Origin of the sequence: Streptomyces sp. NRRL B-1140 (assembly GCF_001280065.1) — a bacterium.
Classification (GTDB): domain Bacteria; phylum Actinomycetota; class Actinomycetes; order Streptomycetales; family Streptomycetaceae; genus Streptomyces.
In genome coordinates this window covers 1-112096 of sequence record NZ_LGEA01000125.1, presented here as the reverse complement: position 1 = coordinate 112096, position 112096 = coordinate 1, and the positions used below count along the sequence as shown (strand labels likewise).

The window sequence follows — 112096 nt, the reverse complement described above, 5'->3', positions numbered from 1 at the left end:
CACGGCCGTCGAGTCGGCCGGCGGCACCGACACCTGGATCGAGCGGGCCGACGCCCACGACCTGGTCGACGCGCCGACCCGGGTCCTCGGGCTGGCCGCCCGCACCGCTCTGGACTCGGCGGAACTCCCGCTGGCGCTGCGCCAGTTGCTGGGCCGGTGCACGATCCGGTCCCTGCCCGCGCCGACCGGTGACGGCCGGGCGCCGGAGGGCCTCGCCGTCGAGGGGGCTCTCGACGACACGGTGATGCGGCTGCGCGCCCCGGAAGGCGGAATGATCATCGTGGAACGGCCGTATCTGCCGTTCACCCCGACCGAGTTCGCCCGGGCGCGGGCTCTGGTGGAGCTGGACGCCCGGCTCGGACCGCGTCTGCCGCACGGACGGGACGTGTTCACGCTGGCCGAGGGCAGCGACATCACCGTGCGGCGGGCCGACACACGCGATCTCGAAGCGGCCCGGGCGATGCACGATCGCTGCTCGCCGCGCACGCTGAAGCTGCGCTATCACGGGCCCGTCCGTGACGCCGACCGGTACCTCAACCACCTGCTCAGCCCGCGCTACGGCCGCACGCTCGCCGTGCAGACGGCTTCCGGGCGGATCGTCGGGCTCGGTCACCTCCTGTGGGACGGGGACGAGACGGAGGTCGCGCTCCTCGTCGAGGACGCGTGGCAGCGGCGGGGTGTCGGGGCGGAGCTGCTGACGCGGCTCGTCGCCATGGCTGTCGAGGCGAGGTGCTCCAGCGTCTACGCCGTGACGCAGGCGTCCAACACGGGGATGGTCGCCGCCATGCGGGGGCTGGGGCTTCCTCTCGACTATCAGGTCGAGGAAGGGACGCTGGTCATCACGGCGCGGCTGGGCGAGGCGGTCGTGAGGAGTGCGGAGGGGCTGGGGAGCGCCTCCGCGTCCTAGGGGCGTGCGTCAGTTCGCGAGTGCGGGTGCGCTGTGGTGGTTCGCGCAGTTCCCCGCGCCCCTTTCGGGGCGTTGTCCGAGGGCTGCGTCGAGATCCGACCACAGGTCGTCCACGTCCTCCAGGCCCACCGACATGCGCAGCAGCCGGTCGCTCACGCCCGCTCCCCTGCGGTCGTCCGCGTTGACGATGCGGTGGCTGATGGAGGCCGGGTGCTGGAGGAGGGTGTCCACGCTGCCCAGGCTCACCGCCGGGGTGATCAGACGGACCGCGGCGATCACCTCGTGCGGGTCGCAGTGCACCTCGAAGGCGACCATCGCGCCGCCGATGCGCGGGTAGTGGACCCGGGCGATCCGCGGGTCGGCTGCGAGGCGGCGGGCCAGTTCCGCCGCCGTGGCCGACGCCGCCCGGACCCGGACGGGAAGGGTGGACAGGCCGCGCAGCAGCAGATAGCCGGCCAGCGGGTGCAGGACGCCGCCGGTGGCGAACCGCACCTGGCGCAGCCGGCCGGCGAACTCCTCGTCGCAGGCGACCACACCCGCGAGGACGTCGCCGTGGCCGCCGAGGTACTTGGTGGCGCTGTGCAGGACCAGCCGGGCGCCGTGCTCGGCGGGGCGCTGGAGGACTGGCGTGGCGAAGGTGTTGTCCACCAGCAACGGCACCGAGCCGCAGGCGTGTGCGACGGCCCGCAGGTCGACCTCGGCGAGCGTGGGGTTGGCCGGGGACTCGACCAGGACCAGTCCGGTGTCCGGGCGCAGGGCGTCGGCGACGCCGGCCGGGTCGGTCCAGGTCACCTCCGAGCCCAGCAGCCCTGCGGTCAGCAGGTGGTCGCTGCAGCCGTAGAGGGGGCGTACGGCGACGACGTGCCGCAGACCCATGGAGCCACGGACCAGCAGGACGGCGCTGAGCGCGGCCATGCCGCTGGCGAAGGCGACCGCGGTTTCGGTGCCCTCGAGGCGGGCCAGGGCCGTCTCGAAGCGGGCCACGGTCGGGTTGCCGAGCCGCCCGTAGACGGGCGGGCCGTCGGGCTCGGCGCCGGTGGTGGCGAAGGCGTCGATCCGGGCCGCCTCGCCACGGCTGTCGTACGACGGGTAGGTGGTGGACAGGTCGATCGGCGGGGCGTGCAGGCCCTGCCGGGCGAGGTCGTCCCGCCCGGCGTGCACGGCCTCGGTGGCGAGGGCTCGCGGTGCGGTGCGTATGTCGTCGTGGGCGCGCGTGCTCGTTGTGTCCATGTCCATGGTGCGCAAGGGTGAACATCGGCCGGGCTGCCGGGTGCGGATCCCGTGCTACGTTCGGCCGATGGCTGAATCTGTCGTACTGGATCCGGTGGATCTCCATCTGTTGCGGCTGTTGCAGAACGACGCCCGGGCGACCTACCGGGATCTCGCCGCGCAGGTCGGGGTGGCACCGTCGACCTGTCTCGACCGGGTGACGCGGCTGCGCCGCTCGGGCGTGATCCTCGGGCACCGGCTGGAGCTGGATCCGGCCAAGCTCGGGCGCGGGCTGGAAGCCCTGCTGTCGGTGCAGGTCAGGCCGCACCGGCGGGAGCTGGTGGGGCCGTTCGTGGAGCGGATCCGGCTCCTGCCGGAGTCGCGGACGGTGTTCCATCTGACCGGTCCCGACGACTACCTGGTCCATGTCGCGGTCGCCGACATGGCGGATCTGCAGCGTCTGGTGCTGGACGAGTTCACGTCGCAGCGGGAGGTGGCGCGGGTGGAGACCCGGCTGATCTTCCAGCAGTGGGAGTGCGGCCCGCTGCTGCCGCCTTCGCCCTCGGCTCAATCCGCGTGACGTCGGCGGTTCGTCGTACGAGGATGGCCGCATGTCTGAGATCAAGAGCCAGCTGCCCCGGGAAGTCGCCGACGCCTACGTCGACGAACTCGTCGCCCTCGACCCGATCACCGGTACGTTCCTCGGCGACAAGGAGAGTTCGAGCAGGCTGCCCGACACCTCACCGGCGGGCCAGGAGGCACTCGCCGAGCTGGCGCGCCGGACACTGGCCCGGCTGGACGAGGCCGAGCGGCAGCCCGGCGCGGACAGTGACATCGAGCGCCGGTGCGCCCGGCTGCTGCGCGAGCGGCTGAGCGCCGAACTCGCGGTGCACGAGGCCGACGAGAGTCTGCGCTCCGTCAGCAACCTGAGCTCCATCGCCCATGCGGTGCGACAGGTGTTCACCGTGACGCCGGCCCAGACGGAGCAGGACTGGGCGGCTATCGCCGAGCGGCTGCGCGGGGTCCCGGCCGCGCTGGAGGGCTACCGGGAGTCTCTGGCACTCGGCCTGGAACGCAAGCTGTACGCCGGGCCCCGCGCCACGGCCACGTTCGTGCGGCAGCTCGGCGAGTGGGCCGACGCGGACGGCGAGGGACACGGCTGGTTCGAGCAGTACGCGGCCGCCGGGCCCGAGGCCCTGCGCTCCGAGCTGGACACCGCCGCCCGGTCGGCCACCGAGGCGGTCGTGCGGCTGCGCGACTGGATGCGGGACGTGTACGCGCCGGCGATCGAGGGCGCGCCGGACGTGGTGGGCCGGGAGCGGTACGCGCGCTGGGTGCGCTACTTCAACGGCACGGACCTCGACCTGGACGAGGCGTACGCCTACGGCTGGTCCGAGTACCACCGCCTCCTCGGCGAGATGAAGACCGAGGCCGAGAAGATCCTGCCGGGCGCCGGCACGCCGTGGGAGGCGCTGGCCCACCTCGACGCGCAGGGCACGCACATCGAGGGCGTCGACGAGGTCCGCGACTGGCTGCAGGGCCTCATGGACGAGGCGATGGACGCGCTCGACGGCACCCATTTCGACCTGGCCGAGCGGGTGCGCCGGGTGGAGTCGCGCATCGCCCCTCCGGGCAGCGCCGCCGCCCCCTACTACACGCCGCCGTCGGACGACTTCTCCCGCCCGGGCTGCACCTGGCTGCCCACCATGGGCGAGACGCGCTTCCCGGTCTACGACCTGGTGTCGACCTGGTACCACGAGGGCGTGCCCGGCCACCACCTCCAGCTGGCCCAGTGGAAGCACGTGGCGCAGAACCTCTCGCGCTACCAGGCGAGCGTCGGCATGGTCAGCGCCAACGCCGAGGGATGGGCGCTGTACGCGGAGCGGCTGATGGACGAACTGGGCTTCCTGACGGACCCGGAGCGCCGGCTCGGCTACCTGGACGCGCAGATGATGCGGGCCGTGCGCGTCATCATCGACATCGGCATGCACCTGGAGCTGACGATCCCGGACGACTCGCCCTTCCACCCCGGCGAGCGCTGGACGGCCGAGCTGGCACAGGAGTTCTTCGGCTCGCACAGCAGCCGGTCGGCCGACTTCGTGGAGAGCGAGCTGACGCGCTACCTGTCCATGCCGGGCCAGGCCATCGGCTACAAGCTCGGCGAACGGGCCTGGCTGCTGGGCCGCGAGAACGCCCGCAAGCGCCACGGCGACGCCTTCGACCCGAAGGCCTGGCACATGGCGGCGCTGTCGCAGGGATCGCTCGGTCTGGACGACCTGGTGGACGAACTGTCGCAGTTGTAGGCGCGTCTGCCCGGAGTCGCTATCGCGGCGCCAGAAGGCGTAGCTCGATCAGGTCCAGCCAGGTCTCCGGCCCCGGCTGGACCCTCGCCGCCCGGACCGCGTATCTGCCGGGTTCCAGGACCACCCGGACCTGGTCGGCGTCCGCGAGGCCCGTCCCGGGCCAGGCCGCGTCGAAGAGGCGGACGGGCCCGGGCACCTTCCAGGTCGTCTCCGGTCCCCACTCCGCCGTGGCGGTCGCCGACGGCACGCTCGCCAGCAGTTCGTCCTCACAGTCGCCGGCGCACCAGCGGACGAACACGCCGTGGCCGGGCAGATAGGCGGTCGCGGCGGGCTCGTCGCCCAGGACCAGGGCGGTGCAGTCGCCGACCGGGAGGAGGCCGACGTGGCCGTCCACCTCGCAGGCCCGGTCGTAGTCCGAGGCCGTCTCCTCGCCGTCGGCCCCCGCCCAGAACGGCAGGACGGTCTCCGGTACCGCTATCAGCGGCCCCCCGCCCGACTCCACCCACTCCACAGCGCCCGGCTCCGCGTATCGCACCATGGCGTCAGAACCTACAGGGCTGCCGCGCGGCAGAGGATCACGGGTTCAGCAGCCGCAGTCGTCCTCGAAGCCGCCGAGCATCTCCTTGTCCTACTCGGCAGGAGGCTGGTCGGGAGGAAGGTGGCCGGGGGCATCCCAAGGCAGCTGGTCGCCCGGTCGCTCTTTCGGAATTCGGCGCGCTCTCCAGGCATCGACGAACAACCGTTCCTGCGGCGAGAGGCCGGAATAGACATCGGGAGGTAGGTCATCCTCGTACCAGGCTGTGCCGGGCAGGGCGGAAGCCTCCGTGCGCGATCCCGGATCTGCAACCACCAGCGCCAGCCTCGGCGGCATCACCTGGGTGACCCTGGCAAGCGCACGCAATGCGATGAGCGCAGTTTCGTAGTCGCCGGCTTCTACCATCACGAGTGCCTCACGGTTCTCGCTGTCCATAGCACACCGCTCCATTAATGGGCTTTCCCGGGGTCGGAGACGATCGCTCGCCGGGCCTGTCGGACCCGGCGAGCAAGGATGAGAAGGCGCTGGGGGTAGTCAGTAGCGCCAGCGTTGATTGTCACCGCCCCACCAGTCCCACTGGATGATCGGCGCTCCGTCGTCGGCAGAAATTCCGGAGACGTCCAGCACCTTGTTACTGTGTTTGGCCGTCAGCTTGAAGTAGCCGTTCTCGACGGGTTCCAGGCGGAAACGCTGGTTGTCGCCACCCCACCATTCCCACTGGATGAGGCGGGCGCCGTTCTCCGTGGACGCCTGCTCGATGTCGAGGACCTTGCCGCTGTGCTTGGCGATGATGCGTACACAGCCATCACCAACCGGTTCCAGCCTCCAGTGCTGGTTGTCCCCACTCCACCAACTCCACTGGATGAGCGGGGCGCCGTTGTCCGGCGATCCGCCCGAGACGTCCAGCGCCTTGCCGCTGTGCTTGGCGAAGAGCGGCTGGAACTGGTACTCCCAGCGCTGGTTGTCACCTCCGTGCCAGTCCCACTGGATGACGGGGGCGCCATTGTCCGGTGAGATGCCCGACACGTCCAGCACCCTGCCACTGTGCTTGGCCGTCAACTGATGGACGCCATCGGCGACCGATTCGAAACGCCAGCGCTGGTTGTCGCCGCCCCACCAGTCCCACTGGATAAGGGGAGCACCGTTGTCCGGTGAAATGCCCGACACGTCCAGCACCTTGCCACTGTGCTGTGCCACTGCCCGAACGTAGCCGTCGCCCAGGGCCTCGAGTCGCCAGCGCTGGTTGTCGCCGCCCCACCAGTCCCATTGGATGACGGGGGCACCGTTGTCCGGTGAAATACCCGAAACGTCCAGCACCTTGCCGCTGTGTTTTGCGAAGAGCGGCGTCACCACGGACCAGCCGAGGTGACTCGCCGTGTACTCGCAGTAGCTGAAGTCGTTCTGTTTCATGAGGCAAGAAGTGCCACCGCCAGACGCACAACTCGCGCAGTTTCCATTGTTGACGCCGAACCGCCCCCACCTGCCGCCGCAGTCGCACCCGCTGCTCGCGTACTCGTCGGGGCAACCGAAGATGTGCCCGGTCTCATGGGCGAAGACCCGGTCGATGTTATCCGGTCCCCATCCGTCGTTGTTGTAGTCCATCACGATGCGGGGTCCACCGATGCTCGCGTAGGCGAAGTGGCCGACGGGGTATTTGGTGAAGAAGCCGCAGTACGTCCACCGGGTGCCCAAACGGCCGCGTATGGCTTCGACGTAGTTCAGCACTCCGTTCCAGTCGGCGCTGTACCCCAGGGCAGCCATGGCCGGGTCTCGCCAGTGCGCTTCCAGGTCGGCAGCGTTCGGGTTCGCTTGAGTGTTCAGCGCGACGTGCTGGATGTCGTAGGCGAAGCTGACGCCTGCGGAGGGATTCACGCTCGCGAGCCACCCGAGCCCGTTCTGGACCTCCGCGACGACCTTCGTACGCTCCTCTTCGGAGAACTGCAGAGCGGCGGTGGGACCCTCAACGATGACGATGCCTACTGCGACGCTGCCTTCGAGGTAGGCGCTCGTCGGCGGGGCGAAGGACGCCGCGCCCGGATGGGTGGCCACCGTGGGCGTCGGAACCACGCTGGCACAGCCGGCCATGTCCCACCGCTCACCCGCCCGAGGACGGGCACTCTTGGCTGTGCGGAAGTCGTCCGACTCGCGAAGTTGCAGTGCCGCCAGCCCGAGCTGCTCGACTTCTGCCAGGTCGGTCTCCGCCTCCCCGAGGGCTGATGCCGATGGCACTTCGCCGTTCGTAACCTCGTGGTCGGCTTCGCCGACGATGTTCAGCCTCCCGTACCGATGAATGGTACGGCCCGGCGTTGGCTGTGCGGGTTCCCGCGGTACGGACGGATTCTCCGCCACGTAGATGTCGTCACGACTGGTCATGTGGGCCTCCAGCCCTGTAACTACGGTAGGTGCACAAGCAGTCGAGGCCGGTCGTGCCGACGAGAAAGTCGTGCAAACCAGAAATTCTTTCCGCCCCCATGGCCGGCCCTTGATCAGAAGGGGGAGGGCGGCAGTGAAAGAGAAGATTTCCGGGAGCTGCATTCCGGAAGGGCCGCCAACACCCCAGTGTCGGCTGCATGTCTGGATGAAGATGAGAGGGATCTCGCTTCTCCTCCAGAGTCGCATACGCATGTGAGCGCCGCGAATCAAACGTGGAAGCCTGACAAGCCCAAGGAATCAACGGCGTTCGGGCAGCCGCGTCGTTGAATGCTTGAAGTTTGTGTTCCGCACCATTGGGGCCTCATTGCCGTCTGTTTTCCCGTGACACTGCGGCACTGCGACCCGTGTCGGGGAAGATCGGGGCGCTGGGCTCGGTGACCACGAGCGTGGTGTACTCCTCGCCTCTCCCCCGGCGCCCCCTGGGCCGCTGACCTCAGCCGGTGCCGCGCTGCCGCAGGGTCGACCCGGACCGGCCCTTCACCACCTCCAGCTGGGCGTGGATCCGCCGTCGCAGGTCGGCGACATGGCTGACGATGCCGACGCTGCGGTCGCGTTCCCGCAGGGAGTCGAGCACGTCCAGGACCTCGTCCAGGGTCTGGTCGTCGAGGCTGCCGAAGCCCTCGTCGATGAACAGCGTGTCCAGGCGCACCCCGCCCGCCTCGTCCGTGACGACGTCCGCGAGGCCGAGGGCCAGGGCGAGCGAGGCGAAGAACGTCTCACCGCCCGACAGCGTCGCCGTGTCGCGTTCGCGGCCGGTCCAGGCGTCGACCACGTGCAGTCCGAGCCCGCTGCGGCCGCGTCCGGTGCGGTCGTCGGAGTGGACGAGGGTGTAGCGGCCGGACGACATACGGCGCAGCCGTACGGTCGCGGCGGCGGCGACCTGCTCCAGCCGGGCCGCCAGGACGTACGACTCCAGGCGCATCCGGCGTTCGTTGTCCGCCGAGGTGCCGGCGGCGAGGCCGGCCATCCGGGCGACGCGGTCGTACTCCTCGCGCAGCGGCGCCAGCCGGCGGACCGAGGCGGCCGCCCGGGCGGAGAGGCGGTCGAGGTCGGCGCAGCGCCGCTCGGCGGCGTCGTGGGCGGAGGCGGCGTGGCGCAGCCGCCGGTCCGCTTCGTCGGCGGCCTGCTGCGCCGCGTCCGGGTCGGCCCGCGGCTCGCGGGCCGCGGCGGCGGTGTCGGCCTCTGCGAGAACGGCCCGCACGGCGGCCTCCTCGTGTTGCCAGTCGTCCAGGCGGCGTTGCAGCTCGCGGTGGGCGACGCGGTCGAGGAGGGCGTCCGCCGCGGCCTGCGGGGTGTCGAAGCCGGCGCGGAAGGCGGCGTCGGCGAGGCGGGCATCGGCGTCCTTCAGCCGCTGGGCGGTGTCCTCGGCCACGCGTGCGGCTTCGGCGGCGTCCGTGAGCAGCGCAGCCCGCCGCTCCAGTTGCGCGGCCCGCGCGGCGACACTGTCCAGGGAGCCGCGTGCCCGGTCCAGCTCCTCCTGCAGCGCGGCCCGTTCGCGGTCCAGGCGCTCGCGGTGACCGACCCGGGATGCGGTGCGCACGGCGGTCTCCTGCCGGGCGGCGGAGCGTCGTTCGTGCTCCTGCCCGGCCTGCCGCAGCCGCTCCTGCGCGGCGTGCAGCTCGGCGGCGGCACTGCGGGCCCGCGCGTACCGCTCTTCCAGGTCCACGAGTTCGTCGTCGAGTTGCGCGGTCGGCGTGTCGCCGGCCTCGGCGGTGGCGGCGGCGAGTGCCTCCCGTACGGTGCCGAGGCGCCTTTCGTCCTCGGCGCGCTGTTCGTCGGCGCGCTGGTAGGCGGTGAGGGCGTGCTCCTCCGCCTCGCGGTCCACGTGCCCGGCGACCTTGCGGGCGGGGGCCGGGTGTTCGGTGGCGCCGCAGACGGCGCAGGGCTCACCGTCGGTGAGGTTCGCGGCCAGTTCGGCGGCGATGCCGTTCAGGCGCTGCTCCTTGAGGTCGAGCCAGTGCTGCTTGGCCCGCAGCGTCTCGTCCTGCGCGGTGCGGACCCGGTCGACCGCCCGGTCCGTGTCCTGCGCGAGCCGGTCACGCGTGCGGGCCGCCCGCAGCCGCTGCTGCGCGGGCTCGCGCCGTGCGCCGAGCTGTTCGGCGAGAGCTGCGGCCTGCTGCGCGGATTCCACGCGAGTCTGGAGTGCCGTGCGCCGCTCCTCCCAGCCGTCGAGCCAGGCCTCGGCCTCCTGGAGGAGGTCGGCGTCGGCGCGTTCCTGGCGGTCCAGGCCGGCGCGCTCGTCGAGGAGTTCGGCCAGTCGCCGCTCGGCACGGCGGGCCGAGTCGAGCCCGCCCAGTTCCTCGGCGGCCCGGCGTGCGGCGGCTGCGAGTCCGGCCGCGCCCTCGCCGGCGAAGGTCTCCGGCAGCAGGGCACGCGCACGCGCCTCGGCGGCGGCTGCCCGGCGGTGTTCCGCTTCGGAGGCTTCCCGTAGTTCCAGGGCGGGCGCGACGGCTTCGGCCTTGCGGCCCCGTTCCATGAGGGCCTGGGCCTCCCGGTAGGCCTCGGCTCCTTGTTCCAGGCGCGCCGCTCGTTCGCGTGCCTCGTCGAACCGCCGCTGCAGCCGGGCCAGTTCGCGCACCTCGTCCAGAGTCCGGCCGGCGGCGGCCTGCGCGGACTCGGCCGCGGTGAGCGTGCCCGCGGCGACGGTGAGTTGTTCGCGGGCGGTGCTGCGGGCGACGGCGGCGGCGCTCAGCACCGCCTCGGCGAGTCCCGGTTCGCCGGGGGCGAGTTCGGGCAGCTCCATGGCGTCGTCCGCGGCCTGCTGCATGCGGTGGGCGTCGGCCAGCAGCTCCGCGTCCCCCTCCCGCACCTGGGTCTCGGTGCTGCGGCGCCGCTCGGCGAGGCGCTTTTCGACGTCGGCGAAGCGGCGGGTGTCGAACAGGCGGCCCAGCAGTTTGCCGCGGGCCTCGGCGTCGGCGCGCAGGAACCGGGCGAAGTCGCCCTGCGGCAGCAGCACGACCTGGCAGAACTGCTCCCGGCTCATGCCGAGCAGCTGGGTGATCTCCTCGCCGACCTCCTGGTGGGAGCGGCTGAGGTCCTTCCAGGTCCCGGCCGTCGGGTCGTACTCGCGCAGCCAGGTCTGGGCCTTGTCGAGGGTGGTGCCGGTGCCGCGTTTCTTGGGGCGCTCCCAGGGCGGCTGACGGGTGACCTCCAGACGGCGCCCGGCGACGGTGAGGTCGAGGGTGACCTCGGTGCGGGTCGCGGGCGCCGCGTGGTCGCTGCGCAGGGCCGTGCCCTGGCCGCCGCCCTGCCGGGCGCCCGGCACCGAGCCGTAGAGGGCGTAGCAGACGGCGTCCAGGACGGAGGTCTTGCCCGCGCCGGTGGGTCCGTGTAGCAGGAACAGCCCGGCCGCCGACAGTTCGTCGAAGTCGACGGTCTGTGTGCCGCCGAAAGGGCCGAAGGCGGTGACGGTGAGCCGGTGGAGCCTCACCGGGCCACCTCCCGCACGGTCTCGTCCGCCCGTACCGCGTCGAACGCCTCGCGCAGCACGCCCTGTTCGTGCGGGTCGGGTCCGGCGCCGCGTACGTGGGCGACGAAGTCCTCGGCGATCTGCTGGTCGCTGCGGCCGGCCAGGCGCCGGGCGTACGACACCTCGGACTCGTCCTCGTCGCGGTCGGGGTCGAAGACGAGGCTGAGGGTGTGCGGGAAGCGTGCGGTGAGCCGGGCCATCGGGTCGGCGGGGCGGACGGGGTCGGTGAGGGTCGCCTCGACCCAGGCGTCTTCGTGGCGTGCCAGGTCCGCGTCGTCGAGCAGGTCCTCCAGGGTGCCCCGGATGCGGGCGAGGGCGCGGGGCACCGGGCAGTCGATGCGCTCGGCGTCGACGGAGCCGTCCGCGGCCAGGTCGACCAGCCACATGCTCTTGCGGTGGGCGGCCTCGGAGAACGAATAGGGCAGAGGTGAACCCGAATAGCGGACGCGGTCGGTGAGGGCCTGGCAGCCGTGCAGATGCCCGAGCGCCACGTAGTCGACTCCGTCGAACACCCCGGCCGGGACCGCGGCGACGCCACCGACGGTGATGTCCCGCTCGCTGTCGCTGGGTTCACCACCGGTGACGAAGGCGTGCGCGAGGACCACGGAGCGGGTGCCGGGCGGGCGGGCGGCGAGGTCGGCTCGGACCCGGTCCATCGCGGCGGCGAGAACGGCCTCGTGCCCGGCCTTGTCCACGCCGAACTGGTCCTTGACCAGGGCCGGTTCGAGATACGGCAGCCCGTAGAAGGCGACGTCGCCGTGGGCGTCGGCCAGCATGACCGGAGTGCCGGCCGCTGCGGGCTCCGTCCGGAGGTGGATGCCGGCCTGCCCGATGAGCCCGGCCCCGACGCCCAGCCGGCGGGCCGAGTCGTGGTTCCCGGAGATCATCACGGTCGGCACGCCGAGGCCGGCCAGGCGGTGCAGGGCGTCGTCGAACAGCTCGACGGCGGCGAGCGGCGGCACCGCCCGGTCGTAGACGTCCCCCGACACGACCACCGCGTCCACGGCACGCTCCCGCACGGTCGTGACGAGGTGGCCGATGAACTCGGCCTGGGCGTCGAGCATGTTGACCCGGTGGAAGGCCCGGCCGAGATGCCAGTCGGAGGTGTGCAGCAGCCTCAAGACGCCGCTCCGACCTGCATGTCTCCCCCTACGGTTCGTTCGTCGGCGACGCGAGCCGGTCCGGCTCGCTGTCAGCTCACCACGCTAACGCCTGTGGGCATCTGGTCCATCACGAACCCCGGAGCGCCACGCCCGTCCGGTGGTAATTCAGGGGTTATGTCCGTAACTGGGCTGTGAAGCAGGTCATTCCGGGGCGGCGCCGTCCCCTGGCCACCGGGATGCCTCACACGTCCCCGTACGCCTCCCCGCCCGTCTCGAAGCCGGCCGAACCGGCGGTGACGTCGGCGAGCCAGGAGCGGAAGGCGTCCACGTCGGAGTCGGGGAGGGCGATCTCGATCGTGACCGCCTCGCCGTAGCGCACGTCACGGACGTCGCGGCCGGTGCTGCGCAGGTCGTTCTCCAGCTTGCCGGCCCGCTGGTGGTCGACGGTGACCGTGGCCAGCCGGTACCTGCGTCGGGTGCGGGTGCCGAGGGCGTCCAGGGCTTCGCCGACCGCTCCGCCGTAGGCCCGGATGAGCCCGCCCGCTCCGAGTTTGACCCCGCCGAAGTAGCGGGTGACCACGGCGACGACGTACCGCATGTCGCGGCGCAGCAGCATCTGGAGCATGGGGACGCCGGCGGTGCCGCCGGGTTCGCCGTCGTCGCTCGCCTTCTGGACGGAGGCGTCGGCCCCGATGACGTAGGCCCAGCAGTTGTGGTTGGCGTCGGCGTGCTCCTTGCGGACCGCGGCGATGAAGTCCTGCGCCTCCTGCTCGGTGGCCGCCGGGGCGAGCGCGCACAGGAAGCGGGAGCGGCTGACCTCGGTCTCGTGCACGCCGGAACCGGCCACCGTGCGGTATTGGTCCTGCATCCGGCCAGCCTAATCCAGCGGCTTGGTCCGGCCCCCGCAAGGGGCCAGCGGGCGGCTTGCGACGAACAGCGGAACGCCTTCGGCCACCAGCTCCGGGCCCTGCTCAAACAGCTGGACGCGACCTGCCAAGCCGCGGATGATCTCGCCGCAGCCGCCGAAGCCGCCTTCCACCAGCACGCCGACAGCAAGATCCTGCTCAGCTTCCCCTGGCTTGGCCCCCTGCTCGCAGCCCGCGTCCTCGCCGAGATCGGCGACGACCGGCCTCCAGAGTCGGCAGCCCTTCGACGAAGACCGGGCCTTCGCACCCCTGCTCTCGTCCGCGACCGGGTAGGCAGCAGCCGGGAGTGACCGGAGCACCGCAGATGATCGATGATCTGCGGATGCGTCCCTTGAAGCACGGCTACACCAACAGCACCCTTGGCGACGGTGCCGTTGTGAAAAAGACCTATGAAGGACCCGACGCCGACCTCAGACTGCGTCGCGAGCACACTCTGCTGACCCGGCTCCAGGACCAGTTGCCAGTGCCGCCGGTGCACGCAGCGACCACAGCCACCCTGACGCTCGGCTTCGTGGCAGGCGCCCCTGGCCAGGAACTCCTGGAAGCTCAGCCTGCGGCGGTGCTGGCGAGCTGCGGAGAACTGCTGCGTCGCATCCACACGGTCGCGCCCGCCGTGCTGACCGCGGGCAGGCGCGAGGCCGGCGAGGTCCTGGTGCACGGGGACTTCGGGCCCAACAATGTGCTGCTCAATCCCGACACTCTCGAAGTCACCGCCGTAGTCGATTGGGAGTTCGCCCACCTCGGAGCTCCCGTCGAAGACCTTGCCTGGTGCGAGTGGGTCGTGCGGATGCATCACCCCGGATGCGTCCACGCCCTCGACCACTTCTTCCGAGCCTACGGCGGGCAGGTGCCCACGTGGGCGGACCGCAGGGCCGCCATGCTGGCCAGATGCGAACAACTGCGTCAGTTCTGCGACCGCTGGGAGGCGAACGGTCCAGGCGTGAGGCAGTGGCAGGAACGCACCGCAACGACAGCAGGCTGGAGTGAATAGTCCGGCAGCCGCCCGTGAGCGATCGGGACACGCACATCGCCGCGGCCGGCTTGACTTCTTAGCCCCCTGAGATGTCTGACGGGGTGACGCACGACGGCCCGGCGGGGCGGGCCGCCGAAGCCGTCGGGAAACCCCCGCTACGAGTGGGCCACGACCTCACCGGCCGTGACCTGGGGCGGGTTGGGCAGCAGCTCGGCGAGCCGGTCCCGGACGAAGCCGCCCGCCCTCTGGGTCGACTCCTCGGCGCCGGCCCGGTCCTCGAAGATCCCGGTCGACACCATCACCCCGCCGCCGGCATCGACGAAGTAGTAGGCCACGAGCCCCTGGACCTGGCGGACGAGCGGCAGGAACTCCTCGTTCACCCGGCGACCCGCCTCAGCCGGGTCGGTCACCCCTTCGTACCGCCGGATCACTGCGTGCATGACTGGTCTCCTCATGGGTCGGCACGGCGTTCGACTCAGACGCCTTACCCGCCGCGGGACGTGTGCGCAGCGCGGGCGGGGCGCACATCACCGGAAAGGCCGCATGCCCGTGCCCCCGGGGGCAGGGCTAGTGCTTCGGCCCCCGGGGCACGGTCACGGACGTCAGCAGCGCGACGCCGGGGGCCAGCGCCTGCCAGGTCGTGCCATGCCAGGACAGGACGGCGATCGCGGAGGTGGGGAATTTCGTGCGGACCTGCTCCAGGGTGTCGTCGAGGCCGTCAGCGGCGAGGGCCAGGACCAGTTCCTCCAGCCCTGGGTTGTGCCCGATCAGCAGCAGCGTCTCCACCTCGGCGGGCACCTCGTGCGCCACGGCCAGCAGGCCGGACGGGCCGGCGGCGTACAGGCGCCGGTCGTGCCGGACCGGCGGGGGTGTGCCCCACTCGGCCGCGGCCAGGTCCCAGGTGCGGCGGGCGCGGACGGCGGTGGAGCACAGCGCGAGGTCCGGCAGGAGATCGGCGTCGGCCAGGGCCCGTCCCGCCGCGGGGGCGTCTCGGCGGCCCCGCGGGGCGAGAGGGCGTTCGTGGTCGGCGACGTCCAGGGGCCAGGCCGACTTGGCGTGCCGCAGCACGACCAGGCGGCGCAGCGGGCCGGCGCTGCTGCGGGCGATCATGACGGCGCTCCCAGGTCACTGGTGAGGTCGAGGCCGAGGAGCCGGTCGGCGTAGGCGTATGTCTCGAAGCGGGCGCCGTCCGCCAGTTCCGGGTCGCTCTCCACCCCGCGCAGGACCTCCAGCACTCGCGGCACGTCGAGGTCGGCCTCCCACGCTTCGCGCAGCCGCTCCCGCACGCCGTCGGGGACAGGCCGAGAGGGCTGTCGCGCCCAGCGGGCGACCGCGGTGCGCCAGCGGGCGAGGGTGGCACCGGCCTCGTCGAGTCCGGCGGGCTCCAGCCGGACGGGGGCGCTGTGGTGCCGGGTGATCAGGGCGAGGCGCAGGGCGGCTGGGTCGCTGTGATCCGGCGGGCCGGACTCGACCGGAGCGACGGTGATCCGTACCCCGCCGGTCACCGCCTCGCCCTCGGCGGCGACGTGGACGACCTGGGACTCGCCCAGACCGGCACCCACGTCGGTGCTGTCCTCGAAGGGGCGGATGCCGAGGGCCGTGGCGCCCGCGCGCAGCTCCGCCTGCCGGTCGCCGCCGGTCAGCAGGGCCCACACCGGTGTGCCGCCGAGCTCCAGGGTCCGCACGAGCAGGTCCCCGACGAGCAGAACCCGCAGGTCCGTCGTGCCGGAACCCGACGCGTGCACCTGGACGCGCGTCAGACCACGGCGGGCCGGAGCGGCGTCGACCGGTTCACGGGTTCGGGCGTCGATGATGCGCAGCACGAGGCGAGCGTAGGCGGGCGGACGGGCCCGCGCAGGCAGGCCGAGCGTTTTCCGGCCACCGTGGCGCGATCTGCAGACCTCTGTCGGGGACGGCCGCTCCTTTCAGTCCAGTGTGCCGAGGAACCGCACATGAGGCCGTCCTTCGGGCCCTTCCCGGCTGACGGCGGCCCGCACCCCGTACACCTCGGCGATGAGCTCCGCCGTGAGGACGTCTCCCGCAGGACCGGCCGCCACCACCCTTCCCGCGCGCAGGACGACGACCCGGTCGCAGTACATCGCCGCGAGGTTGAGGTCGTGCAGGGCGACGACGGTGGTGACGGGCAGGCTCGTGACCAGGGCGAGCAGGTCGAGCTGGTGGTGGATGTCGAGGTGGTTGGTGGGCTCGTCGAGGAGGAGTTCGCGGGGTTCCTGGGCGAGGGCGCGGGCGATCTGCACCCGTTGGCGTTCACCGCCCGAGAGGGTGTGCCAGAGCCGGCCGGCCCGGTCGGCGAGACCGGTGCGCTCCAGGGCCGCGCGCACCGCCCGCTCGTCGTCGGCGGAGGAGGGTGTCCAGGCGCGGCGGTGCGGGACGCGTCCGAGCCGCACGACGTCCATGACCGTCAGCTCGACCTGGGTGTCCGTCTGTTGCTCGACGACCGCGAGGCGGCGAGCGACCGTGCGGCGGGGCAGCTCGGCCAGGGGCGTGCCGTCGAGGGTGACGACCCCGGATGACGGCGGCAGCAGCCCGGCGAGCAGCCTGAGCAGGGTGGACTTGCCGGAGCCGTTGGGGCCGAGGACGCCGACCGTGGAGCTGGTCTTCGGCGCGAGGACGACGCCGTCCAGGATGAGGCGCCCGTCGGCACGGCGGCTGACCCGGTCGGCCCGCAGCCCCGTCCCCGCCGACGTCTCCGCGCCGCTCACCGCACCCTCCGGGTCCGGTACAGCACCGCCACGAACGCCGGCACTCCGATCAGCGAGGTCACGACTCCCACGGGGACCTCCTGCGGATCGAGGACGGTACGGGCCAGGGTGTCCACCCACACCAGGAAGACCGCTCCCGCGAGGGCGGTGACCGGCAGCAGCCGTGCGTGCCCGGGGCCGGTCAGGGCCCGGGCGGCGTGCGGCAGGACCAGTCCCACGAAGCCGATCGCCCCGGCCGAGCTGACGAGAGCCGCCGTGAGCAGGGCCGTGACGCACAGCAGGACCAGACGGGTCCGGGCGACGGACACCCCGAGCGCGGCGGCGGCGTCCTGCCCGAAGGCGAAGGCGTCCAGGGTCCGGGCGTACGACAGGCACACCACCAGTGCCACCGCCAGCACGCCCAGGCACAGCCACACGTCGGTCCAGCCCGCGCCGCCGAGCGAGCCGAGGAGCCAGAACAGCACGCCGCGGGTCGTCTCGGCGTCGGCGGAGGTCATCACGATGAAGGAGGTCAGCGCGGAGAAGAGCTGCATGGCGGCCACGCCCGCGAGGACGACCCGGTCGGTGGTGCCGCCCAGGGTGTGGCTGAGAAGCAGCACCAGGGCGAAGGACAGCAGGGCGCCGAGGAACGCGCCCGCGGACACCGGGAGGGCGCCGCCGCCCACCCCGAGCACGACGACGAGGACCGCTCCGGTGGAGGCACCCGAGGACACCCCGAGGACGAACGGATCGGCGAGCGGGTTGCGCAGCAGGGACTGCATCACCGCCCCGCACACGGCGAGTCCTGCCCCGCAGACGGCGGCCAGCAGCGTGCGAGGCAGCCGCAGCTGCCAGACGATGCCGTCCCGGATCGGCGTCAGACCCGCGTCGCCGAGGCCGAGATGGGCGGCCACGACGGACCACACGTCGGCGACGCCGAGATCGGCGGGGCCGATCGTGATGGCCGCGGCGAGGGACGCCACGAGCGCGACGGCCCCGGCCAGGCCCAGTGCGAGCCCGGCCAGGCGCCCGGGCCCGGCGGCGGGCAGCCCCTGCTCCCCGGCGGTCACTTCACCAGCCCGAACCGGCGCAGCCCCGCGGCCACCTGTTCCACACCCTCGACGGTGCGGATGGTGGGGTTCATGGCCTGCCCGCTGAGCAGCACATACCGCTTGTGCCGGACGGCGTCCATGTTCCTGGTGACCGGGTTGGACTCCAGGAAGGCGATCTTCTTCGCGGCCGACTCGGCGGTCTGGGACTTGCGGGTCAGGTCGCCGATGACGAGGACGTCGGGGTCGCGGTCGGCGACGGTCTCCCAGTTGACCTGTGGCCACTCCTCGTGGGTGTCGTCGAAGACGTTCTTCGCGCCGAGGGCCCGGGTGATGATGCCGGGTGCTCCGCAACAGCCCGCCATGTAGGGCGACTCGGAGTTCGCGAACCAGTACAGGAGGCTGACGTCGGAGGCGTCCATGCCCTGCGTGGCCTTCGTCATGCGCTGCCGGAGGGAGGCCACGAGTGCGTCGCCGCGTTTCCTCACGCCGAACACGGTCGCGAGGTCGTGGACTTCGCCGTAGACGGTGTCGATGTCGAGGGCCTTGTCGCGGGTGCCGTCGCCCCCGCCCGAGTTGTCCTTGCCGGCGCAGTCGGACGGGGAGACGTAGGTGGGGACGCCGAGTTTCTCGAACTGCTCGCGGGTGGCGACGCCGCCCTTGCCGAGGGTGGAGACGAAGGAAGCGGTGACGAAGTCGGGCTCGGCGTCCAGGACGCGTTCGAAGGACGGGTTGTCGTCGGCGATGCGCGGCACCCGGGCGTTGGCCTTCTCCAATCCCTTCATCACGGGGTCGGTCCAGGTGGCCGTGCCCGCGAGGCGATCGGCGAGACCGAGGGAGAGCAGGATCTCCGTGGTGCCCTGGTTGAGGGACACCGCGTGGCGAGGTGGGGCGGCGACACGGACCTCGTGCCCGCAGTCGGTGAGCGTGACGGCGGCCTTCGCGTCGGTGGACGGGCCGCCGCCGCAGCCGGTCAGGAGCAGGGAGCCGGTGATGAGCAGGACGGCGGCGCGAGCGGGTCGGGCCAGGGGCACGGGAACCAGTCCTCAGTCGTCGAGGGCCCGATCGCGGGGCCCGGTCGTACGGTGCTCCCCCGCCGCGCGCGGCCGCGGGGGCCGCCAGCAGGTCTTCGGACTCGGGTTCACCCGGGTCGGAGCGCCTTCCCGGACGTCCGTGCGGAAGTCCAGTGGCCGAGGCCCCGCCCGTCCCCCTCACCGCTGCGCGTCAGTTCCGGATTCGCACCGGATTCCCTGACCCACGTACATGGGTTCGACTGGCTTCGGCAAGCTATCACGGGGGCCGTCCGGGGAATCACCGCGCACCCGGAGCCGTTGAACGGAAAGCAGTTCGTCCACGACTCGCGAGGAGGCCGCCGGTGTACGGCGACGAGGCAACGGTCCGCAGGATCCTCACCGAGCTCGGCGACACCTGGGCCGTGGTGGGCCTGTCGTCGAACCGGCAGCGCGCCGCGTACGGCGTCGCCGCCGTGCTCCAGCGCTTCGGCAAGCGCGTCGTGCCGGTGCACCCGAAGGCGGAGACCGTGCACGGGGAGAAGGGGTACGCGAGCCTCGCGGACATCCCCTTCGACGTGGACGTCGTGGACGTGTTCGTGAACAGCGACCTCGCCGGAGCCGTCGCGGACGAGGCGCTCGCCAAGGGCGCGAAGGGCGTCTGGTTCCAGCTCGGCGTGATCGACGAGGCGGCGTACCACCGGACCCGCGCGGCGGGCCTGGAGATGGTGATGGACCGCTGCCCGGCCATCGAGATCCCACGGCTGCCTCATCACCGCGTACAGGAATCCTGAAGCGTTCCCCAGGAAATACCCGCAGCCGGTCAAGGCTTCCCGCGCCCGGTCAAGGCTCCACAACTCGTCTTCTGCCCTTGGGCAGTCGATTCCTAATCTGAGGCCTCTTGCTCACCGAACTCCCCGAGTTCATCTATGAGAGGCCCTGAATTCATGGAAAGAGACGGCCTGCGCCGTGATGTCGGGCTGATCGGGCTCATGTGGGCCTCGGTCGGCTCCATCATCGGCTCGGGCTGGTTGTACGGCGCCGAGAAGGCCGTCGTGGCGGCCGGCCCAGCGGCGATCCTGTCCTGGCTCATCGGTGCGGTGGCGATCGTGCTGCTGGCGCTGGTGCACGCGGAACTCGGCGGCATGTTCCCGGTCGCCGGCGGCACCGCCCGTTATCCGCACTACGCGTTCGGCGGACTGGCCGGCATGTCCTTCGGCTGGTTCTCCTGGCTGCAGGCCGCGACGGTGGCACCGATCGAGGTCGAGGCCATGATCGGCTACGCCGGGCACTGGCACTGGGCGCAGGGCTTCCAGCACTCCAAGGACGGAACGCTGACGACGAGCGGCTTCGTCGTCGCGGTCGCCCTGATGGCCGTGTTCGTCGTCGTCAACTTCCTCGGGGTGCGGATCCTGGCGCACACCAACAGCGCCGCCACCTGGTGGAAGGTGGCCGTGCCGCTGGCGGCGATCTTCATCATCGCGGCGGGCAACTTCCACCCGGGCAACTTCACCGAGCACGGCTTCGCGCCGTTCGGTGCCCGCGGTGTGCTGAGCGCCGTCAGTTCCAGCGGCATCATCTTCGCCCTGCTGGGCTTCGAGCAGGCGATCCAGCTGGCGGGCGAGAGCCGGGACCCGCAGCGGGACCTGCCGCGCGCGACGATCGGTTCGGTCGCCATCGGGGCGGCCGTCTACGTCCTGCTGCAGATCGTCTTCATCGCCGCCCTGCCGCTGGGCTCCTTCGCGCACGGCTGGACCAAGCTCGACTACCCGGGCATCAGCGGCCCGTGGGCGGGGCTCGCGACCCTGCTGGGCCTGGGCTGGCTGAGCGTGGTGCTGTACCTGGACGCGGTGGTCTCCCCGGGCGGCACCGGCCTGATCTACACGACGGCCACCTCCCGCGTCTCCTACGGGCTGGCCCGCAACGGCTACGCGCCGAAGATCTTCGTCCGCACCGACGCGCGCGGCGTGCCGTGGTTCGGGCTGATCGTGTCCTTCGTGACGGGCGTGGTCTGCTTCCTGCCGTTCCCGAGCTGGCAGCAGCTGGTCGGCTTCATCACCTCGGCGAGCGTGCTGATGTACGCGGGCGCCCCGCTGGCCTACGGCGTCTTCGCGGACCGGCTGCCGCACCGGGAACGCCCCTACCGCCTGCCCGGCGGGAAGGTCCTCTCACCGCTGTCGTTCGTGGTGGCCAACCTCATCATCTACTGGTCCACCTGGGACACCCTGTGGCGGCTCGGCGTGGCCATCGTCCTCGGCTACGTCCTGCTCGGCGGCTACGCCTGGTACGCCACGCGCAAGGGCCTGCCCGACGCTCCCCGGCTCGACTGGAAGGCCGCCCAGTGGCTGCCCGTCTACCTGCTCGGCATGGGCGTCATCTCCTGGCAGGGCGGATTCGGCGGCCAGGGGCACCTCGGACTGTGGTGGGACATCCTGGTCGTCGCGGTGTTCTCGCTGGCGATCTACTACTGGGCCCGGGCCTCGGCCTCCCTGTCCGGCGAGATCGAGCGGAGCATCGAGGAGGTGGCCGTCACTCAGGTGCCGGTCCACTGAGACCCGCCTCCATAATGTGCGCATGCCCCACGCCTCTCCGCCCCCGAACTCCGGCGCCCCGCAACGCTTCCCAGTCGTTGTCGTGGGCGCCGGTCCGGCAGGTCTGACCGTCGGCAACATCCTGCGGGCCGCGTCCGTCGACTGTCTGGTGCTGGAGACGGAGACCCGCGAGTTCATCGAACAGCGGCCCCGCGCCGGGGTCATCGAGGAATGGGCCGTACGGGGCCTGGAGAAGCGGGGCCTCGCCCGGAACCTCCTGGACCGGGCGGAACTGCACACCGCGTGCGAGTTCCGCTTCGACGGGGAGCGCTACCGGTTCCCCTACGGTGAGTTGACGAGCAGTCACCACTTCGTCTACCCGCAGCCGTTGCTGGTGACCGACCTGGTGCGCGAGTACGCCGACGTCCGCGGCGGCGAGGTCCGCTTCGGCGTCCGGGACGTGGAGCTGCACGACATCGACAGCGACCGGCCGTCGGTGTCGTACACCTGCCCCGGGACGGGCGAACGCCGGCTGGTGCACTGCGACTTCGTCGCCGGGTGCGACGGGGCACGCGGAGCGACCCGGGCCTCGCTCCCTCCCGAGCGGCTCCGGATCGCGCGGCACGACTACGGCGTCGGCTGGCTCGCCCTGCTCGCCGAGGCGCCGCCGTCCGCCGACTGCGTGCTGTTCGGCTGCCACCCGCGCGGGTTCGCCGGCCAGATGCCACGCAGCCCGGACGTGACCCGCTACTACCTCCAGTGCCCGCCCGGTGACTCCCCGGACGACTGGCCGCACGAACGCGTCTGGTCGGAGCTCCGGCAGCGGCTCGGGGCGGCCGGCGCGCCCCCGCTGACCGAGGGACGGCTGATCGAGAAGCGCGTGCTGGACATGCACGACTATGTGGTCGAGCCGATGGTGCACGGCCGCCTCCACCTCGCCGGCGACGCGGCCCATCTGGTCGCCCCCATCGCCGCCAAGGGCATGAACCTGGCCCTGCACGACGCCTTCCTGCTGGGCGACGCCCTGGTCACCCGGCTGGTCACGGGTGACGGCAGCGGTCTGGCCGGTTACGAGCAGGCGTGCCTGCGACGGGTGTGGGACTACCAGGAGTTCTCGCAGTGGCTGTCCGAGGTGTTCCACGGCGCGGCGGCGGACGACGCGTTCCGGGCGGGCACCGCGCGCGCCAGGCTGCGCCGCCTGTTCACCTCTCCGGCCGCGGCGGCCGCCTTCGCCGAGCAGTACCTCGGGACGGCGGTTCGTCACTGAGCGGGCCGTACGCGTCCTCGGGACCGCCACACGGAGGCGGCGTACTCGTCGAGACCGCGGCGCGCGGCGGAGCGGGCCGTCCTCGGCGGCTGTGGCGCGCTGCCCGGCGAGCCGTGCTCAGTCGTGCAGGGGGCGGTCGCTGAGCCGGTGGTCGGCCACGTTCAGTGCCTCGTCGACCAGCCTGCGCAGGTGGCCGTCGGGTAGCGAGTAGATCACCCGGCGCCCCTCCTTGCGCGTGGTCACCAGGCCCGCCAGACGCAGTCGCGCCAGGTGCTGGCTGACGGCCGGCCTGGCCGCCCCGCACACCTCCGTGAGCGTCGTGACGTCGGCCTCTCCCCTGGTCAGCGCGTGCAGCAGGGCGAGCCGGGTCCGGTCCCCCAGCAGGGCGAGGAGCTCCGCGGCGAGGGCGAGCTGTTCCTCGCCGGGGCTGCGCGGATGCGCATCGTGCGCAGATGACAGGTGCATGCGTGCGCTCATACGCACATAATGGCGGCACGGCACGGGTACGTCCACTCCCGCGCGCACCGGAAGGGGATCCACGTGAGCGAACGGCACGAGCACGCCCACTCTCACCAGCACGACCATGGCCACGAGCACGGCCCCCGGCACGGCCTGCGCCACCGGATGGCCCACCTCCTCGCCCCGCACTCCCACGAAACCGCCGACAAGGTCGACTCCGCCCTCGAGTCCTCGGCGCGCGGGATGCGGGCGCTGTGGGTCTCCCTCGCCGTACTCGGCGTGACGGCGCTGGCCCAGGCCGTCGTCGTCGCCGTCTCGGGATCGGTGGCCCTGCTCGGGGACACGGTGCACAACACCGCGGACGCGCTGACCGCCGTCCCGCTCGGCATCGCCTTCGTGCTGGGCCGGCGCGCGGCCACACGCCGCTTCACCTATGGCTACGGACGCGCCGAGGACCTCGCCGGGCTCGTGATCGTCCTGACGATCGCGGCGTCCGCGGTCTTCGCGGGCTGGACGGCTGTCGAGCGGCTGCTGGATCCGCGCCCGGTCGAGCACGTCCCGGCGGTCGCCGTGGCCGCTGTCGTCGGCTTCGCCGGAAACGAGTGGGTGGCCCGCTACCGCATCCGCGTCGGCCGTTCGATCGGCTCGGCCGCGCTGGTCGCCGACGGTCTGCACGCCCGGACCGACGGCTTCACCTCCCTGGCTGTGTTGCTGGGAGCCGGTGGCTCGGCCCTGGGGTGGCAGCCGGCCGATCCGATCGTCGGTCTGCTGATCACGGCGGCGATCGTACTGGTGCTGCGGGACGCCGCCCGTGAGGTGTTCCGCCGGGTGCTGGACGCCGTCGACCCGGCCCTGGTGGACCGGGCCGAGCAGGCCCTGGCCGAGGTACCCGGGGTGCGCGGGGTGGGTGAACTGCGGCTGCGCTGGATCGGCCACCGGCTGCGCGCCGAGGTGGCGGTCGTGGTGGACGGCGGGGCCACAGTGCGCGAGGCCCACCGCATCGCCGTGGACGCCGAGCACGCGCTGCTGCATGCTGTGCCGCGGCTGACCGCGGCTCTGGTGCACGCGGACCCGGAGCCGGTGCCGGGCGAGAGCGATCCCCATCTCCCGCTGGCCCACCATATGGCGGCGTAGGTCAAGCGACACGGCGGTTTCGGGTGGATCAGCGGTGGCCGGTCCTGGCGAAAGTCAGGTCCACCGCCTCGCGTCACCCGGTGTCGCGGCACAGGGCGTTGTACGCCGCCCAGGCGTTCAGCAGCGGTGGGGCCACCGAACCGCGCCGATGCCGGCCCGCGGCGGACCGAGTGACCGCGAAGCGCACAACGGCAGGCCGTGCCGCCGGGAACTGTGAGAGCAGCAGCGCGATGGCACCGGTGACGAAGGGCGCGGCTGCGCTGGTGCCGGTGATCCTCAGCGGCTTCCCGGCGCTGCCGAGGCTCGTGACGTCCTTGCCCGGCGCGCTGAGTCCGCGTCTGCCGATCTCCGCCCCCAGGTTGGACAGACTCAGCGGCCGGCCGTCGCCGTCACAGGCGATCACCGGAATCGTCCAGGGATGACGGGTGATGACCGAGGTGCCGAGCGTTCCGTGGTTGCCTGCCGCGACGACGACGATCACGCCTTTGTTCGCGGCATGGTCCAAGGCCTCGTCCAGCACTCGGTGACGGCCGCTGGACGGCTCCGCCTGCGCGAGGCTGAGGTTGAGCACTCGGGCGCCCGCGTCCACGGTCTCGACGATGGCCGCCGCCAGCTCCTCGGCCCGCGCTCCGGAGAGGCATCCGTACTCCGGGGCACCGGCAGACGTGGCCGGGCGGGACGAGAAGACGGGCCGCGACAGCAGGGTGCAGTGCGGGCAGATGCCCGGCGCCGCGGACCCTCGTCGCGCGCTGAGGATTCCGGCGACGAAGGTTCCGTGAGCGCAGCAGGGGTCGTCCGCGCCGCAACCCCCCTGCTGCGCGGGGTGGAGCTCTCGCACGGGATGGCCCCGCAGATCGGGGTGATCCCGTGCCACTCTTCCGTCGATCAGTCCGACGGCGATGTTGGACCGGCCGGGCGTGCGCTCCATCAAGGGAGTGAGCCCGACCAGAGTCAACGGGTTCATTCGTGCTACCAGCCGTTGCCGCCGCCGTACTCCTGCGAGCACATGTAGTCGAGACACTTCGCAACGCAGCGTCGCGGGTCGTAGGAACGCTTGCAACTGGTCTGGCACACCGGCCTGAACTCTATTTCGCAGAGTCCTTGGGGGACGATCCGGTCTCCGTACGGTCCGCCCTCGGGGCGCGGCATTCGGCCGCCTCCCGCTGTCCTTGTCTCGTACACCGCCGATGCGGCGGTGAAGCCGGGAATCCTCATGGTGATCGCTTCTCCTTCGGCGTCAGCCCGAGATACGGGCCTTCGCACAGGTCGACGTCTTCACCGACGCAGCGGTCCATGCGGGCGACCAGGTCGGCAGACACGTGACTGTGTCGTTCTGTTCGCATTCCCCGCCCTCTCCGTCCACCTCCACCTGTCTCTCATCGGTCGTAGTACGGCGACCAGTTGGTCCTCGTGAAGGGAAACATCTCGGTGACGTCGATGCGCATGAAAGACTTCTCCGTCACATCCACCTTGCGGCTCGTGAACGAGAACACGATGTCCAGGATCCTTCGACTGCCGCTCAGTCTCGAGGGACAGACTTCCACAGCGCTCAGACGGAATCCCCTCGCGTACTCCCTGACCGTCTCCTGATAAATCTTCTCGTTCCGGACGGCCGCGTAATTGATGGCACGATGCTCATCCGTGGCGCCGGAGTTGTCGCCGATCTGCAGGAGCCTTTCAAGAAGCTTCCCGGACGCCGTTTCGAAGTCTTCGGCGGGTATCTCGGAAGGGCGCTCGACCGCCCTGATCAGTTCCCCGCTGTCGAATGAGTAGATCTGCTCGAAGACGACGACCGGCACGGTCAGGCCGTTGCACAACTCGGGCGGAGCGACAGGCCCGCGCCTTCCGATCACCACGTCGAGGTCCCAGGGGCCGCTCACGGGACGAATCGCCTCGATCAGCAGGTCGTAACCCGCCGAGTCACGAGGGTGCAGGATGTAGGTCTCGACCCCTTGAACGGACAGAACGAAGCACAACTGTCTGACCAGGTAACGATTGTCCGGATCCGACAGCACGCGGTACAGCGCCTCGTCGTCCGTCAGATCCGGTGGCTCGGCCCGTCCGACGGCCTGGGCGAACTCCTTCTCCACGCCCAGACTGGGGAATTGCACACGGATCTGCCCCAATGCGTAGACATAGCCCGGGCCTCCGCCGGTCTCCGTATGAGCGGCCTCCAGCGGCTGCTCCTCGTCCGTGGCGGACAGGGGTGTTCCGGAACAGTGGCAGGCGGCCCGCGTCAGCGAGGGGTCCTCGGCCGGCACCACCCCCGTCCGTTCGTCGTCACTCTCGTCCACGGACTGGCTCGTCAGCATGCCGGTCTGTTCGGACTCCATGGGTGACTCCTCCCACAAGCCGTCATGACATCTACGGTGAGCCGTCGTCAGCTACCGGCGGCCACGTCGGTTCGAGAACGCCACCCACTGGTTCAGGGCGGCGGCCCGTCGCTCACAGCCGCCGCAGGGCCGTATCCCCGCCGCGTACGTCACGCGCTTGACGACGTCTCCCAGCCCCACCTCTTCGTCACCGGTCACGAACCCGGGGATCCGCATACGCCGGGGCCGTAGTTCGGCGGCCTTCTCCGCGTGAGCGTTCCGGCCGGAGTTCTCGTCCTCGCTGCTCATCGCCACCACTTCCGCAATCAGGATGAGGGCGGCCGACGGGACGCACGGGCGGTACACCCCCGACGGCGGACCGTGTACACCTGATGCGACCAGAGCCTCGGTCTCTCCCCCTTCCCATGTTCCACCTGCCCCTCCCGGCCCGCACCTCGGTCCGTCACCAAGTCCTTCCGGCGTCACACTCCGGTTTCACCTCCGAGGCCGACGCCCTTGCTTCACAGTCGACTTGACGGCCTGTCGCGGAGACGGGCGACGCCGTGACCTGATCCGAACGGCAGGCCCTGCGTTTCACCGGCTCAGGTCACGGGTGGCACCGAGACGGCCATGACCATGTCCATGGGGGCGTCGCCGGTGTTGCCGTAGGTGTGCGGGACGTTCGCCTCGAAGTGGACGCTGGCGCCCGCGGGTACGCGGTGCTCGACGCCGTCGACGGTGAGGGTCAGTTCGCCCGCCGTGACGTGCAGCAGTTCGGTCGTGCCGGCGGGGTGCGGGTCCGACGGGCTGCTCTCGCCGGGCATGAGCCGCCAGTCCCACATCTCCAGCGGGCCGGGTGCCTCGGTGCCCGCGAGGAGCCGGTTGTAGCTGCCGGCGTCGGTGTGCCACAGCCGTACGGCCTGCTCGGCCGGGACGACGCGGACGTTCGGGCCCTGCTCGTAGTCGAGCAGGGTGGTGATGCTGACGCCGAGGGCGTCGCCGATCTTGACGACGGTGCCGAGGCTGGGGTTGGTGCGGGCCTGCTCGATCTGGATGAGCATGCCGCGGCTGACACCGGCCCGGGCGGCGAGCACGTCCAGGGTGAAGCCGCGCACCGCGCGCCAGTGCTTGACGCTCCGCGCCAGGGACTGGGTCAGCAGGTCGAGGTCCGACACGTTCCGTCCAATATTCTGTATGACACAGTGCAACAGACTGCACTATGGTGTGGTTGACCTGATCGTTCACTGCACTGTACTGCGAGGTATCCGTCCCATGACAGCGCTCTTCGCCCTGGCCACCAGCCTGTTGTGGGGCCTGGCCGACTTCGGCGGCGGTCTGCTGACCCGGCGCACGCCCGCCCTCACGGTGGTCGTGGTCTCGCAGTCGATCGCGGTGGTGGTGCTCGGCGCCGTCGTGGTCGCGACCGGCGGCTGGAGCGAGACGGGGCCGCAGCTGTGGTTCGCCGTGGCGGCCGGGCTGGTCGGGCCGGTGGCGATGCTCGCCTTCTACAAGGCGCTGGCGCTCGGCCCCATGGGCGTGATCTCGCCGCTGGGCTCGATCGGTGTGGCGGTGCCGGTCGGGGTGGGGCTGGTGCTGGGCGAGCGCCCCGGCCTGCTGCAGTTCGTCGGCATCCTGGTGGCCGTCGCCGGTGTGTGCCTCGCGGGCGGCCCGCAGTTCCGTGGAGCCCCGGTCCAGCGCCAGGCCATCGCCCTGACCCTGCTCGCGGCGTTCGGCTTCGGCGCGGTGATGGCGCTGATCGCCGAGGCGTCGACGACACTGACCGGCCTGTTCCTCGCCCTGTTCGTCCAGCGGGTGACGAACGTCGCCGCCGGCGGACTGGCCCTCTGCGTCTCGGTGCGGCGCGGGTCGCCCGCGCTTCCGGCGGACGGCTTCCCCTGGCGCTCTCTTCCCGCCCTCGCCTTCGTCGGCCTCGCGGACGTCGCCGCGAACGGTACGTACTCGATCGCCGCGCAGCACGGCCCGGTGACGGTGGCCGCCGTGCTGGCGTCTCTGTACCCGGTGGTGACGGCCGTGGCGGCGCGGGGCGTCCTGCGTGAACGGCTGCGGGCGGTACAGGCCGCGGGAGCAGGGCTCGCCCTCGTCGGGACGGTACTGCTGGCATCGGGCTGAGCCCGGCGGTTCAGGAACCCGGCTCCAGCTTCGCCAGACCGGCCGCATTCTCCTCGTCCAGCTGGGCCAGTCGGGCAGCCGTCTCCTCGTCCAGGTCCGACAGCGCGCGCAGCTGCTCGGGGGTGACGCCCTCCGGTATGGGCACCGGCGCGGGAGTGCGCAGCGGCGGCTGCCAGCCGTCCGCGGGTGTCCAGCGGCGTACGACCCGGGCGGGCGCGCCGGCCACCACGGCGTGGTCGGGCACAGCGCCCCGCACCACGGCGCCGGCGGCCACCACCACGTTCCGCCCTATCCGGGCGCCCGGCAGGATCACCGCACCCGTGCCGATCCAGCAGCCCGGCCCGATCTCCACCGGTTCCATCCGCGGCCACTGCTTGCCGATCGGCTCGTGCGGATCGTCGTAGGAGTGGTTGGTGGAGGTGACGTAGACGTACGGGCCGAAGTAGCAGTCGCTGCCGATGGTGACCGTGGTGTCCGCGATGACGTGGCTGCCCCGGCCGAGGACGACACCGTCGCCGATGCGCAGGATCGGGTCGGGGCCGAGGTCGAGGTCGGGCATCAGGCCCGCGGTGAGGGTGACCTGCTCGCCGATGATGCAGTGGGAGCCGAGGTGGATCCAGGGTTCCCCGAAGACCGTGCCGAGCGGGAAGGCCAGTCTGGTACTCGTTCCCATCGCGCCGAAGCGGTAGCGGCCGGGGTGCTCGGCGGTGACCGAGCCCGTGCGCTGCAGCCAGGCCCAGCCCGCGTGGACGGCGCGCTGTGTCAAGCCCCGCCGCCAGGATGAGAACGTGTTCTTGCGCTTCGGCACGACCTCACGGTACTCACCGGTAGCTCCACCCGCGGCGTCGCAGGCCTGTGATCTTCGCCCCACCGGGTGGCGTACGGTTTGCGCGTTGTCTACGACGTTCCTGGAGGCGGACATGTCGCAGCGGGCGATGATCACGGGGATAGGCGGCAGGGAGCCGGAGATCCATGGGACGGCGTTCGTGGCGCCCACGGCGTCGGTGATCGGAAGCGTGACGCTGGGGGCGGGAGCGAGCGTCTGGTACGGGGCCGTGGTGCGCGGCGACGTCGAGGCGATCTCCGTCGGGGCGAGCAGCAACGTCCAGGACAACTGCACGCTGCATGCCGACCCCGGATTTCCCGTGACGGTGGGTGAGCGCGTGTCCATCGGGCACAACGCGGTGGTGCACGGGGCGACGGTCGAGGACGACTGTCTGATCGGCATGGGGGCGACGGTCCTGAACGGGGCCGTCATCGGGGCCGGGTCGCTGGTCGCCGCACAGGCGCTGGTGCCGCAGGGGATGGTGGTGCCGCCCGGATCACTGGTGGCAGGCGTACCCGCGAAGGTCCGGCGGGAGCTGTCGGAGGAGGAGAAGCAGGGCGTCACCCTCAACGGCACGATGTACGCCGAGTTGGCGAAGGCGCACCGGGAGGTGCATGCGTAGGTTGTCCGGCGGGTGCGGGTGGGTGGTTGCGCGCGTAGTTCCCCGCGGCCCTGAAGGCGTGCTACTCCCCGGCGATCACGGGCTGGGCCTTCTTCGCCCTGCGCTTGATCACCAGCATGGACGTGAGGCCCACCAGGACCGCCGCCACCAGGCCCAGCCACGAGAAGCGCTTCAGCCAGGACTCCGCGACGATGCCGACGTAGTAGATGACCGCCGTCGTGCCCCCCGCCCAGACGATGCCGCCGAGGACGTTGGCGATGAGGAACTTCCAGTACGGCATGCGGAGCACACCGGCGAGGGGGCCCGCGAAAATGCGGAGCAGGGCGACGAAGCGGCCGAAGAAGACGGCCCACATGCCCCACTTCTCGAAGGAGCGCTCGGCGGTGGCGATGTGGCCCTCGCTGAAGTGCTTGGGGAACTTGCCGCCGAGCCAGGCCAGCAGGGGCCGTCCGCCCTTGCGGCCGATGGCGTAGCCGATCGAGTCGCCGATGATCGCGCCGGCCGTGGCGCTGGCGCCGAGGACGACGGGGTCGATCTCGCCGTTCTGGGACGCGAGCAGCGCCGAGGAGACGAGGATGATCTCGCCCGGCAGCGGGATGCCCAGACTCTCCAGGCCGATGACCAGCCCGACCAGCGCGTATACGGCGACCGCGGGTACGGTTTCGAGCCACTCCTGGACGTGCAACGCCGGTTCCTTTCGCTGAGCCTCCCTGCGTGCCCGGGGAAGCCTACCGGCTTCTAGGACGTCCCTCGGAGCTCAGGCGTTCCAGCTCCACTCGGCGACCTCGGGCAGGTCGGTGCCGTGCTCGCGGATCCAGGCGTGGTGGCGGGTGCGGGCGTCGGCCATCCGCTGGCGCACGGCCGTGGCGCGGACCGCGAGGCCGGGGACGCGGTCGATGACGTCCATGACCAGGCGGTAGCGGTCGAGGTCGTTGCGGACGACCATGTCGAACGGCGTGGTCGTGGTGCCGGCCTCCTTGTAGCCGCGCACGTGCAGGTTCTGGTGGCCGGTGCGGCGGTAGGCGAGCCGGTGGATCAGCCACGGATAGCCGTGGTAGGCGAAGATCACCGGCTTGTCGGTGGTGAACAGCCCGTCGTACTCGAAGTCGCTCATGCCGTGCGGGTGTTCGCCCTGGGGCAGCAGCCGGGCGAGGTCGACGACGTTGACGACCCGGACGGACAGCTCGGGCAGGTACCGGCGGAGCAGGTGGGCGGCGGCGAGGGTCTCCTGGGTCGGGACGTCACCGGCACAGGCCAGGACGACATCGGGCTCGCCGCCGTCCTCGGTGCCCGCCCACTCCCAGATGCCGGCGCCCCGGGCGCAGTGCACCTTGGCCTCGTCCATCGACAGCCAGTCGAAGCAGGGCTGCTTGCCGGCCACGATCACGTTGACGTAGTCGCGGCTGCGCAGGGCGTGGTCGGCCACCGACAGCAGGGTGTTGGCGTCCGGCGGGAGGTAGACGCGGACGACCTCGGGGCTCTTGTTGAGGACGTGGTCGACGAAGCCGGGGTCCTGGTGGGAGAAGCCGTTGTGGTCCTGCCGCCACACATGGGAGGTCAGCAGGTAGTTGAGGGAGGCGATGGGGGCCCGCCAGGGCAGCCTGCGCGAGGTGCGCAGCCACTTGATGTGCTGGTTGACCATGGAGTCGACGATGTGCACGAACGCCTCGTAGCAGGAGAAGAACCCGTGCCGGCCGGTGAGCAGGTAGCCCTCCAGCCAGCCCTGGCAGAGGTGTTCGGAGAGCACCTCCATCACCCGGCCGTGCCGGTCGAGGTGCTCGTCCACGGGCAGGGCCTGGGCCTGCCAGGTCTTGCCGCCGGCCTCGTAGACGGCCTGGAGCCGGTTGGACGCGGTTTCGTCCGGGCCGACCAGGCGGAAGTCACGGCGGCCGGCGGTGTCGCGCATGATCCGGGCGAGGAGGTCGCCGAGGACGCGGGTCGGCTCGTGCGTCGTCGTGCCGGGCTTGTCGACGGGCACGGCGAAGTCGTCCAGGGACGGAACGGGCAGGTCGCGGACGAGCAGGCCGCCGTTGGCGTAGGGGGTGGCGCCGAGACGCCTGGTGCCCTCGGGGACGCAGGCGAGGACGTCCGCGACCGGGCGGCCCTCGGTGTCGAACAGTTCCTCGGGCCGGTACGAGCGCAGCCAGGACTCCAGCTGCCGCAGGTGCTCGGGGTTGTCGCGGACGCCGGACAGCGGCACCTGGTGGGCGCGCCACGTGCCCTCGACCGGGTCGCCGTCGACCTCGGCCGGGCCGGTCCAGCCCTTGGGGGTGCGCAGCACGATCACCGGCCAGCGCGTGCGCTCGGTCGCGCCCTGCTCGCGTGCGGCACGCTGAGCGGCGGCGATGCGGTCGAGCGCGGTGTCCATGGCCTCGGCCATGGCGCGGTGGACGGTGGCCGGGTCGTCCCCGGCGACGTGGATCGGCTCGTGGCCGTAGCCGCGCAGCAGCGCGTCGAGCTCCTCCTCGGGGAGGCGGGACAGCACGGTCGGGTTGGCGATCTTGTAGCCGTTGAGATGCAGGATCGGCAGGACGGCACCGTCGTGGACGGGGTCGAGGAACTTGTTGGCGTGCCAGGACCCGGCGAGCGGCCCGGTCTCCGCCTCACCGTCGCCGATCACACAGGCCACGAGCAGATCCGGGTTGTCCAGGGCGGCACCGTAGGCGTGCGCGAGGGAGTATCCGAGTTCACCGCCCTCGTGGATCGAGCCGGGCACTTCCGGGGCGACGTGGCTCGGCACGCCGCCGGGGAAGGAGAACTGCCGCATCAGCAGCTCCATGCCCTGCGCGTCCCGGGACGCGTCCGGGTACTTCTCGCTGTAGCTGCCCTCCAGCCAGGAGTTGGCGAGGACCGACGGCCCGCCGTGGCCCGGGCCCCAGACGCACAGGGCGTCGAGCCCCCGGTTCTTGATCACCCGGTTGAGGTGCGTGTGGACGAGGTTCAGCCCGGGTGACGTGCCCCAGTGGCCGAGCAGCCGGGGTTTGATGTGCTCGGGCCGCAACGGCTCGGTGAGCAGGGGGTTCGCCAGCAGGTAGATCTGACCGGCCGCCAGGTAGTTGGCGGCCCGCCAGTGGGCGTCCAGCGTGCGCAGTTCCTCGTCGGTCGGCGCGGTCCTGCTGTCCTGGCGCGGGGCCTCGGGCATGGGTGACTCCCTGGGTTCTGCGGGCGGACTCAGGAGGAGTACCAGTTTGTTCCGGTTCGATGCCAGGCGCCTGTCGGTCGTCCCGCACTCGGACGTGTCGAGCGGGTTCGGACCGCCCCGGGCGGCCTCCGCGCCGCAGGGCCGGCTCACCCCCGCACGGCCTGGCTCTACCGCGCCGTGCCGGGGCCCTCGCTCGGGACCCCGGGCGGCCACCCTGTACCGCTTGACGGCGTGCGCGAAGCGCACGGCCCCTACGGCAAGCGCACCGCCGAGTGCGGCGTCGTCACGGCGTCTGTGACGGTGGCAGGCGCGCGTCCGAGGACGCCGGAGCCGAAGCCACTCCGCGGCGCGGGCCCACCGGCTCCCTCAGCCCCGGCCCCACCGGCCCCCGACTCGGCTCCACCGCAGCAGCCCACCTGCGCGAACCGCGTCTCGTACCGTTCCTGCGGCAGTTCCCCGGGGTCGGTGCGCGGCGGCACGGGCCGCCGCCCGGGCGGGGCGTCGTCGTACGGCCGCTGCTCGCGCTCCCGGCGGCTCTCCCCCGGAGCGTCCTGCGCGCGCTTCTCCCGCGACTCCCCCCTCCCTCCGGACATCGCGGCCGGTTCCAGCGCCCAGCGCTGCGCCCCGGATCCGTCGCGGGCGGTGACGATCACGTCCCGGCCCTTCCCGGGCGCCAGGGCCAGCCCCTTGCCCCCACGCGGCAGGAGTTCACCGCGCACGGTCAGGTCGTAGCGGACGACTCCCGCGTGGGCGAGGCAGCCGGCCAGGGCGACCGAGCCGTCCGCGGTGCCGGAGCCGAGGCACAGCGTGGGGTCGGCTGCGCTGCGCAGGACGCCGTCGTCCTGGTACGACCATTGCTGGGATCCGCCCGTGGAACACCTGGTCAGCACGACACGGGCGCCGGCGCGGGTGCGGCCGCCGAGGAGGCCGACGCACAGGCCCTCGTCGAGGTTGCGCAGCCGTCCCCGGGCCACTTCGGCGGCGGTGGCCGCGGAGGCGGCCGACGGGGAAGGGGCGGGCGAGGGTGCGACGGAGTCCGGCCCGGCCGACGAGGATCCCGCGCTGTTCGGGTCCACGGAGTGGCCGCTGACCGCGCCCCAGGTGGCCTGCGGGGCGACGGTGCCGCCCTCCTCGGTCCAGCCCCGGGCGGCGAGCAGGGTCGCGAGCAGCACGAGGGAGGTCACCCCGACGGCGGCGGCCAGCGCCTTCGCGTGCCTCCTCGGCGCCCCGGGCCGGCCGTCCGCCGGCAGGACACGGGGCCGGAGGCGGTGGCGTCCGCCGGCGGACACGGCGCCCTGGCCCTCGACGCGGCCCGGCCGTGATTCCAGGTAGCGGCGGGCACCCCAGCCCAGCACCGTCTCGGTGAGGAGGTCTTCCAGACCGCCCTCGAAATGGCTGAGTTGTTCGGCGGCGTGGCGGCAGTAGCGGCATGCCATGAGGTGCCGTTGCACATCGGGAAGCAGCGCCCCACCACGGCGCATGGGAACGTCCAGCAGACGGTTGTAGTAGCGGCATTCCTGTGTCGGCGCGAGTTCCCGGTGGGCGCGTACGCACCCCGACCTGAATTGCTCGCGTGCCTGTTCCAGGGCGGCCGACGCGGTACCGGCGTCCACTCCCAGCAGACCGGCCGGTACGGATATGGGTTCGGCCTCGACGTCCGTGTGCCAGAGCAGGCATTGGGAAGCCCCCGGAAGGCCGCGGAAAGCGCGCTCCGCAAGGCGTCGCCTTTCGGATGTTCCGGGCCGGGCGGCACGCAGACCGCGGGCGCCGACGGTTTTGCGGAGTTCCGGCAGCACTTGGGAAATACCGTCGTCGGCGGCCCACTCCCGGACCGTCTCCCGGACGGCGGCAAGCAGCCGCGGACGCAGGGCGCCGCCGCCCGGCCGGGCGAGTTCCCTGCGGAAGGCGGCGGCCGCCGCCATCGACGCGGAATCCTCGGCGGACGCCAGGCAGATCACGGCGTATTCGTAGACCGGGCGCCAGTGCCGGGCCAGCAACAGTGCGACGACTCTCGGCCCTTCGGCGGGTTCACCGACCCGGGCGAGGAGATTGCGGTCGGACTCCGCGGGTCCCGCTCCGGGGCGTGGCGCGTACGGCGGGCGTGGGGGGGTGGGGGATTGCACGGAACCATTTCCTTCCAGCCGCAGAAGGCAGGCTAATTGCGCGTCCGTCGGAAAGCAGGTGCGTGATTGGTGCATACCTGTGCCGCGTCAGCCGCGGACTTGACTGTGAGCCGGCTCACTTTCGCACACACGACTGACAGGTAACAAGAAGTTCGGATGACCCACGTTCAAAACGCCGGGATTTCAGATATGTTACCGGCGGTATCCGCACCGGCTTTCGAAAACGTCGGCGCCCGGGGCCGCGAGTTGTGTGCACGCAAAGGCGGTTGGTCACACAATCTCCCCCTCCCGCGCGAGGCGGCGAGCGTCCACCCTGTTCGTGAGGACGACCCGCTCGGCCTCGGCCACGCCGCGCCGTGCGCCCGCCGCGGAGTTCCCGCCCGAAGCAGATCAACCGTCACGGCTGCGTCGCCGTGGAGCCGGCCGGCAAGGAGGGCCTGGTCCGCGTCACAGGCCCGGTCGGGAAGCCGACGGGCAGTCAGGTGCCCGGCCGCTGTGCCGTCACCGGCCACCCGGTCCTCGACCCGGCCGTCTTCCCCGCCTTGGAGCGCACCCTGCCGGGCCGGGGCGGCGAGATCCGGCCGGCCGACGCCCTGCGGGAGATGGCTGCGGCACCACGCCGCACGGGGCGGTCCTCAACGGCGGGCGCCATGACACGGGCGCCGAGGCCGGCCATCTGCGGGATGGCCAGGAGGGCCCGAGAACGTCCTGATGCGGGGCCGGAGTTCGTGACGCGACCCCGGATCCTCTCGGAAGGCTGGACGGAGCGCTCCCGGGACACCGGGACACGGCGGCCCGGGCCGCGAGGGGGTCGGCGTACCGCTGGGGCGGCACGCACGCGCCAGCCCGGTCAGCCGTTGGGCCGCAGGGTCCACACCACGGTCATCTCGCCGGTGACGGCACCGTCGGCCCGCTGGATGGCGATGGCCACCGGGAACTCGGGGCGCTCTCCGGCGTCCAACTGTGCGACGACCTCGGCGGCCGGGCGGCCCAGGGTGGCCGTGGCCGTGACGGCGCCCATCGCCAGCTTCTTGTAGGAGATCTCGGCGCTGACGGCGAGCGGCACGGCGCGCGAGAGCTGGTCCCCGAACGCGGCCAGCACGATCGCCCCGCTCGCGGACTCGCCGAGCGTGAACATCGCACCGGCGTGCGGACCGCCCACGTGGTTGTGGTATTCGCCCTGGTCCGGCAGCGACACCACCGCCCGCTCCGGCGTGGTCTCCAGGAACTGGAGGTTCAGGGTCCGGGCCATGGGCACCGTGGCGGCGAGCATCTCGCCGATGGACATCTGGTCTGCGCTCATGCCCGAATGTTACTCACGAGTAGAGACGCCTGGCCAGGCCGGTGTGACGACCACCGCATCCCTCGAACGACATCCACACCCGGCCGACCCCGGGTTGCCACGCCTCCGTCCACGGGCGGTGACCGAATCGTGTCCGGGGCGCGGCTAGGGTGGCTGCCCATGTGGCCAGGACAGCAGCCGCCCGGGGGCGAGCAGAACCCGCAAGCGAACAACCCGTACCAGCAGCCGGGGTACCAGCAGCCGAATCCCTACCAGCAGCCGGGATACCAGCAGCAGCCCCATCCCTATGGGCAGCAGCCGCAGTGGGGAGCCACCGGGCCGGCCGGCGCGCCGCAGCCCCCGCAGCCGCCGCAGGGCGGTGGCGGCGGCCGGACGAAGCTGGTGGCGATCATCGCGGCCACGGCAGTGGTCGTGGCGGCCGGTGTCACCGGCTTCCTGGTGCTGGGCGGCGACAAGGACGACACGGCCGACGGCGGCAAGCACGGCAAGGACGACAAGGTCACGAGGAGTCCGTCGGCCGAGGAGCCGAGCGCCCCTGCCTCGGACGACAACCCGCGTGGCGGCGAGGCGGCGCAGCCCACCGTCAAGGGCTGGAAGGTCGTCATCAACCCCAAGTGGGGCACGGCCTTCGACGTCCCGGCCGACTGGGAGGTGGCGTCCCCCACGTCGTATGTCTTCTTCGAAGACGAGAAGTCCGACGACGGCAAGCCGCTGATCCTCATGTCGGCACCGGCGTTCTACAAGTCCAAGTGGTGCACGAGCGACGACAACAAGGACGGCAGCACCGAAACCGAGTCCCTGGGCGGGGTGGGCACCAAAGGCGCCGACGGCGCCAAGAACACGGACGAGGTCGCGGTCAACCAGGCGGCCGCGTGGGTGTACGGCGGCTACACGCAACCGGACAAGAAGAGCGTCAAAACCGACGACAAGGCCAAGCCCTACACCACCGCCTCGGGCGTGAAGGGCAGTGTCGCCTGGGCGCACTCGGAGAACACGCCCGACACGGGCAAGTGCGCGAGCGACGGCAAGGCGGTCACGTTCGGCTTCAAGAACTCCGCCGGCGACTTCGTCGCATGGAGCTTCTTCGGTGCCAAGGGCGTCAAGGGTGAGGTGCCCGAGAAGACCATCATGAAGATCCTCAGCACCGTCCGCCTGCACGGCGAGCCGACCGGCGGCTGACCTGGAAGGGCGGACCGGGCCCGCCCCCTGCGACGGAGGCGGGCCCGGTCGCCGGAGCGTGGAGAGGGGCAGCCCCGGACGGGGCGTGCGCGGACCGGCCGTCGCCCCCGGCCTTGCTCCGCGGGCACCCCCTTGCCATCCGCCGTCATCCCGCGCAAACGGTTTGGCAGGAGGGGCCCCGGGCGGCGATAGTCGGCCGGTGACATCCCCCACCGCCCCCTCCCGCAGCCCCCGCAGACCCGCCTGGGCGGGCCGCAACTACTCCCTGCTGACCGCGGCGGCGGTCGTCACCGGCCTGGGCAGCCACGGCGCCCTGGTGGCGTCGGCGTTCGCCGTCCTCGAAGCGGGCGGTGACGGCGGTGACGTCGGCCTGGTGGCGGCGGCGCGGACCCTGCCGCTGGTGCTGTTCCTGCTGATCGGCGGGGCAGTGTCGGACCGGCTGCCCCGCCACCACGTGATGGTCGCGGCCAACCTTCTGAACTGCCTCTCCCAGGCCGCCTTCGCCTTTCTCGTGCTGACCGGGGAGCCGCGGCTGTGGCTCATGATGCTGCTGGCGGCGCTCGGCGGCACCGGTCAGGCCTTCTTCGGTCCGGCCGCCGAGGGCATGCTGATGTCGTCGGTCGACGGTGAGAACGCGGGACGCGCCTTCGCCGTGTTCAGGATGGCGATGCAGGGCGCGGCCCTCGGCGGTGCCGCGCTCGGCGGCGCCATGGTCGCGGCGATCGGACCCGGCTGGGTGCTCGCGGCCGACGCGGCCGCCTTCGCGCTCGCCGGAGCGCTGCGGGCCTTCCTCGACGTCGGCCACATCGCGCCCCGGGCGCCGGGCGGCGGCCTGCTCGCCGATCTGCGGGACGGCTGGCGCGAGTTCGCCGGCCGCCCCTGGCTGTGGGGCATAGTCGTCCAGTTCTCCATCGCCAACGCGGTCGTCGCCGCCGCGGACGCGGTCTACGGCCCGCTCGTGGCCCGCGACGACCTGGGCGGCGCGGGCCCCTGGGGGCTCGCCCTGGGCGCCTTCGGTGCGGGTACGGTGGCCGGTGCCCTGCTGATGACCCGCTGGAAGCCCCGCCGTCTGCTCTACGCCGGCACCCTCTGCGTGTTCCCGCTGGCCCTGCCCTCGGCCGCCCTCGCCGTCCCGGTGCCGATCGGCGTCCTGTACGGAGTGATGTTCCTCGCCGGCGCGACGGTGGAGGTGTTCGGCGTCTCCTGGATGACCGCGCTGCACCAGGAGATCCCCGAGCACAAGCTCTCCCGCGTCGCGGCGTACGACTGGTTCGGCTCCGTGGCCCTGGTCCCCCTCGCCACGGCCGCGGCCGGGCCGGCGGAGGATGCCTTCGGCCGCACTGCGGCCCTGTGGGGGTGCGCCGGCCTGGTCGTCCTGGTCACGGCGGCCGTGCTGTGCGTGCCGGACGTCCGCGGACTGCGCCGCCGGACCACACCGGTCGCCCGGAGCGGCGCCGAACCCGCGTCAGCCGATGCCGAACGCCCCGTCGGGGGGCTCGGGTGACGGCACGGCGTCAGCGTCCCGGACGGGCCGCGCGTCGCCGATGAACCTCCGCAGGGACAAGCCGTGTTCGACCCGGGCGGGGAAGGCGTCGGCGGCGGTGAGCCTGGCCAGGGCCGCGACGTCGATCGCCCGTGATCCGGCGACGAGCACGGCGTTCCCGAACCGCCGCCCTCGCAGCACACCCGGCTCGGCGATCAGCGCGAGCTCCTGGAAGGAGTCCGCCAGCGTGGCGAGTTGCGACCGCAGAAAGCCGAAGGGTGCGGCGTCGGGGAGGTTCGCGAGGTAGACCCCGCTGCCCCGCAGCACGCGCGCCGCCTCGCGGACATAGGCGACGGAGGTGAGGTGTGCCGGCACCCGCGAGCCGCTGAAGACGTCTGCGACGAGAACGTCCGCCGAATCCGCGGAGGCGTTCTCCAGCCAGGCCCGGGCGTCCGCCGCGTGGAGGGCGACGTCCGCGCCTCCCGGCAACGGCAGATGTTCCGTCACCAGCTCCAGCAGCCCCCGGTCGGCCTCGACGACGTCCTGCCGCGAGCCGGGCCGGGTCACGGCCACGTACCGCGGCAACGTGAGGGCGCCGCCCCCGAGATGCACCACGTCCAGCGCCCGCCCCGGCTCGGCCACGACATCCAGGACGTGTCCGAGCCGCCGGGTGTACTCGAACTCCAGGTGCGCGGGTTCGTCGAGATCGACGTAGGACTGCGGCGCCCCGTCCACGGTCAGCAGCCAGGCCCGCTCCCGGTCGACGTCGGGCATCAGCTTGGCGGTGCCGAGGTCGACGACACGGGAGACAGGGAGCAACTCGTTCACCGCCCCATTGTGTCGCGCCCTATAAGGGCGCGGGGAACTGCGGCCGGCCCACGGCGGCCCGCGGTTCCCCACAACCTCATACGACCGCTGTCACGGTCCCCGCCCCCACGGTCCTGCCACCCTCACGGATGGCGAACCCGAGCCCCGCCTCCAACGGCACCTCCCGCCCCAGCTCCACGCTCATGGCGACGGTGTCGCCGGGCCGCGCCACGGCCACTTCACCGAGGTCGACCACTCCCATCACATCCGCGGTCCGGATGTAGAACTGCGGCCGGTACCCGGAGGAGACGGGCGTCGTCCGCCCGCCCTCCCGGGCCGACAGGACGTACACCTGTGCCGAGAAGCGCCGCCGCGGCTTCACACTCCCCGGCGCGGCGACCACATGCCCCCGCCGGACGGCGTCCCGCGGAACCCCCCGCAGCAGCAGGGCCACGTTGTCCCCGGCCTGCGCCTCCTCCATCGGCTTGCCGAAGGTCTCCAGCCCCGTGACGACCGTCTCGACGGACGCCCCGAGCACCTCGACCCGGTCACCGACGCGCACCAGGCCCCGCTCGACCGCTCCGGTCACCACGGTGCCCCGGCCGGTGATGGTCAGCACGTTCTCCACCGACAGCAGGAACGGTGCGTCCAGGTACCGCTCCGGCATCGGCACGTACGTGTCCACCGCGTCGAGCAGCGCCTCGATCGACGCCGTCCAGCGCGGATCGCCCTCCAGCGCCTTCAGTCCCGAGACGCGTACGACGGGCACGGAGTCACCGCCGTAGCCGTGCGCGGTGAGCAGGTCGCGGACCTCCAGCTCGACCAGGTCGGTCAGCTCCTCGTCCCCGGCGTCGGCCTTGTTGAGGGCCACGACGATGTGGTCGACGCCCACCTGACGGGCGAGCAGGACGTGTTCGGCGGTCTGCGGCATGATCCCGTCGAGCGCGGAGACGACGAGGATCGCCCCGTCGAGCTGGGCGGCGCCGGTGACCATGTTCTTGACGTACGTGGTTTGCGCACCCTGTCATGACTATAGCGGTGCAGGTCAGAGACGCAAAGAAGCCCCGCCCACCTCCACGGGGGTCGGGAGGTGAACGGGGCTTCAGTCCGCCCCAACGCCCGCCATGATCGGGCGTTGTCGTCGTCGGGCGGTCCTCGTCCCGCGGAGATCCATAGGAACGGGACGAGGAGTTCAGGACGCAGGCGGGGCCGGGTATGCCGGCCTCAGGCCCCGCCGCGCCCTCCGCGGGCCGATTGCTCAGGGCAGTCAGCGCGCGGGATCAGGGGCCGGCGATAGCACCGACGCAATGCTGAAGTTCGTCAGGGTGACGACACGGAACCGGTTGTGGTGCGGCAGTGCCGCCACGTGATCCCGGGCCCACCTGAGCGGGTCATCTCCGTCGCGTAGGGCCCTGTTGTCTCCAAGGCAGTCCGCGCACTCGACGAAGGCGCCTGTAGGGACCTGCTCTAGTTCCTCTTTGGTCACGACCCAGGGAAACGGCCCGTTGTTCATCGTGCCGTCTTCTTCCACTCGTGCGGATGGCGCTTGATCTCGATTGCCAGGTCCGTTGCGTGCGACGGGTCGTAAGCGGTGCTCCGCGGGTTAGAGGCTTCCCGCCACTGTCCGAACCGCGATTCGCACATGTCGCACCCCCTGACGGGTTGAGGCGCCTCCGCTTCGAGCGGGTCCGTCAGATGGATCGGTTCTCTGAGCGTTGTTTCAAGGGCCATCCCTGCACCTCCGCCGCGCGGGTTTGATACGGGCGACGCTACGGAGCAAGTAGGCGCGGGTTCCAGGAAGTTCTACGAAGTTCTGCGGCTTTCACTCCAAAGCGTCGATTGCCGCTGTGATCCGAGCGCGGGCATTGGCTCCGTAGACAGCCAACTTCGAGAACTCACCGAAAGCCTTGAGGTACTGGGCAACCTCTGAGGGCGCCGTGACGTTCACCTGAGCCGTAAGTAGCTCGACCTGTGTCTGTACCTCGTCGTAGACGCTGAACGTCTCCAGCATCCACATGCGCCTGTCGGCTGAGAACGGGATGACGCCGAGGGAGACGGAGGGCAGGGCCATGATGGAGAGCAGATAGCCGAGTTGGCCGGCCATGACCTCAGAGCCACCTACGCGGTGCCTGAGCACCGCCTCCTCGACGAGGAGCGCGAACCGGTGGTTGCCCTCACGGATCACTCGTGAGCGCTCCATACGCGCTGCCACGGCCTCCGACACGTCGTCAGGCGTCTCCCTGAAAGCAGCGATGGAGCCGAGTAGGGCGCTCGCATAGCCGTCCGTCTGGAGGAGTCCCGGGACGACGTTCGAGCAGTAAATTCGGAACACCCGCGTACGCTCGAAGAGCGGTACGTAGGACTCCTGCAACCGGCGGAGCCCCGTGCGCTGCAACCGGCGCCACTCGACGTACATCGAGTCGGCTGAGCGGGAGGCCGCAATCAGATCTGCGGCCAACCCGTCAGCGCCACAAGCCTGACACCACGCGCGGATGTCGTCGTCTGACGGAGGCGTCGTGGCGTTCTCCAGTCGGGAGACCTTCGAGCGCTGCCACCCGATCCGCTCCGCGACGTCCTTACCCGTCAGGTTGGCATCCTTGCGGATCTCCCGGAGCCTGTCGGCTACGGCCCTGCGGGCAGCCTGGACACTCGATGATGGCGACGTTGGCATGTGTGGAGGCTCTTAGATCCTGTACTCCTCATGGGGCGTCGCCCTGCTCCACACGCCCTCGAAGGCGTCGACGCAGAGCTTCACCACGGCCGGTTCGTCCGTGACGTCGTCGCCTAGGTAGGCGCCCTCCCCAGAGAAGTAGCCGAAGCGGACGAGGCGATCGTCAAAGACCCAGAAGTCGTTGCCAGGCAACGCCAGGTCTGACGCATCCCGGCGGGGCAACCACCGGATCTCCTCGCCGGCCGCGACGTTCGTGAACGTCCCGTCGTAGAGGTACCGCGTGTACTCACTGACGGGTTCCGAGACGATCCGGGCGCGCCGGATCTCGACGCCCCGCGCTACCGTCTCCGCCACCATGTCGAGCCAGGGACGCCACCACGTCGAACGGTCGTCCGGGTCAGGGCGGTATCCGGACTTCCACGCTTCGACCCGCGGAGCCTCGTCCGGGTCGTCGTAGTGGTCGCGCATCTCAAGATGCACGGCCGACCGTTGACAGCCCGCCAGGAGCTCACTGAACGGCGGAGCGGTCTGCCACATCACATGCCTCCCGAATGGCTGCCACCATGCGGGCCGGCAGCCGAACGACATCTTCACTGTCCGGGATCGGCCCTGCCGTCAGGCAGTCGGTCCGAGTCTCCTCGTCAACCTTCCAGCCCTGAATGACGATTTCCTGCCGTTCCTCGTCCACCCACACCGTGGGGCAGTTCGCTCCGTCGGTGTTGGGGTCCTTCGCGATGAACCGTAGCGTCATGGCTGCTCCAACCCTCCTGCGGGTTCTACGAATGTCTATGACCATCCCGCCGATGGGGGGTGCTGCGCAAGACCGTCTAGAGCCAACCGGCGTGGCGCATGCGCCGTCGCCAGGCACGGCCGTGCTCCGGGGTGCAGTACTGCCGCAGGCGCCCCGCGCCCGGGGTCTGCTCGACGTCCGCCTTGCAGTGCGGGCAAGTGATCGTCTGGTTTTTCGCCGGCTGTCCGAACATGGGTGCTCCTCCGTAGGCATAGGGAAGGGCCGCCCCCATGCCGGAGGCGGCCCTTGTGTGCGTGGTGGTGTGTGTCAGCCCCAGCGACCGTTGTTCAGGTCACGGGCTACTTCGCCGTCGTAGATGTTGATGCGCTCGTCGATGATGCCGCCCACTTCGCGGCCGTCGAGGTACGTCCTCGACTCGACGTTGACCGTGATCGGCTGTCCGGAGCCCTTCGCGGCGCTGAGCGTCGCCCACTGCTGCGATGTGAAGATGGGCTCAGGCTTGCCCGTACCGTTCGCGACGAGGTTCAACCCCGGCTCCAGGTACCCGCCGTCGTCGTACCACGTCGGGACGATACGTCCGCCCATCGCGTAGCCCGCCGGCGGGCGGTTCGCGTTGGCCTGCTGGACGTTCGTGATGTTGCCGTAGCGAGCCACGATGTAGCGAATGGACGCCGCCACGTTCGCCACCGGGTCCAGGATCCCGCGGGAGCGCAGGGACGCCGGCACGTAGGCGTTGAACGTGGGCGGGATCGTCTGGGCGAGCCCCTGAGACGGGACGCCGTTCTTGGCGTTGATATCCCAGTTGTTGCGGGCGTTCGGGTTCCAGCCGGATTCACGGGTGATCAGCGTGTTCATGCCACGGAGCCACTGCTCGACGGTGCCAGGCGGAGGCACGTGCGCGGCAGCCATAGCAGCGCGGATGATGCCTGCCCGCTGTCCCGTCGGGATGGTCCCGCCGATGTTGCCGCCTCCGCCCCCACTGCTGCCGAGGGAGGTCACGGCGTCGACGATCTTGTCCTTCAGGCCGGCGACCATCTTCACGGGGAACTTCGCCAGGCTCGCGCCCAGCCCGCCCACGTCGAGGTGAGACTTCACCTTGTCGAGAATGGGCTTCATCAGCTTCGCCCAGATCTTCGACGGGTTGGCGATCAGGTCTGCACCCGTCTTCGCCCAGTCGACGCCCTTGGAGACTGCGCCCGAAACCTTGTCCTTCGTCCAGTCCCACGCAGACCCAAGTGCACCGACAATGCCACCGTCGGCGAACCGCTGAACGCCGGGCAGTTCACCCGTAGCGTTCATGTAGGCGAGCTTATCGAATCCGATCTTCCGGGCGCTTTCACGCTTGATGATGAATTCGTCGGCCATGGCCAGGATCGGAATGGAGTCGACGCCCGGAGTTCCTCCGTGCGTCCGTCCACCGTCGGCGAATTTCTGCGGGGCTTCGAGGAGCTTAGGCGCCTTCGGGAGTGGGTCGAGTCCGACGAAGTCAGCGACCTTGTCCCAGACGGCTTTCACGCCCTTCGTGTACACGAAGTCGATCACCCAGTTGATGGGCTTAGCGGCCACACCGGCAACGGCATTCCAGGCCGTCTCGATCGTCTTCCGCGCCGACTTGAAGGCGTCGCCCACGAGACCGATGGCAGTGCGGATGCTGTTGAACGCAGGACGGAGACCCTTGTCGTAGACCCATTTCGCCTTGTCGGCGATCCAGTCAAAGACGGGCTTGACCGTCTTGTCGTAGAGCCACGAGACCTTTTCTCCGACCCACTTCAGGCCGTCCCAGATCCACCGGAAAACGGGCTGAAGAGCCTTGTCCCAAAGCCATTTCGCGATCGTGGCGATGTTGTTCAGCGCCGGCTTGAAGGACTCCCGCCACAGCCACAGGGCGATGGCTCCGACGGCCTGTATGGCGAGCCAGATCGGCGTCAGCACTGCCGTGACCACGACCGCGAAGAGCACCCGGGCCGCTAGCCAGATGGCAGTGAACACCGGATCAATCACGTTCTTCCAGAGCCACAGTGCGACGGCTCCGACGGCCGACAGGACGTCACGGATGGCGAAGAACACCGGTCGGAGGACGTTGTCCCACGCCCACAGTGCGGCCGTCTGGATTGCCTCCCACGTCGCCTGGACGGCAGTGCGGAACCATCCCCACTTCTGGTAGGCCAGAACGACGGCTCCGATAAGGACGCCGATCAGAACGGCAATCCTCACGATGGGGTTCGCGTTCAATACGAAGTTGAACGCCACCATTGCCAGCGTCCATGCCTTCGTGGCGACCACGGCGAGCCAGATGCCCTGAACGAGCCACGGCGCGTTTTCCGCGATCGTCGCTATCCCTGACGCCATCGCTCCAAGAACCTTGAAGAGCGGGCCAGAGAGTGGCGAAAGGGCGTGTCCGACTTCGAAGAATGCGCCTCCGATGTCGCCGAGGGTTTCCGCGACGATCGGGCCCATTTCTGCCGCGTAGTCGAGGAATCTCTCAAACTGCGGAGATCCTCTAAGGCTCGTCCCCCAGTCGGCGAAGTCACCCGTGATGTCCTGCATCCGGCTGGATATGTCGTCCATGTGGGGCAGGAAGGCGTCAACGACCCCCGCAGCGCCCTTAAAAACATTTCCGATGGCGACGCCCAGACCGACGATCGCCGGCTTTGCACTGTCGGTGATTCCGCGCTTAAAGCGCGTCCAGAACGGTGACTTCAGTTCGGCCGACGCACGGTCGAAGAGTTCACCGACAGCATCCGCGGAGTTGCGGACGAGGGGAGACAGTCCCGGGAGGCTGGCCTTCGCTCCGTTCACAGCCCTCGTGAAGAGCGGGAGCACGTCGGGTTGCAGCTCCCGGACCCACTCCCTGAACGCGGCCGTCAGACCCTTGGGCCCAGCTATGGAGTCGTAGAGGTCCCGTTGTTCCGGGGTGAGCTTCGCGAGCGCCTGGCGGTACTCGTCAGCCTTCGACGCAGCCTTAGCCGTCGTGTCGATGCCCGACAACCGCGCAGCCTCGACACCCCGTTCCGCGGAGGCGATGGACTCGGCAGCCTGAACCTGTGTGTTCGCTGCGTTGGTCACAGCGTCGGCAAGGTTGCGCTGAGCATCGGCAACGGTCTGAGCCGCTTCGACCTCTGCTCGGGCGGCGTCCTGGTGAGCCTGCGCCAGGGCGTCAGTCTGATCCTTGACGTTCTGCTGCGCGTCGGCCTGCTGCTCTAGCGCCCGCTTGACGCCCTCGTTCCCGTCGATGCCGGCCTTGTTGGCCTCCTCGACGGACTTCTTCAGCTCAGCCTGCTTCTGCTTCTGCTTGTCCGCGTTGCGGACCGCTTCGTCGTAGCCAAGCTGGGCACGCTCACGCTGGAGGTCGGTTGCCGTCGGGTCGGCCAGGACCCTGTCAAGCTCCTCCTGCGCCTCCTGCACGCGGAGAGTGGCGTCCCGCTGATCCAGCATGCCGTCAAGCAACTGGTCGTTCAGGTCGCGAAGTTGCTGCGCGGCGTCCTTGCGGGCCTGCGTCAGCGACTCTTCCGCCTGGCGTGCCTGGCGCTTCGCGTCGACGAGGGATCGTTCCGCCCGCTCGACGGACTCCGCGGCCTGGCGTCGCTGCTCCATGGCGCGCTGAGCGGCCTGAGCGACGGCTCGTTCCGCGTCCTCGATCTGCCGGTTGGCTTGAGCGATGGACTGCGCGGCCTGACGGTGCGCGTTGCGCAGGGCGGCCTGTGCGGACGTCATCTGCATGGTGGACTGCGCAGCGCGCACGGTGGCGGCAGCCGCGTTGTTCGTCGAGTTGGCAGCCTCCTTCTCCGCAGCGCTCTTCGCCTGGATCACCGACGTCACGGACTTGATTGCCGGTACGGCGACGAGGGCGAGAGCTCCGACGCCTGCGCCGGCCGCCACAGCAGCGCTCGCAATGGCGCCGATGCCGGCTGCCGCAATGGGGACGAGAGGGATTGCCGCTACAGCGCCCAGAGCTACGGCCAGTTGCAGAAGGGCCGCGTTCGCCTGCGCCGTGTTCGCTGTGACGCGGATGCGGACGTCGTCGCGGTCGAGGTCGTTGACCTGACGTTGCATCTCCGCGAGCTCTGCCCGCGCCGTGGCGATATCTGAGCGGACCTGAATGTTCGGAGAGCGCGCTCCGAGCTCCGCCAGCTTTGCGTCAATGGCCTCCAGCTCAGCAAAGGCAGTATCGGCGTCGATGTCGATGCCGATACGCTTTCCGCTGAGGGATTCCATTCGGGATCGAACGCGGGCAAGGTCGGCGTCGAAGCCCGTTGTACTCAGACGAACGTCAGGCCGGGGAAGGCTACGGAATGCCACCTCCAAACGGTTCTTGAACGCCCGACCAAACGCGCCTGCATTGTCGTTGCCTGCTCGCGTCGACGCCGTTCGTGCCGCGTTGCCACCGTTTACGATGGCGCTTGGGATGGACGTCGCGATATGGCGCCCGATTTGGTCGCCGATACGCTCGCCGGCGTCCCGTCCCACCCTGTCCGCGGCAGGGAGGACGGCCGCCTTCAGACGGTCGTGGAAGTTGGGGGCGAGGGGGACGACGTCGACCCCGACTGTCCCGACGATGTCCAGGTCAGGCATCCAACACCTCCCGCAGCTCCTCGACGGTGGGGAGGCCGTCGCTGTACTGCGCGGGATGCTCCCGCAGGTCGAGCAGCGCCATCACGTGGACGAGCTGCCGTATCTGACGTTCTGTCTCTGGCGACGGCTCCGCGTTGGCGGTGTAGTAGGCCGCTATACAGACGATGCGGCACGCCTCAGAGCAATAGGGAGATACCTCTAGCCCTCCCGTGTCGTTTACCGTCGGCAACGGTGCCCAACGGCAATCAGGCCGCAGACAACGCGCCGGTTCATGCGTTTTCATAGGTGTTCCCGGGCATAGAAAAACCCCGTTGGCGTCCCAACGGGGTTGAATGGTTTATGGGGCACTGCTCGTCGACGTCAGGCCGCCTTTTCCCTGCCGTGCTTGAACACCTCCGGTACCCGCTCAGACGCGTACTTACGGGCGTCCAGAAGTTCGGTCAGGCGCAGGAGTTCGGCTGCCTCCGCTCCGTCCTCGTCGCGCAGGGCTCGCTTAGCGCGGTACATGAAGGCGGCGCAGTCCGCGGAGCAGAACTTCGGGAGATCCTGAGTTCCGTCCTGGCGTCGACGGGGAGACCGCGGAAAGTGGCACGACGGCCGGCGGCATTCGGGCATGGTCTTGTAAGTCATGCTGGCCCTTCAGGAATGCGAAAGCCCCGGAGACGAATCCTCCGGGGCTCTGCGATGTAACGGTTTTAGAGCTTTGACCTGCGGTGATGTCACGCTTTCTCAGCGGCTCTCGCCTAACGCTTGATCGTTCCGCGGACACGATCCGACTCGTCCGGAACGCGAAAGAGCCTCCAGGGCGTTTACAGAGCCCCTGGTCAGGCGCCTAAAAGCGTTACCGTTCAGATCCCCAGACCCGTACAGAGCGCGAGACCCAGCACCTTAACGGTCTCCAGGGCGGCCGGGAGGGGGTCATGCCCCTACGCCTGGGCTACGCAGCGTGCGCCGGTGCTACGCTCTGTTTCAGAGCCGCCCGGAGCGTAATTCGGGACGCTACCCAGAGCGATCCCACTGGGACGCCTTCACGCAGAAGGCCGCCGGACTGTACACGTCCGTCAGTGGGATGACGCGCTCTAGCAGGACTCCACTCGACGGCACACGCTTCGTGGAGTCACACGCATGTCATCCGCGCTCGTCCCCTTCGCCACCCTTGCCTACTGCCTCACCGTGGTGTGCTGCACTGCCGTCGTGTTGGTACTCGTCGCACTACGCGGCACTACTCCTGCCCAACGCTCTGCCATCCTGCGCAGCTTGGCGCACGTCGTACGAGCGTGGGCGGAGGCGCTGAGGTTCTGGCGTAGGCGGTAGGTCAGACCACCTTCGCCACGAACGTGCGGTCAGGTGCAGCCACCACAGGCAGCACGATCGAAGTGGCCCGCGTCCACAGCGTCTGAGGGTCCTCACTGCGGAAGCTGCCGACGAGGACGCCCGCACGATCGGCGGACGCCAGGGCGTAACTCGGGTCTGTCGCCTCCACGGGCGTCCCCCACAGGGTCAGGCCCAGCGCGCCACCCTTGGCCGGCAGCAGCGCCACCTTGTCCGCGGGCGTCACCCTCGTCGTCACGCCCTTGAAGCTGACGCGGGCGTCGTTGGTCACGATCTGCGGGAGCTCGTACGACCTCAGGAGCGCGTTCAGCTCGTCCCTGCTGAGCATGACGGGCGGCACAGGGTCAGTCGTCGACAGGCGGCAGAGCTGCACGTTGCGCTGAAGCAGACGGAGCACGCGTTCCGGCATCAACACGAATTCGGGCGTCTCGCCGGTGGTGTCGTTGTAGACCTCCACCCACTCCGTCAGGTTGTCGAAGGGCTTCGAGGTCTCCGTGTCGTCCCACAGCGCGTCAGTGACACCGTCGAGCTCGACGGAGTGCGCGGGGTCGCGTCCGTAGTCGACGGAGGCGCTCACGCCGTTTTCGGCGATGGTGACGCCGGCGTTGAAGATGGCGTCGCCCCGGGCCAGTTCGACACGGGCGGCGATCTCGCGCGTCAGCTTCTCCGACAGGCCCTCGATGGTGTCCCGAACGCCCTCAGTGTCGGTGAGGTTGCGCTCCTTGAGCTGCTCGTACTCACCGACTGGGATCTTCCGGGAGATGGGCGGAAGCATGCCGCTAACGCGGGTCGCGCCGGCTCGGTGACCGATGTCCGACTCAGCGTCGTAGGCGCGGAACACAGCGGCCTCGACGAGTCCGCCCCCGCCCTGCTCGAATCGGTAGAACAGGTCGTCGACGGTGTCACTCGGTAGCCACTGGGACAGGGTGAACGTGTTTTCCTCGAACTCCGCCAGAGCCGCGCGGGCATAGCCGCTGAGGTGCGCAGGGGTGGCGTATTCGGTAACAAGCTGCATGGGTCGTCTCTCAGGTAGTCAGGTCAGATGCGGGAGCGTCGAGGGGCGGACGGCTCAGGCACGGTGGTCTCGCGCTGCCAGAAGGGGTTGCGGCCGTCGTCGGGACTGCCGACGTCCTCCGCGTCGCGCGCCTCGTCGGTCAGCTCCTCCACGTCGACGGGGAGCCAGGCACGGCCGCTCTCGGCCATGTAGAGCAGGAAGCGAACGTCTCGTCGCCCACCCTTGACGACGGCCATGACGTCGGCCGGCAGGGGCTCAGACCGCACGCCGCGGAACTGGTCGTGTCCCTCGCGGTAGAGCGACGCCAGGACGCCCATGTCGCCGGTCTCCGCGTACACAGAGCGCTGTGCGCGCCGGATCTCGTCGACGGTGCCCACGAGCTCCCGCAGACGCTTGTAGTCCGCGATGCCCTGGTCACCCGCTTCGATGGCGCTGTCCCCGTCGAGGTGCCCGGAGCGCTCGATGATGGTCCGCACCTCCGACAGGACATCGTCGAGCTGAGCCGCAAGGGCCGCCAGGATGGTGCGTGAGCCGCGCGACTTCAGGAACGGCATGCGGCGGCGCAGGGCGTTGACGGCTGTGTGCAGGGCGAGCCGCTCCGCGTAGGGTGCGAGAGCCTCTGTGTAGGCCGCTGAGGCACGTTCCCCGATGTCCCCAGGGATCGGGGCTCCGTCGGTCCGCATGGCCTCCACGGCAGCGTCTATGACTGCCTGTCGCGCCTCCTCCGGGGACGGCGTCGGGGGGAGTGCGGAGAGCCGGGCCTCCGTCGTCTTCAACAGTTCTTCCGCCTGCGCGACTTCAGGGACGGAGCCCCAGACGGACGCGGGGGCGGAAGTCTTCCTCCGTGGCATGGTCAGCCCTTCGTGTTCGGGTACGAAAAAGGGCCCTGCTCTTCTGGAGACAGGGCCCTTCGAAAATGCTCAGCGCGTGCGGCGTACCGCTCTCGCATCCGCCGGCGCTGAGGCTCAGGATCAGCCGCATAGGACTCACGGCGTTTCGCGTTGTAGCAGGTGATGCAGTGAGGCCGGACGCCGTCCCGGCCCGCGGGATCCCGCGGCCAGTAGTCCAGCGTCACGGGGAACCGGTCACCGCATGTTCGGCACGGCCGTCGTTCAGGGCCGCGCACGTCGAGGCAAGTCATGTCTCTCCGTCCGGGGGTGTTCGCTCTATCGGTCGTTCTTCTCTCTACCGCTCGAAATTCGGGCATGAGAAAGCCCTCACCATCCGCGGAATAGCGGTACGCGGAGCAGCACGGCCGAAGGGGAAACCGGCGCTCTACGCGCTCCCCGAAGGGACGCGGATGGTGAGGGCTGTTGCGTGACGTCGGAGGAGAGTCAACGTCACGCGGCTCGTGGACCGTCAACGGCTAGGCACTCTGGGGGCCGGAGGTCTCACGACGTGAGAGGGGGAGGGAGGGGCAGCTCTACCCTCCCCCTTCCCTATGTACGTGCGCACATCAGGCGGCGTCCGCCCTCACGGCGCGCATGCGCTCACGGTTCGCCGTTCGGCGTCGCTCCGCAGAACATTCCTCACCGCATAGACGGCGCCACTTGCGACGCTGGGACGCGGGGCGTCGCTGCGTGAACTCCTGCCCGCACTCGATGCATGGCCCGGACCACTCCTTGAAGTCGCCGACGACGGTCACGCGCCCTCCGTCGACCTCCCATGACGGCCCCTCCGTCGCCTCCGCCTGACGCGCAGCGAACGCCGCCGCTATCGCGGGGTCGACGCGGACCGTCACGGGAGCCACGACGGGCGGGACGATGTCAACCTCCCGCCCTGACGGCCGGCGACGACGGGGGCGCTCCGGGTCGCCCTCGTCGTACATGCCGTCGTGCCAGTCCTCCCACTGACGCTCCCCGAACTCCTCGTCGGGGATGTCGTCGAGCGGGTCATGCCCACTCAGTCCCCTCCACGGTGCGCGCCCCCGGGAGACGTAGGCGTCGTGGTCCGTCTCCAACTCCAGCGCCAGATAACGGAGCTCCTCCGCCTCGTCCGTCAGGTGGGTGCGTCGCTGGATTGGTGCGCCGTTGTCGTCGTACATGTCTGCCCCTTGTGTGTCGTCGAGCCGCGCGAGTGCGCGGGTACATATGGGTTATGGGGCGGACGTCGGGAGATGTGACGCGCCCTCACACGTGAGTTATGGGGCGCTGGGGGCAGGATGTTCGGGACCGGAGAATGATCACTCAGCGTGACCCTGGTCGAGGGCGGCAGGAAACGCCGTGTGCGTCGCTCAGGGGCTCTCAGGCCCCGGTGTGACTCCAGGGCCGCAGGCGGCCTGAAACCCGCCCAGGCGGGCGCATGGACACGCTCTCGCGCCTCGTCCGCCCCTCACCCTCCGTCGGTATCCGTCAAGCGAGGGCCTCGACGTCCTCCGCGGGCCAGTCTGACCAAACTGGCCAAACTAACCCCCATTCTCAACTTCTCTCTATACGCGTTAAGGAGAAGTTGGAGGAGGGGGTTAGTTTGGCGATTTGGCGCCCAGATTGGCACGGTGGGGACGGAGAGTGACGGCGGGCGCAGGTTTCGTCACTCTGCGCATCCGCCATCCGCGTGCCCTCTGCACGCACTCTCCGCGAGCGCTCGTCGGCCGAGCCAAACTGCCGTGCCCTGAACGCGCGGAGGCCCGCCTCCAGCCGAAGCCAGGGCGGGCCTTCCGTCACTGATTGTTACGTCACGCGGCGACGAGGACGCCGGGGAGTGCCTCCCGACGGGCAGCAGCGACGCAGGAGGGGCACACCGACGTCGTCCAGCCGCCCTCGATGCGCACCGGGGCCGCCTCCGGGTCGGTCTCGTAGCAGTGCCCGCACGTCGTGTTGACGGGGTACTCGTAGACGTCATCCGCCCAGAGCGTGCACATGTCGGCGAGCATGGCCTCACAGCCCAGCGCGGCCGACTCGAAGGTCTCCGACCATCCGTCGGCGAGTACAACCGCCTCGTACTGCGTCGGGTCGTAGTCGCGCCCGGTGGCGACGACAGTGGGGAAGCGGAGGCGGTCAGCGACGTCACAGGCGAAGGCGGTGAGGTCGGCCAGGGCGACGGGGGACGAGGTGTTACCGACGACGAGGACAACGGGGGTCGTGTGCGTCATGATGGAGGCTCCTCTGTAGAGGACGAGCGCCCCGTGATGGTCTGCCAGGACTGCGGGGCGCTCGCCGTTTCGGCGTGCTGTCCTTGTGGCCACAAAGCTAGCCCTCTTGTGGCCACAAGCGCAACCCCATGGCAACTTGAGTTTGTGGCCACAAGCGAGCTACCGTCTGCGCATGGACGTCGAAGAGAACGAGTACGACAAGGCCCGTCGCGTGCGCATGCCTGACGACGAATGGGAGCCACTCCTCCAGGCCGCGAAGACCATGCATCCCACGGGGCGCAGTCCGCGGGGGCGCGTCATTAGAGAGTTCGTGCAGTGGTATCTACGCAGGCCGGGGGCGAAGCTCCCTGAGCGGCCCCAAGCCGGCCCATGGAGCACGCCACCGCAGACATGACGAAGAGCCCCCGTCGACGTGACGGGGGCTCTCTGGTGTCTGGCTAGTCCTCTTCCGGCGTCGCCCATTCGATGTCACATCGGGCGTCACCGTCGAAGAGGGCGCCACGGCGCTCAGCCCTGGTTACGGTGATCTTGTCGATAGCGACGCGGAGCAGGTCACGGCGCATGGGTAGGTCCGCGGCCTCCCACGCCTCCTCCAGAAGGCCCGCGTCGTCGAACATGGTGAGGTCAATCCGGTGCCCACTCAGCTCGTCTGCGTGCTCCTGAGCCTCCCGCAGAGTCTCCTCAGCCTCCGCGACGAGGCGGGGGAAGTGCTTGCCCATCGCCCCGTCGTAAAGCCCCTGCGCGCGGTCGTTGGCCAGGCGCTCGACGGCAGCCTCCGCAGCCTTGACGGCTGCTAGCGCCTCGTGTGCCTCCTCCGTGTCTTCTGGGGCCGTCAACGCCGCCCACCGCTCCGCGACAGCGATCATCAGAGGGTCGCCCTCGTCGACGTCGGCCGCACTCACAGCTCCGACCCACTCTCGGTACACGTACTCCTCGATGCGGGCACGCATGGCGGAGGCTGGGGCAGGGCACGGCTTGCCCATCTGGTGACCGTTGCAGACGTAGGAGCGACCGCTCGTCGGCATCTTCGCTCCGCAGCCCGCACACCGCAGTAGGTCTGTCAGGAGGTGAGACGCCTTACCGACACGCGGCCCCAACGCCCCACGCTGGTGGCCGGCGTGCACTCGTCTCGCCTTGGCGACTACATCCGCAGGTGCGGGCTCGACTCCCTCCGCGAACACCCCCACGCGGTTGCCCGCCTCGTCGCGATAGGCAACAGGCCAGGTGTAGTCACGGGACAGCGCCACGACTTGCCACCCCTCGTACACGGGGTTGTAGACGATGCGACGAACCGTCGACGCATTCCACGCCCCGCCTTTGGGGGACGGCTTGCGGTCGTCCGTCAGACTGCGTGCCACTTTTCGGGGAGTCTTGCCGTCGGCAACTTCGGCCAGGACGCGCATCACACAGTCCCATTCCTTAGCGTGATGCAGCTTTCCGTGTTTATCCTTCCGCAGCCCGTAGGGCGCAGCCCCGAGCCAGACGCCCTTTCGTCGCTGCACCTGCTTCGTGTCCCGCACGCGCGTCGAGAGGAGATCCGACGCCGCCTTTGCGCGTTCCGCGTCGTCGACGATCCGACCACGGTCGCGCGGGTCAGCGCTGTCGAGTCGCTCGTAGTCGAAGATGATCCGGACGCCGGAGTCGAGGAGTTGAAGAACCGACAGCGCGCCCTTTCGGTCGAACCTGTCGATTGCGTAACACCACAGCGCCGGGACTTCCTTGCGCCGAAGCGCCGCTAGCGCCTTGTCGAAGTCCGGTCGCTTCGTGTCGGTCCATGCGCTGAGGTTGTCTTTCCACACCTTGCGCACACGGAAGTCATGTCGACGCGCCCATTCCCGCCCCTTCGATTCCTGCGTCTCGAAAGTGAGCGCTTCGGTGCCCTCACGTACGATCCTGCTTTTACGCAGGTAGAGGTCAATTTCCTCCACGTCCCCACCCCTCGCTGTGCCTCGCCGCCAGTATGACAGGGTGGACGAACCACGTAGTCGGCGTGGCCCGGCATGTCGACGTGCGCGTAGTGCCGGGTGTCGGTCTCGTACTCGACGTGCGCGATGTTGATGGTGATGCCGCGCGCCGCCTCCTCGGGCGCCCGGTCGATCCGGTCGAACGGCACGAACGCCCCACTGCCGCGGTCGGCGAGGACCTTGGTGATGGCGGCCGTCAACGTGGTCTTGCCGTGGTCGACATGACCCATCGTGCCGATGTTGAGATGCGGTTTCGTGCGGACATAAGCCGTTTTGGACATGGCTGTACCTCGAAGCGTGTGATCGGCGAAGAAGAAGGGGGACCCCGAGGACCTGCCCGACCCTCCCCTTGCGGGGTCCGCCGGACGAACCGGAGAGGGTCAGCTTCGGGCGCCGTCCATGACGGCCGTGAGATCGAGGACGGCAGCCTTCGGGGCATCCGTGACCACGGATGCTGCGAGGACGAAGGCGTGCCGGAACATGCCGTCGATCATTGCCGACGCTTTACCGCACGTCGAATGGTTTTCGTCCGCCCTGCGCACAGGCGCGCGGGCCGCGTCCTGTGACGCCGGTGAGACGAACCATACGGCGATCACACACATTTGTCGGTTAGTGTCACCGGATGCTCGATGCCACCACCCGCTCTGGGGGCACCGCCACGGCCTCTCCCCGGGCCACCGCCGCGGAGCTCGCCGTCGCCGTTCCCCCGGCAACGACCGTCTCGTCCGCCGTACCCACCCGTTTCGCCGCTCGCTGCACGAGAGTTCTGCTCTCCCCGTACTCGCGGCTGTCCCTGCTCGTCGTACTGCTCGCCGCGGGCGCCTGCGGGATGCTCCTGTTCGAGCCGCAGCGGCTGCTGACGGAGGGCCTGCCGCCGCAGCTCTCGGGGGCCGCCGCGGCGGCCGTGTTCACGGTGGGGTACGGCGTGTGCACCGTGGCGTTCGTTCCGAGGCCGCTGCTGAACCTCGCCGCGGGCGCCCTGTTCGGTTCGCAGCTCGGCCTCGGGGTGGCCCTGGCGGGCACGGTGCTCGGTGCCGGCATCGCCTTCTGTCTCGGCCGGGCGCTGGGCCAGGACGCCCTGCGGCCGTTGCTGCGGGGACGCTGGCTGAAGGCCGCGGACGGCCAGCTCAGCCGGCACGGCTTCCGTTCGATGCTGATGCTGCGGCTGTTCCCGGGTGTGCCGTTCTGGGCCGCGAACTACTGCGCATCCTTCTCCCGCATGGGCCTGCTGCCGTTCCTGCTGGCCACGGGCCTCGGCTCGATCCCGAACACCGCCGCCTACGCCGTCGCGGGCGCCCGGGCCTCCACTCCGACCTCCCCCGCCTTCCTGATCGCCATGGCGTGCATCGCGCTGCCCGCGCTGGCGGGCATGGTGGTGGCCTGGCGCAAGCGGCACCAGCTGCGCCGTCTCTGACGTCCCGTCACGCGGGGCTCAGACGCGTTCCAGCACCATGGCGTTGGCGAGTCCGCCCGCCTCGCACATGGTCTGGAGCGCGTACCGGGCGCCTCGTTGCCGCATCGTGTGCACCAGTGTCGTCGTCAGCCGGGTCCCGCTCGCGCCGAGGGGATGCCCGAGCGCGATGGCCCCGCCGTGCACGTTGACCCGGGCGAGATCGGCCCCGGTCTCCTGCTGCCACGCCAGTACAACACTGGAGAACGCCTCGTTGACCTCGAACAGGTCGATGTCGTCGAGGGTCAGTGAGGCCCTGCGCAGCACCTTCTCGGTCGCCGGGATCACGCCCGTGAGCATGAGCAACGGGTCGGAGCCGGTGACGGCGAAGCTGTGCAGGCGGGCGAGCGGACGCAGGCCGAGCCGGGCCGCGGTCTCGCTCGACGTGATGAGGACCGCCGAGGCCCCGTCGTTGACGGGGCTGGCGTTGCCCGCCGTGACGTTCCACTCGATCTGCGGGAAGCGCTCCGCGAAGACCGGGTCGTGGTAGGCGGGCTTGAGGCCGGAGAGGATCCCGGTGGTGCTGCCGGGACGTACGCACTCGTCGCGTGCGACGCCCTCGAGGGGCGCGACCTCGGCGTCGAACAGTCCGTTCTCCCAGGCCTCGGCGGCCTTGTGGTGCGAGGAGACGGCGAAGGCGTCCATCGCCTCGCGGCCGATCGACCACTTGGCGGCGATCAGTTCGGCACTGATCCCCTGCGGGACGAGCCCCTCGGGGTAGCGCCCGGCGACTCCGGGGCCGAAGGGGTCCTTGCCCTCGGGCACGTTCGACCACATCGGCACCCGGCTCATCGACTCCACGCCGCAGGCCACGGCCATGTCGTACGCACCGGAGAGCACCCCCTGCGCCGCGAAGTGCACGGCCTGCTGCGAGGAGCCGCACTGGCGGTCCACGGTGGTCGCGGGCACGGACTCCGGGAACCCGGCGGAGAGGACGGCGTAGCGGGTGGTGTTCATGGCCTGCTCGCCGACCTGATCGACGGTGCCGCCGATGACGTCGTCGATCAGCGCCGGGTCGATGCCGGACCGCTCGACGAGGGTGCGCAGGGTGTGGGCGAGGAGCTCCACGGGGTGGACGTGTGCCAGGGCGCCGTTCGGCTTGCCCTTGCCGATCGGGGTGCGTACGGCTTCGACGATCACTGCGTCACGCATGTGCGGGCCTCCACGGCTACCAGTGAGTAGGAAATCCGAACTCACCGTAGCCTGCAGGGTTGGAAAATCCAACCCTCTCCTAGACTGATCCTCATGGCCGACCGCAAAGACCCGCGCCCCTGTTCCATCGCCGACACCCTCGCGCTCGTCGGCGAGAAGTACTCCCTGCTCGTGCTGCGGGAGGTGTGCCTGGGCAACGGCCGGTTCGACCGGCTGGTGCGCAACACCGGCGCCCCGCGCGACATCCTGGCCACCCGGCTGCGCCGGCTCGTCGACGCCGGGATCCTGGCCAAGCAGCCCTACAGCGAGCGCCCGCAGCGCTTCGAGTACCGGCCGACGCGGGCGGGACTGGAACTGGAGCCGGTGCTGACGACCCTCATGGCGTGGGGCGACCGCCACCTCCGGCCCGACGGCGACCGCCCGATGATCCTGGAGCACGCCTGCGGGCGGCCTCTCGACCCGGCCGTCACCTGCCGAGCCTGCGGCGACGAGGTGCGCCACGAGGACCTCACGGCCCGCCCCCAGGCCCCGGGCTGGACGGTGACCGGGCCCACCGCGGCCTGATCGCCGCTGGTCGGGAGCGCTTCCAAACCCCTGTGTCCGATGGGTCGTCGGGGGACGCTACGCTTCCCCCTCGGCACACCTGATCCCCCGTTCATCGCAACGGCGGCCCGGTGCGCCCGTCGTCCGTCCCACGATCGGCACTTGGACTCCGCTACCTCATGTCTTGGTTCGAATCATTCATCCTCGGACTCGTCCAGGGGCTGACCGAGTTCCTCCCCGTCTCCTCCAGCGCACACCTGCGGCTGACGGCGGCCTTCGCCGACTGGAAGGACCCGGGCGCCGCCTTCACGGCGATCACGCAGATCGGCACCGAGGCGGCCGTGCTGATCTACTTCCGCAAGGACATCGGGCGGATCCTGTCGGCCTGGACGCGCTCGCTCACGAACAAGGCGATGCGCAGCGACCCCGATGCCCGGATGGGGTGGCTGGTGATCGTCGGCTCGATCCCGATCGGTGTGCTCGGCGTGACGCTGAAGGACCAGATCGAGGGACCGTTCCGCGACCTGCGGATCACCGCGACGATGCTGATCGTCATGGGCATCGTCCTGGGCGTCGCCGACCGGCTGGCGGCCCGCGACGAGAGCGGTGGCAAGCACCGGGCGCCCAAGCAGCGCAAGGCCCTCGAGGACCTGGGCGTGCGCGACGGCCTGATCTACGGCGTCTGCCAGGCCATGGCGCTCATCCCGGGCGTCTCCCGCTCCGGCGCGACCATCAGCGGCGGCCTGTTCATGGGCTACAAGCGCGAGGCCGCGGCCCGCTACTCCTTCCTGCTCGCCATCCCCGCCGTGCTCGCCTCCGGCGTGTTCGAGCTGAAGGACGCGACGGAGGGGGGCCACGTCTCCTGGGGGCCGACGATCTTCGCGACGGTCATCGCCTTCGTCGTCGGGTACGCGGTGATCGCCTGGTTCATGAAGTTCATCTCGACCAAGAGCTTCATGCCGTTCGTCTACTACCGCATCGTGCTCGGCATCGTCATCATCGCCCTGGTCAGCACGGGCGCCCTGAGCCCTCACGCCGCCGAGTCGGCGGGCTGAGCGCGGGGGCCTGTGACCCCGGTCTCGTGACCAACCGCATAGCCGTGGGGTAGCCGTCCGGTAGCGGGCTGTCAGTGGCTGCCCCTAGGCTTGTCCGCATGTCCCCCGATTTCGTGACCCCTGGTTCCGTGCGGTCCGCTGCCGAGGTCAACGAGGAGATCCGTGCGCTGTGGCAGCGCACGGGCGGCACCCTGTCGGCTGAGGAGCGCGCGGAGTACGAGCTTCTCGTCGTCGAATGGGCCGCCGCACTCCGAGGCGGCGTCGCCAAGGCGGCCTGAGCGGCTCCCGCCGCCCCCTTTCCGATCCGTATCGCACCTTCCGAGACGGGCAGCCGCACCCTCTAGGCGCGCAGCCGCGCCAGCACCTCGTCGTCGACGGCGAAGGGCCGCTCCTCGGGCAACAGCCCCGCGGCCGAATCCAGTCGCCCCGCCCGTACCAGCCCGTGAATCTCCGCGGCGAGCGGTGTGACGTCCTCGATCCCCCTGATCCACTCGTCCGCGTAGCGCGCTGCCGCCTCCCCCGCGAGCCCCAGCTGAAGCGACCGGTGCGGCAGCGGGTCGAGGCGCAGATCCCGTTCCGGGTCCCACTGCACCCGCGCGGGTGCCTGCCTCAACTGCCGCTTCCAGGAAGCCTGGTCGCCGTGCAGAGCGGGGACGTGGTGGGACAGGCAGGCGTTGCGCAGGGCCCAGAGGAAGCCCTCGCGGTCGATCTCGATCGCCAGGACGGTCTCCTGGCCCTCCTTCGTGCCCCAGCCGCAGCGGTACATCATCCACAGGAACGAGGGCTTGATCCAGGTCATGCGCTCCCGCTTCCAGGAAGCCGGGAAGCGGCCGTGGCGGGCGGCGGGGCCGCCGATCTCCGGGCGGTAGGCCTGGTAGACGGTGAGCGTGGACTCGGTGTGGCGGGCCCGCACCCGGTACTTCGGTTCGTCTCGATGGTTCACGAGGGACAGGCTGGGCCCCGGCGCCCCTCGGCGGCCACCGAATATCACGCCCGCACGGCCCTTGGCCCGGCCCCCGCCATGCCCAACACTGAGCCGATGACGCAGCGCGTGGAACTCGCCACCGTGAGAGACCGGCTCGCCGTCGACGAACTGATCACCGACTACGCGGTGGCGGTCGACGACGGCGACTGGCAGGCGTACCGAGGGTTGTTCGCCCCGCGTGGGCGGGCGGACTACCGCTCGGCGGGCGGCATCGAGGGAGAGGCCGCGGCGGTCGCCGCCTGGCTCGCCGAGAGCCTGGGGCTGTTTCCCATGCGGCAGCATCTGATCGTCAACCGACGGGTGCGTTTCGGGATCTGGGAGCAGGACACCGGTGACACGGCCGAGGTCCAGGCCGACTACGTCAATCCCATGGCCACCTCCGGAACCGCTCCCGACTTCGTGTGCGGCGGCCGGTACTCCTTCGCGGTACTGCGCACGGCCGACGGCTGGCGGCTGAGCGAGGTGGTCGTGCGGGAGAAGTGGCGACGCCTTCCCGATCCGCGGAGGGCACCTGTGATCCACTGACCCGGCGCCCGGTGTCCTAGATCGTCCGCAGGGCGCACACTGGAGGCACCCGCGGGTAGGAGGCGCCTATGAAGACGCTCGGCCACTGGCTCGCCTCCCCCTGGCGCCGCTCGGGCGCCGCCGCGGTCGCGGGCGCCCTCCCCGTCCTCGCCTTCCCCGCGCCGTCCCTGTGGTGGTGCGCCTACGTGGCCCTGGTGCCCTGGCTCCTGCTGCTGCGCACCGCGCCGACCGGGAGGCGGGCCGGGTACGACGGCTGGTGCGGCGGCTTCGGCTTCATGCTGGCCATGCACCACTGGCTCCTGCCGAGTCTGAACGTGTTCACGTTCCTCATCGCCGCCCTCCTGGGCGCCCTGTGGGCCCCCTGGGGCCGGCTGGTGCGCCACCTGCTGGGCGGCTTCCCCTCCGGGAGCCGGGTCGCGGTGGCACTGCTGGTTTTGCCGTCCGGCTGGCTGGCCATCGAGCTGGTCCGCTCCTGGCAGGGACTCGGCGGCCCCTGGGGCATGCTCGGCAGCAGCCAGTGGCAGGCCGAACCCGCGCTGCGGCTCGCCTCGGTCGGCGGGGTGTGGCTGCTCAGTTATCTGCTCGTGGCGGTCAATGTCGCGATCGCCGTTCTCGTCGCGGTCCGCCGGTCCCGGGTGCCCGCCGTGGCCGGTCTGGTCGCCACGGCCGCGGCCACCTCCGCCGCCTGGGCCTTCTCGCCCCGCCCCGCCGTCGACGGCCACGTCAGGATCGCGGTCGTGCAGCCAGGGGTCATCGCCGGCCCCGACGGCCGGTTCGACCGCGAGGAGCAGCTCACCCGCCGTCTCGCCGGGCAGGACGTCGACCTGATCGTCTGGGGCGAGAGCAGCGTCGGTTTCGACCTCGGGGACCGGCCCGGCCTCGCCCGGCGGCTCGCGGACCTCTCCCGCGCGACGGGCGCCGACATCCTGGTCAACGTGGACGCCCGGCGCTCGGACAAGCCCGGCATCTACAAGAGCTCGGTCCTGGTCGGGCCCGACGGCCTGACCGGCGAGCGCTACGACAAGATGCGGCTCGTGCCGTTCGGCGAGTACATCCCGGCCCGCTCCCTGCTCGGCTGGGCCACCTCCGTCGGCAAGGCCGCGGGCGAGGACCGCAGGCGCGGCTCGCAGCCCGTCGTGATGAACGTCGGGGACGATCTGCGCGTCGGCCCGCTGGTGTGCTTCGAGACCGCCTTCCCGGACATGACCCGTCATCTCACCCGGGAGGGCGTCGACGTGCTGATCGGCCAGTCGTCGACGTCCACGTTCCAGCACAGCTGGGCACCCGAGCAGCACGCGTCGCTGGCCGCGCTGCGGGCCTCCGAGACCGGCCGCCCCATGGTGCACGCGACCCTGACGGGCGTTTCGGCCGTCTACGGCCCGGACGGACAGCGCCTGGGATCGTGGCTCGGCACGGACGCCTCCGCCGCGCGGGTCTACGACGTCCCCCTCGCCCACGGCACCACGCCCTACGTCCGCCACGGAGACTGGACGGTGCACGCGTCGATGCTGATCCTCGCCCTGTGGCTCGCGGGCGAAGGCGCGAAAGCCCTGCGGATCAGGCGCTCCGCTCCTGAACCGCGCGTACCACCCGCTCGCACAGTTCATGGGTCTCCAGCGCGTCCCGGGCGCTGAGCACCTTGCCCGCCCGGACCGCGTCGAGGAACGCGAGCACCGCCTGCTCGATACCGCGCTGCCGGGCCACCGGAACCCAGTCACCGCGTCGCCGCACGGTCGGCTGCCCCTTGTGGTCGACGACCTCGGCGAGATTGACCACCTGCCGTTTGGTGTCCTGCCCCGACACCTCGAGGACCTCCTCGGCGGAACCGCTGAGCCGGTTCATCACGCCGAGGGCGGTGAAGCCGTCCCCGGCGAGCTGGAGCACCAGGTGGTGGAGCAGGCCGTCGCGGACGCGGGCGCGCACGGTCACGTCGTCGATCTCGCCGGGCACGAGGAAGCGCAGGGTGTCGACGACGTGGATGAAGTCGTCGAGGATCATCGCGCGAGGTTCCTCCGGCAGCCCGATGCGGTTCTTCTGCATGAGGATGAGCTCGCGCGGATGGTCCGCGCACTGGGTGTAGCCGGGTGCGTGGCGCCGGTTGAAGCCGACGGCGAGGCTGACGGCCCGCTCCTCGGCGAGCGCCACCAGCCGCGCGGAGTCCTCCAGTTCGTAGGCGAGCGGCTTGTCGACGTAGGTCGGTACGCCCGCCTGGAGAAGCCGCGTCACGATCTCCGGGTGCACGAGGGTGGGGGCGTGCACGAAAGCCGCGTCGAGGTTTGCCGCGAGCAGCGAGTCGAGGGTGGTGTGCCGTCGTTCCAGCGGGACGTGGAGGCTCTCGGCGACCCGGTCGAGCGTGGCGGGCGTACGGGTCTGCAGGTGCAGTTCGACGCCGGGCCGGAGGGCGAGGACCGGGAGGTAGGCCTTCTGCGCGATGTCGCCGAGTCCGATGCAGCCGACCTTCACGGGGTGATCTCCTCTAACCGTTGCCTGCCGGGGTCTGCTCGGAGCATACGGCGTCCGTCCGCGGGGGCCGCCAGTCGGCGATGCCGTCGAAACCGCGCAGGAACAGGGCGGGCCCGGCCGACGACAGCAGGCTCATGGCCGTGTCGCGCACGGCGATACCGGTCCGGCTGCTCATCAGGCTGAGGCGGGACGCCGTCACGGCCTGGCGGGCGATGGCGGTCGTGCGGGGGCGCCGGGCGGCGGTGTAGGCGGCGAGGTCGTCGCAGTGGTGGGCGAGGACGACGGCGTCCTCGATGGCCTGGTTGCCGCCCTGGCCGAGACTCGGCGGCATGGCGTGCGCGGCGTCGCCGAGCAGCGCGACCCGGCCGTGGTGATAGGCGGGCAGGGGGTCGGCGATGTGGTGGACGTCGTGGCGCAGCACGTCCTCGGGGCGGACGGCCGCGAGGACGGCGGGGATCGGGTCGTGCCAGTCGCCGAAGAGACGCAGCAGCTGCGACTTCTCGTCGTCGGGCGCCCGTCCGCCGGCGGGGGTCGTGGCGCCGGCATAGGCGTAGACGCGGCCGTCCTTCAGCGGGTGGGTGCCCCAGATGCGGCCCGGGCCCCAGGTCTCGTGCGAGGCGAACCGGGCGCCGGGGACGGGAACCACGACTCGCCAGGTCGTCCAGCCGGAGTAGACGGCGCCCGGGTGGTGCGGGAAGAGCGTCCCGCGCACGGCGGACCGGATGCCGTCCGCGCCGACCACGAGGTCGGCCTCCAGTTCGTCGTCCGCGGTCGCGACGCGACCCGGCCGGCCGGGACCGCCGCTGTCGAGGAGGGTCGCGGCGGCGTCCGTCCGGACGGCTCCCGCGGGGAGCAGCGCGGCCAGGCGCTCGATCAGGGTGGCGCGGTGCAGCAGGACGAGCGGCCCGCCGAAGCGCCGGGTGGCAGCCTCGGCGGAGGAGCGGGAGAGCCACCGTCCTTTCGGGCTGCGCAGACCTCCGTCCCCCGACCAGGCGGCGAGTTCGCGGATCTCGTCGCCGAGTCCGATGACGTCCAGCGCGCGCAGGGAGTTGGGCGCGAGGGAGATGGCCGCGCCGACCGGTTCCAGCGAACGGGCCCGCTCCAGCACGGTGACCCGCACACCGCGCCGGTGCAGGGCGACCGCCGCCGTCAGGCCTCCGATCCCAGCGCCGATCACGACGGCATGTCCGGGCTGTCCCATGACTTCTCCTTCTGCGACTACACCTGTAGTGACACCGTCGACGCTACTACAGGTGTAGTCGGAGGGGTAGCGTGAGGCCCATGTCCGTACGCACCGAAGGTCCCGCCCGCTCCGACCTCGTCGCCGACACCGCCCTCGCCCTGCTCGCCGAGCGGGGGATGCGCGGCCTCACGCACCGGGCGGTCGACGAGTCGGCCGGGCTCCCGCAGGGCTCCACGTCGAACCTCGCGCGGACCCGGCAGGCCCTGCTGGAGCTGGCGGTGCGGCGCCTGGCCGACCGTGAGGCCCGGGTGCTGGCCCTGCACGAGATGCCGGGCCCCGAGACCGGAACCGGCCCCCTCGCGGACGCCCTGGCCCTGGCGACCCACCGGGCCCTGACGCAGCACCGCGCGCTCACCCTCGCCCGCTACGAACTGGCCCTGGAGGCGACGCGCCGCCCCGAGCTGCGGGCCTTCTTCGATGCCACGGGCGCCCGCTTCCGGGACCAACTCACCCCTCTGGTCGCCGGAATGGGCTCGACGGATCCCGCCCGGCACACCCTCTCCCTGATCGCCTGGGCGGACGGGCTGATGTTCAGCTGCGTGGCGGGGTCGTTCGGCGCCGACGTGCCGAGCCTGGCGGAGGTACGGGCCGGGCTGCGGGAACTGCTGGAAGGGATGCTCAAGGGCTGAAAATCTTGTTGGTGCGCCAGGGCCGGCTCGGAAAGGATGCCTCCATGACGAACGAACGCACCATGCCCGCCCCCACGGCCGACGAGCGCACGATGCTGGAAGGCTGGCTGGACTTCCACCGGCAGACCCTCGCCTGGAAGTGCGAGGGCCTGAGCGACGAACAGCTCAGGTCCGCGGCCGTCGAGCCGTCCGACCTGTCCCTGATGGGGCTGGTCCGGCACATGGCGGACGTGGAACGCAGCTGGTTCCGCCGGGTGCTGACGGGCGAGGACGTGCGGCCGATCTACTGGAGCGACGAGGACCCGGACGGCGAGTTCCACCTCACCGAGGCGGACACCTGGCAGGAGGCCCACTCCTCCTGGCAGGCCGAGATCGAGACGGCCCGGCACAACGCGGCCCGCTTCGGCCTCGACGACATCACCGAGGGCAAACACCGGCGCACCGGCGAGCGGTTCAACCTCCGGTGGCTCTACACCCACATGATCGAGGAGTACGCGCGGCACAACGGCCACGCCGACCTGCTGCGCCAGCGCATCGACGGCGCGACCGGCGACTGACGTCCCCACCCGAGCGAGCGTCTGCCGTCACCACCGCCCGCATCCGGCTACTGCTTCACCATCGCCTCATGCATCACCCACGTCACCCGCGTCACGCTGACGCCCTCCGTACGGGGCGCGAGATCACCCGTGCGGGGCAATCTCCGCCTGTTCCACCGCCCCACCGCGGGCCGGACGCACCAGAGTTGCGCGGGTGCATCGAACGACGACCACAGCGACGCTCCTGGTGACCGTGGCGGTCTCGGCCCTCGCCGGCTGTACGACGGTTCCGCAGCCCGCCGCGCCGGGACCCTTGGCGACACCGTCCCGGCCGTCGGCCCCGGAGCCGGAGGGTGCGGCGCAGACCCCGATCGTGCAGGCACCGGCCCGCGAGGCCCTGTCGCTCATCGAAGAGGCGTCCGGCCGTCCGGAGCCGGCCAAGTCGGCGAGCCGCGCTGCCCCTCCCCCGGCGGCCTCGCGGCACACCGGGGCGCCGCAGGCCGGGCACCGCGATGTCCCCCCGCGCCCCGCCCACCCGGAACACCCCGAGACCGCACCGCGCCGCCCCCAGCGGTCCTACGCCGACATCCCCGACGTGTCGGAGTCCGTACGCCGGAACGTCGAGAAGAGCGTCCCGGGCAAGGACGCGGACGTGTGCGCGCTGGGCAAGCGCTACGGAGGATGGCGGGCGGACAGCCCGGAGGCGACGATCTGCCATGACGCGTACCGGCGTTGACCTGCCGCGTCAGGGTCGCTGACGCGGCGGCGTCCAGGTCCCCGTGCCGCCCTCCCCCAGCCGGGACTCCAGCCGTCCGATGGCCGCCCGCACGCCCTCGGCGTAGCAGTCGTCGCTGAGGGCGGTGGCGGCTTGCCGGGCCCACCGCAGGTGCGCGCGGGCGGCGTCGCCGCGCCCCAGCCTGTCGTAGTCGTCGGCCAGGTTCAGGTGCAGGGAGGGGTAGAGCGCGGTCACCGCGAGAGCCTCCTCCCCGGCCTCCCCGGCGGCCGTCAACGCGCGCAGGTCCCAGGCCAGTTCGTCCGCGGGGTCGTCCTGGGTGTCGGCGAGGTAGTGGGCGAGGGTGCAGCGGTGCAGCGGGTCGCCGTCCTCGCCGATCTCCGCCCACAGGCCGAGAAACCGGTGCCGGGCCTCCTCCCGGTCACCGGCGTGGTGCAGCATGACCACCTGCCCGATCCGGGTCAGCACGGCATCCGGCGCCGTCTGCTCCTGCCGCTCCGCCACGACGCCCTCCGCCCACTCGCCGGCTGTTCCCCCGACGCTAACCGCAGGCGGGGGCGATCCGGCGCAGGCGTCTCCGGACGCCACCCGGCCGTCACGGCACGGCCGTACGTCCCGCAGGCCTCAGCCCAGGTTCGGGATCGTCCAGTCGATCGGCGTGTGGCCCTGCGCCGCCACCGCTTCGTTGATCTGCGTGAAGGGCCGCGAGCCGAAGAACTTCTTCGCCGACAGCGGCGAGGGATGCGCGCCCTTGACCACGATGTGCCGGGACTCGTCGATCAGCGGGAGCTTCTTCTGCGCGTAGTTGCCCCACAGGACGAACACGGCCGGGTCGGGGCGCTCGGCCACGGCCCGGATCACGGCGTCGGTGAACTTCTCCCAGCCCCGGCCCTTGTGCGAGTTGGCCTCGCCGCCCCGGACCGTGAGGACCGCGTTGAGCAGCAGCACGCCCTGCTCGGCCCATGGCATCAGATAGCCGTTGTCCGGGATCGGCGTGCCCAGCTCCTGCTGCATCTCCTTGTAGATGTTGCGCAGGGACGGCGGGATCCGCACGCCCGGCCTGACCGAGAAGCACAGACCGTGCCCTTGACCTTCGCCGTGGTAGGGGTCCTGACCGAGGATCAGGACCTTCACTCCCTCGTACGGCGTGGCGTCCAGCGCCGCGAAGACCTCCTCGCGCGGCGGGTAGACAGGACCCTTCGCCCGCTCCTCCTCGACGAACTCCGTCAGCTCCTTGAACCAGGGCTGCTGCAGCTCGTCGCCCAGAACCCCGCGCCAGGACTCGGGCAGCATGGCGGTGTCGGTCACGTCAACGTCCTCACGATGTGCGGTCACTTCCAGGCCTCAGAACCTACAGGCGACCACTGACAACGCGCCCGGGAAAGCCGGCTGCCGGACCGCCTACCAGGCGGTCTTGCGGTGCAGCTCCCACATCATCATGATCGTCGACGGGTCCAGGGCCCGCTCCGCGCCCGAGACGTCCCGGCTGGCCGCCACGTACTGCCGGCCCTGCCACAGCGGCAGCAGCCGCGCGTCGTCCACGAGGATCTGCTGGGCCTCCTCGAACTCCTTCACCACGTTCGCGCGGTCGCTCTCGCGGCGCGAGCGGGGCAGCAGGTCGCCGGTGATCTCGGGGGCCGGGTAGGGCGTGCCGAGCGCGTTCTGGTCGCCGACGAACGGCGCGATGAAGTTCTCGGCGTCCGGGAAGTCGGGGAACCAGCCGCGCCCGAAGACCGGGTACTCGCCCTTCCGGTAGCCCTCGACGTACGTCTTCCACGGCCGGCTCTTCAGGCTGATCGAGAACAGTCCGGAGGCGTCGAGCTGGCGCTTCAGCTCCTTGAACTCCCCGGCGGTCTCGGAGCCGTAGCGGTCGCTGGTGTACCAGAAGGTGAGCGGGACGCGCTGGTTGATGCCCGCCTCGGTGAGGATCTTGCGGGCCTTGGCCACGTCGGGATCGCCGTAGTCGTCGAAGAAGCCGGTGGTGTGGCCCGTGAGGCCCTTGGGGACCATGGAGTACAGCGGGTCCACGGTGTCCTTGTAGACCTTGTGGGCGATCGCCGCCCGGTCGACGACCTGCGCGATGGCCTGGCGCACGGCCTTCTTGTTCGCCCAGGAGTCCTTGGGGTTGAACACGAGGTAGTTGATGTCGGTGCCCGTGCCCTCGACGAGCTGGATCTCCTCGTCCTTGGAGGACTTGCTCTGCAGCTCGACCACGTCACCGGCCGCCAGACCGCGGTAGGTCACGTCGATCTCCTTGTCCCGCAGCGCCGTCACCATGGCGTCGGAGTCCTGGAAGTAGCGGATGGTCACCGCGTCGTTCCGGCGCTCCGCGTAGCCCTTGTAGGAGTCGTTGCGGACGAGGACGGCCTCTTTGCCGTCGGAGTACGAGTCGAGGGTGTACGGCCCGGACCCGACCACGTCGTCGCCCTTGCGCAGGCTGTCGTCCGGGTACGCGTCCGGGGACACGATCGACATGGCGGGGGTGGCGAGCACGAACGGGAAGGTCGAGTCCGGCTTGTTGAGGTGGAAGATCACCTCACGCTCGTTCGGCGCCTGGACCCGCTCGAGGCTGCCCAGGAGACCCGCGGGGCCGCCGTTGACGTTGATCTTGCGGATCCGGTCGAACGAGTACTTCACCGCCCGGGCGTCGAGCGCGTCGCCGTTGGAGAACTTCAGGCCCTCGCGCAGCTCGCAGCGGTAGACCTGGTTCGAGGAGTCGCTGAAGCCGCAGCTCTCGGCGGCGTCGGGCTGAGGCGTGCTCGCGCCCGTCGGGTAGCTCAGGAGCGTCTGGTAGATGTTGCGGAACAGCTCCCAGGAGCTGTCCCACGACGCGGCAGGGTCGAGCGTGCTGGGGGCACTGGTGGTACCCAGGACAATCGGTCCTTCGTCCTCCGGGGTGTCGGACGACAGCACGCCGCACCCGGCGAGCAGGGACGATATGGACGCGATGGCCGCCACCTGCCACAGGCACCGGTTCCGCTTGAACACGCGCACGCTCCTCGATCTGCCATACCAAGGGTCGGCAGACCATACCGCAGTGCCGCGCCGCCTGACCCTCCCCGTCCATGACCGCTTGATCGATAAACCTTTGACGACGTTGTCATCGCACTTTGAGGAGCTTTTACGCCGGAACGGGCCCCCGTCGTGCCGTCGGGTGCCCGTTCCGGTCCTTCTGCGTGGTCCTCGTGTCAGCCGGTTCCGGCGTTGAGGAAGATGCCGCCGTCGACGACGAGCGTCTGACCGGTGACCCAGTCGGACTGCCCGGAGGTGAGGAAGGCGGCCGCGCCCCCGATGTCGGAGGGCACCCCGAGCCTGCCGAGCGGGTAGGCCGCCGCGGCCTCCTCCTCCCGGCCCTCGTACAGGGCCTGGGCGAACTTGGTCTTCACGACGGCCGGGGCGATCGCGTTGACCCGCACCTTGGGCGCGAACTCGTGCGCGAGCTGCACGGTCAGGTTGATCATCGCGGCCTTGCTGACGCCGTAGGCGCCGATGAACGGCGAGGGCGACAGGCCCGCGACGGAGGCGATGTTGACGATCGCACCGCCGTTGTCCTTCTGCCAGGCGTGCCAGGTCCGCTGGGCGAAGCCGAGCGCCGAGACGACGTTGGTCTCGAACACCTTGCGGGCGACGTTCAGGTCGAGGTCGGCGATGGGCCCGAACACCGGGTTGGTGCCGGCGTTGTTGACCAGGTAGTCGACGCGGCCGAAGGCCTCCATCGTGCGCTCGACGGCGACGGCCTGGTGCGCCTCGTCGTGCGCCTTGCCCGCCACGTAGACCGCGCGGTCGGCGCCGAGCTGCTCGACGGCCTCCTTGAGGGCGTCCTCGTTGCGGCCGGTGATGCACACACGGTCGCCGCGCGCGACCAGGGCCTCGGCCACGCCGTAGCCGATGCCGCGGCTGGCGCCCGTGACGAGGGCGACCTTGCCGGAGAGTTCCACGGAAGTCATGTTCTTCGTCCTCTAGTCGAGCGGTCCGCCGGCCACGTACAGCACCTGGCCGGAGACGAATCCGGCCGCCTCGCCGGTGAAGAAGGCGATGGCGTTGGCGATGTCCTCCGGCTCACCGACCCGGGCCACCGGGATCTGGGTGGCGGCGGCGGCCTTGAAGTCCTCGAAGCCCATGCCGACGCGGTCGGCGGTGGCCTTGGTCATCTCGGTGGCGATGAAGCCGGGCGCGACGGAGTTGGCGGTGACGCCGAACTTGCCGAGCTCCTTGGCGAGGGTCTTGGTGAAGCCCTGCAGGCCCGCCTTGGCGGCCGAGTAGTTCACCTGACCGCGGTTGCCGAGCGCCGACGACGAGGACAGGTTGACGATCCGGCCGAAGCCCGCGTCCACCATGTGCTTCTGGCAGGCCTTGGACATCAGGAAGGCGCCGCGCAGGTGCACGTTCATGACGGTGTCCCAGTCCGAGACGCTCATCTTGAACAGCAGGTTGTCGCGCAGCACGCCCGCGTTGTTGACCAGGATCGTCGGGGCGCCGAGCTCCTCGGCGATCCGCGCGACGGCCGCCTCGACCTGCGCCTCGTCGGAGACGTCGCAGCCGACGGCGATGGCCTTGCCACCGGCGGCGGTGATCTTCTCGACGGTGTCCTTGCAGGCCGCCTCGTCGAGGTCGAGCACGGCGACCGCGCGGCCCTCCGCTGCCAGTCGTACGGCGGTGGCGGCACCGATGCCGCGCGCGGCACCGGTCACGACGGCAACCCGCTGCTCAGTGGTGGACATGACTGCTACTCCTCAGGTGAGCGACCGCTTAGTACCTTCAGTGGGTGTGACGCTAGAAGCCCTGGCACGCGGTGTCAACGGCCGGAGGCGGCATGTGATCCATCACCCGGGCCCACACGGCCCGGCCCCGTCCCCGGGAACACCCGATCGGCCCATGACGGCGCGCCGCCGCACTCCTCGGCGCCTAGCGTCGGATCGCGAGCCACCCATGGCCGGAAGGGAGGCGCTCCATGCGCCGTCGCACCGGTGTCGTGGGCGCGCTGTTCGCGATCGTCGCGATCGTGCCCATGGCCGACCCCGCTCATGCCCGGCAGGACCTGGACTGCCGTGACTTCGCTTTCCAGGAGGACGCGCAGGCCGTCTTCGACGCGGATCCGAGCGATCCCAACAGGCTGGACGAGGACCAGGGCGCCGACGACGGCGTCGCGTGCGAGGCGCTGTCCCACCGCGGGATCATCGACCCCACGAGGTCCCCCACCTCGCCCAGCCCCTCCGCGAGTCCTTCGGCCAGTCCCTCCACGCCCGTCACCATCGCGCCCACCAGCGCTCCGAGCCGGGGTGTGCGGGGCGGGCTGGGGGGTGCTGTCGCGTCGGGGCCGAGCGACTGGGACATCGCGATCGGACTGGCCTTCGCGGTGGGCGCCTCTGTCGCCGCCGGTCTCGTGGTCAGACGCCGCCGGCGCTGACGGGCGGGGACCCCTCACCTCACCAGCAGGTCCAGCAACCGTTCGGTCTCCGCCGCCGGGTCCGTGGTCAGGCCGGTGTGCACGGGGCCGGGCTGGACGATCGTGGAGCGGGGGGCGACGAGCCAGCGGAAGCGGCGGCCCGGGTCGTCGGAGGCCGCCTGCCCGGCCGCGCTCCCGCCCGCGCACAGGCCTTCCACGGCCCCCAGGGCGGCCCGGACCCCGGCCACGTCGGCCAGGGGGTCGAGGGCCAGCAGGCGGGTCTCGTCGAGGTGGGTGCGGGCACCGACGTAGGCCTCGGCGCGGCAGTACACCAGGACCCCGGCGTTGATGCACTCGCCGCGCTCCACGCGCGGGACGACGCGCAGGACGGCGTACTCGTAGACGTGGCGGTCCCGGGGGCCGCCCCTGATGATGTGCCGGTCGTTCACTTCAGCCCCTGGATGCGGTCGTGGATGACGGCGGCCCGTGCCAGCAGCGGGCGCGCGTAGGCCTGTCTGAGATCGTCCGGCGCGGCGAAGCCGGGTTCGTCCGTGAGCCAGGTGTCCGGGATCTGCGCGGTGACGTCGGCGAGCAGATCCTCGGTGACCAGAGGCGCCAACTCGGCGGCGGCGGAGGCGACATCGGGGGCGAAGGACGCCAGCGCGTGGTCGGAGGCGTCGTACGGGCGGGCGGCGGAGGCCTCCACGCCGGGCCAGTTGTGGTGCCAGATCATCGTCGCGCCGTGGTCGACGAGCCACAGCTCGCCGCGCCACCTCAGCAGGTTGGGGTTGCGCCATGACCGGTCGACGTTGTTGATCAGCGCGTCGAACCAGACCACACGGCCGGCCTCCTCGGGGCTCACCGGGAACGCGAGCGGGTCGAAGCCGAGCGCGCCGGAGAGGAAGTCCATGCCGAGGTTGGTGCCGCCGCTGGACCGGAGCAGGCTCTGCACCTGCTCCTCCGGTTCGCCCAGTCCCAGGTCCGGGTCGAGCGCGACGGTGACCAGACGCGGCATCCGCAGCCCCAGCCGCCGGGCGAGTTCCCCGCAGACCACTTCGGCGACGAGTGTCTTGCGCCCCTGTCCCGCGCCGGTGAACTTCAGGACGTAGGTGCCGAAGTCGTCCGCCTCGACCAGACCCGGCAGCGAACCGCCCTCGCGCAGGGGCGCGATGAAACGGGTCGCGATCACTTCCTTGAGCATCGCCCCAGGTTACTGACGCATCCGGCGGCTGTGCCGACGGCCTCGCGGCGGCGGGCCGGAACCCGACAGCAAGCCGACAGCTCCGCTTTACCCGTGTCCTTGCCCGAACGGGTCAGGATTTCCGCAGGGTCTGAACAGCCGGTCCCCAGGGGCCGTACCTCTCCGCAGATCACGAATTCCCCCGGAAGGAACGTCAGCATGACCAGCGAATCCGTTCAGCCGATGTCGGGACCGAGCCGCCGTACCGTCGTGGCGGCGGTCGGCGCGGCGGGACTCACCGTGGCGCTGACGGCGTGCGGTTCGGAGGACAAGGCGTCCGACCCGTCCACCGAACAGAGCGCCGGCGGTGGCGGCGCGACGAACGAAGGGGGCGGCTCGTCCGCCGGGGCGGGAGCCGGTGGTGCGGCGCTCGCGAAGACCGCCGACATCCCCGAGGGCAGCGGCAAGATCTTCAAGGACGAGAAGGTCGTCGTCTCGCAGCCGGCCGCGGGCGACTACAAGGCCTTCTCGACGATCTGCACCCACCAGAAGTGTCCGATGGTGGACCTCAAGGACGACATCATCTCCTGCGCCTGTCACGGCAGTCAGTTCTCCGTGCTGGACGGCAGCGTGAAGAAGGGACCGGCGGTCGAGCCGCTGGAGGCGAAGCAGATCAGTGTGAAGGGCGACTCCATCACGCTGGCCTGACGCCCCGCGCACGCTCCAGGCAGGCCAGTACCTCGTCCGTGGTCGCGACCGTGGCGACCAGAGCGAGGGTGTGGCGGATCATCGCGGGGGTGTAGTCGGCGGGCACTCCCGCGATGGCGTCCGCCGGGACGACGACGGTGTAGCCGAGGTTCACGGCGTCGAACACGGCGTTGGGCACGGCCACGTTGGCCGAGACGCCGGTGACGATCAGCGTGCGGCAGCCGAGGTTGCGCAGCAGCGGATCGACGTCGGTGCCCTGCAGAGGCGACAGCCCGTGCAGCCGCCGGACGACGAGGTCCTCCTCGAAGACCTCGATCGGAGCGGCCACCCGCACCGCCGGCGTGCCGCTCAGTTGCTGGACGGGCAGCCGTGCGGCGGCGCGGAAGAGGCGGGCGTTGCGGCTGGCGCCGCGGCCGTCGGGCCTGCGCTCGGCGACGGCGTGGACGACCTGGACGCCGCCGTCGTGGGCGGCCGACACCAGACGGGCGACGTTGGCGAGGGCGCCGCCGGCGCGGGCCTGTTCGGCGAGTTCGGGCAGGGCGCTGTCCGTCCCGACGACGCCTTCCTGGCACTCGACGGTGAGCAGCACGGTGGTGCGCGGTTCGAGGAGTTCACTGAGCGCTGCGTACGAGGGCACGGGTTTCCCCCTGTCACCGGCGGCCGGGCGGGCGAGCGTAGCCACCATTGCGCACGGACGGAAGAGCACTCATCCTTTTCTGACGTGATGTCAGAGGATCTCCTCTGACACGACGTGGGAGAAAGAGGGGGAGCATGACCATCACGCAGCAGCGCAGGGGCCGGAAGATCATGATGACGCCGGGCGAGCTGGACGCGTTTCTGACCACCCAGCGCACCTGCCGGGTCGCCACGGTGTCGGCCGGCGGGGCGCCGCACGTGAGCACGCTGTGGTTCGCCTGGGACGGCACCTCGATGTGGCTGTACTCGGTCGTGCGCAGCAAGCGCTGGACCGACCTGCGGCGCGATCCGCGGGTGGCGATCGTGGTCGACACCGGCGAGGAGTACGACGAGCTGCGCGGCGCCGAGCTGTCGGGCACCGTCGAGTTCGTGGGAGAGATACCCCGCACGGGGGAGCTGCGCGCCGAACTCGACGTCCCCGAGATGCTGTTCGCACGGAAGAACTTCCGCCTGGAGGAGATGCCGCACGACGGCCGGCACGCCTGGATCCGGCTGACTCCCGAGAAGATCGTCTCCTGGGACTTCCGCAAGCTGTCCGGGCAGTAGCCCCTCCGGAGCGTCAGCCGACCCTCTCCCCCGCCGCCCGCAGGGCCTTCACCGCCGCGCGGATCGACGGACGCCGGTCCGCGTCCGCGCGCCACACGACGTACACGTGCCGGCGGACCCGCTGCCGGAGGGGGACGGTCACGACGCCGGAGGGCACGGGGTGACGGCCGAGCAGGGGGGCGATGCACACTCCGAGGCCCGCGGCGACCAGGGCGAGCTGCGTGTGGGTCTCGGCGGCGCGATGGCCGACGATCGGCTCGACGCCCTTGGAGCGGAGGGTGAACATCAGCCACTCGTGGCAGAACTCGCCGTCGCCCCAGGTGATCCACTCGTCATCGGCGAACTCGCCGAGATCGACCTCCTCGCGCCCGGCGAGCCGGTGGTCCGCCCGCAGGGCGACCTCGGCCGGGTCGTCCAGGATCGACGCCTTGACCAGGCCGTCGGGCAACGCCATCGGCTTGTTGTACCAGTCGAGCACCACGGCGAGATCGAGGTCGCCGCGCACGACTCCGGCGATGCCGCGCTCCGGTTCCAGCTCGCAGGAGCGCAGCCGGAGCGCGGGGTGCTGCTCGCGCAGTGCGGCCAGCGCGTGCGGGAACAGCCCTCGCGCGGCCGTCGGGAACGCCGACAGCCGCAGCTCGCCGACGACCTGCCCGCGCTGCGCCTCCAGATCGGACTGGGCGAGTTCCACCTGGGACAGGATGCGCGCGGCGTGCTCGGCGAGCAGCCGGCCCGCGTCGGTCAGCCGCACGCCCCGGCCGTTCCTGGCGAGGAGCCGCTGACCGACTTCCCGCTCCAGTTTGGACAGCTGCTGCGAGACGGCGGACGTCGTGATGTGCAGGCCCTCGGCCGCGCCGCTCACCGAGCCGTGCCGGGCCAGGGCGTCGAGGGTGCGCAGGCGCTCCAGGTTCAACATGTAAGCAATGCTACGCAGTACCGGGTGCGAATTCTCGATTGTGCTACGAGGTTCCGGCGGCGCATCGTTGGCTGCCATGAGCACCGTGACCACCCCGGCCGGCCACGCCGCCACCGCCCCGGCCGCACCGCCCCGCCGCCTTCTCGACTGGCGCCTGCGGTTCGCCGCCCTGTCCCTGATCTGGGGCTTCAGCTTCCTCCTCATCAAAGTGGGCACCGCGACCTACGCGCCGTTCCAGGTGACGCTCGGGCGTCTGGCGTTCGGCACCGCGGTGCTGGCCGCCGCGATGGCGATACGACGCGAGCGGCTGCCGCGCGGGACGCGCGTGTGGGGGCACCTGACGGTCGCCGCCTTCCTGCTCAACGCCCTGCCGTTCTCGCTCTTCGCGTACGCGGAGCTGACCATCCCGTCCGCCCTCGCGGGCATCTGCAACGCGACCTCGCCGCTGTGGGGCATGGCACTGTCCCTGGTCGCCCTGTCGGAGGACCGCCCGACCCGGGTGCGGGTCGCGGGCCTCGGACTGGGCTTCCTCGGGGTGCTCACGGTGCTGGGTGCCTGGCAGGGCTTCCAGGGCCTGGACGCCACCGGCACGGCACTGGCCCTGCTGGGCTCCCTCAGCTACCCGATCGGCTGGATCTACGTACGCCGCACCCTCGCCGGTACCGGCCACTCGCACCTGTCGATGACCGGCGCGCAGCTGCTGCTCGCGACAGCCCAGCTGGCCGTCGTCACGCCGCTGTTCACGACCCTGCCGACCCGCCTGTCCGTCGGGCCGCTGTTGGCGGTCGCCGCCCTGGGCGCCCTGGGCACGGGCCTCGCGGTGCTCCTCCAGTACGGCCTGGTCGCCGAGGTCGGCCCGACGACCGCCCAGATGGTCACGTACTTCATCCCGGTCATCGCCACGGCCGCGGGCGTGGCACTGCTCGGCGAGGGGCTCACCTGGTCGACGCCGGTCGGGGCCGTGATCGTACTGGCCGGGGCGGCACTCACCCAGATCCGGCCGAAGGCCGGTGCGGGACCTCGGCAGTAGCCGACGGCTCGGCAGAAGCCCCGGCCGGCGCCCGGCCACCCGGCCCGGCGTCTCAGTCGTAGCTGCGCGCCGGGGCGGGCCGCAGGGCCGAGGCGATCGCGTCGGCCAGCCTCTCGATCTCTCCGTCGACGAGGGTCGAGACGGTGACCCGGACGCCGGGCGGCGCGCTCAGCCGGAAGCGGGCGCCTGGGGCCACGGCCCAGCCCGCGTGCAGCAGACGGGCGACGGCGCCGGTCTCGTCCGGCACCGGCACCCAGACGTTCATGCCGCTGCGCCCGCAGGCCGCGAGACCACGCCGTTCGAGTGCCTTGATCAGCGCGTCCCGCCGCCGCCCGTACGACGCCGCCACCTCGGCCGTGTCCACCGCCCCCTCGGCCCACAGCCGGACCAGGGCCCGCTGCATCAGCCGGCTCACCCAGCCGGGTCCGAGCCGGTGTCGTCCGCGGACCCGGTCGACGGTGACGGCGTCCCCGGTGAGCAGGGCGAGCCGCAGATCCGGGCCGTAGGCCTTGGCGGCCGAGCGCACGAACGCCCAGTGCCGGGTGACTCCGGCCAGCGGGTGCAGGGGCACGTCGACGATGCCGTGGCCGTGGTCGTCCTCGATCAGCAGGGTCTCCGGATATGCCCGGAGCACCGCTTTCAGCGCACGCGCGCGTGCGGAACCCACCGCCGCGCCGGTCGGGTTCTGTGCCCGGTCCGTGACGATCAGGGCCCGCGCCCCGTCCTCCAGCGCCCGGCGCACGTCCTGCGCGCACGGCCCCTCGTCGTCGACGCCGACGGGCACGGTCCGCAGCCCGAGCGCGGGCACCAGGTCGAGGGTGCGGCCCCAGCCGGGGTCCTCGACGGCGACGGTGTCACCAGGCTTGAGATGGGCCGCCAGTACCCGTTCGACGCCGTCGAGGGCACCGGAGACCACGGCGAGCGGCCCGTCCGGCACGCCGTCGGCGTCGAGTCCGGCCCGTGCGATCCGGGCCAGCTCCGGTTCGACGGGGGTGTCGCCGTACAGCACGGGCGCCCGGTCCCCCTCGGCGGCGGCCGCCGCGAACGCGCCCGCGAGCGGCGGCAGCAGCGCGGGGTCCGGATTGCCCTGCGCGAGGTCCCGCACCCCCTCGGGGACGTCCACCCGGAAGTGCTCCCGCCCGGTCGTGGCCGGTGCGGGACGCACCCGGCTGCCGCGCCGCCCCGCCGTCTCGATGACCCCGCGTTCGCGCAGCGTCCGGTACGCGGCCGCGACCGTGTTGGGATTCACCCCCAGCTCATCCGCCAACTGCCGCATGGGAGGCAGCAGTTGGCCCGGCTGCAACTCACCGGCTCCCACCGCGCGCTCGATGCTCGCGGAAATGTCCGCTGCGCGACGCCCACTGATCCGATACTCTCCTAGCACAAAGCCAATTATGCACTAGTGCAATGGAGAGCGCCATGCAGGGGACCGCGCAGACGCCGTCGCAGCCCGACACCGCCTACACCCCGACCGACCGCACCGTCCCCACCCGCTCCCCGGGCCGGGCCTCGTACGACAAGGACCTGGTGCACTCGATACTCGACGAGGCCTACGTCTGCCACCTCGGGTTCGTCCGCGACGGGGCGCCCGTCGTGCTGCCCACCCTGTACGCCCGGGTCGGCGAACGGCTGTACGTGCACGGCTCGACGGGCTCGCGTCCGCTGCGGGCGGCCGGTCAGGCCGGCCCCGGCCTCCCGGTCTGCCTGACGGTCACCCACGTGGACGGCCTGGTCCTGGCCCGCTCGGCCTTCCACCACTCGATCAACTACCGCTCCGTGGTGGTGCACGGCACCGCCCATGACGTGACGGACCCCGAGGAGAAGCTGCGGGCCCTGGACGCGCTGGTCGACCACGTCGTGCCCGGCCGCTCCGCGGACTCGCGCCCCGCCGACAAGAAGGAACTGGCCGCCACGGCCGTGATCCGTCTGGACCTGGACGAGGTCTCGGCGAAGCTGCGCACCGGCGGCGTGAACGACGAACCGGAGGACCTCGCCCTCCCCCACTGGGCGGGCGTAGTCCCCGTGCGGCGCACCTACGGCACCCCGCTCCCCGACCCGGGCCTGGCCCCCGGCACCGAGCTGCCCGGTTACCTCACGGCGCTGTGATGCTGATCCACCCCTGGGACGCGCCCCGTGACGACAGCGAATGGCAACGGTGGCTGGCCGGCCACGACTTCGGCCAGCTCGCGGTCAACGGCCCGCCGGGCGAACCGCCCCACGTCCAGCCCCTGCACTTCGCCTACGACGCCGGGCGCCGCGAGGTCGTCACCCACCTCGCCCGCCCCAACCCGCTGTGGCCCGCGCTGGAGGCCGCCCCGGACGTCCTGCTGAGCGTGGTCGACGACTACGTGTTCGTACCCGGCCCGTGGCAGGCCGCCCCGGACGCCCCGCCCGAGCACGGCACTCCGACGAGCTTCTACGCGGCCGTCCAGCTGCGCTGCCGCGCCCATGTCGTGGACGACCCGGCGCAGAAGGCCGCGCTGCTCAACCGCCAGGTCGATCACTTCCAGCCGGGTGGCGGCTCCGCACGGGCGGCGGCGGGCGAGGCCCCCTACGGCAGAATGCTCGCCGGCATCCGCGGCCTGCGCCTGGAGGTGACGGACGTGCGGGCGAAGTTCAAGTACGCGAACCACCGACCGGCCGAGGTCCGGGAACGGATCGCCGCGGGTCTCGCGGCCCGCGGCGGCCCGGGCGACTCCAGGGCGCGCGACCACCTCCTGCGCAGACGGGAGGCACAGGCCGCGGGTCCCCGCCTCACATCGCCATGACCGGCTCCTCCCTCCTGTGCGCGCCCCGGGCCTCCCCCAGCACCAGGCCCGCCACCGAGCCCAGCATCAGCAGGGTCCCGGCCAAAGTCGCCGCCGTGAGGTGCTCGCCGAGGAGGAGGACGGCGAGCACCGCCGCGCTCACCGGTTCGAGCAGCATGATCACCGAGACGGTGGCGGACCGTACGACGGCCGCGCCCGCGAAGTAGAGGCCGTAGGCGAGCGCCGTGGGGACGGCGGCGACGTAGAGCAACAGGAGCAGGAGCCGGCCGGGGTCCTCGGTGTGCGGCAGCAGTCCCTCGGCGAGGGCGAACGGCAACAGGCACAGGCTCGTGACGGCGAAGGCACCGGCGGTCGTCCGGGTGGCGTCACCTGCGCCGTCGCGGCCCCACCGGCGGGTGAGCAGGGTCATCGCGCTGTACCCGGCCGCGGACAGCAGGGCGAGCAGCACACCCGCCAGGCGTACGGCGGTGCCGCCGCCCCCGAGGACGAGGACCGCGAGCCCGGCGAGGGCGCCCAGGACGGCCACGGCGCCGCCCCGGCCCAGTCGCTCGGCCAGGGTCAGCCGTGCCCCGAGCGCGATGAGGACGGGTCCGGCGCCCAGTGTGACGACGGTCGCCACCGCCAGGCCGGTGGCGGAGACGGCCGCGAAGTACGCCGTCTGGAAGACGGCGAGCCCGAGGCCGGTGACCCCGGCCCGCACCGCCCGGCGGCCGAGCGGCTGCCGCACGGGATCCTGGGCGCGCGGCCGCAGCAGGCGCACCGCGAGCAACAGCACGAGGCCGGCGGCGCAGCGCCAGAAGGACAGGGCGACGGGCCCCATGTCGCTGACCCGGTAGACCAGGGAGGCGGCCGCGCCCGCGGTGCCCCAGGCGACGCCTGCGACGATCAGACAGAGGAGGCCTCGCCCGACGGGCAGGCCGGAGGCGGTGTTCGACATGTGTTCTCTCCGCAGACGCGCACGGCGTGCCGCGCCCGCGTCGGGCGGCGGCCGGGTGCGCGGAAGTTCGGGAAGGGCCCCGGATCAGTCGTGATCAGCGGGGTCCGCGGACTTCGTCTGCGGGCAGCACCGTTCTGCGCGCCGGCGCGTCGCCGGGCGCGGTTTCCGGAGGGCCCGCCTCAGGCGGCCGGAGGCGGAAGAACGAGTGCGTTCGAAGGCATGATCGACACCTTAGGCGCTGGTCCCGCGCCGGGACAATTCCCTTTCCGGGCCACCGCTCGCCACCGGCTGCCCGGATCCTTTCGAGGGCGTCGAGGACTGCGCGATGAACGCGCCCACCAGCACGATCGCCCCACCCGCGATCTGCGGCGCCGAGAGGTGCTCGCCGAGCAGGACCCAGGCCAGGACGGTGGCGATGACCGCCTCGAGACAGGCCACGACCCCGGCGACCTGCGGGGAGAGCCGGCGCACGGAGACCACACCGGTGACGTAGGCGACGACCGTGGCGACCAGGACGATCCACGCCAGCAGCACGCCGGCGGCGACGGGCCTGCCGTCCATGCTCGCGGTGCCCCCGAGCACCGACCAGTCCATGGTCCAGGGCCGGGCGACGACGGTCAGCACCGCGGCGCCGACGAGCAGCCCGTAGGCGATGACGCCGAGCGGGTCGGGGGCCTCTTCCCCGGCGTCGCTGCCCTGGTCGGACAGGACGAAGTAGCCGACCTGGCAGCAGGCCGCGCCGAGCGCGAGCAGCAAGCCCGGCACGTCGAACCCGAGGCCCGACCACACCTCCACGACACAGGCGAGCCCGCCGACCGCGAGCACGACGCCGACGGCCGCGGCGCGCGTCACGGGCCGCTTCTGCACGAACCGCACCCAGCCCAGCACCAGCGCGGGCGCCAGGTACTCGATGAGCAGCGCCACCCCGACGGGGATCCGGGAGAGCGCCGCGAAGTAGCAGGCCTGGACACCGGCGACGGCCAGCAGACCGAACCCGGCGAGCAGCCCGGGGCGCCTGCGCAGCAGCGCGCGGTGCCGCACGGCCAGGGGCAGCATGACCAGGGCCGCCCCGGCCACCCGCAGCCACACCACGTGCAGCGGGTCCAGGCCTGCCTCGATCAACGGCTTGGCCGCGACACCGGATCCGCCGAAGGCCACCGCGGACAGGAGGGCGAGTCCGAGCCCCACGCCCCTGCCGCGCCCGCTCACGCTGCTGTCAGTGGTACACACCGGCACATGATGACAGGCCACGACAGGAGCGTCATCCCCTATGACACCTGTCTCACAGCCCGGACGGGACGACCGGCCCCGTGCCGTCCCGCTCAGCCGGCGGCTTCGCCGCACTCCTCGGTGGTGCCGGGCCGGCCGTCAAGCCGGGTCAGGACCTCACGCGGGTCGACGCCGGCCCGTCCGAGCACCTCGACCGCGCGCGCCTGCGGGTCGGCGACGATCGCCGCGAGCAGATCCGTGCCACGAGCCGGTTCGCCGCGCTCGGCGGCACGCTCGCAGGCGTGGTCCATGCAGGCGGCTGCGAGCGGGGAGAAACCCGCCGTTCCCGTCACCACGGGGACGGCGCCGGAGTCCTCGACTCCGCTCTGCCAGCGCAGGCCGTACCCGATGCTGCGCTGGACGAGATAGCCGAGCAGGCGCGCGATCCGCGGTCCTTCGACGAAGGCGGCACGCGCCGCGGGGTCGGACTCCAGCAGCGAGTGGAGCAGATGGGCGGTGTCGATCTGCCGGTCCCCGTCCCGGACGGCCCTGCGCCGGGCGCCACCGACCACCGACGCCAGCTCGTCACTGAGCCTGGCATCGTTGTCCACGCGCTGAATGCCGTGCTCGTGGGCCGACTGCCGGGGGTTGCGGGATTGCACATCCCCCAGCCCACCAGCCTCCCGGGCCCGCGTCATCCACGGTACGAAGCATTCTCGCGTCCCACGGAAAGTGGACTCCGCCGGCCGCATCTCCTCCTTGCGGAGGAGATCAGGCGGATTCGGGTGGAGACCCGGCCTGGCTGACAGTTCGTCAGTATTGAACATTGCGACCGCCGCCGCTACGGTCCGCGACACCAGCCCGAATCGAGAGGTGGTCGCATGGCCGAAGTCAGCGCGGAGGCCCGCATCGGGGCGCCGGCCGGCACGGTGTGGGCGAAGCTCACCGACTGGTCCGCGTACGGCGATTGGAACGCGACCCACACGAGCTTCCCGCAGGGCGGCCCGGAACCCCTCGAAGTGGGCGCGACGTTCCAGGAGAACATGCGGCTGATGAACTTCCCGGCCGAGGTGGCATGGACCGTGGAGGAACTGGAACCCGCGCGGGTGCTCGCCATCCGCGGCAAGGGACCGATGGCGGTGACGGTCGCGACGCGCTACACCCTCACACCCGACGGCAACGCCACGACGGTTCGCATCGACGGCGAGTTCACGGGCGCGACGGTGTCCCTGATGGCGGGCAAGCTCAAGGACTCGGCGACCACCGCCCTGCACGAGTCGTTGCGCAAGCTGGACGGGCTGGTGACCTGACACCCCGGCACGCCGAAGCGCCCCCGGACCACACCGGGGGCGCTCCTCATCCGCCGCGGCTTTCTTCCGCCGGGCGGCTCAGTCCTCGTCGGCGAGGATGAGATACAGCTTCTTACGGGCCTCGTTGACGACCCCGAGGGCCTTCTCCCGCTGCTCCTTGCTGCCGGTCTTCCAGACCTGGCCGAAGGCCTCCATCAGACCGAAGCCGGCCTGGCGGATCTCGCCGAGAGCCTCCCAGTCGACCCCGCGGGAGGCTTCCTCCCAGGGAGCCTCGGGCCCCTCCTCGGCGGCCTCACGGCCCGCCTCGGTGAGCGAGAACAGCTTCTTGCCGCCCTCGGAGGCACTGGTGATCAGCCCCTCGTCCTCCAGCAGCTGAAGGGTGGGGTACACCGAGCCGGGGCTGGGCTTCCACGCCCCGCCGCTGCGCTCGGCGATCTCCTGGATCATCTCGTAGCCGTGCATCGGGCGGTCCTTCAGCAGGGCCAGGATCGAGGCGCGTACGTCGCCGCGCCGCGCCCTTCCCCTGGGCCCTCCGCGCCCTCGGCCGCCCCAAGGGCCCGGACCGAAGCCCGGCCCTCCGGGCCCGCCCCAGCCGGGACCGCCCGGGCCGCCGCCTGGGCCGAAGGGACCGAAGGCCGCACGCAGTCCTTCAAAACCGCCCCGCCCGCGGTGCGGGCCGCCGTGGTGTCCATGTCCACGCTCGAATCCGTGGGTACGCATCGCAACCACTCTCCATTCCATCGTTGATCTGTCGCGATGCTTCAACGATATATCGGCAACACTCGAACGACAAGGCCCTCTCCCCGGTTGTCCACCGGCGGAAGTCGGGCCAGCGTTTGTGAATTGGCCTTGGTCCGCTGCTTCGTGGGCGCCCTAGCGTCAGGTGCATGCGGATCCGAATCGTCGACGCCTTCACCGATCGCCCCTTCTCCGGCAACCCGGCCGGGGTCCTGCTCCTGCCCGGCGCGGACGCCTTCCCGGACGACACCTGGCTGCAGCACGTCGCCCTGGAGGTCAACCACGCCGAGACGGCGTTCGCGCACCCGCTCCCGGAGGGCTCCGAGGCGGACTGGGCGCTGCGCTGGTTCACTCCGGCCACCGAGGTCGCGATGTGCGGCCACGCCACCCTCGCCACCGCCCACATCCTGCACACCACCGGCGCCCACTCGGGGCCGGTGCGGTTCGCCACCCGCAGCGGCGTCCTGGTCGCCACGCCCGCGGCGGACGGTTCCGTCACCCTGGACTTCCCGACGGCGCCGCTCACCCGGATGGACCCGCCGCCCGGCGGCCTCGCCGAGGCGCTGGGCGCGGAGGTGCTCACGGTCCACGACACCGGCCCGAACGTCGGCGACCTGCTCGTCGAGGTCGCCGACGAGAAGACGGTGCGCACTCTCACCCCGGACCTGGCGGCCCTCGCCGTCCACTCCGAGCGCGGTGTGATCGCGACCGCCCTCGCCGACGACCCCGGCGCCGGGCACGACTTCGTCTCGCGCTGCTTCTTCCCGAACGTGGGCATCGACGAGGACCCGGTGACCGGCAGCGCCCACACGGCACTCGCCCCGTTCTGGTCCAAGCGCCTGGGCCGCTCCCGCCTCACCGGTCTCCAGGCCTCACCCCGGTCCGGCCTGGTCCGTACCGAGCTGCGCGACGACCGCACCCTGCTGACGGGCACGGCGGTCACCGTCATCGAGGGCGAGCTGCTGGCCTGAGACGGGCGAAGGGGCGTACGACGGTGTCGTACGCCCCTTCGCCCGCTGATTCACGCCGTCGGCAGCCAGCCCACCTTGCCCGCCAGCAGCGCGTAGCCGACGAACGCCCCGATGTCGAGCAGCGAGTGGGCCACCACCAGCGGGCCGACGCGCCCCCAGCGGCGGTAGAGGTACACGAAGACGACGCCCATCACCATGTTCCCGACGAAGCCGCCGACGCCCTGGTAGAGGTGGTAGGACCCGCGCAGAACCGCGCTGCCGGCCAGCGCGGCGGTCGGCGTCCAGCCCAGCTGGCCCATGCGGCGCAGCAGGTAACCGACGACGATCACTTCCTCCAGCACGGCGTTCTGGATCGCCGAGAGGATCAGCACCGGGTACTTCCACCACACCGCAGGGAGTGCCTCGGGCACCACGGTGAGGTTGAAGCCGAGGCCGCGGGCCGCCAGGTAGAAGGCGATGCCGGTACTGCCGATGACCGCGGCGATCGCCGCGCCACGGCCGAGGTCGGGCCAGGGGCGGGTGCGGTCGAAGCCGATCGTGCGCAGGCTCGCCCCCTCGCGGAGCAGGAAATGCGCGACGAGAGCGACGGGAACGAGCGCCGTGGTGATCCCGAAGAGCTGCCAGGCGAGGTCGAGCCAGGGCCGGCCGGGCGCGGCCGAGGCGTTCATCGTGGCCGCCTGGTCCTTGAGGCCGCCCGGCTTGGTGACCGACCCGATGAAGCTGATCAGCGCCGACAGCCCACTGGCGCCCAGCGACAGCGCGAGGACCAGCAGCGTCTCGTTGCGGAGCATCCGCCGTGAGAGCCCCTGCTGGGGAATGGAATCGCCGACCGGGCTCGACTCCGCCTGCACACCCGCCTCCACTTCACCGACCTGTCGGGTCAGTATGGCGGCAGCGGGGTGTCCCCCCTGAGGCGGCCGCGGTACACGGGCCGGCCGGCCGGGGCCGGAGACAGCGGCTCGCTGCCTCGTGGCCCAGCGCCACCGGCTCGCGACCTCAGCCCAGCGACACCGGCTCCGGCAGTCCCACCGGCCAGCTGTGCACCGGCTCGCCCTTGTGCATCAGCTCGCGGTAGCGCCGGGTCGTGGCGGCCAGCGCGTCCTCCCGGGACAGGCCCGCGTCCAGTGCCTTGTGGAAGGTGGCGGCCTGCCAGCTCGCCCCGTTCACCCGGCGCCGGCAGCGCTCCTCGATCACACCCAGGTACAGATCGCGGTCGGCCGGCTCGACACCCCAGGCGTCCAGCCCGGCCTCTGCGAGCGGCAGCAGTTCGTCGCGGATCAGGCTCACCGCGTCGACCTGGGCCGTGCCGCTGTAGCGGCCACGCCGGGGCCAGGTGAAGCGGGCGTCGATGCCGTCCTTGCACGCCGCGTCGAAGTTCGCGGCGGCCGCCTCGAAGGGCATCCGGGACCACACCGGCCGGGACTCCTCCGCCAGCGCCCGGACGACGCCGTAGAAGAAGGCCGCGTTGGCGACGACGTCGATGACGGTGGGCCCGGCCGGCAGGACACGGTTCTCCACGCGCAGATGCGGGACGCCGTCGGCGATGCCGTAGACCGGGCGGTTCCAGCGGTAGATGGTGCCGTTGTGCAGGACGAGTTCGGCGAGCGAGGGCGTGCCGCCCTGGTCGAGCACCTCGAGCGGGTCCTCGTCGTCGCAGATCGGCAGGAGGGCCGGGTAGTAGCGCAGGTTCTCCTCGAAGAGGTCGTACGCGGAGGTGATCCAGCGCTCCCCGAACCAGGTGCGCGGCCGGACGCCCTGGGCCTGGAGCTCGGGCGGGCGGGTGTCGGTGGACTGCTGGAACAGCGGGGGCCGCGACTCGCGCCACAGTTCGCGCCCGAAGAGGAAGGGCGAATTGGCGCCGACGGCGATCTGCGCGGCGGCGACCGCCTGGGCCGCGTTCCACACGTCGGCGAAGCGGCCCGGGGTGACCTGCAGATGCAGCTGCACGGAGGTGCAGGCGGCTTCCGGGGCGATGGACTTCGAGGTGCAGCTCAGATGCTCCACGCCGTTGATGTCGAGGGTGAACTCCTCGCCGCGGGCGGCCACGATCTGGTCGTTGAGGAGGGTGTACCGGTCGACGTCGGAGAGGTTCGACGACACCAGGTCGTCACGGTCCAGAGTCGGCAGGATACCGATCATCACGATTCCCGCGTCGACCTCGCCGGCTTTCCGGTCGGCATATGCCAGCGACGTGCGGAGTTCCTCCGCCAGGCGGTCGAATACCCGGCCACCCAGACGGTGTGGAGGGATGTTCACTTCCAGATTGAACATGGCGAGTTCTGTTTGGAAATCACGACTCGCGATGCGTTCGAGGACTTGCCCGTTCAACATTTTCGGCAGGCCGTCGGAGCCTGCGAGATTCAATTCGATCTCGAGCCCCATGAGGTTCTTGGGGCGATCGAACCGCTTCTCCGCCAGGAGTCGCTCCAAGCCCGTCAGGCACTGACGCAGCTTGTCGCGGTAGCGCTGGCGATCGGACAGGTCGAACCGCCCTGCCACCACCTTCTCCCCCATCGAAGCGTCCCTCCTTGGATGATGCGGGCCGGGGACCGGCCGTCGGGGCCCCGGTCAGGTGGAGGATGCCCAGCGAAAGCGATCGATAACGTCCCGGGCGGCCCCGGCGACCGCTACCCTGGGCCCATGTGACCGGTGGCACATTCACTCGGCATGACGCACTGGACAGCTTTCGGGCCTCGGCAACTCGTAAAAAACGCCGACGAGAACGGGCCGACCGGTTCGCGGACATTCACCGAGGTCACCGTTGTGCACCCCCGCACGGAATCGGGATTTTTCTCGCATATCGCCGACCGAATGTACCCTTGTTCTACTCACCGGAAACGGCTAGGCGAAACACAGTGCGAACCCGTGTCGTATAAACTCCGCGAAGAAGGCAGAAGGCCGGCGCCCACGGTCGATGGGTCCTGCCGTCGCGGCGACGCGGACCCCACCCCCTCTCGTTCTCCTGACCCCGGCCCCTGCCGCTCTGACCCCGTGAGCAGACAGCGCCGTCCGCCCCCGCCCTCGCGCCACCGTGCCTTTGAATGAGAGGCGACCCACCATGCCGCTGCATGTCCCTCCGGCTCCCGCGCCCGCACTCCGCTCCGTCCTCACCGCCCTCTCCTCTCCGACCGCGGTCCGCGAAGCCCGCACGCCCTCCCTGCTCGGCACCCAGGGACCCGCCACACCCGAACTGCCCCTGCCCGTGCACGTCCTCGACCACGTCACGGCCGAGGGCGTCTCCGCGACCCGGCTGGCCGGGTGGCGCTTCCTGATCCGCTGCGGCGACCACGCCGTGGCCGCCGCGGAGACCATGCTGACCGCCGACGGCTGGGCCTTCTCCCACTTCTTCGAGGGCCCGTACATCACCTCCACCGAGCGCGCCCTGCGTCAGGCCGAGACCATGCAGCAGCCGTACCAGCCCCGCCTGCTGTCGGTGCCCGGCCTGTACATGCTGACGCTCTGGCTGCACGAGGACTGCTCCGCTGACGGTGCCACCGGCCACCCCGCCGCCACCGACCTGCTCGTCCCGCTGGCGCCGGCGCCTCCCGGCATCGCGGCCCACCGCCCGCACCGCGTCTCCGAACTCCTTCCGGTGCTGACCCATCGAGTGGCTCCCACCAGACTTCTCGGATCACCCGCCTGAGCACCGCACGGCTCCCCGCACCCCGTCGCCGGATTTCGGCGGCGGGGTCGTCCTTTTACCGCCGATCGGCCATCGGCCGCTCGCACGATCGCTTTATCGCTCACACGATCGCTCGTACGAGCGATGAGTAGCTCGTGCGAGACGGAACGGTGGTCGCCCCGGAATGACTAGCCCTATCCGGCCACCGCGAACCACCCGAAGGGACAGCCCAGTTGGGATGAACCGTCCGCGCGGGTGACGCGTCCTGAACCTGTGAGAAGTGGTGCCGCGAAATCCCTGCGGATTCACGGCCGTGGGGCAACACTGGGTTCCGACGACTTATCACAACGGGGGGCGGCCATGAACGACACTTCTAGCCGCGGAACAGACACGACAGCCCACTCGGACACGTCCATGCCATCGTCCGTCTCGACACAGCGAAAGATCCCACCCATGTGCCAGCACCAGACCCAGTGCCCCTCAGCAGAATCCGCCGACCGGGAATCCGCCCGTCTCGTGGCGCACCACCCGGAGCAGGGATGGAGCCTGCTGTGCAACGGCGTGGTGCTCTTCGAGGACACCGGCGAACTCCTGCCGGACGGCAGTGCCATCGCCCCGCATCGTCCGCTGGCCGGGCAGGTGATGACGGCCGCCTGAGGCCGTCTGAGGGGCGATGCCCCGTTGCACGACATGAGGGGTCGGTGCGCAGGACGTCCTGCACACCGACCCCACGCATGTCCATGGTCACTGATCGTCACCTCCCGCGACGTGGCGTTCGCCGCGCGCACGGCTTCCCACGGACACGCCCTTTCCGGAAGACTCCTGGACGTTTCGCGATGACCCGTCGACGGAGGTGGGCTGGTGGGGTCAGGTGGGGCCGGCACCGGAGACAAGGTCACGATCTCGGAGATCGCCCGGCAGGCCGGCGTGTCCGTACCGACCGTGTCCCGGGTCGTCAACGGCCGGTCCGACGTGTCTCCGCAAACCCGGGCCCGGGTCGAGGACCTGCTGATCCGGCACGGTTACCGCAAGCGTCCCGCGGCACCGGGCACCCGCGCCGCCCTGCTCGACCTGGTCTTCGACGACCTGGAAAGCCCCTGGGCCGTGGAGATCATCCGCGGGGTCGAGGAGGTCGCCCACGCCGCCGGGGTGGGCACGGTGGTGTCGGCCGTCCACGGACGTTCCGGCGACGCCCGCGCGTGGATGCGCAACCTGAGGGCCCGCGCCTCCGACGGGGTCGTCCTCGTGACGTCCGCCCTGGAGCCGACGCTCCACGAGGAGCTGCGGATCCTCGGTGTGCCCCTGGTGGTCGTCGACCCGGCTGGCTCCCCGGCCCTCGACGCTCCCACGATCGGCGCGGCGAACCGGGCGGGCGGCCTCGCGGCCACCGAGCATCTGCTGTCTCTCGGCCACCGCCGGATCGGCCTGATCGCCGGACCGCCCCGCCTGCTGTGCTCCCGGGCCCGGCTGGACGGCTACCGCGCGGCCCTGGAAGGCTCCGGCCTCCCGGTGGACGCCTCCCTCGTCGTCCCCGGCGACTTCCGCCCCGAGTCCGGTTTCACCGCCTGCGACACCCTGCTCGACCTGCCCGAGCCGCCGACCGCCCTGTTCGCGGCAAGCGACCGGATGGCACTCGGCGCGATCGAGGCACTGCGCCGGCGTGGTCTGCGGGTGCCGCAGGACATGAGCGTGGTCGGATTCGACGACCTTCCGGAGGTGCGCTGGTCGGCGCCGCCCCTGACGACGGTCCGCCGGCCCCTGGCCGACATGGGCAGACTGGCCGTGCGTACGGTGCTCCGCCTGACCCGTGACGAGCAGCCGGACTCACCGCGGGTGGAGCTGGGCACAGAGCTGATGCTTCGGGCGAGCACGGCGCCGTTGGCCTGACCCCGCAACGAGGAACGGCGCCCCACCACCCCCTGTCCGGTGGGGCGCCGCCCGGCCCCGCTACCGCCCGCCGAGCGCCTCACGCAGCGCGAAATACGCGGGCTTGCGCCGCAGTTCCTCGTCCCACGGCAGGGCCGCGCCCTCGCCCGGGAAGAAGGCGGGGATCCACGAGTACTTGTCGGTGTAGTCCCACAGGGTGATGCCCACGCAGCGGCGGACCGCCAGGCACGCCTCGGTCAGGTCGGCGTACCACTCGGCCTGCTGCGCCAGCTTCTCCTCGGTCGCGGGCAGTTGCATCCGTATGTCGACCTCGGTGAGCGCGGTGTCGAGGCCGAGCCGGGAGAAGCGGCGGAGGTTGTCCTCCAGGGTGGCCGGATAGCCGTACTGCAGGGCCAGGTGGGCCTGGAGGCCGATGCCGTGCAGTGGGACGCCCGCCGCCTTGAGCTCCTTGGCCAGCCGGTAATAGGCGTCGCTCTTCGGGCCGACGCCCTCGATGTTGTAGTCGTTGAGGTACAGCTTCACGCGCGGATCGGCCTGGTGGGCCCAGCGCAGCGCGTCGGCGATGTAGCCGGGCCCGAGCGTCTTGTAGAAGACCGACTCCCGGTACGTACCGTCCTCGTTGAACGCCTCGTTGACGACGTCCCAGGCGAACACCTTGCCCCGGTAGTGCCGTACCTCTGTCTGGATGTGTTTCTTCAGTACGGCCCTCAGCTCGGGGGCCGTCCACTCCCGGTCCGTGAGCCATCCGGGCAGCTGGCTGTGCCAGACCAGGGTGTGGCCGCGCACCTTCTGGTGGTGGGCGCGGGCGAGATTCACGATCTCGTCGCCCGCCGAGAAGTCGAACACCCCCTGCTGGGGCTCGGTCGCGTACCACTTCATGCCGTTGCCGGGCGTGATCTGGTCGAACTCGCTGCCGAGCAGGGCCGTGTACGGCCCGTCCACGAGCTCGGGGTTGTCGGTGGCGCTGCCGAAGTAGCGGCCGTGCCGCTGCGCGAGGTCGGCGAGGGTGGGCTGCTGGTGGCCCGCCTGGGCGGGCGTGCCGGCACCGATGCCGGCGGCGACCAGGAGCGCGGCGACGGCGCCGACGAGTCTGAGACGGGTGGTGCGCATGGTGCGACTCCTCACGACGGGTGGGTGGGTAGAGCCGTACGTTCGCGGCGCGTGTCAGCCCTTGGTGGCGCCGGCGGTGAGGCCGCCCACGAGCTGGCGCTCGGCGACCGAGTAGAAGGCGAGGGCGGGGGCCATGGCCAGCACCAGGTAGGCGAAGACCTTGGCGTACTCCGCGGAGTACTGCCCCTGGAACTGCTGGACGCCGATCGGCAGGGTCCACCACTGCGCGTCGGTGAACACCAGCAGCGGCAGGAAGAAGTTGTTCCAGCTGGTGACGACGGCCAGCACGGAGACCGTGCCGAGTGCGGGCCGGGCCATGGGCAGCAGCACCCGCCAGAAGAAGCCGAACGAGCTGCAGCCGTCGAGGGTGGCCGCCTCCTCCAGCTCGCCGGGGATCTGCCGGAAGAAGCCCCGCAGGATGATGATCGTCATCGGCAGCCCGAAGGCGGCCTGCGGGAGGATGACGCCGAGCGGGTTGTCCAGCAGGTCCAGCGAGCGCAGCAGCAGGAACAGCGGCAGGGCAGCCACGGCGAACGGGAACATCAGCCCCATGGTGAAGAGGGTGAACAGCACCTCCCGGCCGCGGAAGGCGAACCGCGCGAAGGAGAAGGCCGACAGGGCGGAGACCGCGACGACCAGGACGGTCGTGCCGATCGCGATCAGCGTGCTGTTGCCGATCAGCCGCCAGAAGTCCCCCGAGCCGAGGATCTGGGTGTAGTTGGAGGTGACCCACGACTCGGGCAGGCCGACCGGGTTGCGGGAGAGTTCGTCGGTGGTCTTGAAGCCGGAGAGGGCGGCGTAGAGCAGGGGGACGGCCATGACCGCCCCGACGACGGCCAGGACGAGGTGCAGGCTCCAGGTCTTCCCGTGCGCGCGGGTTTTCTGACTGGCTGTCACTTTCCGTCACCCCGCATGGTGGTGGTGGCCCCTTCCAGGTCGCGCCGGAGGACGAACCGCTGGTAGGCGAGGGCGAAGACGAGGCTGATGCCGAACATGACCACGCTGATCGCGCTGGCGTAGCCGACCTGGTAGCGCTTGAAGCCGTACTGGAACATGGTCACGGCCATGGTCTCGGAGTGGTGGTCGGGGCCGCCCGCGGTGGTCACCCACACCAGGTCGAACAGCTGGATCGACCCGATGACCGCGAGGAAGACACTGATGCGCAGGGTGGGCGCGAGCAGCGGCAGCGTGACGTTGCGGAACCGCTGCCAGGCACCCGCCCCGTCGATGAGGGCCGCCTCGGTCAGCTCCCTGGGGACCGCCTGGAGCCCGGCCAGGTACAGCATCATGTGGAAGCCGAAGTACTTCCAGGTCATGACAAGGAAGACGGTCGCCATGACGGTGGACGGATCCGCGAACCACTCCCCGCCCAGCCCGTCGAGGCCGATCCTGCCGAGGACCTGGTCGGCGAAGCCGTCGTCCGGGGCGAAGATCATGCCGAAGAGGATGCCGGTGATGGCCTCCGACAGGACGTACGGGGCGAAGAACAGCATCCGGTAGACCGCCCGGCCTCGCATCCGCTGGTTGAGCAGGACGGCCATGGCGAGCGCGAACGGCAGCTGGAAGGCGAGCGACAGCACCACCAGGAGCAGGCAGCGCCACAGGTCGCCGAGGAAGACGTCGTCCTGGAAGAGGCGGGTGAAGTTCTCGCCGCCGATGTAGTCGGTGGGCATGCCGAAGCCGCCCCAGCGGAAGAACGCGGCGTACAGGGCGAACAGCATCGGCAGCAGCACGAGCCCCATGAACAGCACCAGGGCCGGGAGCTGGAAGCCGGCCGCGGTGAGCCAGTGCAGCGCGCGTCGCCGGGCCCGCCCGGTGGGCCGGGCCGCGGCCGGCGGCGGGGAACCGGCGCCGGGGCCGGTCCGTTTGTCCGGCAGGAACGTGGAGGTCATCGCCGGTTACTGCTCTTCCTTCGCGGTCTTCGTGATCGACTGCGCGACCTGCCCGGGCGACTTGGAGCCCGCGATGAGCGCGGCCACACTGTCGTTGACCTCCTGGCCGACGGCGGGCGCGTACGCCTGGTCGAGGTAGAGCTGGAAGCCGGTGGCGGCCTTCAGCTGCGCCTGGACGGCCTTGATGTTGGGGTCGGCGATGGCGCTCTCGGCCGCCGGGACCACGGGCAGGACACCGGTCTTCTTGACCAGTTCCAGGTCGGTGGCCTCGGACGCGAAGAACTTGAGGAAGTCGACGGCCTCCTGCGGGGCGCCCCTGCGCAGCGCGTGCCCGCCGCCTCCGCCGAACACCTCGGTGAGGGCGCCCTTGCCGCCCTCGACCGCGGGGAACGGGAAGAAGCCGAGGTCCTTGCCGAGGCCCTTGCCCGCGTCGGCCTGCACCGTGGGCGCCCACTGGCCCATGAGTTCCATGGCCGCCTTGCCGTTGCCGACGGCGGCGGCCTGGCCGGTGGGCGACGAGTAGGCGGCGCCGAGGAAGCCCTTCTGGAACGGCTGGAGGGCGACGAGTTCCTTCAGGTGCTCGCCGGCCTGAAGGAAGGGAGTGCCGGTGAAGTCCTTGTCGTCGTAGGCCTTCTGCAGCGCCTCGGCCCCGGCGGTGCGCATGGCGAGGTAGGCCCAGTAGTACATGCCTGGCCACTTCTCCTTGCCGGCCAGGGCCAGCGGCGTGATCTTGGCGGCCTTCAGCTTGCGCACGGCGTCGAGGAAGCCGTCCCAGGTGGTCGGCGGCTCGGCGATGCCGGCCTTCCGGAAGAGCGCCTTGTTGTACCAGAAGCCGATCATGCCGATGTCGAACGGGATGCCGTAGGCCTGGTCGTCGATCAGGTAAGGCTCCCGGGCGACCGGCAAAAGGGCGTCGCCCCACGGCTTGGTCCGGTCCGTGAGGTTCTCCACGAGCCCCGCGTCGACCTGCTGCTTCAGTACGCCACCGCCCCAGGTGTGGAAGATGTCGGGCAGCTTCCCGGAGGCGGTCAGGGCCGTCATCTTCGACTTGTAGGCGTCGTTCTCCAGCTGAACGATCTTTATCTTGACCTTGGGGTTCTGTGCCTCGAACTTCCGCGCGAGGGCGGCCCAGACGGTCTTGGACGGCTCGGTGGTGGAGATGTTCCACCATTCGATCGTGGTCGTCCCGGACGACCCCCCGTCCGAGTCCCCGCCGCATGCGGTCAGTGCCGTCATCCCCAGGCCGGCCGCGGCGGAGGCCGCCAGGAAACCGCGGCGGGACAGTGCGGGGTCGCCCATCATGCGCTCCTCGAGAGTGTCGAAAGTTTCGGATCAAAACCAGAAAGCTTCGCTGCTGCCGCACCCTAGAGACAGCGGATAAACGGTGGCAACCCCTTGTACGGGGTGAATCTCTCGGGAACACCGGGACTTGAAGCGGATGCGAAACATTCGGATTCGAAGACGAACGTTACGATGTGGTCCCCGACGTGATCACTCAGGGTGTCCGCCCGTGCGAAGGCGAGGGGCCGCCGCCCCTGCCCTCGGACGCGCGCTCAGCTCGTGTTTTCGGAGCCGCGGCCGTCTCGGCCGTCAGTCTTAACGGAAGCTTGACGCGCTCGGCCCCTTCGTCCATGGGCCACGGCGTCACGCTCCGCTTACGCTGATCGAGCCGTCCAGTGATGGCCGGAACCCCCCTGAGCCACACGATCGGGAGCACGTCGATGGCCACCACCGAGCATCCGGCGCCGAGCCGTCCGAAGCCTTCTCCACCCAGCCGTCTGCGCGCCTGGATGCTGGAGGGCCTGTCGGACATGGGCAAGGAGGGTGGCCACACCGGGCCGCACGCCGAGCCGGAGCCTGCGCACCGGGGTCAGCGGTGGTGGCGGGTGATGTGCCTGACCGGCGTCGACTACTTCTCGACCCTCGGCTACCAGCCGGGCATCGCGGCCCTCGCCGCCGGGCTGCTGTCACCGATCGCGACCATCGTCCTGGTCGTCGTCACGCTGGCGGGCGCCCTGCCCGTCTACCGTCGCGTGGCCGAGGAGAGCCCCCACGGCGAAGGCTCCATCGCGATGCTGGAGCGGCTGCTGTCCTTCTGGCAGGGCAAGCTGTTCGTCCTGACCCTGCTGGGCTTCGCCGCCACCGACTTCCTCATCACCATCACCCTGTCGGCCGCCGACGCCTCCACCCACCTCGTGGAGAACCCGCATCTGACGGGTGCGCTGCACGACAAGCAGATGCTGATCACGCTGATCCTGGTGGCCCTGCTGGGCGCGGTGTTCCTCAAGGGCTTCCTGGAGGCGATCGGCGTCGCCGTCGCCCTCGTGGGTGCCTATCTCGCGCTGAACCTGGTCGTGGTGGTCGTCGGCCTCTACCACGTCGTCACGGCCGGCCATGTGATCACCGACTGGGCGAGCGCCCTCACCGCCCAGCACAGCAACGTCTTCGCCATGGTCGGCGTCGCCCTGCTCGTCTTCCCGAAACTGGCCCTCGGCCTCTCCGGCTTCGAGACGGGCGTGGCCGTGATGCCGCACGTCAAGGGCGATGCGGGCGACACGGAGGAACGGCCGGCCGGGCGTATCCGCGACACGAAGAAGCTGCTCACCACGGCCGCCCTGATCATGAGCGTCTTCCTGATCACGACCAGCTTCATCACCACCCTCCTCATCCCCGAGAAGGAGTTCGAGGCGGGCGGCCAGGCCAACGGCCGTGCGCTCGCCTACCTGGCGCACGACTACCTCGGCAACACCTTCGGCACCGTCTACGACGTCTCGACGATCGCCATCCTCTGGTTCGCCGGCGCGTCCGCGATGGCCGGGCTGCTCAACCTGATGCCGCGCTACCTGCCCCGTTACGGCATGGCCCCGCACTGGGCCCGCGCGGTACGGCCCATGGTCGTCGTGTTCACGCTGATCGCCTTCCTGGTCACCTGGATCTTCGACGCCGACGTCAACGCCCAGGGCGGCGCCTACGCCACCGGTGTGCTCGTCCTCATCAGCTCGGCGGCGATCGCGGTGACCATCGCCGCCCGCAAGGCCCGGCAGCGGAACTGGACGATCGCCTTCGCCGTGATCTCCGCGGTGTTCCTCTACACGACCGTGCTCAACGTCATCGAGCGCCCGGACGGCGTGAAGATCGGTGCCTGCTTCATCGCCGGCATCATCCTTGTCTCCTTGCTGTCGCGCCTGGCCCGGGCGTTCGAGCTGCGCGTGACCAGCGTGACGCTGGACGACATGGCCGAGCGTTTCGTCCGGGACATGGCCAGCCGCCGGATGCGGTTCATCGCCAACGAGCCCGACCGGCGTGACATCGCCGAGTACCGCAACAAGATCGAGCAGATCCGGGCCGACAACGACGTACCCGGCCAGGACGACGTCGTCTTCGTCGAGGTGACGGTGACCGATCCGTCCGAATTCGAGGCGGACCTGACCGTACGCGGCGAGGTGCTGCACGGCCGCTACCGCGTCCTGACCCTGGAGTCGTCCTCCGTCCCGAACGCCCTGGCCGCGCTGCTGCTGCACGTCCGCGACGCCACCGGCCGCACCCCGCACATCTACTTCGAGTGGACCGAGGGCGGGCCCTTCGCCAACTTCCTGCGCTTCTTCCTGTTCGGCCAGGGCGAGGTCGCTCCGGTGACCCGCGAGGTCCTGCGCGAGGCGGAACCGGACCGCAGGCTGCGGCCAAAAGTCCACGTGGGCTGAGCGGGCCCGGGTTCGCACTGTCGTTCACGGTCGAGCGCTCCGGCGCGTGACACCCGACGGCCGGCCCCGCATCCGCCCCCGCTCTCCCCCGCGCCTATCGTGACCGGCATGCAGTCCTACACGATCGGCCAGGCAGCACGGCTGCTCGGCGTCAGCCCGGACACCGCCCGCCGCTGGGCCGACGCGGGCCGCATCACGACCCATCGCGACGAGTCCGGGCGACGGCTCGTCGACGGGCGGGACCTCGCGGCCTTCTCGGTCGAGCTCGCCAGGTCCGGCATCGCCGAGGACGACACCCCGTACACCTCGGCCCGCAACGCGTTTCCCGGCATCGTCACCGCGATCAAACTCGGCGACGTCGCCGCCCAGGTCGAGATCCAGGCCGGCCCGCACCGGCTCGTCTCCCTGCTCACCCGCGAGGCGGTGGAGGAACTGGGCCTGGAGGTCGGCATGGAGGCGACGGCCCGCGTGAAGTCGACGAACGTCCACATCGACCGCGTCTGAGCCCCACACGACAGGGCGGATCGACGCATCTCCACGCATACAGCCCCAACCCGCCCGGCGGTGAACGGCGGGAGGGGCCCCGCACCGCGGAGCCCCTCCCTGTGACCGGTCGGCCGATCAGTCCTCGTACGCGTCCAGCGGCGGGCAGGAGCACACCAGGTTCCGGTCGCCGAAGGCCTGGTCGATGCGGCGCACCGGCGGCCAGTACTTGTCGGCGGCCGACACCCCCGCGGGGAAGACGGCCTCCTCACGGCTGTAGGCGTGCTCCCACGCTCCCGCGAGCGCGCCGGCGGTGTGCGGGGCGCCGCGCAGCGGGTTGTCCTCCGCGGGCCACTCGCCGGAGCCGACCTTCTCGATCTCCCCGCGGATGGCGATCATCGCCTCGCAGAAGCGGTCCAGTTCGGCCAGGTCCTCCGACTCGGTCGGCTCGATCATCAGCGTGCCGGCCACCGGGAACGACATGGTCGGCGCGTGGAAGCCGTAGTCGATCAGCCGCTTGGCGACGTCGTCGACGCTCACTCCGGTCGCCTTGGTCAGGGGCCGCAGGTCGATGATGCACTCGTGCGCGACGAGTCCGCCGGGGCCGGTGTAGAGCACCGGGTAGTGCGGCTCCAGACGCTTGGCGATGTAGTTGGCGCTGAGCACGGCCACCTGCGTGGCCCGCTTCAGCCCCTCGCCGCCCATGAGCCGGACGTACGCCCACGAGATGGGCAGGATGCCGGCGGAACCCCACGGCGCGGCGGAGATGGGCCCGACGCCCGTCTGCGGGCCCGCCTCGGGCTGCAGCGGGTGGTTCGGCAGGAAGGGCGCGAGGTGCTCGCGCACCGCCACCGGGCCGACCCCCGGACCGCCGCCGCCGTGCGGGATGCAGAAGGTCTTGTGCAGGTTCAGGTGCGAGACGTCGCCGCCGAAGTGCCCCGGCTTGGCGAGCCCGACGAGCGCGTTGAGGTTGGCCCCGTCGACGTAGACCTGCCCGCCAGCCTCGTGCACCTGGGCGCAGATCTCGGAGACGTGCTCCTCGAACACACCGTGCGTGGACGGATAGGTGATCATCAGTACGGCCAGCTCGTCGCGGTGCTGCTCGATCTTCGCCCGCAGGTCCTCGACGTCGATCTCGCCGTCCTCGGCGGTCTTCACGACGACGACCTTCATGCCCGCCATCACCGCACTGGCGGCGTTGGTGCCGTGGGCGGACGACGGGATCAGGCAGACGGTGCGCTGCTCGTCCCCGTTGGCCCGGTGGTACCCGCGGACGGCGAGCAGACCGGCCAGCTCACCCTGCGACCCGGCGTTCGGCTGGAGGGAGACCTTGTCGTAGCCGGTGACCTCGGCGAGCCGGTCCTCCAGCTCGTGGATGAGGGTGAGGTAGCCGCCGGCCTGCCCGGCAGGCGCGAAGGGGTGCAGCTGCCCGAACTCGGGCCAGGTGACCGGCTCCATCTCGGTGGTCGCGTTGAGTTTCATCGTGCAGGAGCCCAGCGGGATCATGCCCCGGTCGAGCGCGTAGTCGCGGTCGGCCAGCTTGCGCAGGTAGCGCAGCATGGCGGTCTCGGAGCGGTGCTGGTGGAACACGGGGTGCGTGAGGTAGTCGTCGGTCCGCAGCAGAGTGCCCGGAAGCCCGTCCTCCGTAGCCGCGTCCAGCGCCTCGACGACGCCCTCGACGCCGAAGGCGGCCCACACGGCGCGCAGCTGGGCGCGGGTCGTGGTCTCGTCACAGGCGAGGGAGACGTGGTCGGCGTCGACGCGACGCAGGTTGACCCCGTTGTCCCGCGCGGCGGCGACGATCTCGTCGGCCCGGCCCCCGACGCGCACGGTCAGGGTGTCGAAGTACGCCTCGTGCACGATCTCGACCCCGCCGGCCGCGAGCCCGGCGGCGAGGACGGTGGCGTAGCGGTGGGTGCGCCGCGCGATGCCCTTCAGTCCCTCAGGACCGTGGTAGACGGCGTACATGCCGGCCATGACGGCGAGCAGCACCTGCGCGGTGCAGATGTTGCTGGTCGCTTTCTCGCGGCGGATGTGCTGTTCGCGCGTCTGCAGGGCGAGCCGGTAGGCCTTGTTGCCGTCGGCGTCCACGGACACGCCGACGAGCCGCCCGGGCAGGCTGCGCGCCATCTTGTCCTGGACCGCCATGTAGCCGGCGTGCGGTCCGCCGAAGCCCATGGGCACACCGAAGCGCTGCGTTGTCCCGACGGCGATGTCCGCGCCGAGCTCACCGGGCGACTTCAGCAGCGTCAGCGCGAGCAGGTCGGCGGCGACGGTGACGAGCGCGCCCAGCCCGTGCGCCTGGTCGATGACCGGCTTGATGTCCCGCACGGCACCGGAGGCGCCCGGGTACTGGAGCAGCACGCCGTTGATCTCGCGCTCGGCGAGCTCGGCGGGGATGCCCTCGCTCAGGTCGGCGACGACGACCTCGACGCCGGTCGGTTCGGCGCGGGTCCGGATCACGGCGATGGTCTGCGGCAGCGTGTCCGCGTCGACCAGGAACAGGCCCTTCTTGTTCTTGCCCAGGCGCCGCGACAGCGCCATGGCCTCGGCGGCCGCGGTGCCTTCGTCGAGCAGGGAAGCGCCCGAGGTCGGAAGTCCGGTCAGGTCGGCGACCATGGTCTGGAAGTTGAGCAGCGCCTCGAGCCGGCCCTGTGAGATCTCCGGCTGGTACGGCGTGTAGGCCGTGTACCAGGACGGGTTCTCCATGACGTTGCGCATGATGACCGGCGGCGTGAACGTGCCGTAGTAGCCGAGGCCGATCATGGAGCCGAGGACCTGGTTGCGGTCGGCGAGGGAGCGCAGCTCGGCGATCACCTCGGCCTCGCTGCGGGCGCCGGGCAGGTCGAGCGCCTCGGCGCTCTTGATCACGGCCGGGACCGCGGCGGCGGTCAGCTCGTCCAGCGAGCCGTAACCGACGTGCGCGAGCATCTTGGCGCAGGCCTCGTGGTCGGGGCCGATGTGGCGCTGCTCGAAGGGGACTGCCTCTTCGAGCTCGGAGAGCGGAATGCGGTGGGCGGTCATTACGGAGGCCTCCTGGTCGACACGACCTGCGAGGGGCACCACGGCACGGGTACCCGGACGGCCTCCCCCTCTGTCATCTCAACCTGAGAGCTTCACCGGATCGCCCGAAGGCCTCCGGCTTTCACCGTCGGTGAGAGCGGAAGCCGTCGACACCCGCTCTGCTTTCCAGAGTGACCTCGTCCGTGCGGTACGTGTGCCTGAGAGATTCCGGGGAGGATTTGCTCCTTCGGCGCCTCCGATGGTGTCTGGAGGACTCTCCCGCACGGGGTCAGCAGCCGCTGCCAGCGTACCAGCGAGGTCAGCGCACGAACCTTCGAGTGGCCACATCCCCGCTTGTACCGTTTTGTAGTGTCTACGTATGAGTTGCGACCATGTGGAGGGCCCGTGCGAACCGATATCGATCCGCGCAACCTGATCGGCCGCAAGGCGTTCGACCGCAACGGGACCAGGATCGGCACCATCGACGAGGTCTACCTCGACGACGCCACCGGCGAGCCGGAGTGGGCGGCCATACGGACCGGCCTGTTCAGCAGGGACGCCTTCGTCCCCCTGGAGCCCAGTGAACTGATCGAGGGCGCCCTGCACGTCCCCTTCGAACGCGCCCTGATCAAGGACGCCCCCGACTTCGGCGTGGGCCGCCACCTCTCCCCCGAGCAGGAACTGCAGCTCTACCACCACTACGGTCTCGATGTCGCCGCCCCGCCCCCGCTGCCGGACCACGACTTCGGCAAGCTCGCGGGCACCGACGAAACGGCCTGAGACACCGCCCCGGACGTCCGGTCTCCCTCCTCGGGCGCCCGTAAGACCAGGGGCAGCGGATCCGCCGCCTCCAGATCCGGGTCGTCGACCCGGAAGGTCCGCACCCGCCCGGGCTCCGACGCGGGCGTCTCGAACCGTACGGTGACCCGCCCCAGCCCGCTGCCCTGCACCCAGCCGTGCCCGAACTCGGCGTGCCGCACATCGTGCCCGGCGGGCCAGCGCCGCTCGGCGAGGGGCGGCTGCTCCTCGGCCGGCGCCACGGCGCGCTCCTCGGCCGGGCTCTCCGTGACCGCCCGCTCCCCCGCCGCCTGGGCGAACAGGTCCTCCTGCGTGTAGTCGGCGAGCCCGCTGACCCCCACGCCGAGCAGCCGCACCCCACCGGTCGTGTCGACCGAGTCCAGCAGTCTGGCCGCCGCCTCACGGACCACCGCGGGGTCGTCCGTGGGGCCGCGCAGCGTCTCGGAGCGGGTCAGCGTCGAGAAGTCGTAGCGCCGCACCTTCAGCACGATCGTCCGCCCGGACAGCCCCGCCCCGCGCAGCCGCCGCACGCACCGCTCGGCGAGCCGCTGCACCTCCATCCCGACCCGCGTCCGGTCGTGGATGTCCACGTCGTAGGTGTCCTCGACCGACACCGACTTCGCTTCGCGCTCCGCCACCACGGGCCGGTCGTCCCGGGCCAGGGCCATCGCGTAGAGACCGTGTCCATGCGCCTTGCCCAGCAGCCGGACCAGCTCGTCCTCGCCCGCCTCCACGATCTCCTCGACGGTGGTGATCCCGGCCCGCCGCAGATGGTCGCCCGTCGCCGGCCCCACTCCGGGCAGGGTCCGCACCGGCATCGGCCCGAGCATGGCCCGCTCCGTCCCCGGCTCGATCACCACCAGCCCGTCCGGTTTGGCCTCCTCGGAGGCGATCTTCGCGAGCATCTTGGAGGCGGCCAGCCCCACCGACCCGGTGAGCCCCGTGACGGCCCGTATGTCCGCGCGCAGCCTGGCCCCGGCCAGCCGCGCCGACCGCTCGTCCCAGGCCACTCCACCGGCCTCCAGGTCCACGAACGCCTCGTCCAGGCTCAGCGGCTCCACCAGCGGCGACAGCGCCCGCAGCAGCTCCATCACCCGCTCGCTGATCGAACGGTAGAAATGGAAGCGCGGCACGAGGTACGCGGCGTTGGGCGCGAGCCGGCGGGCCTGACCCATGGGCATCGCCGAATGCACCCCGAACACCCGGGCTTCGTACGACGCGGTCGCCACCACGCCCCGTGGCCCGAGCCCGCCCACGACCACGGCCTTCCCGCGCAGACTCGGCTTGGACGCCTGCTCCACCGAGGCGTAGAAGGCATCCATGTCGAGATGCAGGATCGTGGGCGAGGTTCTCACACCCCCGATGCTGCCCCACGCCACTGACAACGTCCCGCCCGGCCGGTTCCGTCGGCCTGGGAGAGGTGGTTTGCGGCTCGGCAGCAACCGCTTACATCCGGTGCGGAAACGTCCCGCCTCCTTCGACCGCGCACGCCCCCTGCCGCAGGGCGGCTCAGACGGCCCGGTTCCGCCGCCGCGCCAGCTCGTCCGCCGGATTGGGCCCGACCAGGGTCTCGCCGGTGTCGATCCGCTCGCCGTGCAGCTGGGACAGCGCGCTCTCGACGTCCCGCCACACCACCCCGACAGCGATCCCGAAGACTCCCTGACCACCCTGGAGCAGGGCATGGACCTCGTCGGGCGAGGTGCACTCGTAGACCGTCGCGCCGTCACTCATCAGCGTCATGCGCTCGAGGTCGCTGAAACCGCGTTCCCTGAGGTGCTGGACGGCGGTGCGGATGTTCTGCAGCGACACCCCGGTGTCGAGGAACCGCTTGACGATCTTGAGGACGACCACGTCCCGGAAGCTGTACAGCCGCTGCGTCCCGGATCCGTAGGCGGGGCGCACACTGGGCTCGACGAGCCCGGTGCGGGCCCAGTAGTCCAGCTGGCGGTAGGTGATACCGGCGGCCGCGCAGGCCGTGGGGCCGCGATAGCCGATCTGCTCGGACGCCATGGACGTCGTCCCTCCGCTGCTCGGCACCGCTGCCGGTCGCTGCCGAGCGTGATCGGCCGCACCACCGGATTGGGGGAACGCCCCGCCCGGGAGGGGCCGTGAGCCGGGGGGAGGGTACGGACCGCTCGCCCTGAGACTGCGCTCGGGGCCGCCCCCAGCCGTACCGTCGCCGCTGCTTCTCACGCCGACCTCCGTCCTTGACCTGCCTTCTCGACGGTAGGCAGTCACCTGGGGTGCGTCAACGATCGCCACACTCGCCACGCCGAGTGATAATCACCCTGAGAGTGGTTTCCCGTGCCCCGTCGCGGGGAAAGGCTAGCCGAATGTGTCCGGGACGGGCCTCGTGACGCTCTCACACGCCATCGGCACATGCGGATATTTCACCCGTCACACACGGCGGGCGGCCCCGCACGGACCACATCGTCCGCCGGGCCGCCCAGACGCTTCTCAGGCCGCTGCCGCTCCCGAGGACCTCACTGACTGCTGCTGCCGAAGTCCTCCGGGGAAATCTGGTCGAGGAACTCGCGGAACTTCTCCACCTCGTCCTCCTGCTCGTCCGGGATCGCGATACCCGCGTCGTCGAGCACCGTGTCACTGCCGTAGATCGGCGTCCCGGTGCGCAGCGCGAGCGCTATGGCGTCGGACGGGCGAGCGCTCACCTCGACGCCGCTGGCGAAGACCAGCTCCGCGTAGAAGACGCCCTCACGCAGGTCGGTGATGCGCACCTCCGTGAGCTCCTGGCCCACGGCTTCCAACACGTCCTTGAACAGGTCGTGCGTCAGCGGCCGCGCGGGAGCCATGCCCTGCTGGGCGAAGGCGATCGCCGTCGCCTCCCCCGGTCCGATCCAGATGGGGAGGTAACGGTCGCCTCCCACTTCACGCAGCAGCACGATCGGTTGGTTGGAGGGCATCTCGACCCGGACACCTACGACATCGAGCTCGTTCACACAGCAACCCTAGGCCGTGCCCGGGATGTTTGGGTAGTCGGGCCGGGATCGGGCGCCTGATCCGGCCTCGCCGGCGCCCGGCCGCCTCAGGGAAGCCGCAGCCCCAGCGCCGTCCGCACCAGCGCGGCGTGCAGCTTCACCGTGAGCCCCGCCAGCTCCTTGGCCCGGGCCTCGGCGTGAGCCCTGGTCTGCGGGTTCCGGTGCCGCTTCAGCGGTGCCACCACCTGGTCGACGAGCCCGGCCTCGCGTTCGGCAGCGGCCTTCATCGCCCGCAGGTGCCGCGGCTCGATCCCGAACCGGCCGAGCTCCACGACGAGCAGGGCGACGGTGACCGCCTCGGCGTCATAGGCCCCGTCCTCCACAGGAGTGAGGAGTCCGTAGGACTGCCATTTCTCGAGCTCCTGCGCGTCCACGCCGACGGCCGAGAGCAGCTCGTCCCGCCCGATCCGGGCCGCTGAGGGCGGCTCGAGCGGCTCCGACGCGGATTGCCCGTCCCGCTGACGGCCCACGACCGGCAGCTGCACGGCCTCACCACGCTCCATGGCCTCCAGGTGCTCCCGGATCACCCTCAGGGGCAGATAGTGGTCCCGCTGCATCCGCAGCACGTGTCCGAGACGCTCCACGTCCTGGGCGCTGAACTTGCGGTACCCCGAGGGGGTCCGCTGCGGCTCGATGAGCCCTTCCGACTCCAGGAAGCGGATCTTGGAGATGGTCACTTCGGGAAACTCACCGCGCAGCGCGTTCAGCACCGCGCCGATGCTCATCAGCCCACTGTCCGTGGCGGCGGTGCCGTGCCCGGCACCGCCGCTCGGTGTATGAAGCATGGACCTTCCCTGACGGATGGACCTTCGCTGGGTCTGCCCCGGACGCAGCCGGTCAGTAACCCCGCTGGCTTGCGTAGAAGACCAGCCGGTACTTGCCGATCTGCACCTCGTCGCCGTTGTTCAGGGCGACCTGGTCGATCCGCTCCCGGTTCACGTACGTGCCGTTCAGGCTGCCCACGTCGGCCACGGTGAACGAGCCGTCCTGGGCCCGGCGGAACTCCACGTGTCGCCGGGAGACCGTCACGTCGTCCAGGAAGATGTCGCTCTGCGGATGCCGGCCGGCCGTGGTCAGGTCGCCGTCCAGCAGGAAGCGGCTGCCCGAGTTCGGCCCGCGGCGCACGACCAGAAGCGCGGACCCCAGCGGCAGCGCGTCGACAGCCGCCTGCGCCTCGGGGGACAGGGTCGGCATCGGCGTCTGACCGGTGGTCTCGCTGTCGTAGGCCTCGAGACCGGAGATGGAGATCGTGGACGTCGTCTCGGACGGACGCTCCGGTACCGCCCCCGCCCGCAGCGGCGCGCCGCAGTTGGAGCAGAAACGGCTGTTCTCCGCGTTGCGGTTACCGCACCTCGTACACACCAGGGCCGACATCGGATCCTCCTGCCGCGGCTGCCCACCGGGGGCATGGGACGCGTACGGGTCGGAAAACCCTCCACCCGCACTCGAGGCTGACGGTTGCCCGAAACCTATTCCGCCGGCCTGAGCAGGGTCAACCGGCACGCCCTGACCACCGGAGACATCGCCGCCCGGGCCGCCCACCTGGTCCCGGAACAGCGGCCGCTGGCCCTCCGCGTCAGGCTGTGCGCGATGACGAGCGGTCGCGTTGTCGCTGCCCTCTCGCGCGCTCTTGCCGAACAACTTCGCAAACAACTTCACGGGCGATTCCCCTTGACCGAAACAGACCCGCCCGTGGGGCAGGACGAACCCTGACTGAACACTCTGGCCGACCCGGACATCCTGACAACGTCCGTCTGCACCAGACAGTTTCCACCACGCACCGCCCATTCGGTGCGCCGACCCCCCGCAACCTCATGCCCTCGCCTGACGTCGCCCATGCACCCCCTGCTCACTGCGAGGACGACCGAGCGTAGTCAGGCCGCTTCGCTGCTCGCAAGGCGTCCACGACGATGTCGGTCGACCGCTCGACCATGACGGTGGCGTGTTCCTTCTCGAGAGTCTGCACCACGCCTCCGGGGATGTTGAGCGCCGGCTCGAGGTCCTGCGGCTTGCCGATGACCTTGAAACGATAGGGCGCGTTGATCTTGTTCCCGTCGACGCCCACACTCTTGCCGGAGTCCGTGAGGTACGTGCTCGCGACCACCCGGACACCGTTGACCTGGATCGCCTCGGCACCCGCCGCGCGCAGCTCCTGGATCGCGTCGAGCAGCATGTCCGACTCGACCGTCCCCTTCGTGTCCTGGATCGTCATGGTGATGCCGGGCCCCTGCGCGGCCACCGTGCCCGCCAGGATGCCGAGTTGCCTCTCCTTCTCGACCGTCTGCTTCCGGGCCTCCTCGGCCTGGTCGGAGCTGTTCTCCAGCTCGTCGCGCTGCTTCTCGAGACCCTGCTTCTCGTCTTCAAGACGTTGAGTGCGGTCATCCAGTTCATCGAGGATGCGGACAAGATCTTCCTGCCGCGCGCCACGCAGCGCGTTGTCGCTGTCGCTGTTCGACGCCACCTGCACCGCCAGCCCGAACCCGAGACCGAACAGCAGCACCGCGACGATGAGTTGGGCCCGTGTGACACGCGGCGGCCACACCCCCTGTGCCAGCCGTTGCCGACCGGTCAGCCGCGGCTCGGCATCCGCCCGCGGTTCCGGTGCCTGCTCGGTCTCCGGCTCTGCCGGGGCGTCCCCGGCCGCGGGCCCCGCCGCGGACCCGGCCCCGGGCACCTCCTGGGGCAGTTCCTTGCGCAGCCTGTTCCCCGACTCGCCGCCGCCGTCGCGCGTGTCGCCCTGCCCCTCGGTGGGGTCGGCGGCCTCGGCGGGCTTCTCGTCGTGCTCGCTCATCGGCCTCACGCCCGGAAAACGTGCCGGCGGATCGCCGCGGCGTTGGAGAAGATCCGGATGCCGAGGACGACCACCACACCGGTGGACAGCTGCGCACCCACGCCCAGCTTGTCGCCCAGGAACACGATCAGAGCGGCCACGACCACGTTGGACAGGAACGACACCACGAAGACCTTGTCGTCGAAGATGCCGTCGAGCATGGCCCGCAGCCCCCCGAAGACGGCGTCCAGAGCCGCCACGACGGCGATCGGCAGATAAGGCTCGACCACCGCCGGAACCTCAGGCCGGACCAACAGGCCGGCCACGACTCCCACGACGAGGCCCAGTACGGCGATCACGATGTGCCCTTCTCGCTCTTCTCGATGCTCGGCTGTGCTGTACGTACGATCACACTCGGTGCGGCAGGCAGCTTGAGGTCGTCCTCCACGGAGATGCCTGTCCTGATGCCGTAGCTCTCCTGCAGCGCGTTGAGATACAACCCGTCCGCGCTGTCCTGGAACCGTGTGCTCAGCCGCTGCCCGTCCCCCACCGCGAGCACCGTGTACGGCGGCACCAGCGGCTTGTTGTCGACCAGTATGGCGTCCCCGGCGGCCCTGATCGCGGACAGCGCCGTCAGCCGCTGCCCGTTGATGGAGACGGCCTCGGCACCCGACTCCCACAGCCCGTTGACCACGCGCTGCATGTCCCGGTCACGGACGCGGCCGGTGTCGGAGAAGCCGGAGGTCTCCCGCGGGTTGCCGTCGCCACCCGAGGCGGCTTCCTTGGCGTCGTTCACCACGAGCTTCACACCGGGGCCGTGCACCGCGACGGCACCCGACAGGATGCCCGCCAGGTCGGAGTCCCCGCCGCCGCTGTGCTTCAGGGCTTCGCGCTGCCGTGCGCCCACGTCGGCACGCAGCTCGTCGACGGAGTCCTCCAGCTTGTCCGCCGCCTCGGTCTCCCGGTCGATGCGGTCGACCAGCTCTTCCCGCTCCTTGGCGACGACCGGGGCGGCGACCCGCGCCTGCGCGGCCCCGACCGTCACGACCAGGGCCGCGAGCACGAGTCCGGCGGCGAGCCCCAGCTTCGCCCTGAGCGTCTTCGGCATGCCGCTGTCACCCGCCGCCTTCTTCCGCGCGGCCGCCTCGGCATAGCCGTCGTCGAGGCTGTGGTCCATGACATTGGTGAGCAACGACATGGACGCATCCGGGCGCCGAGGCCGCGTGGGTGTGCTCCGAATGGGGGGTTGCTGCGGCATGCCGCACATCGTCGCACGTCGCGAGCACTACCTCCGAACGGGCCCACCGGCGTGCCGGACAGGCCCCGTTGAGGACACTTGTCCGGCACGCACGCGTGCAGCCCGTTCTACCGGCCGGCGCTGTCCACGACCGCCGACCATTCGTCCAGCAGGGCCTGCGCGGAGGCGTCGTCGGGCCCTTCGGCCCACAGGTGGGTGACGGCCTCGGCCGGGTCGGGCAGCACCATCACCCAGCGGCCGTCGGTCTCCACCACACGCACACCGTCCGTGGTGTCCACGAAGCGATCTCCGGCCGCTTCGACGACCCGGCGCATCACGAGCCCCTTGACGGCCCACGGGGTCGCCAGATCGCGCTTCAGCACGTGCGCCCGCGGGATCCTCGCGTCGATCTGGCTGAGCGTGAGCTGCGTCCGCGCCACGAGCCCGATGAGCCGTACGAAGGCCGCGGTGGCGTCGTACACGCTGCTGAACTCGGGGACGATGAACCCGCCCTTGCCGTCACCGCCGAAGATCGTCCCTTCCTCGCCGCCCACGCGTGTGAGGTCGTCGGGCGAGGTGGTCGTCCACTCGACCTGCGTCCCGTGGTACGCCGCGACCTGCTCGGCGATCCGGGTGGTGGTCACCGGCAGCGCGACCCGGCCGCTGCGCCGCTCGGCGGCGACCAGGTCCAGCATCACGAGGAGCGCCCGGTCGTCCTCGATGATCCGGCCCTTCTCGTCGACGAGCGACAGCCGCTCGCCGACGGGGTCGAACCGCACGCCGAACGCGGCTCCCGAGGACGCCACGATCTCCCCGAGGCGCACCATCCCCGACCGCCGCATGTCGGCCGTCTCCGTCGGCCTGGACTCGTCGAGGCCGGGGTTGATCGTGAGCGAGTCGACGCCGAGCTTGCCGAGCAGGCTGGGCAGAACGAGGCCCGCACTGCCGTTGGACGCGTCCACGACGACCTTCAGCCCCGACTCGGAGATGCCTGTCGTGTCGACGTTGCGCAGCAACGACCCGGTGTACGAGTCGAAGACGCTGGCCGGGAAGTGCAGGTCACCGATCTCACCGGGGAACGCGCGGCGGTACTCCTGCCTCGCGAACACCCGGTCCAGCTTCCGCTGGCTGCCCTGCGACAGGTCCGCACCGTTCCCGTCGAAGAACATGATGTCGACGGAGTCCGGCACCCCGGGGGTGGTACGGATCATGATGCCGCCCGCACTGCCACGCGCCGTCTGCTGACGGGCCACGGGCAGCGGCACGTTCTCCAGGTCCCGCACGTCGATCGCGCTGGCCTGCAGCGCCGAGATCACCGCCCGCTTCAGGGCACGGGCACCGCGCGAGTGGTCCCGGGCCGTGGTGACGGTCGAGCCCTTCTTCAGGGTCGTCGCATAGGCGCCGGCGAGCCGCACCGCGAGTTCCGGTGTGATCTCGACGTTCAGGATGCCGGACACACCGCGGGCACCGAAGAGATGCGCCTGGCCCCTGGACTCCCAGATCACCGAGGTGTTGACGAAGGCGCCGGCCTCGATGGTCTTGAAGGGATAGACCCGCACATTGCCCTGGACGATCGATTCCTCACCGATCAGGCACTCATCACCGATGACCGCCCCGTCCTCGATCCGCGCCGCACGCATGATGTCGGTGTTCTTGCCGACCACGCAGCCGCGCAGGTTGCTGTGCGGACCCACGTAGACGTTGTCGTGCACGACAGCCTTGTGCAGGAACGCGCCGCTCTTGACGACCACGTTGGAACCCACGACGGTGTGCTCACGGATTTCGGCACCGGCCTCGACCTTGGCGTAGTCGCCGATGTAGACGGGCCCGCGGAGTACGGCGTCGGAATGGACTTCCGCCCCCTCGGCGACCCACACGCCCGGGGAGATCTCGAAGCCGTCGATGTCGACGTCGACCTTGCCCTCGAGGACATCGGCCTGCGCCTTCACATAGCTCTCGTGCGTGCCGACGTCCTCCCAGTAGCCCTCGGCGATGTAGCCGTAGACAGGCTTGCCTTCCTTCATCAGCTGCGGGAAGACATCACCGGACCAGTCGACGGGCACATCGGGCTCGACGTAGTCGAAGACCTCGGGCTCCATCACGTAGATGCCGGTGTTCACCGTGTCGGAGAAGACCTGGCCCCAGGTGGGCTTCTCGAGGAAGCGCTCCACCTTGCCTTCCTCGTCGACGATGGTGATACCGAATTCCAGCGGATTGGGCACACGCGTCAGACAGACGGTGACCAGTGCGCCCTTCTCCTTGTGGAAATTGATGAGCTCGGTGAGGTCGAAATCGGTGAGAGCGTCACCGGAGATGACGAGGAAGGCATCGTCCTTCAGGGCTTCCTCGGCGTTCTTGACGCTCCCGGCGGTACCGAGTGGCTTCTCCTCATTGGCATAGGTGAGCTCCATACCCAGCTCTTCGCCGTCACCGAAGTAGTTCTTGACGAGCGAGGCCAGGAACTGGACGGTCACGACTGTTTCATTGAGCCCATGCCTTTTGAGCAGCCGAAGAACATGCTCCATGATCGGCCGGTTGGCCACTGGCAGGAGCGGCTTGGGCATGCTTGAGGTCATAGGGCGAAGGCGCGTGCCTTCGCCTCCGGCCATCACGACGGCCTTCATGTCGGAAGCGTCCTCCTCGAAGAGACGGTCTAGCCGACTTCCCCCGCCAGGATTGTCCCGCACTTATCCGGTACGGGCCAACGCTCCGCTACGGAAGCAGGACCATCCGAGAGTTCAATCGGCTATGGCGTCCGCACGGACCAGGCGGCGGACTTGTACCACGTAGAGGACTCCTGCCCACCAGTAGAGCGTTGTACCCCATCCGGCGAACGCCCATCCGAAAATAGCAGCCAGTGACGAGATCCAGCTGCTTCCGTCACTCAGCAGAAGCAGGGGGAAGGCGTACATCAGGTTGAAGGTGGCGGCCTTACCCAGGAAGTTCACCTGGGGCGGCGGATAGCCGTGCCGGCGGAGGATGCCCACCATCACCAAGAGAACCAGCTCGCGCGCCAGAAGTGCGGCGGTCAACCAGAGGGGCAGAATCTCCCGCCACGTGAGGCCGACCAGGGTCGAGAGGATGTAGAGCCGGTCGGCCGCGGGATCCAAGAGCCGACCCAGGCTGCTGATCTGGTTCCAACGCCGCGCGAGCTTGCCGTCCAGATAGTCGCTGACTCCGCTCAGAGCGAGTACCAGAAGGGCCCAGCCGTCACTCTGGGGCCCCCCGAACTCAGGGAGCAGGATCAGCCACAGGAAGACGGGTACGCCGACGAGGCGGGCCATGCTGAGGATGTTCGGGATGGTGAGCACACGGTCCGTCTGGACGCGAGTCTCCTGAACCTCCACCCGGGGGCCTCCTGTGGGAAACGTGCCAACGATGCCCCCTGACCCTACCTCAACGCAAAAAAGCTCTGGCCCTTGGGCTGTTTACCCAAGGACCAGAGCTGTAAAAGGAGTTCGGCGGCGTCCTACTCTCCCACAGGGTCCCCCCTGCAGTACCATCGGCGCTGTAAGGCTTAGCTTCCGGGTTCGGAATGTAACCGGGCGTTTCCCC

General features: G+C 70.7%; 105 protein-coding genes, 1 rRNA gene, 4 pseudogenes and 2 riboswitches (1 of these 112 cut by a window edge). Of the genes and pseudogenes, 37 read left to right on the top strand and 73 right to left on the bottom strand.

What is annotated here, in order from left to right; genetic code table 11:
• Nucleotides 1-907, top strand: the 3' portion of a protein-coding gene (locus tag ADK65_RS30490; protein WP_234353015.1) for a GNAT family N-acetyltransferase. 329 nt of this gene lie to the left of the window's left edge; 907 of the gene's 1236 nt are visible here — the last part of the coding sequence; its start codon lies beyond the left edge, outside the window; it ends in the stop codon at nucleotides 905-907.
• 9 nt (nucleotides 908-916) lie between these two features.
• Here ADK65_RS30490 and ADK65_RS30485 read toward each other — a convergent pair whose 3' ends face one another.
• Nucleotides 917-2137 carry a trans-sulfuration enzyme family protein gene (locus ADK65_RS30485; protein ID WP_053674352.1) on the bottom strand — a complete coding sequence of 407 codons (1221 nt, stop codon included), beginning with the start codon at nucleotides 2135-2137 and terminating at the stop codon, nucleotides 917-919.
• 67 nt (nucleotides 2138-2204) lie between these two features.
• On the opposite strand from ADK65_RS30485, the gene ADK65_RS30480 reads away from it, so the two are divergent.
• Together ADK65_RS30480 and ADK65_RS30475 are read left to right on the top strand one after the other, a co-directional pair.
• On the top strand, nucleotides 2205-2696 hold the full coding sequence (locus tag ADK65_RS30480; RefSeq protein WP_053674214.1) for an Lrp/AsnC family transcriptional regulator: 492 nt from the start codon (nucleotides 2205-2207) through the stop codon (nucleotides 2694-2696).
• 31 nt (nucleotides 2697-2727) lie between these two features.
• Nucleotides 2728-4419 carry a DUF885 domain-containing protein gene (locus ADK65_RS30475; RefSeq protein ID WP_053674213.1) on the top strand — a complete coding sequence of 564 codons (1692 nt, stop codon included), beginning with the start codon at nucleotides 2728-2730 and terminating at the stop codon, nucleotides 4417-4419.
• Nucleotides 4420-4438: 19 nt separating this feature from the next.
• Here the strand turns inward: ADK65_RS30475 and ADK65_RS30470 are convergent, their stop codons facing one another.
• From ADK65_RS30470 to ADK65_RS30465, 3 genes are all read right to left on the bottom strand, one after another.
• Nucleotides 4439-4957, bottom strand: a complete 519-nt coding sequence (locus ADK65_RS30470; protein ID WP_053674212.1) for an immunity 21 family protein — start codon at nucleotides 4955-4957, stop codon at nucleotides 4439-4441.
• A gap of 90 nt (nucleotides 4958-5047) precedes the next feature.
• The gene (locus ADK65_RS38705) at nucleotides 5048-5389 is read right to left on the bottom strand and encodes a hypothetical protein (protein WP_159038843.1); all 342 of its coding nucleotides are present in this window, start codon (nucleotides 5387-5389) and stop codon (nucleotides 5048-5050) included.
• A gap of 99 nt (nucleotides 5390-5488) precedes the next feature.
• Nucleotides 5489-7327 (bottom strand): RICIN domain-containing protein, encoded by a 1839-nt coding sequence (locus ADK65_RS30465; RefSeq protein ID WP_053674211.1) that lies wholly within the window; start codon nucleotides 7325-7327, stop codon nucleotides 5489-5491.
• Between the two features lie 395 nt (nucleotides 7328-7722).
• On the opposite strand from ADK65_RS30465, the pseudogene ADK65_RS39490 reads away from it, so the two are divergent.
• Nucleotides 7723-7818 (top strand): annotated as a pseudogene (locus tag ADK65_RS39490) (Lrp/AsnC family transcriptional regulator); the annotation flags it as partial.
• 2 nt (nucleotides 7819-7820) lie between these two features.
• Here ADK65_RS39490 and ADK65_RS30460 read toward each other — a convergent pair.
• The 3 genes from ADK65_RS30460 to ADK65_RS30450 all read right to left on the bottom strand — a co-directional run bounded on the left by ADK65_RS30460 (nucleotide 7821) and on the right by ADK65_RS30450 (nucleotide 12827).
• Nucleotides 7821-10817: an AAA family ATPase gene (locus ADK65_RS30460; RefSeq protein ID WP_053674210.1), complete on the bottom strand. Its 2997-nt coding sequence runs from the start codon at nucleotides 10815-10817 to the stop codon at nucleotides 7821-7823.
• A complete protein-coding gene (locus ADK65_RS30455) occupies nucleotides 10814-11977 on the bottom strand; it encodes an exonuclease SbcCD subunit D (protein WP_053674209.1) in 1164 nt (387 codons plus the stop codon). The genes ADK65_RS30460 and ADK65_RS30455 overlap by 4 nt, the downstream gene beginning before the upstream one ends.
• A 223-nt stretch (nucleotides 11978-12200) precedes the next feature.
• Complete coding sequence (locus ADK65_RS30450; RefSeq protein WP_053674208.1) at nucleotides 12201-12827, bottom strand: YigZ family protein; 627 nt, start codon at nucleotides 12825-12827, stop codon at nucleotides 12201-12203.
• A gap of 72 nt (nucleotides 12828-12899) precedes the next feature.
• Here ADK65_RS30450 and ADK65_RS39010 point away from each other — a divergent pair.
• Together ADK65_RS39010 and ADK65_RS30440 are read left to right on the top strand one after the other, a co-directional pair.
• Nucleotides 12900-13088: pseudogene (locus ADK65_RS39010) on the top strand (IS110 family transposase); the annotation flags it as partial.
• A 101-nt stretch (nucleotides 13089-13189) separates the two neighbouring features.
• Nucleotides 13190-13876 carry a phosphotransferase family protein gene (locus ADK65_RS30440; RefSeq protein WP_234353006.1) on the top strand — a complete coding sequence of 229 codons (687 nt, stop codon included), beginning with the start codon at nucleotides 13190-13192 and terminating at the stop codon, nucleotides 13874-13876.
• Nucleotides 13877-14013: 137 nt separating this feature from the next.
• On the opposite strand, the gene ADK65_RS30435 is transcribed toward ADK65_RS30440, so the two are convergent.
• From ADK65_RS30435 to ADK65_RS30410, 6 genes are all read right to left on the bottom strand, one after another.
• Entirely contained in the window at nucleotides 14014-14298 is a 285-nt protein-coding gene (locus ADK65_RS30435; RefSeq protein ID WP_053674206.1) for a hypothetical protein, read from the bottom strand.
• 127 nt (nucleotides 14299-14425) lie between these two features.
• Nucleotides 14426-14968: a SixA phosphatase family protein gene (locus ADK65_RS30430; RefSeq protein ID WP_053674205.1), complete on the bottom strand. Its 543-nt coding sequence runs from the start codon at nucleotides 14966-14968 to the stop codon at nucleotides 14426-14428.
• Complete coding sequence (locus ADK65_RS30425; RefSeq protein ID WP_199825732.1) at nucleotides 14965-15681, bottom strand: hypothetical protein; 717 nt, start codon at nucleotides 15679-15681, stop codon at nucleotides 14965-14967. Before ADK65_RS30425 ends, ADK65_RS30430 begins: the two co-directional genes overlap by 4 nt.
• A gap of 102 nt (nucleotides 15682-15783) precedes the next feature.
• A complete protein-coding gene (locus tag ADK65_RS30420; protein ID WP_053674203.1) occupies nucleotides 15784-16581 on the bottom strand; it encodes an ABC transporter ATP-binding protein in 798 nt (265 codons plus the stop codon).
• Entirely contained in the window at nucleotides 16578-17609 is a 1032-nt protein-coding gene (locus tag ADK65_RS30415) for a FecCD family ABC transporter permease (RefSeq protein ID WP_053674350.1), read from the bottom strand. Before ADK65_RS30415 ends, ADK65_RS30420 begins: the two co-directional genes overlap by 4 nt.
• 17 nt (nucleotides 17610-17626) lie before the next feature.
• Nucleotides 17627-18643 carry an ABC transporter substrate-binding protein gene (locus ADK65_RS30410; protein WP_107092420.1) on the bottom strand — a complete coding sequence of 339 codons (1017 nt, stop codon included), beginning with the start codon at nucleotides 18641-18643 and terminating at the stop codon, nucleotides 17627-17629.
• 68 nt (nucleotides 18644-18711) lie between these two features.
• Nucleotides 18712-18902: riboswitch (cobalamin riboswitch) on the bottom strand.
• Between the two features lie 82 nt (nucleotides 18903-18984).
• Here ADK65_RS30410 and ADK65_RS30405 point away from each other — a divergent pair.
• The 3 genes from ADK65_RS30405 (at nucleotide 18985) to ADK65_RS30395 (ending at nucleotide 22417) form a co-directional block, all read left to right on the top strand.
• A complete protein-coding gene (locus tag ADK65_RS30405; protein ID WP_053674201.1) occupies nucleotides 18985-19413 on the top strand; it encodes a CoA-binding protein in 429 nt (142 codons plus the stop codon).
• 153 nt (nucleotides 19414-19566) lie between these two features.
• Nucleotides 19567-21171 carry an APC family permease gene (locus ADK65_RS30400; protein ID WP_053674200.1) on the top strand — a complete coding sequence of 535 codons (1605 nt, stop codon included), beginning with the start codon at nucleotides 19567-19569 and terminating at the stop codon, nucleotides 21169-21171.
• Between the two features lie 22 nt (nucleotides 21172-21193).
• Nucleotides 21194-22417 (top strand): 4-hydroxybenzoate 3-monooxygenase, encoded by a 1224-nt coding sequence (locus ADK65_RS30395; RefSeq protein ID WP_053674199.1) that lies wholly within the window; start codon nucleotides 21194-21196, stop codon nucleotides 22415-22417.
• 117 nt (nucleotides 22418-22534) lie between these two features.
• On the opposite strand, the gene ADK65_RS30390 is transcribed toward ADK65_RS30395, so the two are convergent.
• Complete coding sequence (locus ADK65_RS30390) at nucleotides 22535-22894, bottom strand: ArsR/SmtB family transcription factor (RefSeq protein WP_053674198.1); 360 nt, start codon at nucleotides 22892-22894, stop codon at nucleotides 22535-22537.
• 63 nt (nucleotides 22895-22957) lie between these two features.
• Between ADK65_RS30390 and ADK65_RS30385 the strand changes: the two genes are divergently transcribed.
• Nucleotides 22958-24010, top strand: a complete 1053-nt coding sequence (locus tag ADK65_RS30385; protein ID WP_053674349.1) for a cation diffusion facilitator family transporter — start codon at nucleotides 22958-22960, stop codon at nucleotides 24008-24010.
• 73 nt (nucleotides 24011-24083) lie between these two features.
• Here ADK65_RS30385 and ADK65_RS30380 read toward each other — a convergent pair whose 3' ends face one another.
• From ADK65_RS30380 to ADK65_RS30365, 4 genes are all read right to left on the bottom strand, one after another.
• Nucleotides 24084-24938 (bottom strand): S8 family peptidase, encoded by an 855-nt coding sequence (locus ADK65_RS30380; protein ID WP_234353005.1) that lies wholly within the window; start codon nucleotides 24936-24938, stop codon nucleotides 24084-24086.
• Between the two features lie 448 nt (nucleotides 24939-25386).
• The gene (locus ADK65_RS30375; RefSeq protein WP_159038842.1) at nucleotides 25387-26343 is read right to left on the bottom strand and encodes a hypothetical protein; all 957 of its coding nucleotides are present in this window, start codon (nucleotides 26341-26343) and stop codon (nucleotides 25387-25389) included.
• Nucleotides 26344-26394: 51 nt separating this feature from the next.
• Complete coding sequence (locus tag ADK65_RS30370) at nucleotides 26395-26631, bottom strand: hypothetical protein (RefSeq protein ID WP_053674196.1); 237 nt, start codon at nucleotides 26629-26631, stop codon at nucleotides 26395-26397.
• 293 nt (nucleotides 26632-26924) lie between these two features.
• A complete protein-coding gene (locus ADK65_RS30365; RefSeq protein WP_053674195.1) occupies nucleotides 26925-27497 on the bottom strand; it encodes an XRE family transcriptional regulator in 573 nt (190 codons plus the stop codon).
• A gap of 97 nt (nucleotides 27498-27594) precedes the next feature.
• Between ADK65_RS30365 and ADK65_RS30360 the strand changes: the two genes are divergently transcribed.
• Nucleotides 27595-28452 (top strand): DMT family transporter, encoded by an 858-nt coding sequence (locus ADK65_RS30360; protein ID WP_053674194.1) that lies wholly within the window; start codon nucleotides 27595-27597, stop codon nucleotides 28450-28452.
• A gap of 10 nt (nucleotides 28453-28462) precedes the next feature.
• On the opposite strand, the gene ADK65_RS30355 is transcribed toward ADK65_RS30360, so the two are convergent.
• Nucleotides 28463-29260: an acyltransferase gene (locus ADK65_RS30355; protein WP_053674193.1), complete on the bottom strand. Its 798-nt coding sequence runs from the start codon at nucleotides 29258-29260 to the stop codon at nucleotides 28463-28465.
• A 112-nt stretch (nucleotides 29261-29372) separates the two neighbouring features.
• On the opposite strand from ADK65_RS30355, the gene ADK65_RS30350 reads away from it, so the two are divergent.
• A complete protein-coding gene (locus tag ADK65_RS30350) occupies nucleotides 29373-29900 on the top strand; it encodes a gamma carbonic anhydrase family protein (RefSeq protein ID WP_053674192.1) in 528 nt (175 codons plus the stop codon).
• A 61-nt stretch (nucleotides 29901-29961) separates the two neighbouring features.
• Here ADK65_RS30350 and ADK65_RS30345 read toward each other — a convergent pair whose 3' ends face one another.
• The 4 genes from ADK65_RS30345 to ADK65_RS30330 all read right to left on the bottom strand — a co-directional run bounded on the left by ADK65_RS30345 (nucleotide 29962) and on the right by ADK65_RS30330 (nucleotide 36468).
• A complete protein-coding gene (locus ADK65_RS30345) occupies nucleotides 29962-30585 on the bottom strand; it encodes a DedA family protein (protein WP_053674191.1) in 624 nt (207 codons plus the stop codon).
• Nucleotides 30586-30657: 72 nt separating this feature from the next.
• Nucleotides 30658-33042 (bottom strand): phosphoketolase, encoded by a 2385-nt coding sequence (locus ADK65_RS30340; RefSeq protein WP_053674190.1) that lies wholly within the window; start codon nucleotides 33040-33042, stop codon nucleotides 30658-30660.
• Between the two features lie 251 nt (nucleotides 33043-33293).
• Entirely contained in the window at nucleotides 33294-35165 is a 1872-nt protein-coding gene (locus ADK65_RS30335; RefSeq protein WP_234353004.1) for an RICIN domain-containing protein, read from the bottom strand.
• 850 nt (nucleotides 35166-36015) lie between these two features.
• Complete coding sequence (locus tag ADK65_RS30330) at nucleotides 36016-36468, bottom strand: DUF4442 domain-containing protein (protein ID WP_234353003.1); 453 nt, start codon at nucleotides 36466-36468, stop codon at nucleotides 36016-36018.
• 159 nt (nucleotides 36469-36627) lie between these two features.
• On the opposite strand from ADK65_RS30330, the gene ADK65_RS30325 reads away from it, so the two are divergent.
• Both ADK65_RS30325 and ADK65_RS30320 read left to right on the top strand, forming a co-directional pair.
• Nucleotides 36628-37647, top strand: a complete 1020-nt coding sequence (locus ADK65_RS30325; protein ID WP_053674187.1) for a hypothetical protein — start codon at nucleotides 36628-36630, stop codon at nucleotides 37645-37647.
• Between the two features lie 199 nt (nucleotides 37648-37846).
• On the top strand, nucleotides 37847-39151 hold the full coding sequence (locus tag ADK65_RS30320) for an MFS transporter (RefSeq protein WP_053674186.1): 1305 nt from the start codon (nucleotides 37847-37849) through the stop codon (nucleotides 39149-39151).
• On the opposite strand, the gene ADK65_RS30315 is transcribed toward ADK65_RS30320, so the two are convergent.
• The 14 genes and pseudogenes from ADK65_RS30315 to ADK65_RS37600 all read right to left on the bottom strand — a co-directional run.
• The gene (locus ADK65_RS30315) at nucleotides 39113-39958 is read right to left on the bottom strand and encodes a spermidine synthase (protein WP_053674185.1); all 846 of its coding nucleotides are present in this window, start codon (nucleotides 39956-39958) and stop codon (nucleotides 39113-39115) included. The two genes, ADK65_RS30320 and ADK65_RS30315, sit on opposite strands and share 39 nt — an antisense overlap.
• Nucleotides 39959-40034: 76 nt before the next feature.
• Nucleotides 40035-40943, bottom strand: a pseudogene (locus ADK65_RS30310) (elongation factor Tu); the annotation flags it as partial.
• Between the two features lie 816 nt (nucleotides 40944-41759).
• Nucleotides 41760-42608, bottom strand: a complete 849-nt coding sequence (locus tag ADK65_RS30305) for a helix-turn-helix domain-containing protein (RefSeq protein ID WP_053674184.1) — start codon at nucleotides 42606-42608, stop codon at nucleotides 41760-41762.
• A gap of 12 nt (nucleotides 42609-42620) precedes the next feature.
• Nucleotides 42621-43145: a DUF6879 family protein gene (locus tag ADK65_RS30300; protein WP_053674183.1), complete on the bottom strand. Its 525-nt coding sequence runs from the start codon at nucleotides 43143-43145 to the stop codon at nucleotides 42621-42623.
• The gene (locus tag ADK65_RS30295; protein ID WP_053674182.1) at nucleotides 43117-43359 is read right to left on the bottom strand and encodes a hypothetical protein; all 243 of its coding nucleotides are present in this window, start codon (nucleotides 43357-43359) and stop codon (nucleotides 43117-43119) included. Before ADK65_RS30295 ends, ADK65_RS30300 begins: the two co-directional genes overlap by 29 nt.
• A 76-nt stretch (nucleotides 43360-43435) precedes the next feature.
• A complete protein-coding gene (locus ADK65_RS38695) occupies nucleotides 43436-43591 on the bottom strand; it encodes a hypothetical protein (protein WP_159038841.1) in 156 nt (51 codons plus the stop codon).
• Nucleotides 43592-43665: 74 nt separating this feature from the next.
• Nucleotides 43666-47931, bottom strand: a complete 4266-nt coding sequence (locus tag ADK65_RS30290; protein ID WP_053674181.1) for a transglycosylase SLT domain-containing protein — start codon at nucleotides 47929-47931, stop codon at nucleotides 43666-43668.
• Between the two features lie 360 nt (nucleotides 47932-48291).
• Nucleotides 48292-48438: a hypothetical protein gene (locus tag ADK65_RS38690; protein WP_159038840.1), complete on the bottom strand. Its 147-nt coding sequence runs from the start codon at nucleotides 48436-48438 to the stop codon at nucleotides 48292-48294.
• 808 nt (nucleotides 48439-49246) lie between these two features.
• Nucleotides 49247-50278, bottom strand: coding sequence for a major capsid protein (locus ADK65_RS30285; protein ID WP_053674180.1), 1032 nt, complete (start codon nucleotides 50276-50278; stop codon nucleotides 49247-49249).
• A gap of 23 nt (nucleotides 50279-50301) precedes the next feature.
• Nucleotides 50302-50961: a hypothetical protein gene (locus ADK65_RS30280; protein ID WP_159038839.1), complete on the bottom strand. Its 660-nt coding sequence runs from the start codon at nucleotides 50959-50961 to the stop codon at nucleotides 50302-50304.
• A gap of 773 nt (nucleotides 50962-51734) precedes the next feature.
• Nucleotides 51735-52322 carry a hypothetical protein gene (locus ADK65_RS30275; protein WP_053674178.1) on the bottom strand — a complete coding sequence of 196 codons (588 nt, stop codon included), beginning with the start codon at nucleotides 52320-52322 and terminating at the stop codon, nucleotides 51735-51737.
• Nucleotides 52323-52952: 630 nt separating this feature from the next.
• A complete protein-coding gene (locus ADK65_RS30270; protein WP_053674177.1) occupies nucleotides 52953-53369 on the bottom strand; it encodes a hypothetical protein in 417 nt (138 codons plus the stop codon).
• A 437-nt stretch (nucleotides 53370-53806) separates the two neighbouring features.
• Nucleotides 53807-55297: a recombinase family protein gene (locus tag ADK65_RS30265; RefSeq protein WP_053674176.1), complete on the bottom strand. Its 1491-nt coding sequence runs from the start codon at nucleotides 55295-55297 to the stop codon at nucleotides 53807-53809.
• A 50-nt stretch (nucleotides 55298-55347) separates the two neighbouring features.
• Nucleotides 55348-55614, bottom strand: a pseudogene (locus ADK65_RS37600) (GTP-binding protein); the annotation flags it as partial.
• Between the two features lie 341 nt (nucleotides 55615-55955).
• Between ADK65_RS37600 and ADK65_RS30260 the strand changes: the two are divergent.
• Nucleotides 55956-56747 carry a TVP38/TMEM64 family protein gene (locus ADK65_RS30260; protein WP_053674175.1) on the top strand — a complete coding sequence of 264 codons (792 nt, stop codon included), beginning with the start codon at nucleotides 55956-55958 and terminating at the stop codon, nucleotides 56745-56747.
• An 18-nt stretch (nucleotides 56748-56765) separates the two neighbouring features.
• Here ADK65_RS30260 and ADK65_RS30255 read toward each other — a convergent pair whose 3' ends face one another.
• Nucleotides 56766-57935, bottom strand: a complete 1170-nt coding sequence (locus ADK65_RS30255) for a thiolase family protein (protein WP_053674174.1) — start codon at nucleotides 57933-57935, stop codon at nucleotides 56766-56768.
• Between the two features lie 93 nt (nucleotides 57936-58028).
• On the opposite strand from ADK65_RS30255, the gene ADK65_RS30250 reads away from it, so the two are divergent.
• From ADK65_RS30250 to ADK65_RS37595, 3 genes are all read left to right on the top strand, one after another.
• A complete protein-coding gene (locus ADK65_RS30250; protein WP_053674173.1) occupies nucleotides 58029-58499 on the top strand; it encodes a winged helix-turn-helix transcriptional regulator in 471 nt (156 codons plus the stop codon).
• 158 nt (nucleotides 58500-58657) lie between these two features.
• Nucleotides 58658-59533 (top strand): undecaprenyl-diphosphate phosphatase, encoded by an 876-nt coding sequence (locus tag ADK65_RS30245; protein ID WP_053674172.1) that lies wholly within the window; start codon nucleotides 58658-58660, stop codon nucleotides 59531-59533.
• A gap of 98 nt (nucleotides 59534-59631) precedes the next feature.
• Nucleotides 59632-59811 carry a hypothetical protein gene (locus tag ADK65_RS37595; protein WP_078956223.1) on the top strand — a complete coding sequence of 60 codons (180 nt, stop codon included), beginning with the start codon at nucleotides 59632-59634 and terminating at the stop codon, nucleotides 59809-59811.
• A gap of 62 nt (nucleotides 59812-59873) precedes the next feature.
• Here ADK65_RS37595 and ADK65_RS30240 read toward each other — a convergent pair whose 3' ends face one another.
• Nucleotides 59874-60476, bottom strand: coding sequence for a DUF4291 domain-containing protein (locus tag ADK65_RS30240; protein WP_078956222.1), 603 nt, complete (start codon nucleotides 60474-60476; stop codon nucleotides 59874-59876).
• 96 nt (nucleotides 60477-60572) lie between these two features.
• On the opposite strand from ADK65_RS30240, the gene ADK65_RS30235 reads away from it, so the two are divergent.
• Nucleotides 60573-61043: a nuclear transport factor 2 family protein gene (locus ADK65_RS30235; RefSeq protein ID WP_053674171.1), complete on the top strand. Its 471-nt coding sequence runs from the start codon at nucleotides 60573-60575 to the stop codon at nucleotides 61041-61043.
• 68 nt (nucleotides 61044-61111) lie between these two features.
• Entirely contained in the window at nucleotides 61112-62677 is a 1566-nt protein-coding gene (gene lnt / locus ADK65_RS30230; protein ID WP_053674170.1) for an apolipoprotein N-acyltransferase, read from the top strand.
• On the opposite strand, the gene ADK65_RS30225 is transcribed toward lnt, so the two are convergent.
• Nucleotides 62601-63506, bottom strand: coding sequence for a Gfo/Idh/MocA family protein (locus ADK65_RS30225; RefSeq protein ID WP_053674169.1), 906 nt, complete (start codon nucleotides 63504-63506; stop codon nucleotides 62601-62603). The two genes, lnt and ADK65_RS30225, sit on opposite strands and share 77 nt — an antisense overlap.
• A 13-nt stretch (nucleotides 63507-63519) precedes the next feature.
• Entirely contained in the window at nucleotides 63520-64707 is a 1188-nt protein-coding gene (locus ADK65_RS30220; RefSeq protein ID WP_053674168.1) for an FAD-dependent monooxygenase, read from the bottom strand.
• Between the two features lie 80 nt (nucleotides 64708-64787).
• Here ADK65_RS30220 and ADK65_RS30215 point away from each other — a divergent pair, with 80 nt between their 5' ends.
• The 3 genes from ADK65_RS30215 to ADK65_RS30205 all read left to right on the top strand — a co-directional run bounded on the left by ADK65_RS30215 (nucleotide 64788) and on the right by ADK65_RS30205 (nucleotide 66650).
• Nucleotides 64788-65378 (top strand): TetR/AcrR family transcriptional regulator, encoded by a 591-nt coding sequence (locus ADK65_RS30215; protein ID WP_053674167.1) that lies wholly within the window; start codon nucleotides 64788-64790, stop codon nucleotides 65376-65378.
• 44 nt (nucleotides 65379-65422) lie between these two features.
• Nucleotides 65423-65935 carry a DinB family protein gene (locus tag ADK65_RS30210; RefSeq protein WP_053674166.1) on the top strand — a complete coding sequence of 171 codons (513 nt, stop codon included), beginning with the start codon at nucleotides 65423-65425 and terminating at the stop codon, nucleotides 65933-65935.
• Nucleotides 65936-66128: 193 nt separating this feature from the next.
• Entirely contained in the window at nucleotides 66129-66650 is a 522-nt protein-coding gene (locus tag ADK65_RS30205; RefSeq protein WP_053674165.1) for a hypothetical protein, read from the top strand.
• A 9-nt stretch (nucleotides 66651-66659) separates the two neighbouring features.
• On the opposite strand, the gene ADK65_RS30200 is transcribed toward ADK65_RS30205, so the two are convergent.
• The 5 genes from ADK65_RS30200 to fabG form a co-directional block, all read right to left on the bottom strand.
• A complete protein-coding gene (locus tag ADK65_RS30200) occupies nucleotides 66660-67151 on the bottom strand; it encodes a hypothetical protein (protein WP_053674164.1) in 492 nt (163 codons plus the stop codon).
• A 120-nt stretch (nucleotides 67152-67271) separates the two neighbouring features.
• Entirely contained in the window at nucleotides 67272-67955 is a 684-nt protein-coding gene (locus ADK65_RS30195) for a uracil-DNA glycosylase (RefSeq protein ID WP_053674163.1), read from the bottom strand.
• Between the two features lie 93 nt (nucleotides 67956-68048).
• The gene (locus ADK65_RS30190; protein ID WP_053674162.1) at nucleotides 68049-69635 is read right to left on the bottom strand and encodes an ABC transporter substrate-binding protein; all 1587 of its coding nucleotides are present in this window, start codon (nucleotides 69633-69635) and stop codon (nucleotides 68049-68051) included.
• Between the two features lie 200 nt (nucleotides 69636-69835).
• Nucleotides 69836-70594 (bottom strand): SDR family oxidoreductase, encoded by a 759-nt coding sequence (locus ADK65_RS30185; RefSeq protein ID WP_053674161.1) that lies wholly within the window; start codon nucleotides 70592-70594, stop codon nucleotides 69836-69838.
• Between the two features lie 12 nt (nucleotides 70595-70606).
• The gene (gene fabG, locus ADK65_RS30180) at nucleotides 70607-71368 is read right to left on the bottom strand and encodes a 3-oxoacyl-ACP reductase FabG (protein ID WP_020270157.1); all 762 of its coding nucleotides are present in this window, start codon (nucleotides 71366-71368) and stop codon (nucleotides 70607-70609) included.
• A 230-nt stretch (nucleotides 71369-71598) separates the two neighbouring features.
• On the opposite strand from fabG, the gene ADK65_RS38280 reads away from it, so the two are divergent.
• Nucleotides 71599-72054 carry a hypothetical protein gene (locus tag ADK65_RS38280; RefSeq protein WP_053674160.1) on the top strand — a complete coding sequence of 152 codons (456 nt, stop codon included), beginning with the start codon at nucleotides 71599-71601 and terminating at the stop codon, nucleotides 72052-72054.
• 14 nt (nucleotides 72055-72068) lie between these two features.
• Here the strand turns inward: ADK65_RS38280 and ADK65_RS30170 are convergent, their stop codons facing one another.
• Both ADK65_RS30170 and ADK65_RS30165 read right to left on the bottom strand, forming a co-directional pair.
• Entirely contained in the window at nucleotides 72069-72482 is a 414-nt protein-coding gene (locus ADK65_RS30170; protein ID WP_053674159.1) for a DUF3037 domain-containing protein, read from the bottom strand.
• Nucleotides 72479-73234 carry a HipA family kinase gene (locus ADK65_RS30165; protein ID WP_053674158.1) on the bottom strand — a complete coding sequence of 252 codons (756 nt, stop codon included), beginning with the start codon at nucleotides 73232-73234 and terminating at the stop codon, nucleotides 72479-72481. Before ADK65_RS30165 ends, ADK65_RS30170 begins: the two co-directional genes overlap by 4 nt.
• A 198-nt stretch (nucleotides 73235-73432) precedes the next feature.
• Here ADK65_RS30165 and ADK65_RS30160 point away from each other — a divergent pair, with 198 nt between their 5' ends.
• Nucleotides 73433-73921, top strand: coding sequence for a Rieske (2Fe-2S) protein (locus ADK65_RS30160; protein WP_053674157.1), 489 nt, complete (start codon nucleotides 73433-73435; stop codon nucleotides 73919-73921).
• On the opposite strand, the gene ADK65_RS30155 is transcribed toward ADK65_RS30160, so the two are convergent.
• Nucleotides 73908-74558 carry a cysteine hydrolase gene (locus tag ADK65_RS30155; protein ID WP_053674156.1) on the bottom strand — a complete coding sequence of 217 codons (651 nt, stop codon included), beginning with the start codon at nucleotides 74556-74558 and terminating at the stop codon, nucleotides 73908-73910. The two genes, ADK65_RS30160 and ADK65_RS30155, sit on opposite strands and share 14 nt — an antisense overlap.
• 134 nt (nucleotides 74559-74692) lie before the next feature.
• On the opposite strand from ADK65_RS30155, the gene ADK65_RS30150 reads away from it, so the two are divergent.
• Nucleotides 74693-75163, top strand: a complete 471-nt coding sequence (locus ADK65_RS30150; RefSeq protein ID WP_053674155.1) for a pyridoxamine 5'-phosphate oxidase family protein — start codon at nucleotides 74693-74695, stop codon at nucleotides 75161-75163.
• A gap of 13 nt (nucleotides 75164-75176) precedes the next feature.
• Here the strand turns inward: ADK65_RS30150 and ADK65_RS30145 are convergent, their stop codons facing one another.
• Nucleotides 75177-76079, bottom strand: coding sequence for a LysR family transcriptional regulator (locus tag ADK65_RS30145; RefSeq protein ID WP_053674154.1), 903 nt, complete (start codon nucleotides 76077-76079; stop codon nucleotides 75177-75179).
• A gap of 76 nt (nucleotides 76080-76155) precedes the next feature.
• On the opposite strand from ADK65_RS30145, the gene ADK65_RS30140 reads away from it, so the two are divergent.
• The gene (locus ADK65_RS30140; RefSeq protein ID WP_053674153.1) at nucleotides 76156-77109 is read left to right on the top strand and encodes a DMT family transporter; all 954 of its coding nucleotides are present in this window, start codon (nucleotides 76156-76158) and stop codon (nucleotides 77107-77109) included.
• A gap of 52 nt (nucleotides 77110-77161) precedes the next feature.
• Here the strand turns inward: ADK65_RS30140 and ADK65_RS30135 are convergent, their stop codons facing one another.
• Complete coding sequence (locus tag ADK65_RS30135) at nucleotides 77162-78493, bottom strand: aminotransferase class I/II-fold pyridoxal phosphate-dependent enzyme (protein ID WP_078956220.1); 1332 nt, start codon at nucleotides 78491-78493, stop codon at nucleotides 77162-77164.
• 35 nt (nucleotides 78494-78528) lie between these two features.
• Between ADK65_RS30135 and ADK65_RS30130 the strand changes: the two genes are divergently transcribed.
• Together ADK65_RS30130 and ADK65_RS30125 are read left to right on the top strand one after the other, a co-directional pair.
• The gene (locus ADK65_RS30130) at nucleotides 78529-79215 is read left to right on the top strand and encodes a pyridoxamine 5'-phosphate oxidase family protein (RefSeq protein WP_053674151.1); all 687 of its coding nucleotides are present in this window, start codon (nucleotides 78529-78531) and stop codon (nucleotides 79213-79215) included.
• Complete coding sequence (locus tag ADK65_RS30125) at nucleotides 79215-79877, top strand: FMN-binding negative transcriptional regulator (RefSeq protein WP_053674150.1); 663 nt, start codon at nucleotides 79215-79217, stop codon at nucleotides 79875-79877. Before ADK65_RS30130 ends, ADK65_RS30125 begins: the two co-directional genes overlap by 1 nt.
• Here ADK65_RS30125 and ADK65_RS30120 read toward each other — a convergent pair.
• From ADK65_RS30120 to ADK65_RS30110, 3 genes are all read right to left on the bottom strand, one after another.
• Entirely contained in the window at nucleotides 79864-80814 is a 951-nt protein-coding gene (locus ADK65_RS30120) for a DMT family transporter (RefSeq protein ID WP_053674149.1), read from the bottom strand. The two genes, ADK65_RS30125 and ADK65_RS30120, sit on opposite strands and share 14 nt — an antisense overlap.
• 231 nt (nucleotides 80815-81045) lie before the next feature.
• Nucleotides 81046-82050 carry an EamA family transporter gene (locus ADK65_RS30115; RefSeq protein ID WP_053674148.1) on the bottom strand — a complete coding sequence of 335 codons (1005 nt, stop codon included), beginning with the start codon at nucleotides 82048-82050 and terminating at the stop codon, nucleotides 81046-81048.
• Between the two features lie 86 nt (nucleotides 82051-82136).
• Nucleotides 82137-82685 (bottom strand): Clp protease N-terminal domain-containing protein, encoded by a 549-nt coding sequence (locus tag ADK65_RS30110; protein WP_053674147.1) that lies wholly within the window; start codon nucleotides 82683-82685, stop codon nucleotides 82137-82139.
• 219 nt (nucleotides 82686-82904) lie between these two features.
• Between ADK65_RS30110 and ADK65_RS30105 the strand changes: the two genes are divergently transcribed.
• On the top strand, nucleotides 82905-83333 hold the full coding sequence (locus tag ADK65_RS30105; protein WP_053674146.1) for an SRPBCC family protein: 429 nt from the start codon (nucleotides 82905-82907) through the stop codon (nucleotides 83331-83333).
• Nucleotides 83334-83411: 78 nt separating this feature from the next.
• Here the strand turns inward: ADK65_RS30105 and ADK65_RS37585 are convergent, their stop codons facing one another.
• Nucleotides 83412-84053, bottom strand: coding sequence for a PadR family transcriptional regulator (locus tag ADK65_RS37585; protein WP_078956218.1), 642 nt, complete (start codon nucleotides 84051-84053; stop codon nucleotides 83412-83414).
• A 167-nt stretch (nucleotides 84054-84220) separates the two neighbouring features.
• Between ADK65_RS37585 and ADK65_RS30095 the strand changes: the two genes are divergently transcribed.
• On the top strand, nucleotides 84221-85042 hold the full coding sequence (locus tag ADK65_RS30095; protein WP_053674144.1) for a PhzF family phenazine biosynthesis protein: 822 nt from the start codon (nucleotides 84221-84223) through the stop codon (nucleotides 85040-85042).
• Between the two features lie 50 nt (nucleotides 85043-85092).
• Here ADK65_RS30095 and ADK65_RS30090 read toward each other — a convergent pair whose 3' ends face one another.
• Nucleotides 85093-85893, bottom strand: a complete 801-nt coding sequence (locus ADK65_RS30090) for a CPBP family intramembrane glutamic endopeptidase (protein ID WP_053674143.1) — start codon at nucleotides 85891-85893, stop codon at nucleotides 85093-85095.
• 145 nt (nucleotides 85894-86038) lie between these two features.
• Nucleotides 86039-87556 (bottom strand): glutamate-cysteine ligase family protein, encoded by a 1518-nt coding sequence (locus tag ADK65_RS30085; protein WP_053674142.1) that lies wholly within the window; start codon nucleotides 87554-87556, stop codon nucleotides 86039-86041.
• 544 nt (nucleotides 87557-88100) lie between these two features.
• Here ADK65_RS30085 and ADK65_RS30080 point away from each other — a divergent pair.
• From ADK65_RS30080 to ADK65_RS30070, 3 genes are all read left to right on the top strand, one after another.
• The gene (locus tag ADK65_RS30080; RefSeq protein ID WP_053674141.1) at nucleotides 88101-88685 is read left to right on the top strand and encodes a hypothetical protein; all 585 of its coding nucleotides are present in this window, start codon (nucleotides 88101-88103) and stop codon (nucleotides 88683-88685) included.
• Nucleotides 88686-89117: 432 nt separating this feature from the next.
• Nucleotides 89118-89321 (top strand): DUF5999 family protein, encoded by a 204-nt coding sequence (locus tag ADK65_RS30075; RefSeq protein ID WP_053674140.1) that lies wholly within the window; start codon nucleotides 89118-89120, stop codon nucleotides 89319-89321.
• A gap of 204 nt (nucleotides 89322-89525) precedes the next feature.
• Complete coding sequence (locus ADK65_RS30070; RefSeq protein ID WP_053674139.1) at nucleotides 89526-90551, top strand: LacI family DNA-binding transcriptional regulator; 1026 nt, start codon at nucleotides 89526-89528, stop codon at nucleotides 90549-90551.
• A gap of 60 nt (nucleotides 90552-90611) precedes the next feature.
• On the opposite strand, the gene ADK65_RS30065 is transcribed toward ADK65_RS30070, so the two are convergent.
• From ADK65_RS30065 to ADK65_RS30050, 4 genes are all read right to left on the bottom strand, one after another.
• Nucleotides 90612-91661 (bottom strand): endo-1,4-beta-xylanase, encoded by a 1050-nt coding sequence (locus tag ADK65_RS30065; RefSeq protein ID WP_053674138.1) that lies wholly within the window; start codon nucleotides 91659-91661, stop codon nucleotides 90612-90614.
• A gap of 54 nt (nucleotides 91662-91715) precedes the next feature.
• Nucleotides 91716-92480, bottom strand: coding sequence for a carbohydrate ABC transporter permease (locus tag ADK65_RS30060; RefSeq protein ID WP_234353012.1), 765 nt, complete (start codon nucleotides 92478-92480; stop codon nucleotides 91716-91718).
• A gap of 74 nt (nucleotides 92481-92554) precedes the next feature.
• The gene (locus ADK65_RS30055; RefSeq protein ID WP_053674136.1) at nucleotides 92555-93553 is read right to left on the bottom strand and encodes a carbohydrate ABC transporter permease; all 999 of its coding nucleotides are present in this window, start codon (nucleotides 93551-93553) and stop codon (nucleotides 92555-92557) included.
• A gap of 6 nt (nucleotides 93554-93559) precedes the next feature.
• On the bottom strand, nucleotides 93560-94852 hold the full coding sequence (locus tag ADK65_RS30050; protein ID WP_053674346.1) for an extracellular solute-binding protein: 1293 nt from the start codon (nucleotides 94850-94852) through the stop codon (nucleotides 93560-93562).
• 422 nt (nucleotides 94853-95274) lie between these two features.
• Between ADK65_RS30050 and ADK65_RS30045 the strand changes: the two genes are divergently transcribed.
• Nucleotides 95275-97254, top strand: a complete 1980-nt coding sequence (locus tag ADK65_RS30045; RefSeq protein WP_053674135.1) for an APC family permease — start codon at nucleotides 95275-95277, stop codon at nucleotides 97252-97254.
• Between the two features lie 108 nt (nucleotides 97255-97362).
• Nucleotides 97363-97758 carry a TOBE domain-containing protein gene (locus ADK65_RS30040; RefSeq protein WP_053674134.1) on the top strand — a complete coding sequence of 132 codons (396 nt, stop codon included), beginning with the start codon at nucleotides 97363-97365 and terminating at the stop codon, nucleotides 97756-97758.
• Nucleotides 97759-97875: 117 nt separating this feature from the next.
• Here the strand turns inward: ADK65_RS30040 and gcvP are convergent, their stop codons facing one another.
• Nucleotides 97876-100761 (bottom strand): aminomethyl-transferring glycine dehydrogenase, encoded by a 2886-nt coding sequence (gene gcvP, locus ADK65_RS30035; RefSeq protein WP_053674133.1) that lies wholly within the window; start codon nucleotides 100759-100761, stop codon nucleotides 97876-97878.
• A 175-nt stretch (nucleotides 100762-100936) separates the two neighbouring features.
• Nucleotides 100937-101032, bottom strand: a riboswitch (glycine riboswitch).
• A gap of 113 nt (nucleotides 101033-101145) precedes the next feature.
• On the opposite strand from gcvP, the gene ADK65_RS30030 reads away from it, so the two are divergent.
• Nucleotides 101146-101520 carry a PRC-barrel domain-containing protein gene (locus ADK65_RS30030; RefSeq protein WP_031104789.1) on the top strand — a complete coding sequence of 125 codons (375 nt, stop codon included), beginning with the start codon at nucleotides 101146-101148 and terminating at the stop codon, nucleotides 101518-101520.
• Here ADK65_RS30030 and ADK65_RS30025 read toward each other — a convergent pair.
• The 11 genes from ADK65_RS30025 to rrf form a co-directional block, all read right to left on the bottom strand.
• On the bottom strand, nucleotides 101439-102893 hold the full coding sequence (locus ADK65_RS30025) for a DNA polymerase IV (RefSeq protein WP_053674345.1): 1455 nt from the start codon (nucleotides 102891-102893) through the stop codon (nucleotides 101439-101441). The two genes, ADK65_RS30030 and ADK65_RS30025, sit on opposite strands and share 82 nt — an antisense overlap.
• Before the next feature lie 154 nt (nucleotides 102894-103047).
• On the bottom strand, nucleotides 103048-103731 hold the full coding sequence (locus tag ADK65_RS30020) for a MerR family transcriptional regulator (RefSeq protein WP_078956217.1): 684 nt from the start codon (nucleotides 103729-103731) through the stop codon (nucleotides 103048-103050).
• A gap of 290 nt (nucleotides 103732-104021) precedes the next feature.
• Nucleotides 104022-104495: a bifunctional nuclease family protein gene (locus ADK65_RS30015; protein ID WP_003988851.1), complete on the bottom strand. Its 474-nt coding sequence runs from the start codon at nucleotides 104493-104495 to the stop codon at nucleotides 104022-104024.
• A gap of 86 nt (nucleotides 104496-104581) precedes the next feature.
• The gene (locus tag ADK65_RS30010) at nucleotides 104582-105319 is read right to left on the bottom strand and encodes a MerR family transcriptional regulator (protein WP_053674131.1); all 738 of its coding nucleotides are present in this window, start codon (nucleotides 105317-105319) and stop codon (nucleotides 104582-104584) included.
• Nucleotides 105320-105371: 52 nt separating this feature from the next.
• Nucleotides 105372-106322: an FHA domain-containing protein gene (locus ADK65_RS37580; protein ID WP_078956216.1), complete on the bottom strand. Its 951-nt coding sequence runs from the start codon at nucleotides 106320-106322 to the stop codon at nucleotides 105372-105374.
• Nucleotides 106323-106383: 61 nt separating this feature from the next.
• Entirely contained in the window at nucleotides 106384-107325 is a 942-nt protein-coding gene (locus ADK65_RS30000) for a DUF881 domain-containing protein (RefSeq protein WP_053674129.1), read from the bottom strand.
• A 5-nt stretch (nucleotides 107326-107330) separates the two neighbouring features.
• Entirely contained in the window at nucleotides 107331-107663 is a 333-nt protein-coding gene (locus ADK65_RS29995; protein ID WP_003988855.1) for a small basic family protein, read from the bottom strand.
• The gene (locus ADK65_RS29990) at nucleotides 107660-108571 is read right to left on the bottom strand and encodes a DUF881 domain-containing protein (RefSeq protein WP_107092415.1); all 912 of its coding nucleotides are present in this window, start codon (nucleotides 108569-108571) and stop codon (nucleotides 107660-107662) included. Before ADK65_RS29990 ends, ADK65_RS29995 begins: the two co-directional genes overlap by 4 nt.
• A gap of 98 nt (nucleotides 108572-108669) precedes the next feature.
• Nucleotides 108670-111165 carry a mannose-1-phosphate guanyltransferase gene (locus ADK65_RS29985; protein WP_053674127.1) on the bottom strand — a complete coding sequence of 832 codons (2496 nt, stop codon included), beginning with the start codon at nucleotides 111163-111165 and terminating at the stop codon, nucleotides 108670-108672.
• Between the two features lie 114 nt (nucleotides 111166-111279).
• Nucleotides 111280-111888: a CDP-alcohol phosphatidyltransferase family protein gene (locus tag ADK65_RS29980; protein WP_053674126.1), complete on the bottom strand. Its 609-nt coding sequence runs from the start codon at nucleotides 111886-111888 to the stop codon at nucleotides 111280-111282.
• A 109-nt stretch (nucleotides 111889-111997) separates the two neighbouring features.
• A 5S ribosomal RNA gene (gene rrf, locus ADK65_RS29975) occupies nucleotides 111998-112096 on the bottom strand; the annotation flags it as partial.

Coding starts and splice junctions, on each gene's coding strand:
- ADK65_RS30275 (WP_053674178.1), bottom strand. CDS start 52,322: ATGTACGACGACAACGGCGCACCAATCCAGCGACGCACCCACCTGACG.
- ADK65_RS30040 (WP_053674134.1), top strand. CDS start 97,363: ATGCAGTCCTACACGATCGGCCAGGCAGCACGGCTGCTCGGCGTCAGC.
- ADK65_RS30390 (WP_053674198.1), bottom strand. CDS start 22,894: ATGAGCGCACGCATGCACCTGTCATCTGCGCACGATGCGCATCCGCGC.
- ADK65_RS30165 (WP_053674158.1), bottom strand. CDS start 73,234: ATGCTCAAGGAAGTGATCGCGACCCGTTTCATCGCGCCCCTGCGCGAG.
- ADK65_RS30400 (WP_053674200.1), top strand. CDS start 19,567: ATGGAAAGAGACGGCCTGCGCCGTGATGTCGGGCTGATCGGGCTCATG.
- ADK65_RS30250 (WP_053674173.1), top strand. CDS start 58,029: ATGGCCGACCGCAAAGACCCGCGCCCCTGTTCCATCGCCGACACCCTC.
- ADK65_RS30060 (WP_234353012.1), bottom strand. CDS start 92,480: ATGGCCGTCCCCCTGCTCTACGCCGCCCTCTCCGGCTTCAAGACCACC.
- ADK65_RS30395 (WP_053674199.1), top strand. CDS start 21,194: ATGCCCCACGCCTCTCCGCCCCCGAACTCCGGCGCCCCGCAACGCTTC.
- ADK65_RS30235 (WP_053674171.1), top strand. CDS start 60,573: ATGACGCAGCGCGTGGAACTCGCCACCGTGAGAGACCGGCTCGCCGTC.
- ADK65_RS37585 (WP_078956218.1), bottom strand. CDS start 84,053: ATGCGTACCCACGGATTCGAGCGTGGACATGGACACCACGGCGGCCCG.
- ADK65_RS30000 (WP_053674129.1), bottom strand. CDS start 107,325: ATGAGCGAGCACGACGAGAAGCCCGCCGAGGCCGCCGACCCCACCGAG.
- ADK65_RS30430 (WP_053674205.1), bottom strand. CDS start 14,968: ATGATCGCCCGCAGCAGCGCCGGCCCGCTGCGCCGCCTGGTCGTGCTG.
- ADK65_RS38705 (WP_159038843.1), bottom strand. CDS start 5,389: ATGGACAGCGAGAACCGTGAGGCACTCGTGATGGTAGAAGCCGGCGAC.
- ADK65_RS30125 (WP_053674150.1), top strand. CDS start 79,215: ATGCTGATCCACCCCTGGGACGCGCCCCGTGACGACAGCGAATGGCAA.
- ADK65_RS30290 (WP_053674181.1), bottom strand. CDS start 47,931: ATGCCTGACCTGGACATCGTCGGGACAGTCGGGGTCGACGTCGTCCCC.
- ADK65_RS30475 (WP_053674213.1), top strand. CDS start 2,728: ATGTCTGAGATCAAGAGCCAGCTGCCCCGGGAAGTCGCCGACGCCTAC.
- ADK65_RS37580 (WP_078956216.1), bottom strand. CDS start 106,322: ATGGGCGGTGCGTGGTGGAAACTGTCTGGTGCAGACGGACGTTGTCAG.
- ADK65_RS30465 (WP_053674211.1), bottom strand. CDS start 7,327: ATGACCAGTCGTGACGACATCTACGTGGCGGAGAATCCGTCCGTACCG.
- ADK65_RS30435 (WP_053674206.1), bottom strand. CDS start 14,298: ATGCACGCAGTGATCCGGCGGTACGAAGGGGTGACCGACCCGGCTGAG.
- ADK65_RS30480 (WP_053674214.1), top strand. CDS start 2,205: ATGGCTGAATCTGTCGTACTGGATCCGGTGGATCTCCATCTGTTGCGG.
- ADK65_RS30045 (WP_053674135.1), top strand. CDS start 95,275: ATGGCCACCACCGAGCATCCGGCGCCGAGCCGTCCGAAGCCTTCTCCA.
- ADK65_RS38280 (WP_053674160.1), top strand. CDS start 71,599: ATGCGCCGTCGCACCGGTGTCGTGGGCGCGCTGTTCGCGATCGTCGCG.
- ADK65_RS30185 (WP_053674161.1), bottom strand. CDS start 70,594: ATGACTTCCGTGGAACTCTCCGGCAAGGTCGCCCTCGTCACGGGCGCC.
- fabG (WP_020270157.1), bottom strand. CDS start 71,368: ATGTCCACCACTGAGCAGCGGGTTGCCGTCGTGACCGGTGCCGCGCGC.
- ADK65_RS30295 (WP_053674182.1), bottom strand. CDS start 43,359: ATGACGCTACGGTTCATCGCGAAGGACCCCAACACCGACGGAGCGAAC.
- ADK65_RS30340 (WP_053674190.1), bottom strand. CDS start 33,042: ATGCCCGAGGCCCCGCGCCAGGACAGCAGGACCGCGCCGACCGACGAG.
- ADK65_RS30145 (WP_053674154.1), bottom strand. CDS start 76,079: ATGTTGAACCTGGAGCGCCTGCGCACCCTCGACGCCCTGGCCCGGCAC.
- ADK65_RS30380 (WP_234353005.1), bottom strand. CDS start 24,938: ATGGAGCGCACGCCCGGCCGGTCCAACATCGCCGTCGGACTGATCGAC.
- ADK65_RS30065 (WP_053674138.1), bottom strand. CDS start 91,661: ATGCGCACCACCCGTCTCAGACTCGTCGGCGCCGTCGCCGCGCTCCTG.
- ADK65_RS30375 (WP_159038842.1), bottom strand. CDS start 26,343: ATGGAGTCCGAACAGACCGGCATGCTGACGAGCCAGTCCGTGGACGAG.
- ADK65_RS30325 (WP_053674187.1), top strand. CDS start 36,628: ATGTGGCCAGGACAGCAGCCGCCCGGGGGCGAGCAGAACCCGCAAGCG.
- ADK65_RS30160 (WP_053674157.1), top strand. CDS start 73,433: ATGACCAGCGAATCCGTTCAGCCGATGTCGGGACCGAGCCGCCGTACC.
- ADK65_RS30130 (WP_053674151.1), top strand. CDS start 78,529: ATGCAGGGGACCGCGCAGACGCCGTCGCAGCCCGACACCGCCTACACC.
- ADK65_RS29990 (WP_107092415.1), bottom strand. CDS start 108,571: ATGTGCGGCATGCCGCAGCAACCCCCCATTCGGAGCACACCCACGCGG.
- ADK65_RS30215 (WP_053674167.1), top strand. CDS start 64,788: ATGTCCGTACGCACCGAAGGTCCCGCCCGCTCCGACCTCGTCGCCGAC.
- ADK65_RS30255 (WP_053674174.1), bottom strand. CDS start 57,935: ATGCGTGACGCAGTGATCGTCGAAGCCGTACGCACCCCGATCGGCAAG.
- ADK65_RS30085 (WP_053674142.1), bottom strand. CDS start 87,556: ATGGGGGAGAAGGTGGTGGCAGGGCGGTTCGACCTGTCCGATCGCCAG.
- ADK65_RS30010 (WP_053674131.1), bottom strand. CDS start 105,319: ATGCTTCATACACCGAGCGGCGGTGCCGGGCACGGCACCGCCGCCACG.
- ADK65_RS30485 (WP_053674352.1), bottom strand. CDS start 2,137: ATGGACACAACGAGCACGCGCGCCCACGACGACATACGCACCGCACCG.
- gcvP (WP_053674133.1), bottom strand. CDS start 100,761: ATGACCGCCCACCGCATTCCGCTCTCCGAGCTCGAAGAGGCAGTCCCC.
- ADK65_RS30350 (WP_053674192.1), top strand. CDS start 29,373: ATGTCGCAGCGGGCGATGATCACGGGGATAGGCGGCAGGGAGCCGGAG.
- ADK65_RS30280 (WP_159038839.1), bottom strand. CDS start 50,961: ATGCGGACCGACGGAGCCCCGATCCCTGGGGACATCGGGGAACGTGCC.
- ADK65_RS37595 (WP_078956223.1), top strand. CDS start 59,632: ATGTCCCCCGATTTCGTGACCCCTGGTTCCGTGCGGTCCGCTGCCGAG.
- ADK65_RS30330 (WP_234353003.1), bottom strand. CDS start 36,468: ATGAGCGCAGACCAGATGTCCATCGGCGAGATGCTCGCCGCCACGGTG.
- ADK65_RS30260 (WP_053674175.1), top strand. CDS start 55,956: ATGCTCGATGCCACCACCCGCTCTGGGGGCACCGCCACGGCCTCTCCC.
- ADK65_RS30095 (WP_053674144.1), top strand. CDS start 84,221: ATGCGGATCCGAATCGTCGACGCCTTCACCGATCGCCCCTTCTCCGGC.
- ADK65_RS30245 (WP_053674172.1), top strand. CDS start 58,658: ATGTCTTGGTTCGAATCATTCATCCTCGGACTCGTCCAGGGGCTGACC.
- ADK65_RS29985 (WP_053674127.1), bottom strand. CDS start 111,165: ATGAAGGCCGTCGTGATGGCCGGAGGCGAAGGCACGCGCCTTCGCCCT.
- ADK65_RS30305 (WP_053674184.1), bottom strand. CDS start 42,608: ATGCCAACGTCGCCATCATCGAGTGTCCAGGCTGCCCGCAGGGCCGTA.
- ADK65_RS30050 (WP_053674346.1), bottom strand. CDS start 94,852: ATGGGCGACCCCGCACTGTCCCGCCGCGGTTTCCTGGCGGCCTCCGCC.
- ADK65_RS30285 (WP_053674180.1), bottom strand. CDS start 50,278: ATGCAGCTTGTTACCGAATACGCCACCCCTGCGCACCTCAGCGGCTAT.
- ADK65_RS30220 (WP_053674168.1), bottom strand. CDS start 64,707: ATGGGACAGCCCGGACATGCCGTCGTGATCGGCGCTGGGATCGGAGGC.
- ADK65_RS30075 (WP_053674140.1), top strand. CDS start 89,118: ATGTGCCAGCACCAGACCCAGTGCCCCTCAGCAGAATCCGCCGACCGG.
- ADK65_RS38695 (WP_159038841.1), bottom strand. CDS start 43,591: ATGTTCGGACAGCCGGCGAAAAACCAGACGATCACTTGCCCGCACTGC.
- ADK65_RS30120 (WP_053674149.1), bottom strand. CDS start 80,814: ATGTCGAACACCGCCTCCGGCCTGCCCGTCGGGCGAGGCCTCCTCTGT.
- ADK65_RS30370 (WP_053674196.1), bottom strand. CDS start 26,631: ATGAGCAGCGAGGACGAGAACTCCGGCCGGAACGCTCACGCGGAGAAG.
- ADK65_RS30300 (WP_053674183.1), bottom strand. CDS start 43,145: ATGTGGCAGACCGCTCCGCCGTTCAGTGAGCTCCTGGCGGGCTGTCAA.
- ADK65_RS30450 (WP_053674208.1), bottom strand. CDS start 12,827: ATGCAGGACCAATACCGCACGGTGGCCGGTTCCGGCGTGCACGAGACC.
- ADK65_RS30210 (WP_053674166.1), top strand. CDS start 65,423: ATGACGAACGAACGCACCATGCCCGCCCCCACGGCCGACGAGCGCACG.
- ADK65_RS30055 (WP_053674136.1), bottom strand. CDS start 93,553: ATGACCTCCACGTTCCTGCCGGACAAACGGACCGGCCCCGGCGCCGGT.
- ADK65_RS30140 (WP_053674153.1), top strand. CDS start 76,156: ATGAGCACCGTGACCACCCCGGCCGGCCACGCCGCCACCGCCCCGGCC.
- ADK65_RS30080 (WP_053674141.1), top strand. CDS start 88,101: ATGCCGCTGCATGTCCCTCCGGCTCCCGCGCCCGCACTCCGCTCCGTC.
- ADK65_RS30105 (WP_053674146.1), top strand. CDS start 82,905: ATGGCCGAAGTCAGCGCGGAGGCCCGCATCGGGGCGCCGGCCGGCACG.
- ADK65_RS38690 (WP_159038840.1), bottom strand. CDS start 48,438: ATGTACCGCGCTAAGCGAGCCCTGCGCGACGAGGACGGAGCGGAGGCA.
- lnt (WP_053674170.1), top strand. CDS start 61,112: ATGAAGACGCTCGGCCACTGGCTCGCCTCCCCCTGGCGCCGCTCGGGC.
- ADK65_RS30270 (WP_053674177.1), bottom strand. CDS start 53,369: ATGACGCACACGACCCCCGTTGTCCTCGTCGTCGGTAACACCTCGTCC.
- ADK65_RS30150 (WP_053674155.1), top strand. CDS start 74,693: ATGACCATCACGCAGCAGCGCAGGGGCCGGAAGATCATGATGACGCCG.
- ADK65_RS30440 (WP_234353006.1), top strand. CDS start 13,190: ATGATCGATGATCTGCGGATGCGTCCCTTGAAGCACGGCTACACCAAC.
- ADK65_RS30360 (WP_053674194.1), top strand. CDS start 27,595: ATGACAGCGCTCTTCGCCCTGGCCACCAGCCTGTTGTGGGGCCTGGCC.
- ADK65_RS30470 (WP_053674212.1), bottom strand. CDS start 4,957: ATGGTGCGATACGCGGAGCCGGGCGCTGTGGAGTGGGTGGAGTCGGGC.